Below are 113,554 nucleotides of genomic sequence, written 5' to 3'. Positions count from 1 at the left end.
TCGTCGGTGGCGCGCACCCAGGGCCGTTCCCCGGTCGAACGGACCGAGCTCGGCGGTTCGAAGCCGGGGTTCTCGGCACGGACGACGGCCGCCGCCAGTTCCATGATCTCCGCCGGTGTCCGGTAGTTGACACCGAGGCGGGTGTGCTCCCAGCGGTCCTCCACGTACGGCTGGAGGATCTCCGACCAGGAGCCGACGCCCGCCGCCTCCGCCGTCTGGGCCGGATCGCCGACCAGGGTCATCGAGCGGGTCGGGCAGCGCCGCATCAGCAGCCGCCAGGCCATCGGCGACAGCTCCTGCGCCTCGTCGACGATGATGTGCCCGAACGCCCAGGTCCGGTCGGCCGCCGCCCGCTCGGCGGCGCTGCGGTGGTCGGCCTCCTCGTGCCGCTCGGCGAACCGCTCGGCGTCGATGATGTCGTGGGCGGACAGGACTTCGCTGGCCTCGTCGTCCTTGTCCTCGAACTCGTAGGTCCGGGACGCGTACGAGACGTCCAGCACGCCCTGCGCGTAGGCCACCTGCGTCTCCCGCTCCCGCTCCGCCCGCGCCCGCGCCACCCGCTCGTCCACGCCAAGCAGTTCGGCCGCCTCGTCCAGGAGCGGTACGTCCGCCACGGTCCACGCCCGGGTCACCGGGCGGCGGATGGCCGCCGCGTCCTCGTCGGGGAGATAGCCGACGGGGTCGGCGAGGAAGTCCGCGACCAGGCGCTGCGGCGTCAGGCGCGGCCACAACTGGTCGATGGCGGCCCAGACCTCGGGGTTCTCGGCCAGTTCGTCGCGGATCTGGGTGATGTCGGAGGCGTCCAGCAGGCTGCTGCCGTCGTACGGGTCGGTCCCCACGCGCTCGGCGTACAGCTCGGTGAGGGTGTTGAGGATGTGGCCCTCGAAGTGCTCGCGGGCCACGTTGTGCGGCAGTCCGGCGGCGCGGGTGCGCTCGCGGGCGACCTTCACCAGGCCGTCGTCGAGCATCAGGACCTCGCGGTCGTGCTCGATCGCGATCACCGGATCGGGCAGCGACTGCCAGTCGCGTACGACTTCGGCGAGTACGTCCGCCATGTCGGCGCGGCCCTTCACCGCGGCCGCCTCCCTGCTGTCGGTCGCCGTCGCCTTCACCCCGGGGAACAGCTCGCCGACCGTGGCCAGCAGCACGCCGGTCTCACCGAGGGAGGGCAGCACCTCGCCGATGTAGCCGAGGAAGGCCGGGTTGGGGCCGACGATCAGCACGGCGCGGCGGGCCAGCAGGTCCCGGTGCTCGTACAGCAGGTACGCGGCCCGGTGCAGGGCAACGGCCGTCTTGCCGGTGCCGGGGCCGCCCTCGACCACCAGCACGCCGCGGTGGGGCGCCCGGATGATCTCGTCCTGCTCGGCCTGGATGGTCTGCACGATGTCGCTCATCCGGCCGGTGCGCGCCGAGTTCAGCGCGGCCAGCAGCACGGCGTCGCCGCTCGGGTCCTCGTACCCGGTGCGGGTGGCGTCCCCGAGGTCGAGGATCTCGTCGTGCAGGGAGGTCACGGTCCGGCCCTGGGTGGTGATGTGCCGGCGGCGGCGCAGGCCCATCGGGGTGTGGCCGGTGGCGAGGTAGAAGGGGCGGGCGACGTCGGCCCGCCAGTCGATGAGCACCGGGGTGCGCTCGGCGTCGTCCTCGCGCAGCCCGATCCGGCCGATGTGGTGGACGGCGCCGTCGGCCAGGTCGAGCCGGCCGAAGCAGAGCGAACCGTCGACGGCGTTCAGCGCGGCGAGCAGCCCCGAGCGCTCGGCGACCAGGATGTCCCGCTCCAGCCGGGCCTGCATGGGCTTGTCGCCCTGGGCGAGCGCGTCCGTGACCGATGTCTCGGCCTCGCCGCGCAGCACGTCCACGCGCGCGTACAGTCCGTCGATGAATTCCTGCTCGTGCCGCAATTCATCGCCTGGAAATTCGGTGTTTGACAATTCCGCTCCCGCCCGGATATACTGTGCTCACTGAACTTCTCCGCGACCCCGTGAATGCAAGTCGCGAACCACCGAATATACGCAGAGAAATCCCCCGAGCGCAATTGCCCGGGGGATTTTTTGCAGGCGGGGCGGGATTTACAGCACGTCGGCCAGCTCCTCCAGCAGCCGCCGCTTGGGGCGCGCCCCCACCATCGACCGCACCGGTTCACCGTCCCGGAAGACCATCAGGGTCGGCGTGGACAGGACGCCGTAGGCAATGGTCGTCTGCGGATTGCGGTCCACGTCCAGCTGTACGACCTTCAGCCGGTCGCGCTCCGCGGAGGCGATGTCCCTCAGTGCCGGCGCGAGCTGCCGGCAGGGCCCGCACCAGTCGGCCGTGAACTGCACCAGTACCGGCAGCCCCGAGCCCTTCACCTCCGCCTCGAAATCCGCGTCCGTCACCTCGGCCAGTGCGCTCACCAGACTCATCGCGAAAACCCTCCCAGCTCGCACCCGGGTTCCGGGCCCCCCGGAACCAGCGCCTCGGCGGCCAGCGCGTCCCGGGCCAGCTCGGCCCGCCGCAGCTGCCCGGCGACCGTCTCCCGCACCGCCGACAACTGACCGATGAGCCCGTCCAGCTCCGCCAGCTTGCGCCGGTAGACCGCGAGCGAGGCCGGACAGGAGTCGCCCTCGGGATGCCCGGAGCGCAGGCACTCCACGAAGGGCCGCGTCTCCTCCAGCTCGAACCCGAAGTCCTGCAGCGTCCGGATCTGCTCCAGCAGCCTCAGGTCGCCCTCGTCGTACGTGCGGTGTCCGTTGCCGTCGCGCCGGGCCGGCAGCAGCCCGCGTGCCTCGTAGTAGCGCAGGGTGCGGGTGGTGGTCCCGGTCCGTGCGGCCAGCTCGCCGATTCGCATGCCTACGACCGTAGGTGTTGACGTCGGCGTCAAGGCAAGCGGTGCTGTCCCTTCAGTCCCGGGCCGGGGGCAGCAGCGGCTTGTGGCGCACGGGTGAGGACAGCACGATCGACGTCGTCGTCCGGCCCAGCACCGAGGTCTGCTCCAGGATCTCCTCCAGGTGGACGGTGTCGGTGACGGCGACCTTGAGGATCCAGCAGTCCTGGCCGACCACGTGGTGCACCTCGGTGATCTCCGGGCGGTCGATCAGTTCGAGGGTCCTGGGGTGCTTGAGGTTGTAGCCGCCGTGCGGGTTCACCCGGATGAAGGCCTGGATGCCGTAGCCGAGTCGCGCGGGCGCGACCTGGGCGCCGTACCCCTCGACCACACCGGCCGTCTCCAGCCGGCGCACCCGCTCGGCCACCGCCGCCGGGCTCAGACTGACCCGCCGGCCCAGCTCGCTCAGCTTGATCCGCCCGTCGGTCTGCAGCAGCTGCAGGATCTGCCGGTCCACCGCGTCGAAGGCCACCTGCGTTTCGTCGGCGACGGCCCGCAGATGCCGTGGTTCTTTCGGCGTGATGGCCCGATCTCCCATGTCTCCCCCTTCAGAGCTCCCTGCTCGGTCCGGAGAATTATGGTCATGGCAAAAGCACGCGAGGTACTGGTCATCGGGGGCAGCCGCTATTTCGGCAAGCGGCTGATCACCCGGCTGCTGGCGGCGGGTGACCAGGTCACGGTCCTGAACCGGGGATCGTCGGCCCCGCCCCCGGAAGCGGTCCACCTGGTGGCCGACCGCGACGACGAGAAGGCACTGACCGAGGCGATCGGCAGCCGCACCTTCGACGTCGTGATCGACCAGGTCTGTTACACCCCGCGCCAGGCGGAGATCGCCCACCGGGTCTTCACGGGCCGCACCGGACGCTACGTCATGACGTCGACGGTGGAGGTGTACGAGCACCAGGACACTGCGGTGCCGGTGCCGGAGAGCGCGGTCGATCCGCGTGATGTCACCGTGGACCTGGAACTCCCCTGGGACGACGCGGAGTTCGCCCCGGCACACTACGGCGAGGGCAAGCGGCAGGCCGAGGCGGTGTTCACGGGCTCCGGCCTCCCGTTCGCGTCCGTACGCGTCGCCCATGTGCTGGGCGGCGACGACGACTTCACCGGCCGGCTGGAGCATTACGCCCGGCGCATCCGCACCGGCACGCCCATCGCCGTACCGCCGGCCCCGCACCCGGCGACGTACATCCACGTCGAGGAGATCGCCGGCTTCCTCTTCTGGGCGGCGGGCGCGGACTTCACGGGCCCGGTGAACGCCGCCTCCCACGGTCTGCTGGCCCTGGACGAGCTGTGCGCCGCGGTGGCGGCCCACTTCCCCGAGGGCGAGGTGCGGTTCGAGGTGACCGAGTCCGCCGAGCTCTCCCCCTTCGCCTTCCGCCGCCGTTACGCCATGGACAACTCCCGGGCCGCCGGGCTCGGTTTCTCCTTCGGTGACGTACGGCAGTGGCTGCCGAAGGCCGTCGCCGAGACCCTGGGAAAGGACAGCTGACATGCGCTACCGCACGGTTGGCGATCTGAAGGTGAGCGCGATCGGCCTCGGTGCCATGCCGCTGTCGATCGAGGGCCGCCCGGACGAGGCCCGGGCCCTCGCCACCGTCCACGCGGCGCTGGACGCGGGTGTGACCCTGCTGGACACGGCCGACTCCTACCACCTGCCGGGCCAGGAGCCCGGCCACAACGAACTCCTCCTCGCCCGTGCCCTCGCGACCTACGGCGGCGACACCGACGGCGTCCTGCTGGCCACCAAGGGCGGCCGGGGCCGCCCGGCCGACGGCACCTGGACGACGACGGGCACGCCCCGGCACCTCAAGACGGCCGCGGAGGCCTCCCTGAAGCGGCTCGGTGTCGAGGCGATCGGCCTCTACCAGCTCCACCGGCCCGACCCCGCCGTCCCGTTCGAGGAGTCGGCCGGCGCGCTGCGCGAACTCCTCGACGAGGGCAAGATCCGCCTGGCCGGCCTGTCGAACGTGACCACCGACCAGATCGTCCTGGCCCGCACGATCCTCGGCGACCGCCTGGTGTCCGTACAGAACCGCTTCTCCCCCGAGGTCCGCGACAGCGATCCGGAACTGCGGCTCTGCGCGGAGCTGGGCCTGGCGTTCCTGCCGTGGAGTCCGCTCGGCGGGATCTCGCGCAGCTCGCTGGACGGGTCGTCGGACCTGGCGGCGGCCCCGCGGTTCGCCGCGTTCCACGAGGTGGCCCGGGAGCGCGGGGTCAGCCCCCAGCAGGTGTGCCTGGCCTGGCTGCTGTCCCTCTCCCCCACCGTGATCCCGATCCCGGGTGCGAGCCGTCCGGAGACGGTCCGCGACTCGGCGGCGGCTGCGGAGCTCACCCTGACGGAGACGGAACTGACGCGCCTCACCGACGCCGCACGGGCGTCCTAGCTCGAACGCCGCTCAGCGGCAGAGGGCGTCGAGGTGGGCGGCGAAGGAGGGGAACCGCGCCCCGGCCGCCGACACGATCTCCGGGGCCGGGCGGCGCGGGGTGGTGGCGTGCCGGGCGGCGATCTCCGCGAGGGCTGCATTCGGGCGGGCGGTCCAGCCCGGCTCGGGCCAGAGCGCCTCCCTGGGGCCGTAGCCGTCGGCCAGCACCCACAGAAAGTCGCAGAGGCTGGCGGCAACCACGCCGGTCTCCCCCTCCGAGCCCAGGAACACCACCGGCTGCTCCGTCACCGCCCGCCCCGGCCGTGCGCACCACAGGGCGGCGCGGCCACCGGTGCCGTGCCTGCCGAACACCCGGTAGGCGCTGCCGTCGGCTTCCGGATTGCCGGTCCACCGCCGCAGCCAGTCGGTGGTGTCCTCGGCCGGGTCGAGGGCGTCGTGCACCTCGAAGTCGACGCCCTCGCCGTGGTCGTAGTCGAACCCGACGGCCGCCACCTCGGCCAGTGCGGGCGGGAGGCGGCGGCCGTCCTCCGTCCCGGCGGGCATCAGACGGTCACCCCCGCCGACTCCTCCACCTCCATCAGGGAGGCGCTGTGCCGTTCCTCCTCGAAGGCCCTGCGGCCGCCCCGGAGGCCGAAGAGGCGCTTGGCCATGGCGATGTAGAGGACCGCGAGGATGTTGAGGACGAGCGTGGCGATCTTCAGATAGCTGACCTTCTCGGTGATCTCGTAGATCTCCAGCGGCAGGAAGGCGGCCGTCGCCACCACCGTCAGATACTCCGCCCAGCGCTTGGCGTACCAGAGGCCGACGGCCTCGATCAGCTCGATCAGCGCGTAGGCGAGCAGCAGGGCGGCGACCAGCAGCAGCGTGGAGTGCTTGTAGCCGAACGCCTTCTGGATGGAGCCGACGACGGGTGAGTGGTCGAGGTCGTAGTGGAAGTGCCGGAAGACCGGCCGGAAGACGTCGAGGTACTCGTTGAACAGGCTGCGGACCGCGTCCTGGCTGTTGCTGAACTTCCAGACCGCGACCGCGACCAGCACGATGAACACCCCGCGCACGGCCCGCTCGATCGCCAGGAAGCGCAGGATGAACAGGTCCCGCAGCACCTTCCCGCGCGGCACGAGCGGGGCGTCCGCGGCCGGCCCCGAGCCGTGCGGCTCACCCAGCACGAAGTCACCGCAGCGCAGGCAGCGCCACACCTCGCCGAGCGCGGTGTCGGCGTGCAGCCGCAGACGCAGGCGGGGGTCGTCGGGCGCGTAGGTGACATGCCCCTTCCGCGCGCAGGTCCGCCGGTCCCAGTCGATCTTCATATCCCCCGTGCCTCCATACACGTACTGACTCACAGATACGGACGCCACGCACGAACGTGCCGTTCCGATTGGCCCGGAGCGGCACGTTAGTGGATGGGAGCGGGAAGCTGTCAGCCGGCCGTGCTGTCCGCCAGTTCCTTCTCCTCGGTCTTCACGTCCGGCGCGGGGGCTTCACGGCGTGGGAGCAGGAAGCCCACGAGGATCGTGCCGAGGCCGAGGACCACCGCGCCGACCAGGCTGGTGTGGGCGACCGCGGAGGAGAAGGAGGAACCGACCGCGTCGGCCATCTGGCGGGCGCCCGCGGCGAGTTCGGCGGCCTGCTGCTTGAGCTGTGCGGCCTGCTGCGGGTTCGAGGTCTTCGCCGCCTGGGCGGCCAGCGCGTGCGCCTTGTCGCCGATGCCCTGCGCGACGGCGTATCCGGCGCCGACCGAGTCCTGCGCGGTGTCCAGGGCGCTCGCCGGGAGCTTGCTGCCCGCGGTGGCGTCGGAGAGGTGGTTGGCGTACGACGTGGCGAGCAGCGAGCCGAGGATGGCGATGCCGAGCGAGCCGCCCAGTTCCAGCGAGGTGTCGTTGACCGCGCCGCCGACGCCCAGCTCGGACTCGGGGAAGGCGCCCATGATCGCGTCGGTGCAGGGCGAGAGGGCGAGGCCGATGGCCAGGCCGAGGATGATCAGGGGGGCCAGGAAGTCGGTGTACGTCGAGCCCGCGTCCACCCGGGTCAGCAGGGCGAGCGCGCTCGTGCCGCCGACCATGCCCGCCGTGACGGTCCACTTCATCCCCACGCGCGGGGTCAGCAGGCCGGTCAGGGCGGAGCCGACGAAGACCGCGCCGGCCAGCGGGAGCATCCGTACGCCGGTCTGCAGGGCGTCGTAGCCGAGGACGAACTGCAGGTGCTGGGTGAGGTAGTAGAAGGCGCCGAAGACGGCGAGGAAGAACAGGGCGACGGCGAGGTTGGAGCCGGCGAAACGGCGGTGTGCGAAGCGGCGGACGTCCAGGATCGGGCGGGGGTGGCGCAGCTCCCAGACGACGAAGGCGAGCAGGCCGGCGCCCGCGACCACGGCCGCCGTGACCGCCTTGGCACCCCAGCCGAAGTGCGGACCCTCGATGATCATGTAGACGAGGGAGCCGGTCCAGATGACCGACAGCAGGCCGCCGACGTAGTCGATGCGGTCGTGGTGGCCCGCCTTGGAGGGCGGGATCAGGACGAAGGCGGCGACGATCGCCACGGCCGCGATGGGCACGTTGATCAGGAAGGTCGAGGACCAGCCGTGGTCGCGCAGGAGGGCGCCGGCGACGACCGGTCCCGCGGCGATGGCGAGGCCCGCGGTGGCGGTCCACAGGACGATCGCCTTGGCGCGTTCGGCGCGCGGGAAGGTCGCGGCCAGCAGGGAGAGCGTGGCGGGCATGATCAGCGCGGCGCCGACGCCCATGACGGCGCGGGCCGCGATGACGGTGGCCGCGCTGTCGGCGAGGTAGCCGGCGACCGCGCCGCCGCCGAAGACGACCAGGCCGAGGACGAGTGCCCCGCGCCGGCTGTACTTGTCGCCGATCGCGCCGAGCAGCAGCATCAGCGCGGCGTAGGGGACGGTGTAGCCGTCGATCACCCACTGCAGGTCGGCGCTGGTCAGCCCGAGGTCCTTCGTCATGTCGGGCGCGGCCACCGTGAGGGCGGTGTTCGCCATCACGATGATCAGCAGGCTCAGGCAGAGCACGAGCAGTGCCCACCAGCGCCGGGCGTAGGGGCGCTCCATTTTCTCGACCGGTTCGGTCATGACGAGTCGCATGGCAGGGGTCGCCTTCCTCGGATACGCGACGGGACGTGAAGTCCAGGTTTTGCACAGCGGCGTGCAATTGCACAACCATGTGCAATGTACGTTGTTGCACAGTGCTGTGCAAGTCGAGCCGGTGCGGGCACAATGACTGGCATGACCACGGGTAACCCCAGCCGCGCCGACGCCAACCGGCGCCGCATCCTCGACGTCGCCCTCGCCGAGCTGCTGCGCGATCCGGACGCCTCCATGGACCAGATCGCGCGCGCGGCGGGTGTCGTACGACGGACCGTGTACGGCCACTTCCCCAGCCGTGAGGCACTGATCAGCACCCTCGTCGACGAGGCGGTGCAGGCGCTGACGGACGCGGACGCGGCGGTGCGCGAGGGGGTGGAGGACCCGGCGGAGGCGGCGGCCCGGTCGCTCCTCGCGATCTGGGCGGCCGCGGACCGCTACCGCCTGCTGATCGCGCTCGCCCAGCGCACGGTCACCGTCCAGGGCATCCGCGAACGCCTCGCCCCGCTGCGCGCCAGCAAGATCCGGCTGCTCCAGCAGGGCCTGGACGAGGGCGTGTTCAGCTCACCGCTGCCGGCCCCGGCCCTGGCGTACGTACAGGAGCAGATGGTGTTCGCGGTGATGGAGGCGGTGAACGACGGCCTGGTGACAGCCGAGGAGGCGGGCCGCTCGGCCACGGTCACGGTGCTGACCGCGGCGGGCGTGCCCGCCTCGGCGGCCACCGCGCTGGTGGCCAAGGTGAGTGCGTAGAGGGAGGAGTGAGAAGCCGGGCGGTCGAGGTACGGAGGACACTCGACCACCCGGCGGTGGGTCCCGGACGCCCGGCCCGGGTTCAGGCGGGGCCGGACATCCGGAGTTCTTTCGGCAGGGTCAGGCCTTGGCCAGCTCCTTCTCCCCGCCCCCCTGCGGCTCGGGCACCCCGGTGACCGCCGGCCGGTTCTCGTCCGGCAGCGTCGTCTCGTCGAACGGCAGCTCGCCGGCCAGCACCTGCCGCACGCGCACCTTGTCGATCTCCTTGGTCCACGTGCCGATCAGCACGGTGGCGACCGCGTTGCCCGCGAAGTTCGTCAGCGCACGCGCCTCGCTCATGAACCGGTCGATACCGACGATCAGACCGACCCCGTCGACCAGCGCCGGCTTGTGCGACTGCAGACCGCCGGCCAGGGTGGCGAGCCCCGCACCGCTGACGCCCGCCGCCCCCTTGGACGCCAGCAGCAGGAACAGCAGCAGCGGGATCTGCTCGCCCACCGACATCGGCGTACCCAGCGCGTCCGCGATGTACAGCGACGCCATGGTCATGTAGATCATCGTGCCGTCGAGGTTGAAGGAGTAGCCGGTCGGCACGGTGATGCCGACGACCGGCTTGCTGACGCCCAGGTGCTCCATCTTCGCGATCAGCCGCGGCAGCGCGGACTCGGAGGACGAGGTGGACAGGATCAGCAGGAACTCCCGCGCCAGGTACCTGCACAGCGAGAAGATGTTCAGCCCCGCGACGATCCGCAGAACCGTGCCGAGCACCACGAAGACGAACAGCACGCAGGTGACGTAGAAGCCGAGCATCAGCACGACGAGGCTCTTCAGCGCGTCGAGACCGGCCGAGCCGACCACCGCCGCGATGGCGCCGAAGGCACCGACCGGCGCCGCCCACATGACCATCGACAGGATGCGGAAGACGAGCCGCTGGAGGTGCTCGACACCGCGCAGGACCGGCTGCCCGACCGGCCCCAGGGACTGCAGCGCGAACCCGGCGAGCAGGGCGACCAGCAGGGTCTGCAGGACCTGTTCCTGGGTGAAGGCGGACACGAAGGTCGTCGGAATGATCGACAGGACGAACTGGACCGGCGGCAGCGCCTCCTTGGACACCTGGTCGTGTCCGGACGCCTTCATGGCATCGGTGAGGTGCAGCCCCTCACCCGGATGCAGCACGTTGCCGACGACCAGCCCGATGGCGAGCGCGACCAGCGACATCACCAGGAAGTACCCGAGCGCGATACCGCCGACCGTACCGACCTTCGCGGCCTTCCGTACGGACCCGATCCCGAGCACGATCGTGCAGAAGATGATCGGCGAGATCATCATCTTGATCAGGTTCACAAAGCCGGCGCCCAGGGGCTTCAGCTGGACCGCCGCGTCGGGCCAGACGAGTCCCACGGCGATGCCGAGCGCGACCGCCACGATGACGGCGATGTACAGGTAATGGGTCCGGTCCCGCTTCGCGCGGGGCGCGGCAGGTGCCGTGTCGGGGGTTGTGGCGGCCACGACTGCCCTCCTTGACGTCTTCGTCGGTGAACTACCGGCGTGCGGCTCACGTCCGGGCGTTGTTCCAGGAATGCCGTGACTATCTCCCGCCCTGTGAGGGCGGTCACCCTTCCGTTCATTGAGTTCACGACGGCCGGACCGGCACACCGCACGGAGCGGAGAGGCACACTGCTGACATGCGCTTTCCCCGTCTCCCCCGACCCCGCAGCCTGGCGGGCCAGCTGTTCGCGATGCAGGCCGTGCTGATAGCGCTGGTCGTGGCCGGGTACGCGCTGTTCACCTACGTCAGCGACCAGCGGCAGGCCGAGGACGCGGCGGTCCGCCAGGTCACCGCGGTGGCCCGCTCCCTCGCGGACGCCCCCTCGGTCCGCTCGGCGATCCACACCTCCCACCCCACGGCCGCGCTGGAGCCGTACGCGCTGCAGGTCACGCGGGACGCGGACGTCGACTTCGTCACGATCATGAACCCGGACGGGATCCGCTGGACCCACCCCGACCGGAACCAGATCGGCAAACGCTTCCTCGGCCGGATCGACCCCGCCCTGCACGGCCACACCTTCACCGAGACCTACACCGGCACCCTCGGCCCCTCCGTCCGCGCGGTGACCCCGGTCGAGGAGAACGGCCACGTCATCGGCCTGGTCAGCGCCGGCATCAGGGTGGAGGAGATCAGCGCGCGGGTCCAGGACCAGGTCACGACCCTGCTCGGGGTCGCCGGCGGCACGCTGCTGCTGGGCGCGGTCGGCACCTACGTCGTCAACGCCCGGCTGCGCCGGCACACCCACGGCATGAACGCCACCGAGCTGAGCCGGATGCACGACTACCACCAGGCGGCGCTGCACGCGGTCCGCGAGGGCCTGCTGATGCTGGACGGGCAGTACCGGGTGGCGCTGATCAACGACGGCGGCCGGGAGCTGCTGGGCCTGGGCGCCCCGGACACGGAGCTGATCGGCCGCTCGGTGGCCGGCCTGGGCCTGCCGGCCCCGCTGACCGGCGCGCTGCTGTCCTCGGAGCCCCGGGTGGACGAGGTGCACCTGACGGCGGCCGGCGTCCTGGTGGTGAACACCTCCCCGGTGTCGGGCGGAGAGCGCCGGGGCACGGTGGTCACCCTGCGGGACGTCACCGAACTCCAGTCCCTGATGGGCGAGTTGGACTCGGAGCGGGGCTTCACCCAGGCCCTGCGCTCACAGGCGCACGAGGCCGCGAACCGCCTGCACACGGTGGTGTCGCTGATCGAGCTGGGCCGGTCCGAGGAGGCGGTGGAGTTCGCCACCGCGGAGCTGGAGCTGGCCCAGGCCCTGACCGACCAGGTGGTCGCGGCGGTACGGGAACCGGTGCTCGCCGCCCTGCTGCTGGGCAAGACGGCCCAGGCCAACGAGCGGGGCGTGGAGCTGGTGGTGTCGCGGGACAGCCGTCTGGACGACGGCCTGCTCCCCGACAGCCTGCCCGCCCGTGACCTGGTCACCATCCTCGGCAACCTGATCGACAACGCGGTGGACGCGGCGCAGGGCAGCGTCGGGGCGCGGGTGACGGTGACGGCGTACGCCTCGGACGGCGAGGTGGTCCTCAGGGTGTCCGACACGGGCCCCGGTGTCGACCCGGTCAATGCCGACCTGGTATTCCAGCGGGGGTTCTCGACGAAGCCGGCCGGGCCGGGCGGCCGGGGCCTCGGGCTGGCCCTGGTCCGGCAGGCGGTGACCCGCCACGAGGGCACGTTGACGGTGGCGGAGTCCGACGAGGATGGCGAGGGCGGAGCGGTGTTCGAGGTGCGGTTGCCGCTGCGGTCGGCGGTGGGGGGCGGCAGATGACGCAGGACCAGCATCCGATCCGCGTCCTCGTGGTCGAGGACGACCCGGTCGCCGCCGACGCCCATGTGATGTACGTCGGCCGGGTGCCGGGATTCGTCGCGGTCGGCAAGGCCCACACGGGGGCGGAGGCGCGCCGCGTCCTGGACCGCACGCCCGTGGACCTGCTCCTCCTCGACCTGCACCTCCCGGACGGACACGGCCTGCAGTTCGCCCGCTCCCTGCGCGCGGCGGGCCATCACGCGGACGTGATAGCGGTGACGTCGGCGCGGGACCTGGCGGTGGTGCGCGAGGGCGTCTCCCTGGGCGTCGTCCAGTACGTCCTGAAGCCCTTCACCTTCGGCACGCTGCGGGACCGGCTGATCCGCTACGCCGAGTTCCACGCCGCGGTCGGCGAGGCGAGCGGCCAGGACGAGGTCGACCGCGCGCTGGCGGTCCTGCGGGCCCCGTCGCCCGCGGCGCTGCCGAAGGGGCTGAGCGGGCCGACGCTGGAGCGGGTGACGGGGGTGCTGCGGGAGGCTCCGCAGGGCCTGACGGCGGCGGGGGTGGCCGAGGCCGTGGGGATCTCGCGGATCACTGCACGGCGCTATCTGGAACACCTGGTGGAGGCGGGCCGGGCCGCGCGGAGTCCGTTGTACGGGCAGGTGGGGAGGCCGGAGCTGGAGTACCGGTGGGTTCCTCAGGGGCGCTGAGCCCGGCTGCCCGGGCGCGGGCCCAACGGCACGGCGCGGAACGCGAGGAGATCCGACCGCCAATCCCGCGCAGACGCATTGACCTGACTAGACCAGCGCTCTTACCTTCACACGGCAACCACCTGGCCACGCAGCAGTGCGCCCTCAGGAGGTCATGCCCGTGCGCCCCACCGCCGCTCTCTCCGCCCTCCTCACCGCCGCTCTCGCCGCCGCGACCCTCACCGCCTGCGGCAACGGTTCCGGAAGCGGGCCGAACACGATCAAGGTGTCCTACAAGCAGTCGATGGACAACTCCGTCAAGGTGATGGACACCTATCTCGCCGGGATCAAGAAGGAGTTCGAGAAGAAGTACCCGGGGAAGAAGGTCGAGCTCGTTCCCGTCAAGGCCCCGGACTCCGAGTACTACACCAAGCTCCAGCAGATGCTCCGCTCCCCGAGGACCGCCCCCGACCTCGTCTACGAGGACACCTTCCTCATCAACTCCGACATCACCAGCGGCTATCTGAGGCCGCTGGACCCCTACCTCGCCAAGTGGCCGGACTGGAGACAGTTCGTCGGCACCGCGAAGGCGGCCGCGAAGGGGCAGGACGGGAAGACGTACGGCGTCCCGGACGGGACCGACACCCGTGGACTCTGGTTCGACAAGCGGGTGTTCAGGAAGGCCGGGCTGCCGCTGAACTGGCAGCCGAGGAACTGGGACGACATCCTCGCCGCCGCCCGGACCATCAAGCGGAAGGTCCCCGGCGTCACCCCGCTCAACGTCTACACCGGCAAGCCGGCGGGTGAGCGCTCCACCATGCAGACCATGGAGATGCTGCTCTACGGCACGGGCGACGGCAGCACCGATCCCCTGTACGACGGCGGCAGCAGGAAGTGGATCGCCGGGGGCCGGGGTTTCACGGACTCGCTGAGGTTCGTCGAGACCGTCTACCGGGAGAAGCTCGGCCCCGACGTCTCCGACGCCCTCGATCCCAACTTCGCCACCACCGTCATGGGCGAACTCCTCCCCCAGGGCAGGATCGGCATCGACCTGGACGGCTCCTGGCTGCCGCAGACCTGGCTCCCGGGCAGCGGGCACGAGTGGCCCGACTGGTCCCGGCAGTTGGGACTCGCCTACATGCCCACCCAGCACGGGCAGGCGCCCGGAAAGGTGAGCATGTCGGGTGGGTGGACCTGGGCCGTCCCGGCCAAGGCCGGCAACCCGGACCTCGCCTTCGACTTCATCAGGACGATGCAGACCGAGGCGAACGCCAAGAAGTGGTACATCGCCAACTCGGGCATCTCGGTGCGCAGGGACGTCGCCGCCGACCCGGGGTACGCCACCGCCCAGCCCGGCATCAGGTTCTTCACCGACCTGGTGTCCAGCACGCACTACCGGCCCGCGTACCCGGCGTACCCCAAGGTGTCGACCGCCATCCAGGAGGCCATGGAGAGTGTGACGACCGGCGACCGGTCCGCGGCGGAGGCAGCGAGCGGGTACGCCGACACGCTCAGGGATGTGACCGGCGGCCAAGTGGTCGAGAGGTGAGACTCCGCCGCCGGATCACCCGGGCCCTCCCCCTCACCCCCGCCGTCGCCCTGCTCCTGCTCTTCCTCGCCGGGCCGATCGCCTACTGCGTCTCCATCGCCTTCACCGACCTGCAGCTGACCGGTCAGGCGCACGCGTCGTTCGTCGGGTTCGCCAACTTCCGGCGCGCCTTCCGCGACGACGCGTTCCTGAACGCCGTCCGGCTCACCCTGGTGTTCACGGTGCTGTCCTCGCTCCTCGGGCAGAACACCCTGGGTCTCGCCCTGGCGGCGCTGATGAAGCGGGCCTCGAAACCGGTGCGCACGCTCACCGGTGGGGTCGTCGTCACGGCGTGGGTGCTGCCGGAGGTCGTCGCCGGGTTTCTGCTGTACGCCTTCTTCCGGCGCGAGGGCACGCTCAACGCCATCCTGGACTGGCTGCACCTGCCGCGCCAGAACTGGCTGTTCACCCTCCCCATCCTCGCCGTGTCCTTCGCCAACGTCTGGCGCGGTACGGCGTTCTCGATGCTCGTGTACTCCGCCGCGCTGGACGGGATACCCGCCGAGATCACCGAGGCCGCCGAGGTGGACGGAGCCGGCGGGTGGCGGCGGATGTGGCACATCACCCTGCCGATGATCCGCCGGTCCATCGGCACCAACCTGATGCTCAACACGCTGCAGACGCTCTCCGTCTTCGGGCTGATCTGGGTGATGACTCGCGGCGGCCCCGGGAACAGGAGCCAGACGCTGCCGCTGTTCATGTACGAACAGGCCTTCCAGAACAGCATGATCGGGTACGGCACCGCGGTCGCCCTGCTCCTGCTGCTCGTCGGCTCGCTGTTCTCCGTCGTCTATCTGCGGCTGCTGCGGACGGAGGTGTGACGCACATGGCCCGCGAGCGCACCTCCCGGCGGCTCGCCGCCGACGTCTGCCTGCTGGTCGTGGCCGTCGCCTTCGCGCTGCCCCTCGCCTGGGTGGTGCTGTCCTCCGTGGATCCGCACGCCGACCTCAGGGTGAAGACCCCCGACGGGTTCACCCTCGGCAACTTCGACGCGATTCTCACTCCGGACATCACCTACACCCCGCTGCTCAACAGCCTGCTGCTGTGCGGGGGTGCCACCGCGCTGACCGTCGTCTGCGCCGCCCTCGCCGCCTATCCGCTCTCCCGGTTCCGCTCCCGGCTGAGCCGGCCGTTCCTGCTGACGATCCTGTTCGCGGCGAGCCTGCCGATCACCGCGATCATGGTGCCGGTGTACGCGCTGTTCGTGCGGGTGAACCTGATCGACACCCTGCAGGGCACGATCCTCTTCTTCGCCGCCTCCCAGCTCCCGTTCGCCGTCTGGCTGATGAAGAACTTCATGGACGGGGTGCCGAGGGAACTGGAGGAGGCGGCCTGGACGGACGGGGCGAGCGCACTGCAGTCCCTGGTCCGGATCGTGCTGCCGCTGATGGGGCCGGGGCTCGCCGTGGTCACGGTGTTCTCGTTCGTGATGATGTGGGGGAACTTCTTCGTCCCGTTCATGCTGCTGCTCACCCCGGACCAGATGCCGGCCTCGGTCAGCATCAACGACTTCTTCGGCAACCGGGGCATGGTGGCGTACGGGCAGCTCGCCGCGTTCTCCGTCATCTATTCGACCCCGGTGATCCTGCTGTACGTGCTGGTGGCGCGGCGGCTGGGGGGCGGCTTCGCGCTGGGCGGGGCGGTCAAGGGATGAGCCGGAAGGGTGTCCCCTCCGTTACATCCGTCCGGTTGCATACCGAACGGACGGAACTGTGCATTCGCACAACCGGTGATCCTGTCGGAACGGACCGTAGCCATGGTGCCGGCGGGCCCCTAGCTTGTGCGGGGTGCGCCAACCCTCAGCTCCCCCCTTCAACGCCCCGGCGGCCCGCCGGCTGCGCGCCGCGCTCGGCATGGGCCCCGAGCACGTCGCGTACGGCATGCGGGCCTCGTACGGGCTGCCGTACGTCACACCCGATCTCGTGATCGCCTGGGAACGCGGCATCGCCGCCCCGGGCCCCGCCGAACTCACCGCGCTCGCGGGCGTGCTGTGGTGTTCACCGGGCGAGCTGCTGGGCCGGCCGCAGAGCCTGCGCGAGCACCGCATCGCCCGCGCCGTCGCACCCGAGGACGTCGCCCACGCCGTCGGCATGGACCTGCGCGGCTATCTGCGCATGGAGGAGAGCGGGCAGTGGCGGGGCAACGAGCGGCAGTCGGCCGCGCTCGCCGAGGTGCTGGGCCTGGCCCTGCCCGACTTCGTCGCCGTCACCGGCCGCGAGGCCAAGCTCGCCGACCTGCTGCACAGCGCGGTCACCACCCGCTGGCAGGCCTATGTGCGACCGGTGATGAAGCTGGCCCCCCTGGACAAGGGGGTCGTGGAGGACGTGCTGCAGGAGCTGTACGACGACTACCAGGGGCACATGGCCGCCACCCTCAGCTGGGGTGGCGGCAGCCGGGACGCCAGTGACTCCGGAAAGGAGTTCATCGAGCGGATCGTCGCGAACTTCTGGGCGGCCGCCGAGGGCAGGACCGCCTAGAAGACCGACTCGGCCTCGTCCATCCGGTCCTTCGGCACCGTCTTCAGCTCGGTGACCGCCTCCGCGAGCGGCACCATCACGATGTCCGTGCCGCGCAGCGCGGTCATCCGGCCGAACTGGCCGCGGTGCGCGGCCTCGACGGCGTGCCAGCCGAAGCGGGTGGCGAGGACACGGTCGTAGGCGGTGGGGACGCCGCCGCGCTGGACGTGGCCGAGGATGACCGGCTTGGCCTCCTTGCCGAGGCGCCGCTCCAGCTCGTACGCCAGCGCGGTGCCGATGCCCTGGAAGCGCTCGTGGCCGTACTGGTCGATCTCGCCCTTGCCGTAGTCCATGGTGCCGTCGATGGGGTGGGCACCCTCGGCGACGCAGATCACGGCGAACTTCTTGCCGCGAGAGAACCGCTCCTCGACCATCTTGACCAGGTCGGCGGGGTCGAAGGGGCGCTCGGGCAGGCAGATGCCGTGGGCGCCGGCGGCCATGCCGGACTCCAGGGCGATCCAGCCGGCGTGCCGGCCCATGACCTCGACGACCATCACCCGCTGGTGGGACTCGGCCGTGGTCTTCAGGCGGTCCATGGCCTCGGTCGCCACGCCCACGGCGGTGTCGAAGCCGAAGGTGCGGTCGGTGGAGGAGATGTCGTTGTCGATGGTCTTGGGGACGCCGACGACCGGCAGGCCCGCGTCGGAGAGCATGCGGGCCGCGGTCAGCGTGCCCTCGCCGCCGATCGGGATCAGCGCGTCGATGCCGAACTCCTCGACCATGTCGGCGGCGCCCTCGCAGGCCTCGCGCAGCCGGTCGCGCTCCAGCCGGGAGGAGCCGAGGATGGTGCCGCCGCGGGCCAGGATGCCGCTGACCGCGTCCAGGTCGAGGGTGCGGTAGTGCCGGTCGAGCAGGCCCCGGTAGCCGTCCTCGAAGCCGATGACCTCGTCGCCGTACTGCGCCACCGCCCGGTGCACGACCGACCGGATCACGGCGTTCAGGCCGGGGCAGTCGCCGCCTGCGGTGAGAACTCCGATGCGCATCGTGCTGTGTCTCCTGCTCGCTGTCGGTGCCGGTGAGCCACTGTCGATTGTTCCACGTCCACCGGGGCGGTGAGCCACTTGACGGGCGCCTTATCCGGGGCCGGGGGTATTGTCAAGAGGGTTCTGCTCACCTTGGTGGGCGATTTTTATGCCGAAGACGCGACATACATGACATGAGGAACGGAGTGGACACGTGACGCGCAGCGTGTACGTGACCGGGATCGACCGCGGTGACGGCCGCCAGGTCGTGGAGCTGGGAGTCATGGAACTCCTGACCCGGCAGGTCGACCGGGTGGGCGTCTTCCGTCCGCTCGTGCACGACGGCCCGGACCGGCTGTTCGAGCTGCTGCGGGCGCGGTACCGCCTCTCGCAGGACCCGGCGACCGTCTACGGCATGGACTACCACGAGGCGTCCGCGCTCCAGGCCGAGCAGGGCACCGACGAGCTGGTCTCCGCGCTGGTCGACCGCTTCCACCTGGTGGCCCGCGACTACGACGTGGTCCTCGTCCTCGGTACCGACTTCGCCGACACGCAGCTCCCGGACGAGCTGTCCCTGAACGCCCGGCTGGCCAACGAGTTCGGCGCCTCCGTGATCCCGGTGGTCGGCGGCCGCAAGCAGCCGGCCGAGTCGGTGCTGGCCGAGACGCGCAACGCCTACCGGGCGTACGACGGCCTGGGCTGCGACGTGCTGGCGATGGTCGCCAACCGGGTGGCCCGCGAGGACCGCGACGAGATCGCCGAGCGGCTCGCCACCCGGCTGCCGGTCCCCTGCTACGTCGTTCCCGACGAGCCCGCGCTGTCCGCGCCGACCGTCTCCCAGATCGCCCACGCCCTCGGCGCCAGGGTGCTGCTCGGCGACGACTCCGGGCTCGCCCGGGACGCGATGGACTTCGTCTTCGGCGGCGCCATGCTGCCCAACCTCCTCGGCGCCCTGACGCCGGGCTGTCTGGTGGTCACCCCGGGCGACCGCGCCGACCTGGTCGTCGGCTCGCTGGCCGCGCACAGCGCCGGCACCCCGCCGATAGCCGGCGTGCTGCTCACCCTGAACGAGGTGCCGCGCGAGGAGGTCCTCACCCTCGCCGCCCGGCTCGCCCCCGGCACTCCGGTGCTGTCCGTGAGCGGCACCAGCTTCCCGACCGCCGAGCAGCTGTTCTCCCTGGAGGGCAAGCTGAACGCGGCCACCCCGCGCAAGGCGGAGCGGGCGCTCGGCCTGTTCGAGCGGTACGCCGACACCGCCGACCTGGCGCGCCGGGTCTCGGCGCCGAGCAGCGACCGGGTCACCCCGATGATGTTCGAGCACAAGCTGCTGGAGCAGGCCCGATCCGACAAGCGGCGGGTCGTGCTTCCCGAGGGCACCGAGGAGCGGGTGCTGCACGCGGCCGAGGTGCTGCTGCGCCGGGGTGTGTGCGACCTGACCCTGCTCGGCCCCGTCGACCAGATCCGCAAGAAGGCCGCCGACCTCGGCGTCGACCTCGGCGACACCCAGCTGATCGACCCGGCCACCAGCGAGCTGCGTGACGCCTTCGCCGAGCAGTACGCCCAGCTGCGGGCGCACAAGGGGATGACCGTCGAGCTGGCCTACGACGTCGTCTCGGACGTCAACTACTTCGGCACCCTGATGGTCCAGGGGGGCCTGGCCGACGGCATGGTGTCCGGCTCGGTGCACTCCACGGCGGCCACCATCCGCCCGGCCTTCGAGATCATCAAGACCAGGCCGGACTCCTCGATCGTCTCGTCGGTCTTCTTCATGTGCCTGGCCGACAAGGTGCTGGTCTACGGCGACTGCGCGGTCAACCCGGACCCGAACGCCGAGCAGCTCGCGGACATCGCCATCCAGTCGGCCGGTACGGCCGCGCAGTTCGGCGTGGAACCCAGGATCGCGATGCTGTCGTACTCCACGGGTACGTCCGGCTCGGGCGCCGACGTCGACAAGGTGCGCGAGGCCACCGAGCTGGCCCGCACCCGGCGGCCCGACCTGAAGATCGAGGGGCCGATCCAGTACGACGCGGCGGTGGAGCCGTCGATCGCCGCGACCAAGCTGCCCGGGTCCGATGTCGCCGGGCAGGCAACGGTTCTGATCTTCCCGGACCTCAATACAGGCAACAACACCTACAAGGCCGTGCAGCGTTCGGCCGGCGCGATCGCCGTCGGACCGGTCCTGCAGGGTCTGCGCAAGCCGGTCAACGACCTGTCCCGGGGCGCCCTCGTCCAGGACATCGTCAGCACCGTCGCCATCACGGCGATCCAGGCCCAGACGCCCGCCACCTGAGTACAGAGAGTTTTCGAATCACCGTGACCGCGACCCGTGTCCTCGTCCTCAACTCCGGCTCCTCGTCGGTGAAGTACCAGCTGCTCGACATGCGCGACCGGAGCCGGCTCGCCGTCGGGCTGGTGGAGCGCATCGGCGAGCAGACCTCCCGGCTCAAGCACACCTGCGTCCCCTCCGGCGACACCCGCGAGCACACCGGGCCGATAGCCGACCACGACGCCGCGCTCAAGGCCGTCTCCGAGGAGCTGAGCCGGGACGGCCTGGGCCTCGACTCGCCGGAACTGGCCGCGATCGGGCACCGGGTGGTGCACGGCGGCATGTTCTTCACCGAGCCGACCGTCATCGACGACGAGGTGCTCACCGAGATCGAGCGGCTGATCCCGGTCGCCCCGCTGCACAACCCGGCCAACCTCACCGGCATCCGCACCGCCCAGGGGCTGCGCCCCGACCTGCCCCAGGTCGCCGTGTTCGACACCGCGTTCCACACGACGATGCCGGAGTCGGCGGCGCGCTACGCGATCGACCCGAAGATCGCCGACCGCCACCGCATCCGCCGTTACGGCTTCCACGGCACCTCGCACGCGTATGTCGCGCGGGAGACGGCGCGGCTGCTGGGCAAGGACCCGTCCGAGGCCAACGTGATCGTGCTGCACCTGGGCAACGGCGCCTCCGCGTCGGCGGTGGAGCGGGGCCGGTGCGTGGACACCTCCATGGGGCTCACGCCTTTGGAGGGGCTGGTGATGGGTACGCGATCCGGTGATCTGGATCCGGCCGTCATCTTCCATTTGGCCCGGGTTGGCGGAATGTCCATGGACGAGATCGACACTCTTCTCAACAAGAGGAGCGGTCTGTTCGGCCTGTGCGGGGACAACGACATGCGGGAGATCCGCCGCCGGATCGACGAGGGCGACGAAGAGGCCGCTCTCGCGTTCGACATTTACATTCACCGGCTCAAGAAGTACATCGGCGCCTATTACGCCGTGCTCGGCACGGTGGACGCGGTCGCGTTCACGGCCGGGGTCGGCGAGAACGCGGCACCGGTGCGGGAGGCGGCGATCACGGGCCTGGAGGGCCTTGGCCTGGCGGTCGACCCGGAGCTGAACGCGGTACGAGCGGACCGGGCCAGGCTGGTCTCGCCGAAGGACGCGCGTGTCGCCGTCGCGGTGGTGCCGACGGATGAAGAACTGGAGATCGCGACGCAGACCTACGCACTGGTCGGAAAGAACAACTGAATAGCAGCACCTGAGCGGTGCGGCACTCATTTGTATCTTCCGCCAGACGGAATATTCCGTAGCGAAACAAACCGATAGGATCGCCCCATGCGCCGTTCGAAAATCGTCTGTACTCTCGGCCCCGCGGTCGACTCCCACGAGATGCTCGTCGCCATGATCGAGGCGGGCATGAATGTGGCCCGGTTCAACTTCAGCCACGGCTCCCACGCCGAGCACCAGGCGCGGTACGACCGCGTCCGGGCCGCGTCCAAGGAGACCGGCCGCCCCATCGGCGTCCTCGCCGACCTGCAGGGCCCGAAGATCCGCCTGGAGACCTTCGCCGAGGGTCCGGTCGAGCTGGAGCGCGGTGACGAGTTCGTCATCACGACCGAGGACGTGCCGGGTGACCGGCACATCTGCGGCACGACGTACAAGGGGCTGCCCGGCGATGTCTCGCGCGGTGACCAGGTCCTGATCAACGACGGCAACGTCGAGCTGAAGGTCCTGGACGTCGAGGGCCCGCGGGTGAAGACGATCGTCATCGAGGGCGGCGTCGTCTCCGACCACAAGGGCATCAACCTGCCCGGCGCGGCCGTCAACGTGCCCGCGCTGAGCGAGAAGGACGTCGAGGACCTGCGCTTCGCCCTCCGCATGGGCTGCGACATGGTCGCGCTGTCCTTCGTCCGGGACGCCAAGGACGTGCACGACGTCCACCGGGTGATGGACGAGGAGGGCCGCCGGGTCCCGGTCATCGCCAAGGTGGAGAAGCCGCAGGCGGTGCAGAACATGGAGGACGTCGTCGCGGCGTTCGACGCCGTGATGGTGGCCCGTGGTGACCTGGCCGTCGAGTACCCGCTCGAAAAGGTCCCCATGGTGCAGAAGCGCCTGATCGAGCTGTGCCGGCGCAACGCCAAGCCGGTGATCGTGGCGACCCAGATGATGGAGTCGATGATCACCAACTCCCGTCCGACCCGCGCCGAGGCCTCCGACGTGGCCAACGCGATCCTGGACGGCGCCGACGCGGTCATGCTGAGCGCCGAGTCGTCGGTGGGCGCCTATCCGGTCGAGACGGTCAAGACCATGTCGAAGATCGTCGCCGCGGCCGAGCAGGAGCTGCTCTCCAAGGGCCTGCAGCCGCTGGTGCCGGGCAAGAAGCCGCGCACCCAGGGCGGCTCGGTGGCCCGCGCGGCCTGCGAGATCGCCGACTTCCTCGGCGGCCGCGGCCTGATCGCCTTCACCCAGTCCGGTGACACCGCGCGCCGCCTGTCCCGCTACCGCGCGACCCAGCCGATCATCGCGTTCACCACGGACGAGGCCACCCGCAACCAGCTCACCCTGAGCTGGGGCGTGGAGTCACACATCGTGCCCTTCGTGAACACCACCGACGAGATGGTCGACCTGGTGGACCAGGAGATCGCCCGGCTGGGCCGCTTCGACGCGGGCGACACGGTCATCATCACGGCCGGCTCGCCCCCCGGCGTCCCCGGCACCACCAACATGCTCCGCGTCCACCACCTGGGCACGCAGACCAACTGACAAGCCCGTCAAGGGCCTTGTACGGCGCTGAGGGCGCCCCCTGGGACCAGGGGGCGCCCTCAGCTGTGTGCGGCTCCCGAACGGGCTTGCAGGACCGGTCAGTCGGTCGTGTACACGTGCATGCCGGGCACGTGCAGGTTGCCGCCGAACTGGGCGGCCTGGACCACCTTCACATGGGTGAAGTAGATCAGCGGGATGTTCAGCGGGGGCGGACTGTCGGGGCTGAACGTGACCGGGATCAGACCGAGCAGGTTGCCCGAGATCTTCTCCGTGTACATCACGGTGGTGCCGCCCGTGATGGTGGACGTCGAACCCTTGGCCGCCTGCACGTGGTAGGTCTTGCCGGACAGCTTGTCCGCCACCGTCTGGTGCAGGTCGCCGATGTCCGTGCCGCCGGAGATGACGTACTTCAGCACCTTCTTGGTGGCGCCGGACGCCGTCTTCACCTCGACGATGCCCTGGTAGTCGGCGCCCTTGAGCAGCAGCGAGCTGGCGTCCAGGTGCCAGGGCTCGTCGGCCACCGGCACCTTGTTGTCCACGCCGCTGACGTCGTCCGTGGCCTTCGGGCAGTTCTCCGCCGGGGCGGAGTCGCTCGCGGACGGGCTCGGCGTGGCCGAACCGGCCGCGTCCTTGACCGTCTTGGTGGCGTCCCCGGCCGTCTCGGCGGCCGTGTCGGTGGTCTTCTTCACCGTGTCCCCGACCGTCTTGGTGGCCTTGGAGACGGTGTCCTTGACGGTGCCGGTGGCCTTGGCACCGGGCGACGAGTCCGACGCGGCCGGATCCGACGCGGACGGGTCCGAGGACGCGCTCGCCGACGGGGTCGCGGACGGCGTCGGGCTCGCGGACGCGCTGCCGGAGTGCGTGCCGCCGGTGAGGACGCCGCCGATACCACCGAGCGTGTCGCCGATGGTGTCCAGCAGGCCGCCGCCGCTCTTCGAGGCCGACGGGGTGGGCGTGGGCGTGGCATCGCCGGAGGACGACGAGCCGGAGCCCGAGTCCGAGCCGGAGGAGCCGGAGGTCGCTGCGGGCTTGGGCGTGGCCTTGTCGCCGGAACCTGAATCCGGCGAAGAGGACGTGCCCGGGTCGCCGGACTTGGTGTCCTTCGAGTCCTTGGCGTCGGAGCTCGCCGAGGGCGACGGGGTGGCCTTGTCACCGGACGCGCTCTCCGAGGCGGAGGGCGAGGGCGACGACGAGGCGTCCTTGGAGTCGCCCAGCGCCTTGACGCAGTCCTTGTACTCGTCGGCCGTCAGACTCTTGGACGTGGTCGACGGGGACGGGCCGCTGCCGGCCGCGAGGGCCAGCGAGGACGTGAAGCCCAGGCCCACCAGCACCGCCGTCGGCATCGCCACGGAGGCGATCGCCTTCCCGGCCGGCATGTGGAACCTGATGAACAGCGGCTTCCTGGGAGCCGCGTGGCGGGGCCCGGTTCTCGCGCGGGACCCGTCCGCATCGGTCCCGCGGGTCACCTCGTCAGCCGGCACTGTGCCTCCCGTTCGCCCCGTTGGCCGGGCTCGTTCCTGACAGGTCGTTCTCCCCGGGCGCGGTGAAGCCCTGGTAGGGGTCACCGCCCAGCCCGTCCGTGCGCTGCTCGGGCAGCGGCGCGGTCTGCGGGGCACCGCCCTCGCCCGGGGCGGCCTCGGCCGGCGGCTCCTCCTGCGGAGGCGCGCCCGGCGCCCAGGCGATGGCCAGCGCCCCGCCGATCAGCGAGAGCAGGAAGCCGACGATGAAGCCGCCGATGTTGGACAGCGGGATGGACACCAGCCCCAGCAGAATCGCCGCGACGCCCGCGAAGACCCGGATGTGCCGCTGGAACCAGAGGGTGACGCCGAGGACGATGAGCAGCACACCGATGATCAGGGAACTGGAGCCGCCGGGTGTCCCCATCGTCATGGTGAGGTGGCCCAGCTGCAGATGTGCGTACGGGAAGTACAGGATGCAGAAACCGCCGAGCATGACGAACAGTCCGGCCCAGAACGGACGCGAGCCCCGCCAGGCGCGGAACTGCAGCCTCCGGCGGGTGAACTGGCCGGGTACGGCGGCAGGAGTCTCGGCGCTCATGGAAAACAGCTCCCTGGTGCGGCGTTGCTGTGGTGGTGATGTGCGCCGCGTGTGGAAACGCGGCCGTCGGTGGAACGGGCGGGGGTGCCGTCGGCTCCCCCGCCCGTCAGCGAGCGCCTAGTAGCACTCGATACCCTCGCCCTTGCCCCGGTGCAGCGACATGTGCAGACCGCTGAGCTTGAACGTGCCGGCGGTGGTCGCCCACGCCGTCTGGTGCACGTTGGTCAGGTCGGCCGACTCGGCCTGCTGGGCGAAGCCGAACGGGTTGGCGGCCTCGCCGCCGCCCTTCATGCCCGGGCCCTTGCCGCCCTTGTCCTTGCCCGTGTCACCGGCGGCCACACCGATGTCGATGTTGTTGAACGTCGCGTCGGCGTCGAGCGTGTCGACGTCGATGTACAGGCGCTCCGCCTGGACCTGGTGGTCCTTGTCGGGGCTGTCCCCCGCCTCCAGCCGCAGGGTGATGTCACCGAGCAGCGGGATGTCCGGGGTGACGACCGACTGGCACATCTTCCGGATCGTGGCGCTCTGGAACGACGAGACCGCGACCGGGTGGGCCGCCTTCCCGCCGGTGAGGGTGTACCCCTGGTCGACGGCTCCGTACTGCGCGAAGCCCTGGCCGTGGAGCGACTGCGCCGTCACCTTGAATTCCTGGCCAGACACGCTGAACGAGGCGGCCAGAGCACCCTGCGCGAGGGCGACACCTATACACGCCGTGGCGGCGACGCTGGGCACCATGACCACAGCGAACCGCTTCCATCTGGTCCCGCCACGCACCTGGGACTCCATATTTCCTCCTTCTCGGACGTACATCTCCTGGCCCGGACTCGCCGCGGTCGGCGGCTCAGCCGGGCAGGGATGGGAGAAGTGCTACGTCCTCGGGAAGGAGAGCGCCCGTACTCGGAGGCGCGAACCGCGCACCGATCACCGGCGATCACCCCCGAGCGACAACCACTGGTCGCGCCTGACACGCATCACGCACAACCCTGCTGGACAGGCTTCGCCGGCCGGCGAAGACCCCCCTGCCCCAGACCCGGCGCCACTGCCGCCGGCTCTGCTCGGTGGGGACCCAGATTCCCCCGTGACCCGACCGGATGCCGGGGTGCGGGAATGGACCGAGCGTCGCCGATCGTGGTGCATTCTCGCGCCGGGCACAAGGGGGTTCGTTACTGGCTAGTAACGGGCGGATAACCGGAGGACGACCGACCGGTCTCGAACTGCGACGCTCGGTGGCAGTCGAGGGCAGAGCAAAGCCGTTGATCCCTGGACGAAACCAGACAGATCAACGGCCTCGACTTACTCGGAGTAACAGATTGCGCGATTACCAAGTTTTGGTAAAGCGCAGCTGCCCTGACGCCTCGTCGGCAAATCTTTCACCCCGGCATCACAAGCCGGGGCGTTTAGCGACTGGTCAGAACAGGGCGCGCGCGAGCGCCCTGCGTGCGCCCACGACGCGCGCGTCCTCGGGCCCCACGACCTCGAACAGCTCCAGCAGCCGGCGCCGTACCGTGTCCCGGTCGTCGCCGAACGTGCGCTGCACCGTCTCGATCAGCCGGCCGAAGGCGTCCTCGACGTGGCCGCCCACCAGGTCCAGGTCGGCGGCGGCGATCTGTGCGTCGACGTCCGCCGGCTTCTCGGCGGCCTCCTGACGGACCTTCTGCGGGTCGAAGCCCTGCACCCGCTGCAGCAACTCGGCTTGGGCGAGGCCCAGTTTGGCCTCGGGGTGGGCCGGGTCGTCGGCCAGCACGTTCTTGTAGGCCTGGACGGCGCCGGCCAGGTCACCGGCGTCCAGGGCCTCGGCGGCGGCGTTCAGCAGGGCGTCGTACGGACCCGCCTGCTCGACGGCCGCACCACCGCCCGGCTGCGCGTCCGGGTCGACGTCCAGGCCGGTGATGCCGAACCGCTGCTCCGCGACCTGCACCAGCTGGTCCAGGGTCTGCCGGATCTGCTGCTCGCCGGCCGCTCCCTGGAACAGCGGCAGCGCCTGTCCGGCCACAACGGCGAACACGGCCGGGATGCCCTGCACCCCGAACTGCTGCATCAGCATCTGGTTGGCGTCGACGTCGATCTTGGCGAGGAGGAAGCGCCCGTTGTACTCGACGGCCAGCCGCTCCAGGACCGGGCTCAGCTGCTTGCAGGGCTGGCACCACTCGGCCCAGAAGTCGATGACGACGGGTACTTCGGCGGAGCGCTGGAGGACATCCCTCTCGAAGCCCGCCTCATCGACGTCGATGACGAGCTCGGCCGGGGTCACCGCCCCCGTGCCACCCTGCCGGGCGGCCTCGGCGCGCGTCTGCTCGGCCTTGGCCTTGGCCTCCTGGGCCGCCTTCACCGCGGCGAGGTCGACGACGCCGCTCATGGACATGTTCCGTGGCTGCATGCGTCTATCCTCCCCCGTTACCGCGTCGGAATGAAAAAGCAGTGTGCGCGGGCGCCGGGTCCCCACCCCACGCCGCATGGTCGCCGCTCGTGTACGTCCCTCACGAGCTTTCGCTACGAGTCGTAGCGTAATGCCATGGAGGGGCCGCGCGACACCACGCCCCGGTGATCTCCCTCACGACCGCACAGTTCCCGCCGGTTATGGTCAGGGGATGCAGAGCCGCACTCCCGCCAGCCGTACCGGCCGTCCGCGCAGCGCCGCCGCGGACACCGCGATCCTGGCCGCGACCCGGGAGGCGCTGGTGGAGCTGGGCTGGTCCAAGCTCACCCTGGGAGACGTGGCGACGCGCGCCGGCGTGGCGAAGACGACGCTGTACCGCCGCTGGGCCGGCAAGCCGGAGCTGGTGTGCGACGCCGTGGCGGAACTGTTCGACGAACTGGAACTGCCCGACCGCGGCAGCCTCGCGGCCGATATCGAGGGCGTCGTCCTGCAGTTCGCGGCCATCCTGGCCCGCCCGGAGGCGAAGAGCGGTCTGATGGCGGTGGTCGCCGAGTCCACCCGCGACGACGCCCTGCGCGAACGCATCCGCGCCTCCATCGTGGAGCGTCAGATGCGGCTGGTTCTGGAGGGTCGCGCACGGGCCCAGCAGCGGGGCGAACTCCCCCCGGAACCCGACCCGGAGGAGTCCGCCCGCACGGTCGACCTGATCTTCGACATGGTCGCGGGCGCGGTGGTGCACCGCACCCTGGTGAGCGGCAATCCGGCGGACGAGGAGTGGGTACGCAGCTTCACGCGCGTCCTGCTGCTGGGCCTCGCCTCTCAGCCGGCGGATCCGGCTTAGAACCCCGCGGGCTCGGTGTACACCCCCCACTCGTCCCGCAGGACCCCGCAGATCTCGCCGAGGGTGGCCTCGGCGCGTACCGCCCGCAGCATCGGCTCGATCATGTTGGAGCCGTCCCGGGCGGCGGCGAGCATGCCGTCGAGCGCCGAGCGCACCGCGCCCTCGTCCCGCGCCGCCTTCCGCTCGGAGAGCACCCGCACCTGCTCCCGCTCCACCTCGTGGCTCACCCGCAGGATCTCCAGGTCCCCGGTGACGGACCCGGTGTGCGCGTTGACGCCGACGACCCTCTTGTCGCCCTTCTCCAGCGCCTGCTGGTACCGGAAGGCGGACTCGGCGATCTCGCCGGTGAACCAGCCGTCCTCGATCCCGCGCAGGATCCCGGAGGTGATCGGCCCGATCGGGTGCCGCCCGTCCGGGTGGGCCCGCAGTCCCCGCTCCCTGATCTGCTCGAAGATCTTCTCCGCGTCGGCCTCGATCCGGTCCGTCAGCTGCTCGACGTACCAGGAGCCGCCCAGCGGGTCGGCCACGTTGGCGACCCCGGTCTCCTCCATCAGCACCTGCTGCGTGCGCAGCGCGATCTCCGCCGCCTGCTCGGAGGGCAGGGCGAGCGTCTCGTCGAGCGCGTTGGTGTGCAGCGAGTTGGTCCCGCCGAGCACGGCGGCCAGCGCCTCCACGGCCGTACGGACCACGTTGTTGTACGGCTGCTGCGCGGTCAGCGACACCCCGGCGGTCTGCGTGTGGAACCGCAGCCACTGGGCCTTGTCGCTCTTCGCGCCGTACACGTCCCGCATCCAGCGGGCCCAGATGCGGCGGGCGGCCCGGAACTTGGCGATCTCCTCGAAGAAGTCCACGTGCGCGTCGAAGAAGAAGGACAGCCCGGGCGCGAACACATCCACGTCGAGCCCGCGGCTGAGGCCCAGCTCCACGTACCCGAAGCCGTCGGCCAGCGTGTACGCCAGCTCCTGCGCGGCCGTCGCGCCCGCCTCGCGGATGTGGTAGCCGGAGACGGACAGCGGCTTGTAGGCGGGGATGCCGGCGGCGCAGTACTCCATCAGGTCGCCGATGAGGCGCAGATGGGGCTCGGGCTGGAAGAGCCACTCCTTCTGCGCGATGTACTCCTTGAAGATGTCCGTCTGGAGGGTTCCGTTGAGCACCGACGGGTCCACGCCCTGCCGCTCGGCGGCGACCAGGTACATGCAGAAGACGGGCACGGCCGGACCGCTGATGGTCATGGACGTCGTCACATCGCCCAGCGGGATGTCCTTGAACAGGACCTCCATGTCGGCGGCCGAGTCGATGGCGACGCCGCAGTGCCCGACCTCGCCGAGCGAACGGGGGTCGTCGGAGTCGCGGCCCATCAGCGTGGGCATGTCGAAGGCGACGGACAGTCCCCCACCGCCGGCGGCGAGGATCATCTTGTACCGCTCGTTGGTCTGCTCGGCGTTGCCGAACCCGGCGAACTGCCGGATCGTCCAGGTGCGCCCGCGGTAGCCGGTCGGATGGAGGCCACGCGTGAAGGGGTACTCCCCGGGCCAGCCGATCCGCTCGAATCCCTCGTACGTGTCGCCCGGTCGGGGCCCGTACACCGGCTCCACGGGGTCGCCGGAGAGCGTGGTGAAGTCAGCGTCGCGCTTGCGCGCGGCGTCGTAGCGGGCCTGCCAGCGTCGGCGGCCCTCCTCGATGGCGTGAGCGTCCATACCCTCGAATTTACTTGGACGTCCTAGTAAATGTCGATGGCTGACCGCCGCACGGTGCTCGTGCGGCGGTGGAGCCTCAGGCCTCGGCGACGGCCGGGGCCTGGTCGGCGGCCCCGGTCTCCAGCTCGCGGCTGATCCTCCGCTCCACGAAGAAGGCGGCGGTGGGGATGGTCCCCGCGAGCAGCACCCACACCTGCTTGCCGACCGGCCACTTCGCCTTGGAGCCCAGGTCGAAGGCGAAGACCAGGTAGATCACGTACAGCCAGCCGTGGGCGATGGCGATGACCCGGGTGAAGTCAGCGGCGCCGTCGATGTGGAGCCCGTACTTCGCGATCATGCTCAGGCACAGCAGCACCAGCAGGACACCGGTGGTGTAGGCCATGACGCGGTAGCGGGTCAGCACGCTCTTTTTCATGGAGTCGAGCGTAACCACCCGTTCCGGGAGATCTTGCCCGGGGTCAGTCCTCGTCGAAGTCGTGTGCCGCGATGCGCAGCGGACGGAGCATCGCGAAGATCTCCGCGCACTCCTCCGCGTCGTACACGCCGAGGCCGAAGTCCATGGCCATGAGGTCGCGGGTGGCCGCGTCGACCACCTCGCGCCCCTTGTCGGTGATCACCGCGAGGGTGCCGCGCCCGTCGTTGGGATTGGGCCGCTTGGCCACCAGCCCGGACCTCACCAGCCGGTCGACGGTGTTCGTGACCGAGGTCGGATGCACCATCAACCGCTCGCCGATCTTGGACATGGGCAGCTCACCGGCCTTGGAGAAGGTGAGCAGCACCAGCGCCTCGTACCGCGCGAACGTCAGTCCGTACGGCTTGACCACCGCGTCCACCTCGGCGAGCAGGATCTGCTGGGCCCGCATGATCGAGGTGATCGCGGCCATGGACGGCACGTTTCCCCAGCGCTGCTTCCAGAGCTCGTCGGCGCGGGCGATGGGGTCGAAGGGGAGGCTGAGAGGCTTCGGCACGTCATCAGACCCTACCCGTCGGTCATATGCCGGGCAGCACCGTCTCGGCTTTCGGTCGCCCGGGCCGCGACGGCGAGGCCGCAGCAGCACAGGACGCCCGCCGCACCGGCCCCCGCCACCGCCGTACGCACCCCCGCCACCTGCGCCGCCACCCCGGCCAGCGCCATGCCGACGCCCTGCGCGGTCATCAGCCCGGCGCTCAGCACGGTCATGGCCCGTCCCCGCAGCTCCTGCGGCACGGCCCGGACGAACCACTGGTCCAGGCCCAGGGTGTACGCCGAGCCGGCCCCGGACAGCAGCAGGAGCAGCAGCGAGGCGGTGAGCCCGGGCCGCAGGGCGAAGCCGAGGTACGGCAGCAGGGTCGGACACAGCAGGGGGAGCGCGACGCGTTCGCGGGCCACGGGTCCGAGCCTGGCCCCGGCGAACAGTTCGCCGGCCACCGTGCCGACGGGCAGGGCGCACATCAGCAGTCCCAGGCCCGCGGAACTGCTGCCCAGCTCGTCCGCGTACGGCGCCGCCAGCGCCTCGGGGACGACCGAGAACGCCGCCGGCATCCAGAACAGGAGCAGCAGGACGCGCACCCGGCGGTCGGCGAACAGCGCGTCCACGCCCGGCGGGGTGCCGGTGCCCCGACGCGTGCGGGCGGGGCGGGGCCGGGTGCCGCAGCGCAGCAGGGCGGCGGACGCGAGGAAGGTGCCCACCGTGATCAGCAGGGCGTGGCGCGGGCTGACGGCGGTGAGCAGCAGACCGCCGAGGCCGTAGCCGACGAGCAGGGTGCTCTGGGCGACGATCCGCAGCAGCGAGCGGCCGAGCACGAACAGCTCGCCGTCGCCGAGGACGTCGGCCAGCGTGGCCATGCGGGTGCCGGCGAACACCGGCGAGACGACGGCCAGGGCGCAGCGCAGCGCGAGGAGCGGGCCGATACCGGCGCCCGGGGCGGTCATCAGGGCCACGCAGCCGGCGCACACCAGGTCGCAGGTGACGAGCACGCGCCGGGCCGGGAAGCGGTCGGCGACGGGTGCGAGGAGGGTGCCGCCGACGGCGTACGGCAGGAAGCCCAGCGCGAAGGTGAGCGCGCTGAGCAGGGGCGAACGGGTGAGGTCGTAGACGAGGAGGGACAACGCGATCTCGCTGACGATCACGCCGAGCATGGACAGCACATGGGCGGCGAAGACGGCCCGGAACTCGGGCACGGCGAAGACACGGCGGTAGCCGGCGGACGCGGGGGTGACCCGCGGTGGTGCGGACATGCCGGGCAGCGTGCCGGGAGAGGGGCCGGCAGCCGTAGAGTTTCGGCTCCGGCCGAATCTTCCCCCGGAGGTGGCCCGTGCCCTCCCGTCTGCACTTCGGCGACGACGACTTCCTGCGCTGCCGGTTCGCGATCTCGCCCCTGTGGGAGACGCAGGAGGCGGTGCGCACCCTCAGCCGGCCCGACCGGCATGCCTATCAGGCGCCCTGGCTGCGCCGGATCAGGGACGCGGCGGCCGGGCTCGACCTGGCTCCGCTGTGGCTGCTGATGCCCCGGCGCGGCCACTCACCGGACTGGCTCGGCGCACCGCCGATCGGACCGGCGGCCACGTTCGAGGAGGAGATCGCGGCCGTCCGGGCGTCCGACCCGGAGGCGGCCCGCGAGGACACCGCCCAGTCGCTGGCCTGCACCCCGGGCGCGCTCCGGTCGCCCCGGGCGCGGGCCTGGCTCGCGGACCCGGCACGGATGGTCCAGGAACTGGCGGACGCCATGGAGGAGGCGTGGCGGGCGCTGATCGCGCCGGACTGGCCCCGGCTGCGGGCGCTGCTGGAGGCGGACGTGGCCTTCCACTCGCGGCGGCTGGCCGAGGTGGGGCTCGGCACGCTGCTGCCGGAACTCGACGGCCGGCTGTCCTGGGACGGCCGTACGCTGACGCTCGCGCTGCACACCGAGCACACCCGCGACCTCGCCGGCCAGGGCCTGGTGCTGATGCCGAGCGTGTTCTCGTGGCCCGACGTGATCACGGGTTTCGAGCCCCCGTGGCAACCGACGCTGGTCTATCCGGCCCGCGGCATCGCCGGCCTGTGGACCGAGCCGGGTGCCGGCACCCCGGACGCGCTGGTACGGCTGCTGGGCCGCAACAGGGCGGCGGTCCTGTCCGCCCTGGACGAACCGGCGACCACCTCGGCCCTGGCCCACCGGCTGCGGCTGGCCCCGTCGTCGGTGTCGTCCCACCTGACGGTGCTGCGCGCCGCGGGCCTGCTCACGGCCCGCCGCTACGGCCACCAGGTCCTGTACGAACGTACGCCGCTGGGCATGGCACTGGGGTCCTTCTGACGGACCCTGCCGACGGCCCGGCCCGGTCCTCGGCCTGAGCGTCGGTGAGGGGGCGGGGCACGCCGGGACGCGGCTCGTCGGACAGGCCGCCCAGCCGGTCCCGCAGGAATCCGGTCCGCCACCGGCACGCTGCGCCGTCGGGCTCCGGCCGCGCGGCCACCGCGGCATCGCTCAGCCCGTCCGCGAGCCGGCACGATGCGTGCCCGCTCGTCCTCGGACACCTGCGGCGGCTGCGGAAGGAACGACGACTCACGTGGCGAGACGTGAACTCACGCCCCGCTCACCGGGCGCCCGGCCCCTGGGCCAGATGGCGCTCGACCGTCTCCACCTTGGAGGTGAGTCCATCGCTCACGCCCGGGCGGATGTCGGCCTTGAGGACGAGGGAGACGCGCGGCGCCCGCGCCTCCACAGCGGCGACCGCCCGCTTCACGACGTCCATGACCTCGTCCCACTCGCCCTCGACGGACGTGAACATCGCGTCGGTGCGGTGGGGCAGGCCCGACTCGCGGACCACGCGGACGGCGTCGGCGACGTACTCCCCCACGTCCTCGCCGACGCCGAGGGGCGTCACGGAGAAGGCGACGATCATGCGTTCACGATTCCTTCCTTGCGGGCACGGGCGGCGATGACGGCGTCCTCGGCCTCGCGGCGCAGCGCGCGCTCGATGATGAAGCCGCCGCCGGGAATGACGGAGTACGCGAAGTAGAGGCCGGCCTTGCCCTTGGCCCACTTGGTCCGGTTCCAGGCGTCCGCCCAGAAGACCACGTAGAGAACGAACAGCACGCCGTGGATCGGGCCCAGCACCGGCGCCACGTCGAAGCCGCTGTCGACCGTGTACTTGATGACGGTGCAGGCCGCGAGGATGATCCAGGAAATGCCCTCCGGCACGGAGATCAGTCGGAGGCGGCGGATGGCGGAGGCTGTCTTGAGGTCCACGGGTCACCTTCGGTGGGAGAGTCGCTGACGGCGCGATCGCTTCGTGATCCGATTTGTGAACGGAAGCACAAACGTCCCGCCATTGTGGCAAACGATGCCCGTAGGGGTGTGCTCAGGGTCGGTGTCCACCCACAGGACCTGTTCCGTCCACCCGTGCCGCCGCTACGTTCACTGCGTGGCGACGTTCCGACTGCAAGGAAGCAAGGTGCTCGCCGTCGACATGACCGGGGACGCCGTGAAGGCGAAGAACGGCTCGATGGTCGCGTACGACGGACAGATGAGCTTCAAGAAGCTGACCGGTGGCGGGGAAGGGCTGCGCGGCATGGTGACGCGGCGGCTCACCGGCGAGCAGATGACGGTGATGGAGGTGCGGGGCCACGGCACCTGCTGGTTCGCGGACCGGGCCTCGGAGATCAACCTGGTGAGCCTCCAGGGGGACAAGCTCTACGTGGAGTCGAGCAACCTGCTCGCGACCGACGCGGGGCTGCGCACGGGCACGACGTTCACCGGGCTGCGCGGCGCCTCGCAGGGCAACGGACTGTTCACGACGACCGTCGAGGGGCACGGACAGGCCGCGATCATGTCCGACGGGCCGGCGGTGGTGCTCCGGGTCGCCCCGCAGTACCCGCTGATCGTCGACCCGGGCGCGTACATCGCCCATCAGGGCAGCGTCCGGCAGTCCTTCCAGTCCGGCGTGACGTTCCGCACGTTCTTCGGGGAGGGCGGCGGCGAGGCCTTCCAGATCCGCTTCGAGGGTGACGGACTGGTCTACGTGCAGCCGAGCGAGCGGAACACGATCGCGGGGGATCTGTAGCCATGGCGTTCCGGGAGATCAACTCCAAGATGGTCGAGGCGACCGTACTGCCGGGGCAGCGGCTGTTCAGTCAGCGCGGCGCGATGCTCGCGTACCGGGGGGACGTGTCCTTCACGCCGAACCTCCAGGGCGGCCAGGGCGGGCTGATGTCCATGATCGGACGCCGGGTGACGGGCGAGGCGACCCCGCTGATGACGGTGGAGGGCAGCGGCACGGTGTTCTTCGGGCACGGCGGCCACCACGTCCATGTCATCCACCTCACCGGCGACACCCTCTATGTGGAGGCCGACCGGCTGCTCGCCTTCGAGGGCACGCTCCGGCAGGGGACGATGTTCATGGGCTCGCAGGGCGGGGTGATGGGTCTGGTCCGGGGCCAGGTCACCGGCCAGGGCCTGTTCACCACCACCCTGCAGGGCCAGGGCTCGGTCGCCGTGATGGCGCACGGCGGCGTCTTCGAGATCCCGATCACCCCGCAGCACCCGGTCCATGTCGACCCGCAGGCCTACGTCGCCCACCACGGCGAGGTCCGCAACCGGCTGTCCAGCGCGCTCGGCTGGCGCGAGATGGTGGGACGCGGCTCCGGCGAGGCCTTCCAGCTGGAGCTGAGCGGCAACGGCACGGTCTACGTCCAGGCCTCGGAGGAGAAGCTGTGAGCACCCACGGAACTCCGGGCGCCGGGCCGGTGGTGTACGACCCGGTGACGCTGCCCGCCGACGACAACGTGAACGCGTACACGTTCTGCGTCGAGCTCAAGAGCGCCCAGTGGTTCCTGCAGAAGGGAAAGATGATCGCCTACTACGGGGCGATCGAGTTCAACGGCGTCGGGCACGGCCGGCTCGACCGGCTCGTCCGTACCTCGTTCCATTCGCCACTGCACGCGAGCGACTGGGTCGTGGCGGAGGGCTCGGGGAAGATGCTGCTGGCCGACCGGGCCTTCGACGTCAACTCCTACGACCTGGACGACGGGAACTTGACCATTCGCGCGGGCAACCTGCTCGCTTTTCAGCCAAGTCTCGCGCTCAAACAATCGATCGTGCCGGGTTTTCTGACCCTTATCGGAACCGGCAGGTTTGTGGCCGCATCTAACGGTCCGGTGGTGTTCATGGAACCTCCGATCCGGGTCGACCCGCAGGCGCTCGTCGGGTGGGCCGACTGCCCGTCACCGTGCCATCACTACGACCACGGGTATCTGACGGGCGTACTGGGCGGTCTACGTGCAATGACGGGCCTCGGCGGGGTTTCCGGGGAGGAGCACCAGTTCGAGTTCGTGGGCGCCGGGACGGTCCTGCTGCAGTCGACGGAGACCCTCATGGGCGAGGCGGGAACGGGGGTCGTTCCGTCCGAACCGGGGGTGCCCGGGGGTGGCGGAGCGGCACCGGGTGGACACGGTCCGCAACCCTCGGGTGCACCGCGCCTTCCCGGACAGCTGGGGGACCTCCAGCGTCGCTTCGGGCTGTGAGCGGTAGTCTGCGGAGTGTGACGTCGAACGCGTGCGCACTGTCACACCATCCGAAGTAGTTCGCCATTCAACTTCTTAGGTAGACTTCATTCATGGAGACCGAGACGGCCACGCGCTGGCTGACCGATGCGGAGCAGTGCGCCTGGCGCACCCACCTGGAGGTCAACAGGCTGTTGACGTACCAGCTGGAGAAGGATCTGCAGCCGTTCGGCCTGACGATGAACGACTACGAGATCCTCGTCAATCTGTCCGAGTCGGAGGACTTCCGGATGCGGATGAGTGACCTCGCCTCCGCGACCCTCCAGTCCAAGAGCCGGCTCTCGCACCAGATCACGCGGATGGAGAACGCGAACCTCGTGCGCCGCGAGAACTGCGAGTCCGACCGGCGGGGACTGTACGCCGTGCTGACCGAGCACGGCATGGAGACGATGAGGAAGGTGGCGCCGCACCATGTGGCGTCCGTGCGGCGGCACTTCATCGATCTGCTGTCACCGGAGGCGCTGATAGAGCTGGACAAGGCGCTCAAGCCGATCGCGGAGCATCTGCGCGGTCAGCGCGGACGTCCGTAACCGCGGACGTCCGGCACCTGCGCGACGGGGCGGACGGGGCTGCGAAACCGCCCCGTCCGCCGACACCCCCTGGTGGCCGGGGCTCGTCACAGCGGGGCCGCGGGGTGTTCCGCGCCCCTCGTGCGAGCCCCGCGCCGGGCCACGGCCGGCGCGGTCAGGAGCATCACCGCGCCGGTCACCGCGAAGCACGGCCCCGGTGGCAGCCATCCGACCAGCACGCCGGCGACCGCGGCACCCGCCGTACCGCCGGCGTTGAGGGCCGTGTTGACCCAGGCGCCGGCCCGGACCCGGGCCTCGGGCGGCGCGGTCTCGTCGGCGATGAGGTACGCGGTGGTGATCAGCGGGGACACGAAGAGCCCGGCGGACGCCACCGCCAGGGCGAGCGTGCCCACCCCGTGCACCAGCCCGGCGGCGCACAGCACCAGCCCCAGCCCGGCCGCCTGCAGGGGCAGTCGTGTCCCTGCGCCGGACCGCCAGGAGACGGCACCGTTCAGCAGCCCGCCGACGGCGCTTCCGGCGGACAGGGCGGCGAGCACCCAGCCCGCGCCGCCCCCGCTGCCGTGCTCCTCCGCGAAGGCGACCACCAGCAGCTCGGTCACGCCCAGCGCGAGACCGACCCCGGCGGCGGCGACCACCGGCCGCCCCAGCCCGCGCAGCACCCGCCGCCCGGCCGGACGCCGGTCCCGCTCGCGCCCGCCCGGCGGCACCACACGCACCGCGGGAGACGACAGGAACCCCGCCGTGCCCGCCGCCATCAGCACCGCCCCGGCGAGCACACCCGCCCCCGGCGGAGCGAACCCGACGAGCACCCCGACCAGCAACGGCCCCGACACGAACAGCAGTTCCTCGGCGACGGCGTCGAGGCTGTAGGCGCGCTGCAGCAGCGCCCGGTCCGGGGCGAGCCGCCCCCACACGGCCCGCATGGTGGGCCCGAGCGGCGGAGTACAGGCCCCGGCGGCGGCCGTCACGGCCCCCACGACGAGCGGCGGGACGGCGCCCGGACGCCAGACGGTCACCGTCAGCAGCCCGAGCAGCCCGGTGCAGGCCCCGGCCATCGGGGCGAGCACACGCCGCGGCCCGTGGCGGTCTATGAGCGCCGCCCGGGCGGGCGACAGAAAGACGCTGGTGGCGGAGAACAGCGCCATGAAGGTGCCCGCCATCGCATACGACCCGAACGCCCGGGTCACGGCGAGCATCAGGGACAACGGAACGACGCCGTACGACAGCCTGGCGAGCAGGACGGCGGCAAAGGTGCGGCGCGCGTGGGGGATGCGCAGAACTGCGGCATAGGAAGGCCGCGAAGGGTGCGTGGACACGCTGGGGTTCCTCTGTGCGAGGCGGAAGAGGGGACACCGGGGGACGCGGTGGCCGTACGTCCGGCCCCGCGGTCCGATGCGCGCTCTACGCCATGAAGAGGAACATGCCGGTCAACCTAGCAACATGATCGGCGGATCGGCGAGCCTCAGCTCTCCGTCAGGCCCGCGACCAGTTCGTCCGCCGCGCGGTACGGGTCCAGGTCGCCCGCGACGATGCGCTCCGCGAGTGCGCTGAGGCGGCGGTCGCCGTGCAGGTCGCCGATGCGTTCGCGCAGCGCGGTGACGGCGATGGTCTCCACCTCGCGGGCCGCCCGCGCCCTGCGGCGCTCGGCGAGCACGCCGCGCTCCTCCATCCAGGCGCGGTGCTTCTCCAGGGCTTCGACGACCTCGTCGACGCCCTCGGCGCGGGCCGCGACCGTCTTCACGATCGGCGGGCGCCAGTCGCCGGGGCCGCGGGACTCGCCGAGGCCCAGCATGTGGTTCAGCTCGCGGGCGGTGGCGTCGGCGCCGTCCCGGTCCGCCTTGTTGACGACGTACACGTCGCCGATCTCCAGGATGCCCGCCTTGGCCGCCTGGATGCCGTCGCCCATGCCGGGGGCCAGCAGCACCACGCTCGTGTCCGCCTGGGAGGCGATCTCGACCTCCGACTGGCCGACGCCGACCGTCTCGACCAGGATCACGTCGCAGCCGGCCGCGTCGAGGACGCGGATCGCCTGGGGGGCCGCCCAGGCGAGGCCGCCCAGGTGTCCCCGGGTGGCCATGGAGCGGATGTAGACGCCGGGGTCGGAGGCGTGCTCCGACATGCGGACGCGGTCGCCGAGCAGGGCGCCGCCCGAGAACGGCGAGGACGGGTCGACGGCCAGGACGCCGACCCGTTTGCCCTGCTTGCGGTAGGCCGTGACGAGGGCGGAGGTGGAGGTGGACTTGCCCACGCCGGGCGACCCCGTCAGGCCCACCACATACGCGTTGCCGGTCAGCGGGGCCAGCGCCGCCATGACCTCCCTGAGCTGCGGGGACGCCCCCTCCACGAGGGAGATCAGCCGGGCCACGGCCCGCGGCCGGCCTTCCCTGGCCTGGGCCACCAGAGAGGAGACGTCCTGCATCACACAGCTCCGTTCGGTTCAGCGACGTACCGTCAGCTACGTAGGGGGGAACTCAGGCCTTCGGTACCCGCACGACGAGCGCGTCACCCTGGCCGCCGCCACCGCACAGCGCGGCCGCGCCGACCCCGCCGCCGCGGCGCTTGAGCTCAAGCGCCAAGTGGAGCACGAGCCGGGCGCCGGACATGCCGATCGGGTGACCCAGGGCGATCGCACCACCGTTCACGTTCACCTTTTCGGTGGACACGCCGAGGTCCTTCATTGACTGCACGGCGACGGCGGCGAAGGCCTCGTTGATCTCGATGAGGTCGAGGTCGGAGACCTCCAGGCCCTCCTTCTTCAGCGCGTGCCGGATGGCGTTGGACGGCTGGGACTGGAGGCTGTTGTCCGGGCCGGCCACGTTGCCGTGCGCGCCGATCTCCGCGAGCCAGTCCAGGCCCAGCTCCTCGGCCTTGGCCTTGCTCATCACGACCACGGCCGCCGCACCGTCGGAGATCTGCGAGGAGGTGCCCGCGGTGATCGTGCCCTCGCGGGAGAAGGCCGGGCGGAGCTTGGCCAGCGACTCGGCGGTGGTGTCGCCGCGGATGCCCTCGTCCTTGCTGAACAGCACCGGGTCGCCCTTGCGCTGCGGGATCTCCACCGGGGTGATCTCGGCCTCGAACAGGCCGTTCTTCTGCGCGGCGGCGGCCCGCTGGTGGGACAGGGCGGCGATCTCGTCCTGCTCGGCGCGGCCGATGCCGAGGCGGGTGTTGTGCTTCTCGGTGGACTCGCCCATGGGGATGTTCTCCCACGGGTCGGTCAGGCCGTCGTAGGCCATTGCGTCGAGCATCTGGACCGCGCCGTACTTGAAGCCCTCGCGGGACTTCGGCAGCAGGTGCGGGGCGTTGGTCATGGACTCCTGGCCGCCGGCCACGACGATGTCGAACTCGCCGGCGCGGATCAGCTGGTCGGCGAGCGCGATGGCGTCCAGGCCGGACAGACACACCTTGTTGATGGTGAGCGCCGGGACGTTCATCGGGATGCCGGCCTTCACGGCCGCCTGCCGGGCCGGGATCTGGCCGGCGCCGGCCTGCAGCACCTGGCCCATGATCACGTACTGCACCTGGTCGCCACCGATCCCCGCACGGTCGAGGGCGGCCTTGATCGCGAAGCCGCCCAGGTCGGCGCCGGAGAAGGACTTGAGGGAGCCCAGCAGTCGTCCCATGGGCGTACGCGCGCCCGCGACGATGACCGAGCTGGTCGTTCCAGAAGGCATGAGCTGCGATCCCCTTACCGGCCTGCACAGCCGAGGAGTGAACGAGGGTTTACTTCGAATGTACTGAGCGGTAGAGCACGGCGTCACCGGCCTTACGGTGTGATCGCGCGCACGTTGCGTAACCAAGCGAGGAGCGCTGCACTGAATCCATGCTGACGCGAATCGACCACATCGGGATCGCCTGCCACGACCTCGACGCGACCGTCGAGTTCTACAGGGCCACGTACGGCTTCGAGGTGTTCCACACCGAGGTCAACGAGGAGCAGGGCGTGCGCGAGGCCATGCTCAAGATCAACGAGACCTCGGACGGCGGCGCCTCCTACCTGCAGCTGCTGGAGCCCACCCGCGAGGACTCCACCGTCGCCAAGTGGCTCGCGAAGAACGGGGAGGGCGTCCACCACATCGCCTTCGGCACGGCGGACGTCGACGGGGACGCCGCCGGCATCCGCGGCAAGGGCGTGCGCGTGCTCTACGACGAGCCCCGGCGCGGCTCCATGGGCTCGCGGATCACCTTCCTGCACCCCAAGGACTGCCACGGAGTCCTCACAGAACTGGTCACTTCGGCCCCTGTTGAGTCGCCCGAGCACTGACCCCCGTACATAAGGGCCGGTAGGGTTGGGGGCGGTCGTCCCTTCAACCGGGACGACCGCATGCCGGGGTCCGGGTTTCGGGGGACGAGCGTCGGGGCAGCAGCCCGTGCTCCGCCGTTGATCTGACACCATTCCCCGGGGGCCCCGTTCGGCGGAGGACGAGGCTCGTTGGAGAAGCTGACCAGGGGACGGATGGGACCGCGCAGTGCGGGGCTACGAGAGCCAGGAGCGAGAGCCGGCGGCTGACGTCGACCACCTCTCTCGGTTCGAGGCCGAGATGAAACGGCTGAGGACCGAGCGGGAGAAGGCGATCCAGCACGCCGAGGACCTCGGCTACCAGGTCGAGGTGCTGCGCGCCAAGCTGCACGAGGCGCGCCGCACCCTGATGACCCGGCCCGCCTTCGACGGCGGGGACATCGGCTATCAGGCCGAGCAGTTGCTCCGTAATGCCCAGATGCAGGCCGACCAGCTGCGCCAGGAAGCCGAGCGGATGGCCGCGGAGGCCCGCGCGCAGACCCAGCGGATCCTGCAGGAGCACGCCGAGCAGGCCGCCCGGCTCCAGGCGGAGCTGCACCAGGAGGCGGTGACCCGGCGCCAGCAGCTCGACCAGGAGCTGGCCGAGCGCCGCGCCACCGTCGAGTCGCACGTCAACGAGAACGTGGCCTGGGCGGAGCAGCTGCGCGCCCGGACGGAGGCTCAGGCCCGCCGGCTCCTCGACGAGTCCCGCGCCGAGGCCGAGCAGGCGATGGCCGCCGCCCGCGCGGAGGCCGAGCGGCTGACGAGGGAGGCCCGGGAGCGGCTGCAGGCCGACGCCGAGGCGGCCCGCGCGGAGGCCGAGCAGCTCCTGCGCCGCGCCCGCACCGACGCCGAACGGCTGCTGAACGCCGCCTCCGCGCAGGCGCAGGAGGCCACCGAGCACGCCGAGCAGCTGCGCACCACCACCGTCACCGAGTCGGACGCCGCGCGCCGGCAGGCCGCCGAGCTGAGCCGGGCCGCCGAGGAGCGGATGACGGCGGCCGAGGAGGCGCTGCGCAAGGCGCAGGCCGAGGCCGAGAAGCTGCAGACGGAGGCGAAGGAAGCCGCCGCCAAGGCACTCGCGAGCGCCGAGGCCGCGGGCGAGGCCCGCACGCGCACCGCGAAGGAGCAGGTCGCCCGGCTGGTCGAGGAGGCCACCAAGGAGGCCGAGAACACCCGGTCCGAGGCCGAGCAGCTGGTCGCCGACGCCCGCGCCGAGGCCGAGAAGATCGTCGCCGAGGCCGCCGAGAAGGCCCGTGCGGTCACCGCCGAGGAGAGCGCGACCCAGCTGTCCAAGGCCGCCAGGACCGCCGAGGACGTCCTCAACAAGGCGGCGGAGGAGGCCAGGAACACCACCAAGGCCGCCGCCGAGGAGGCCGAGCGGATCCGCACGGAGGCCGAGGCCGAGGCGGACCGGCTGCGCGCCGAGGCGCATGACATCGCCGAGCAGCTCAAGGGCGCGGCGAAGGACGACACCAAGGAGTACCGCGCCAAGACGGTCGAGCTGCAGGAGGAGGCCCGCCGGCTGCGCGGCGAGGCCGAGCAGCTGCGCGCCGACGCGGTCGCCGAGGGCGAATCGATCCGCGCGGAGGCCCGCCGGGAGGCGGTCGCCCAGATCGAGGAGGCGGCCAGGTCCGCCGAAGAGCTGCTCGCCAAGGCCAAGGCGGACGCCGACGAGCTGCGGCAGACCGCGACCGGCGACAGCGAGAAGGTCCGCACCGAGGCCATCGAGCGGGCCACCAGCCTGCGCCGGCAGGCCGAGGAGACCCTGGACCGGGCCCGCAAGGAGGCCGAGCGGCTGCGCGCCGAGGCCGACGAGCAGGCCGAGACGGTCCGGACGGACGCCGAGACCGCCGCGCGCGAGCTGCGCGAGGAGACCGAGCGGATCATCGAGGCGCGCCGCACCGAGGCCGCCGAGGAGCTGACCCGCCTTCAGACGGAGGCGCAGGAGCGGCTCGCCTCCGCCGAGCAGGCGCTGGCCGAGGCCCGCGAGGAAGCCGCCCGGATCCGCCGCGAGGCCGCCGAGGAGGCGGAGCGGCTGCGCACGGAGTCGGCCGAGCGGATCCGTACGCTCCAGCAGCAGGCCGAGGCCGAGGCGGACCGGCTGCGCGACGAGGCCGCGTCCGACGCGTCCGCCTCCCGCGCCGAGGGCGAGGCCGTCGCCGTACGGCTGCGCTCCGAGGCCGCCGCCGAGGCCGAGCGGCTCAAGGCGGAGGCCCAGGACACCGCGGACCGGGTGCGCGCCGAGGCGCAGGCCGCCGCCGAGCGGCTCGGCGCCGAGGCGTCCGAGACGCTGGCCGCCGCCCAGGAGGAGGCCGACCGGCGCCGCCGCAAGGCCGAGGAGACCCTCGGCGCGGCCCGCGAGGAGGCCGACGAGGAGCGCCGGCGCGCCCGCGAGCAGAGCGAGGAACTGCTGGCCTCCGCCCGCAAGCGGGTCGAGGAGGCGCAGGCCGAGGCGACCCGGCTGGTGGAGGAGGCCGAGCGGCGCGCCACCGAGATGGTCTCCGCCGCCGAGCTCCACGCCCAGCAGGTACGGGACTCCGTCGCCGGGCTGCACGAGCAGGCGCAGGAGGAGATCACCGGGCTGCGCTCGGCCGCCGAGCACGCGGCGGACCGTACGAGGCGGGAGGCCGAGGAGGAGGCGGACCGGCTGCGCGCCGACGCCTACGCCGAGCGGGAGCGGGCGAGCGACGACGCCCGTCGGGTGCGTCGCGAGGCGAACGAGGAGTCGGAGGCCGCGAAGGCGCTGGCCGAGCGTACGGTCGCGGAGGCGATGGCGGAGGCCGAGCGGCTGCGCTCGGACGCGTCCGACTACGCCCAGCGGGTGCGCACCGAGGCCTCGGACGCGCTCGCCGAGGCGGACCAGGCGGCGGCGCGCACCCGCGCGGACGCCCGCGAGGACGCCAACCGGATCCGGTCGGACGCGGCGACCCAGGCGGACACCCTCATCAGCGAGGCGCGCAACGAGGCCGAGCGGCTCCAGACGGAGACCGTCGCGGAGGCCGACCGGGTGCGCACGGAGGCGCTGACCGAGGCCGAGCGGTTGCAGACGGAGACCGCGGCCGAGGCCGAGCGGCTGCGCACCGAGGCCCTGGCCGAGGCGGACCGGGTGCGCGCGGAGGCGTTGGCGAAGGCCGAGCAGCTCGTCGGGGAGGCGACCGACGAAGCCGAGCGGCTGCGCGCCGAGGCCGCCGAGACCGTCGGTTCCGCGCAGGCGCACGCCGAGCGGGTGCGGGCGGAGGCCGAACAGCTCAAGGCGGACGCGGAGGACACGGCCGAGCGGCTCGTCGGCTCCGCCCGCGAGGAGGCCGAGCGGACCCTGGACGAGGCCCGCAAGGAGGCCAACAAGCGGCGTTCGGAGGCGGCCGAGCAGGTCGACACGCTCATCACCGAGACCACGGCCGAGGCGGACAAGCTGCTCGCCGAGGCGCAGCAGCAGGCGCTGAAGACCACCGCGGACGCGGAGTCGCAGGCCGACACGATGGTCGGCGCGGCCCGCAGCGAGGCCGAGCGGATCGTCGCCGAGGCGACCGTCGAGGGCAACACCCGGGTGGAGAAGGCCCGTACGGACGCCGACGAGCTGCTGGTCGGTGCCCGCCGGGACGCCACCGCCATCCGGGAGCGCGCGGAGGAGCTGCGCGAGCGGATCACCACCGAGATCGAGGAGCTGCACGAGCGGGCCCGGCGCGAGGCCGCCGAGACGATGAAGTCCACCGGCGACCGCTGCGACGCGCTCATCCAGGCGGCCGAGGAGCAGCTGGCCAAGGCGGAGGCGAAGGCCAAGGAGCTGGTCTCGGAGGCGAGCTCCGAGGCGGGCAAGGTGCGTATCGCCGCCGTCAAGAAGGCGGAGGGGCTGCTCAAGGAGGCCGAGCAGAAGAAGGCCAGCCTCATCAAGGAGGCCGAGGAGCTGAAGGCCGAGGCGATCCGCGAGGCGCGGCGCACGGTCGAGGAGGGCAAGCGCGAGCTGGAGATCCTGGTGCGCCGCCGCGAGGACATCAACGCCGAGATCTCCCGGGTGCAGGACGTCCTGGAGGCACTGGAGTCCTTCGAGGCGCCGGCGTCCGGCAAGGAGGGCGGAGTCAAGGCCGGTGCGACGATCGGTGCCCCCCGATCGGGTGGCAAATCGTCAGACGGGTAGCGCGAGAGGTGCGTTCCGGTGTCTTCTGGGGGCTTTGCCCGACTCGTTGGCAAGCACTCTGACGGTCAGCCACCCGAAAGAGGTGTCATTCTCCAGATCAAACACGTATCCGCTCGATGACACACCGCTTCGGCCCCTAGGATTCCCCTATCACCTCACCGGTCTCATTGGACAGGAACCCCATGAGCGACACTTCCCCCTACGGCTTCGAGCTTGTGCGGCGTGGGTACGACCGCGCTCAGGTGGACGAACGTATCTCCAAGCTCGTCTCCGACCGTGACAGCGCCCTCTCCCGCATCACCGCCCTGGAGAAGCGCATCGAGGAGCTGCACCTCGAAACGCAGAACGCCCAGGCGCAGGTCACCGATGCCGAGCCGTCGTACGCGGGCCTCGGCGCGCGGGTCGAGAAGATCCTGCGGCTGGCCGAGGAAGAGGCCAAGGAGCTGCGTGAGGAGGCCCGGCGGGCGGCCGAACAGCACCGTGACCTCGCCGAGTCGGCTGCCCAGCAGGTCCGCAACGACGCCGAGTCCTACGCCGCGGAGCGCAAGAACAAGGCCGAGGACGAGGGCGTCCGGATCGTCGAGAAGGCCAAGGCCGACGCGGCCCAGCTGCGTGCCGAGGCGCAGAAGGACGCGCAGTCCAAGCGCGAGGAGGCGGACGCCCTCTTCGAGGAGACCCGCGCCAAGGCCGCGCAGGCCGCCGCGGACTTCGAGACGAACCTCGCCAAGCGCCGCGAGCAGTCCGAGCGCGACCTGGCCTCGCGTCAGCAGAAGGCCGAGAAGCGCCTGGCGGAGATCGAGCACCGCGCCGAGCAGCTGCGCCTGGAGGCGGAGAAGCTGCGCACGGACGCCGAGCGCCGCGCCCGCCAGACGGTGGAGACGGCCCAGCGCCAGGCCGAGGACATCGTGGCGGACGCCAACGCCAAGGCCGACCGCATCCGTTCGGAATCCGAGCGCGAGCTCGCCGCGCTGACCAACCGCCGCGACAGCATCAACGCCCAGCTGACGAACGTGCGGGAGATGCTGGCGACGCTGACCGGTGCGGCTGTGGCTGCCGCCGGTACGACGACTGACGACGAGCCCATTTCTCGTGGGGTGCCGGCGCAGCAGACCCGGTAAGCGCGGGTCGCGGGGCATCTGCGGGTCCGTTGTGGCTGGTCGCGCAGTTCCCCGCGCCCCTTGGGGCCCGCTTTTGAAGCCCCCTGTCCTCAAGTGGCAGGGGGCTTCGCCCCGTTTTAGCGTGGCCGCATGATCGAGCTGGAGGGCCTGACCAAGCGGTACGGCGACAAGGTGGCGGTCGACGGCCTCACCTTCACCGTCAGACCCGGCATCGTCACCGGGTTCCTCGGGCCCAACGGAGCCGGGAAGTCCACGACCATGCGGATGATCCTCGGACTCGATCACCCCACCGCCGGTGGTGTCCGCATCGACGGCAGGCACTACCGGCAGCTCAAGGACCCGCTGACGTACATCGGCGCGCTGCTGGACGCCAAGGCCGTGCACGGCGGGCGCAGCGCCTACCACCATCTGCTGTGCCTCGCGCAGAGCAACGGGATCCCCGGGCGCCGGGTGGCCGAGGTGCTGGACACCGTCGGGCTCACCGCGGTGGCGCGGAAGAAGGCCAAGGGGTTCTCGCTGGGCATGGGCCAGCGGCTGGGCATCGCCGCGGCGCTGCTCGGGGACCCGCGGATCCTGATGTTCGACGAGCCGGTCAACGGGCTGGACCCGGAGGGCATCCACTGGATCCGGACCCTGATGAAATCGCTGGCCGCGCAGGGCCGCACGGTGTTCGTGTCGAGCCATCTGATGAGCGAGATGGCGCTGACCGCCGATCACCTGGTGGTCATCGGGCAGGGGCGGCTGCTCGCGGACACCTCCATGGCCGACTTCATCCGGCAGAACTCCCGGTCGTACGTGCGGATCCGGTCGCCGCAGCGCGAGCGGCTGCTCGATGTGCTGCACGCGGACGGGACCACCGTCGTGGAGGCGGGTGCGGGCGCGCTGGAGGTGGAGGGCGACAAGGCCGGGCGGATCGGTGAGCTGGCGGCGCGGTACGGGATCGTGCTGCACGAGCTGAGCCCGCGGCAGGCCTCGCTGGAGGAGGCGTTCATGCGGCTGACGGCCGAGGCGGTGGAGTATCACGCGCATGCCGGCCCCGATCCCGTCGCGCAGAGCTGGGGCGCCGGCTGGAAGGGGGCGGAGGGATGACGGCCGTGCGGGTGATCCGCTCCGAGTGGACCAAGATCCGGTCGGTGGCGTCCACGGTGTGGACACTGTCGCTGGCCGTGGTCGTCACCGTCGCCCTGGGCATGCTCCTCTCGGGGCTGACGCGGAGGCAGTTCGACTCGATGCCGGCACGGCAACGGCTGTCGTTCGATCCGGTCTTCGTGTCCTTCGCGGGCATGACCCTGGGCCAGCTCGCCCTGATCGTGTTCGGCGTGCTGGTCGTCTCGAACGAGTACAGCACCGGCATGATCCGGGTCTCGCTGGCCGCCGTGCCGCGGCGCGGCACCTTCCTGTTCGGCAAGATCGCGGTGGCCACCGCGCTGGCGCTGGCGGTCGGCATGGTCACGAGCTTCGCCGCGTTCTTCCTCGGCCAGGCGATGCTCGGCCCGCACGGGGCGCGGCTCGGCGATCCGGGCGTGCTGCGCGCGGTGCTCGGCGGCGGGCTGTACATGGCGCTGATCGCGGTGTTCTCCATGGGCGTCGCCGCGATGCTGCGCTCGCCGATGCTGTCGCTCGGGATCCTGATGCCGTTCTTCTTCCTGGTCTCCAACATCCTCGGAAACGTGGACGCCACGAAGAAGATCGGCCGGTTCCTGCCGGACCAGGCGGGCAGCCGGATCCTGCGGGTGGTGCCGAGGCTCGGCGACGAGGCTCCGTACGGGCCCTGGGGCGGACTCGGCATCATGTCACTGTGGGTGATCGCGGTGCTCGTGGGCGGGTACGTCCTCCTCAGACGCAGGGACGCTCAGTAGCCGTCGCACACACCCACCGTAGTGCTCTGGCTTTGCTTTCTTTTGGGCGGAACCGTCAGCCGCTCGATATCCTCCTAACCCTTACGGGGGCGTGTGCCCCGCTGTCCTGAACCTTTCGATGGGTGCGGAGCATGATCGAGGCTGTCGGCCTGACCAAGCGCTACGGCGACAAGACCGCCGTGTACAACCTTTCCTTCCAGGTGCGGCCAGGAGCCGTCACCGGCTTCCTCGGGCCCAACGGCTCGGGCAAGTCCACGACGATGCGGATGATCCTCGGGCTGGACAACCCGACGGCCGGATCGGTGACGATCGGCGGCCACCCGTACCGCAGGCTGCCCAACGCCCCCCGCCAGGTAGGCGCACTGCTCGACGCCAAGGCCGTGCACGGCGGCCGGTCCGCCCGCAACCACCTGCTGAGCCTCGCCCAGCTGTCCGGCATCCCCGCCCGGCGCGTGGACGAGGTGCTCGGGGTGGTCGGCCTGCAGGATGTGGCGAAGAAGCGCTCCAAGGGCTTCTCGCTCGGCATGGGCCAGCGCCTCGGCATCGCCGCCGCGCTGCTCGGCGACCCGCAGGTGCTGCTGTTCGACGAGCCGGTCAACGGCCTCGACCCCGAGGGCATCCTCTGGGTCCGCAACCTGATGAAGGCGCTCGCCGCCGAGGGCCGTACGGTCTTCGTCTCCTCGCACCTCATGAGCGAGATGGCGCTGACCGCCGACCACCTCATCGTCATCGGACGCGGCCAGCTGCTCGCCGACATGAGCGTGAAGGACTTCATCTCGGCCAACTCCGCCGACTTCGCGCGGGTGCGCACCCCCGACACCGAGCCCCAGCTGCGCGAGAAGCTCGGCACCGCGCTCGCCGAGGCGGGCGGCCATGTGCTGCCCGAGCAGGACGGCGCGCTGCGCGTGACCGGGCTGCCGCTGCCCCGGATCAGCGACCTCGCGCACGAGGCGGGCGTACGGCTGTGGGAGCTGTCGCCGCACCAGGCGTCGCTGGAGGAGGCGTACATGCGGATGACGCAGGGCGCCGTGGACTACCGCTCGACCATCGACCAGAAGACGGGCCTGCAGCAGCCGCTGCCGCCCGGCGCCCAGCCGCCCATGCCGGTGCCCGGCCAGGGCCAGCCCGGCTGGTACGCCCCGCCGCCGCCTCAGCAGGGCGGGCAGCCGTTCTCGATGCCGCAGGCGCCCGCGGGGCCGTACGGCGGCGCTCCGGCGGGCGCGTACGGCGCGCCCGGCACTCCGGACGCCGGCGCCCCCAACCCGTACGCGCAGCCGGCCCAGCAGGCGCAGTCGCCCCAGCAAGCCCCGCAGGACCGGACGGCGATCCTGACGCCGCAGGCGCAGCCCGCCGCTGAGCAGCCGCAGGCGCAGCCCGCCACCCCGGCCCCGCCCGCGCCGCAGCAGGCACCCGCCGCCGCTCCCCCGGCCCCCGCTCCGGCCGCCGCCCCCGCCCCCGCCGACCTGACCAAGCCCGAGGACGCCCGATGAGCACCCCCCAGCCCCCGATGCCGCAGGCCCCCGCCGCCGCGCCCGACTGGCAGGCGGCGCCCGGCGGTCCGTTCCCCGGTTACACCTCGCCGATCCCGGTCGTGCGCACCCACCTCGGGCACGCGCTGGCCTCGGAGTGGACGAAGATCAAGTCGGTGCGCTCGACGATGTGGACGCTGGGCGTGTTCGTGGCCCTGGTCATCGGCATCGGCCTGATGACCGGAGCGCTGGTCAAGGCCCACGCCGACTCGTCGAACCTGGAAAGCACGAACCCGCTCTCCTTCGGGTTCTTCGGACTGCTCCTCGGCCTCATGTGCGTCATCACGCTCGGCGTGCTGACCACGGCCTCGGAGTACGGCACCGGCATGGTCCGTACGACGATGACGGCGTGCCCGAGCCGGGGCCGGGTGCTCGCCGCCAAGTCGATCGTGTTCTTCCTCGTCGCCTTCGTCGTCACGCTGGCCACATCCGCGTTCGTGGCCATGGTCCAGACGTCCATGCTGAGCGGCACCAGCGTCCGCACGCCCTCCGGTTCCGAGTGGTTGAAGGGCACCGTCGGCGTCAGCCTCTACATCGCGCTGCTCGGGCTGCTCTCGCTGCTCATCGGCTCGATCGTCCGGCACTCCGCGGGCGGCATCACGATCATGATCGGCGCGGTGCTCGCGCCGCTGGTCATCGCGCTGTTCATGGCCACGTCCTCGCTGGCCGACGTACGGGAGTGGCTGTTCAAGTACTCCATCCCCAGCCAGCTGGGCGTCTTCTACGACAACACCCTGAGCGGTTCCGGCCCGACCGGCTGGGACCCGCTGTGGATCATGCTGGGCCTGACGGCCGCCGCGTACGCCGGCGCCTACGCGCTCCTGCAGAGCCGGGACGTGTGAGCCTGGCCGACCGGCGAACGAGGGCCTCCCGGGCGGCCTGCGGATCACTCATCCGCAGGCCGCCGACGGGGGGCCCTCGTGTTTTCACGGGTCGCGCCCGCCAAGGGGGCGAGAATCAGCCATCTTTTTGCGGCGACGGCGGGCCGCCATCCGAGCGGCACACACAGGAAACACACAGAACATCCACAAGTGCGGGTTCGCGGGCCGACCGGACGACCTGATGACCGGCGGTAACTTTCAGGCCAGCACCCTTCGCCCCCACGAAGCGAACGCCTATACGAGCCGATCCGTGTATGCGTAAGGTATCGCCGCGCCTGACCGGAACCTGACCAGTCCGTGTCCACGCGCGTCGATCAGCGACCGGGGGAACACCGTCGCTCACGCACACGTTCCGGCTGCCGCTCCCTTCTCTTCGGGTTCTTCGGCCGTTCTCCCGGCGCACTCCCATGAACGAAGAAAGGGATGCGTCTGTGCACCCCAGACCATGGTTCCGCCTGCCCGCGTCACGAAGTCCGGGACGACTCGCCTCCGCCGTCACCGCCGTCACCGCCCTGGCGGTCGTCGCCGGTCTCGCGGCCCAGCCGAGCTGGTCCCGGCCGAACACCTCCTTGGCGAGTGACTCCGAGCCCTGGTACCAGGACACCGCCGCCGAGCAGTTGCGGCAGGACCAGTGCCTGATGGCCGATGTGCTGCGCCTGGGCGGGCCGTCGATGGCCGCGACCGCGCAGGACGGCCTCAACCAGCCCGCCGACAAGCTGCACGTCCTGGCCAACCGGGAGTACTGGCAGAAGACGCCGCTGGCCGTCGCCTACCAGAAGGACCGGGATGCGGCGAGCAAGGAGATGGACGGTCTCGACGCTCTCCGCAACGGGTGGCAGAAGCCCCTCGAAGGCCTGGCGACGCCCGGTGGATTCACCGTAACCGGGTTCGAGTGGCCGCCGGGCAGCCCCGGCGACGGCCAGAAGTCCTTCTACGAACAGACCGGCCTGAGCGCGTGGATCGCCGACCGGTTCTGGAAGAGCGACGACGACTTCTACAACGACGACACTCCGACGGCAGACGACAAGACCCTCAAGGCCGTCGACGCCATCGGCAACCCGCTCTACGGCAAGGACCCCGACGCGGGAAGCTCGGACTGGAACCGGGCGTACGAAGAGCACCAGGCCTTTGAGTGGATGCGTGGCCCCGGCGGGCACGCGGGCGCCGACGACGCGCGCATCTTCCTCTCCTCCGGCGGCTTCCCGCGCACCGCCCCGCAGCCGGGCACGCCGGAGTACCGCATCGCGGTGGAGGACGTGAAGTCCCGCTTCGCCACGTGCGGGTGGCGTGACCCGCTCGACCCGGACAACGTGCTGGGCGACGTCACCGCCACCGCGACGAACGAGTGGCAGCAGGAGATCTCCTCCCAGGCGGTCCAGCGCAACCAGATCCTGGGCGCGAACAAGTCCGCGGTCGACGCGCTGGCCAAGGGTGCCAGGGCGCTGAGCGAGATGCTGGGGCACTCCTGGATCGCCGACCATCTCACCCGCTGGCAGGACTACTGGTCACCGGGTGGCATGGGCTGGGTCGGCGACGCCTCGCTGGTGATGAGGGTCGAGGCGGCCAAGGGCAAGTGCCTGGACGTACAGGGTGCCGGGACGGCCAACGGCTCCGCCGTGCAGATCTACACCTGCAACAACAGCGCCGCCCAGGAGTGGAAGTTCTGGGGCTCCTACGACGGCGGATACGCCCTGTACAACCCCAATGCGCGCAAGTGCCTCGATGTGAAGAGCGGCGACAACGCCAACGGGACGAAGATCCAGCTCTGGTCGTGCAACGGCAGCCCGGCGCAGCAGTGGCAGTTCGATCTCCGCGCCGCCGGCGAGCTGCGCAACGCGGCCACCGACAAGTGCGTGGACCTGCACACCTTCACCAACGGCAACGACGCCCAGCTGTACACGTGCAACGGCACGGACGCGCAGAAGATCCGCATCGTCCCGCAGGGGCATGACGGCACCGACAAGCTGGACTACCCGAACAAGGCCCAGTTCGACAAGGCCAAGGCCGGCCTCGGTGCCGCTCAGGCCGGCGCGAGGAGCCAGCTGGCCGTCCTGAAGCAGCAGTTGGGTGTCGCGCAGACCGCAGCCACCAACTCCGACACCGCGCTGCAGGCGGCGTACGGCATCGCTGATGCCAACGGCGCCCCGCGGGGGCGTGGTCTGCTGGTCGGCCTGCAGAAGGACCAGGTCACCAAGGGCGCGGTGGCCGCGCTGCAGGCGATGGAGAAGGCCGGTGAGACCGCCGAGGCCGCCACCCGTGCCTCGGCCGGTGACAGTGCGACCATCGCCCAGCGCGCCCTGGCGCAGGCCGCGCAGTCGAAGGCGGAGTTCCGCAAGAAGGCCGCCGAGGCGGCGGAGGCCCAGGCCAAGGCCGCCGCGGACGCCGCCAAGGTCCACCGCGACAACGCAAAGAAGGACAAGGAGACCGCGGAGGCCAGGCTCGCCGACGCGGTGAAGGCCGAGGGCGACGCGAAGGCGGCCGCCGCCGACGCCCACGCCAAGCGGCTCGCCGCCGAGGCCGAGGAGAAGACGGCCAAGGCGGAGAAGGAGACGGCCGCGGCCAAGCAGGCCGAGGCCGCCCAGGACCGGAAGAACGCCGAGGACCAGGCGGGCAGGGCCAAGGACGCCAAGGACAGGGCCGACGCCGCCGAGAAGACGGCCGGGGAGAAGCGGGACGCGGCCGTCAAGGCGAGCGACCACGCCAAGGCCATGCGGGACGACGCCTGGGACGCCGAGCAGAAGGCGGACGCGGCCCGCGCCAAGGCCGACGCCAAGGACGCCTACGCCGACAAGGTCGACTCCGGGGACGCGGCCGACGCAGCCCGCGCCGCCGCCAACGACGCGGACAAGGCCGCCGACGACGCCGAGACCGCCGCGAAGAACGCCCGCGCGGACGCGGACGCCGCCACCCAGGCGGCGGCCGACGCCGACGCCGCCGCGACCCGCGCCGAGGCGGCCGCCAAGCGGGCCCACTCCGACGCCGACGCCGCACAGGCGGACAAGGTGAAGGCGGACGCGGCGGTGAAGACCGCCACCAGCGCCGCCGCCGACGCCATCAAGGCCTCCCAGGACGCAGCCACCGAGGCGAAGGCGGCCGTCAAGCTCGCCGACGAGGCCGAGCAGCACGCCAAGGACGCCAAGTCCCAGGCGGACCAGGCGAACACGGAGGCCGGCAAGGCACTCGCGGCCTCGGCGAAGGCCGCCGGCTACGCCCACGTCACCGCGCAGGCCGCCGCGGACGCCGGCAAGGCGGCCGAGCAGGTCGCCGCCCCCGCCAACGACGCGATCCAGCTCGGCTCCCGCTACGCCGACACCGACTCCGCCGCCGGCCTGGTCGTCCTGACCGGACAGGCCTCGAAGTCCATCGCCGACCAGCAGCAGGCCGTCGCCGACGCCCACGCCAAGAACGCCCAGGCCGAGGCCGACGCCGCCAAGAACCTCGCCGACCAGGCGAAGGGAGACGCCAAGGAGGCCTACCAGCACGCGGCCAACGCCGCCCAGTACGCGGCCGACGCCCGCACCTACGCCAAGCAGGCCCTCGGCTACGCCGCCGACGCCGCCAAGGCCGCGGCAGCCGCCTCAGCGTCCCTAGCCCGCACCATCGACTACGACAAGCAGGCCGCCGCCGACGCCGCGGCCGCCGGCACCGCGGCCGACAACGCCGACGGCTACGCCAAGGACGCGCGCAGCTCGGCCGACGCCGCCGCACTCGACGCCGACGCCGCCCGCAGCGCGGCGGCCCAGGCCGAACAGGACGCCAAGGACGCCCGCGCCGCGGCCAACCGCGCCGACGCGGCCGCGACCGAGGCGGAACAGGCGGCGAAGGACGCGGACAAGTACGCCAAGGAGGCGCAGGACGCGGCCGACAAGGCCGAACACGAGAAGGCCAACCAGCAGGTCCAGACGGGCGCGACGACCGGTGTCGGCGGTGTGTTCTCCGTCATCGACGAGATCCGGCAGAACGGGGAGCCGGAGCAACTCCCCAACGAGTGCCACAACTTCAACTGCAACACGCTGGTGTACATCGCCCACTTCGACGCGGTGGTCAGCTACTACCTGTGCCTCAACCCGGATGTCCCCGCCACGCAGGCCGGCTGCCCGCCCGAGGACACGGTCTTCCTCAAGACACTGACGTTCAAGGGCTTGTCCAAGAAGGTCAAGATGTCCGCGTGGGACGTGACCGTGCAGCTCTGGACGGGCATCGCCAAGTCGATCGTGGGCGACTTCACCGGCTGTTACCACAAGCTCACCGGTGAAGGAGACGGCAGCCTCACCGACTGCGCCTGGGCCGCCACCTGGCTTCCGCTCGGCGGTCCGCTCGGGAAGATCGCCGAGGCGATCCGAGGCGTGGACACCGCCCTGCGGTCCGGGGAAGGAGTCGCCGACGCGCTGAAGGCCCTGAAGACGCTGGACGTCGACGCGGAGACGCTGGCGGACATCGAGCGGTCGGTGGACGTGTACGAGGAGGCGCGGACGGCCTGCCGTGTCAACAGCTTCCCCGGCACCACACAGGTGGTCCTCGCCGACGGCAGCCGCAAGTCACTGCGGAACGTGCGGATCGGCGACCTTCTGCTGGCCACCGACCCGGCGACGGGACGCGCCCAGGGCGAGCCGGTCACCCGGACCTTCCACCACACCACCGTCGACCTGGTCGATGTCGCCCTCACTGACGGCGGACACCTCACCAGCACACCCGGACACCGGTTCTACGTCACCGGCCACGGCTGGGTCCTGGCCTCCGACCTGCGACACGGAGACACCCTGCGCGGACCGGACGGAACCGTCCGCACGGTGGCCGCGCTGCTCGACCGGCACCAGGCCACGCCCCGGACGGTCTACGACCTGACCGTGTCCGGCCTGCACACCTTCTACGCGGTCGCCGGCAGCAGCGCGGTCCTGGTCCACAACTGCAACGACCTCGTGGCCGACCAGCAGAAATTCCCGGGACAAGCCCACACGCTCGATGAGCACACGGCTGGTCACGTGACCCCGCAGGAGGCCAAGGAGCTGGCCGAGGCGAAAACGGAGAAGCTCGGGCGCGTCACTCCGAACAGCCTCTTCGTCGACGAGCAAACCGCCCAGCAGGTTGTGGACTACGCGCTGGCCAACAACGCGAACAAGATTCGCAGGTGGCTTCGGGGACCCGATCAGGTCCTGGACTGGGAGGGGCACTTCGGGGCGAGGAACTCCCTCGGCAAGGCCTATTACCCGGACGGTAGCGTGAAGGACGTCGGCAACGAGTTCTACATCAAGCTGGTCCGGGCCAAGGGGCACAAAGCCGGCTACTACGTCCAGACGTGCTATCCGAAGTAGGGAAGTGAGGCCCAGTGCCACGTTTCACGGAGTTCGACTTCGGCGTGTCGTGGGTGATGGGTTTCTTTCATCAGGACGCGACCCACTACGGGGACACAGCCGCCGAAATCGTCGGGAACCACCTCGCGGGTGGGATCAATGAGGCGGCCTTGGCGGTGCGCCGGGACGCGCAGATGCTCGGCAACCTCCCCTCGGAGACGCTGGAGGTGCTGTGGGACGCCGGGGCCGAGTACATGCCGAGCTTCGAGCGGATCGGGGGCGGAGCCCAGTGGACGCGGACGGTAGTCGACCTGTGTGACGCGCGGCTGTCCGGAGAAGCCGACGTACGCCCGCTCACAGGGGCGGACACCGAGGACGGCATGGCCTGTCTCGACGCGGTCGTCGCCGAGATCGAGGGAGCCCGGTTCCTGGCTGCCGAGGTGCGGGCGGCGCTGGTCGACTGCGCCCGCCGCTGCACTCCGGACCTGGCTTTCCGGGTGCTCCTGAGAGTGATCAGAAGCGCCGCCCCGGACGTCTGTCTGTCCCCGGACCAGTACGCGCGGCTGGAGGCCATCGGATCGGCCCTCCAGTACGGCGAGTTCGTGGTGGAGAACGTCAGATACCTGGTCGAAGCCGACTAGACAGGCTCCGCTAGAACCTCGGCGCGTTGCGGGACCGCTGCACCCGTGTGGTGCGGCGGTCCTTCGCGTTCCAGCAGGACTTGTGCCAGTGGCGGCGGTCGTCGACGCCCGCGTGCTCCGGCCAGGCCACCACGTGCGGGACGCCGGAGGGGATCACCTGGTCGCAGCCCGGGCAGCGGTAGGTCTTGCCCTCGGCGCTCGCCCCGGCGACATGGCGCACGCTCCACTCCTCGCCCTGCCAGCTCTCGGTCGACTGCCAGCCGCCGTACCGGGCGGTGCGGTCGTCCTCGGCGCTCCGGCCCGATGATCCGGCTGCCTTCGGTCGGTTGCGGCGCGGGGACACGGGACACCTCTCGGGCTATACAGGGAGCACGGGCTGCTTCCAGCCTACGCGCCGCCACGAGGGGTACGCGTACGGAACCAAACCGTACAAGTCCCCCCGCCCGGCGATCCATTCTGCAGACAATCCGCAAATCTCTCCGCCAGGCCGTGTCCTGGGCACGTGTCAGACGGTTATGCCGGGTGGGGGAGCTCCGGGTCGGAGCCAAGGAAGCAGGAAATGCGATGTACGTAGGAAGTTTTGTGCTGGGCGCCCAGTTCCCGGGCCAGGGCCCCGGGGAGGCCCTGCACCGGGCCGTCCGCTCGGCGGAGGTCGCCGAGGAGGCCGGGCTGGACGCCGTGTGGCTGGGCGAGCATCACTTCGTGCCGTACGGCACATGCCCGTCCGCCGTCACCCTGGCCGCCCTGCTGCTCGGCCGCACCCGCCGCATCCGGGTCGGCACCGCGGTCAGCGTACTGCCCACGGCCCACCCCGTCGCCCTCGGCGAGCAGGCCGCGCTGCTGCACCTGACGAGCGGCGGCCGGTTCAGCCTGGGTGTCGGGCGCGGCGGGCCGTGGGTGGATCTGGAGGTGTTCGGCACCGGCCTGGAGGCGTACGAACACGGGTTCCCCGAGTCACTCGATCTGCTGCTGCGCTGGCTGCGCGAGCCGAGGGTCGGGGCAGCGGGCGAGCGGTTCCGGTTCCGCGAGGTGCCCGTCGTACCGCGCCCGTCGGAGGCGCTGTCGGAGACCCCCGGACCGGAGGTCGTCGTCGCCTGCACCTCTCCGGCGAGCGTACGGCTGGCCGCCGAGCGCGGGCTGCCGATGCTGCTCGGCATGCACATCGGGGACGAGGAGAAGGCCGAGATGGTCGCCCTGTGGCGGCGCTGCGCCCGGGCGGCGGGCCGGCCGGCCGAGGAGATCGCGGACGCCGCGCATGTCTCGGCCGGGGTGTGCCAGCTCGCCGACCGGCGCACGGACGCGGCCGAGACCCTGCTGAAGGCGATGCCGGGCTGGCTGAAGCAGGGCCTGGACGCGCATGTGACGGTCGACGGCCGCGCGCGGGCGATGCGCGACCCGTACGCCTACACCGAGCTGCTCTGCGGGCTGCACCCGGTCGGCACCCCGCGGCTCGCCGCCGACCGGCTCGCCGCCACCTCGGAGCGCACCGGCATCTCCCGTTTCGCCCTCCTCACGGAGGGCTCGGGCGATCTCGCCGCGACCGAGGAGAACCTGCGGCGGCTCGGCGCCGAGGTACTGCCCCAGCTGCGCCGAGCCGTCCCGCACCGCACCGGCCGGCCTGGGGGCTTGCCGCCCCAGCACTGAACGCACCTCCCCCGGATGGAGCGGCAAGCGAGCGGCTCACTGGCTCTGCCGTGGCGGCCTGCGCGTCAGCAGTCCCGGAGCTCCGGCGACTGGTTCAGCAACTGACTGCGCACCGAGGTGAAGCGGGCCAGCGTCTCGTCCACCGAGGCGTCCAGCGGGAACACCGCCACCCGGTGGCAGTTCTGGAAGGCCAGCCGCACACCGAAGTGCCGCTGCAGGGCGCCGCGTATGGCGTCACTCGCGAGCGCGCGCAGCAGCTGACCGCGTGCCTGCTCGTCCGGCGGGGGCGTCTGGTTGTCGGCGAAGGGGCCGCCGTCGACCTTCAGCTGAGCCACCAGGGAGCTGATCATCTCCCATGCGTAGGGCAGGGAGGTCCGGACGCAGTCGACGAATGCTGCTTCGTCGACCTCGCCTCGCTCGGCCTGTTCGAGTAGGGCCGGTGAGACGTCGAGCGACATGGGTACTCCTCTCGCACCCCCGCGGGGCAGGGGTTGCCGGACAGGTAGGGGAGTTCGCTATTTCGAACACGCTCAGTACACACATCGCGACCTCCCGTTCCTACGTTAGGCAACGGTAGGTGACCACACCAGCAGAATGGGTATATGGAACGGTCCCGTTACGGGCACAATCGGCCAGGGATGAACAAGAGTTTCCAGGGACAATTGGGACGATCCACAGGGAGCGCGATGGGCGAATCGCGTGCACCGGCGCGCGTCGAGTAGCGTTGCCGACCATGCGTCTCGTCATTGCCCGGTGCTCGGTCGACTACGCCGGCCGGCTCACCGCCCACCTGCCCTCGGCGCCCCGCCTGATCCTGGTCAAGGCGGACGGCAGCGTCTCCATCCACGCCGACGACCGGGCCTACAAGCCCCTCAACTGGATGTCGCCGCCCTGCACGCTGAAGGAGGGGACGGGCGAGGACGAGGGCGTGTGGACCGTCGTCAACAAGGCGGGCGAAAAACTGATCATCACGATGGAGGAGATCCTCCACGACTCCTCGCACGAACTGGGCGTGGACCCCGGTCTGATCAAGGACGGCGTGGAAGCGCACCTCCAGGAACTGCTGGCCGACCGCATCGAGACGCTCGGCGACGGCTACACGCTCATCCGCCGCGAGTACATGACGGCCATCGGACCGGTGGACATCCTGTGCCGGGACGCGGACGGCCGGACGGTCGCGGTGGAGATCAAGCGGCGGGGCGAGATCGACGGCGTGGAGCAACTCACGCGGTACCTGGAGCTGTTGAACCGCGACCCCCACCTGGCCCCGGTCCGCGGCGTCTTCGCCGCCCAGGAGATCAAGCCCCAGGCCCGCGTCCTCGCCACCGACCGCGGCATCACCTGCCAGATCCTCGACTACGACGCCCTGCGGGGCATCGAGGACGACAAGCTCCGCCTGTTCTGAGCGAGAAGAGCTAGATCACCCCGTCCGGAGACTCCGACGCGCTCTGCGAACTCGCCGCGCTCCCCGAAGTCCGCGGCGCCGTCGGACCGCTCGCCGTGTTCGTGGTGGACGGGCTCGTACCGCCCGTCTGGGGCGGTGAGGAGCTCGGGGTTGTCGACGAGGGAGAGGTCGGCGGGGTCGAGGACGGGCTGCCCGAGGACGTCGACTTCGTCGGCGAGGGGGAACCCGACTTCGTCGGCTTCGACCTGGTCGGAGTCGGGGACGTGCTCCCGCCGCCCGTGCCCCGGGTGTGGCTCGGGGCGGTCGAGGGTGAGGTGGCCGGCTGGGTCGGGGTCGGGTCGTCGGTCGTGCCGTACGTGCCGTCGGGGCCCGGGTTCGTCGGGCGGGCGGCGGTCGGACGCGAGCCGGTGCGTGCCGGCGGGTCGTTCTTCGGGTCCGCGCCGAGGCTGCCGTCGTCCAGGCCGGGGCTCGCCGACGGGTTGACGCCGACCTTCCCGGCCGGGTTCTTACCGGCGTTGTCGTCGGAGGTCATGCCGAGCGTGACGACCGTACCGAGCACGGCGGCGAGCAGTGCCCCGGAGCCGATCGCCACGAGATTGCGGCGGGCCACCTGCACAAGGCCCCTGCCCCGCGCCGTGCCGGGCGCCGGGAGCCGGTCGGTGACCAGGGGGTCGCCGAGGGGCACGTACGGCGGCGGCGCCGACTCCTCGTGCCGTACCTCCGGCAGCTCCTCCCCCGCCGCCGGCGCGAGCCCCGCCGCCACGAGCCCGGGCACCTCGCCGGAGCGGTCGGCGACCAGCGCGAGGGCCCGGCGGCCGGCGACAGTGCCCCGCCTGTCGGCGAGCGCCCCGCGCAGCCCGATGGACGCCTCCAGTTCGGCGCGGGCCCGGTCGAGCTGTCCGCAGCACAGCGCCAGGACACCCAACTCGTGGTGGAAGTAGGCCTGTTCACTCACCTCGCCGGTCAGCCGGGAGGCTTCCGCGCCGGACCGCAGGGCCCGTTCCCAGGCGCTCCAGTGCAGCCCGGCGGCGAAGGCGGGCGCGGCCGTACGGGCGAGCCGTACCGCGCCGCTCGCCTGCCCTTCGGCGGAGGGAGCCGTCTGCGGGACGACCGCGGCGAGCGCGGCCAGGACCGCGTCGGCCTCCGCGCACACCCGCTCGGCGGTGACCGACGGGTGACCGGCCCACCAGGTGTAGTGCTCGGCGGCGGCCAGGGCCTGGGCCTCGGTGTCGTCGGCGTACCCGGCGGCCTCCAGCTGGGTCCGCACGCCGGCCGCGAGGCGGTAGCGGGCGCCGACCGGGGAGACCAGCCCGCACGCGGTGAGTTCGCCGAGGGCGGCGTCGGCGTGGGTGTCGCCGATCAGCGCCGGCAGATGTGCCTGGTGCGGCACCTCGCCGCCGAGGGCGACGGCGAAGCGCAGGGTGGCGCGGGCGGAGGCGCTGAGCCGGGAGGCGAGCAGCGGGGCGGGCGCGGCGGCCTCGCCGAGCGAGGGCAGCGGGACCTCGTCCGCCGGCTCCGGGGACGGTTCGGCCGGCTCGGGTGCGTCCTCGAAGACGCCGTACTCGTCCACCGCCCCGGCGCCGGCCCGCAGCTCGTCGCGCTGCCGGAGCAGGGCGCCGGCCTGGACGAACCGCAGCGGCAGCCCCTCGGACTCGAACCACAGGTCGCCGGCCCAGTTGGCCTCCTCCTCGGTGAGGACCCGGCCGACGGTCCGCTCCAGGATCTCCACGCCGCCGGCCCGGTCGAGGCCGCTGAGGAAGACCTCCTCGACCGCGGACCCGTCGGAGGGCGCCGGCACGTCGGGGGTGGCGCCGATCAGGAACGCGCACTCGGGGGTGGCGTCGAGCAGCTCGTCGAGGGCGGTGCCGCCGAACTCGATGTCGTCCAGGACGACGACCGCACCGATCTCCCGGACCAGCGTGCGCAGTTCGTCCGGTTCCGGGCGGTGCTGCGGGGCGTCGTACACGGCGTGCACGAGGTCGTGCAGGAGATCGGTGGTGGTGCGGTGGAAGCCGGTGAGCCGGATCACGCCGTCGGGCGCGAGGTCCTGGCAGTCCTCGGCGACGAGGTCGAGCAGCGCGGTGCGGCCGGAGCCGCCGGGACCGGTGAGCCGGACCGAGCGGCCCCGGGCCAGCAGCCGGACCAGGCGCTCGCGTTCGTCCTGCCGTTCCACCAGGGAGAGCGCCGGCTGGGCGGGGCCGGGCGGTACGGGCGGCCGGGCGGCACGCTCGGCCTCGGCGCGCTCGGCGGCGGTGCGCTTGCGGGGCCTGGCCGGCCGCCGGACCGGCGGGCAGAGCTCTATCTCGCTGCCGTCGACGGGGTTGACGGTCAGCAGCAGGTCGCCGGCGACGAGCTGCGCCGTACGGGCGAGCGCGGGCGCGCTCTGGCCGAAGTCGGAGGTGAGGGATTCCCGGGGCGGGCGGCGGCTCGCCGCCTGGCCGTGCTCCTCGGGTCCCCGGTCGATCGGGTCCATGGGTTCCATGGGTTCCATGGGTTCAGCCCCCCAAAAGCGTCGTGTGCCCGTGATTCCGGCCCCTCCCGGCCTTGTCGCACACCGCGCTGTCGCTTCTGGTCCGGGCCCGCTCGGTCGAGGGTTGCGAGGCGGCGGGCGACCGAACCCTAAACCTTCGCTCAGTATCTCCGACAGGGCGGGGTGCCGTGCGGTCCGAGACGTCACAGTCCGGTGAGGATTGCCCCCGACGTGCGCTTCGGCGGCTGCGCCCGGTTCCGCCGGGGCTCCCCTGTCGCCCGGTTCACACCCGTAGCGGCCTCACACCCGGGGCAGCGACTCGACCCCGATGCCGCCCTCGATGGCGAGGATGCGGTGCAGCCGGGTGGCCACCAGCAGGCGCTGCATCTGCGGCGGGACACCGCGCAGCACCAGACGGCGACCGCAGCGGCCGGCCCGCCGATGGGCACCCATGATCACCCCGAGTCCGGTGGCGTCCCAGGAGTCCAGTTCGGACAGGTCGAGCACCAGATCGCCGACTCCGCCGTCGACGGCCGAGTGCAGGGCCGTACGGGCGTCCGCCGCGCTGCGGACGTCGAGGCGGCCCCCGACGACCAGCTCGGCATGGTCGCCCCTGATGTGCATAAGCGCTCCCCGTTGAATGCGGTTGGCGTACTCGGTGACGGTGCTGTGCACCGTCTGACTGCGTGCGTGGTGGTGCGGTTGCTGCTTGTAAGCGAACCGATACCCAATTCACCCCGGGGGGTGATTTTCCCGGGGTGAATGTCCGGTCTTGTGCGCGTACGGACGGGTCTCTCGTACGCGGGCCGGGCGGGTCTCAGTACGTGTAGAAGCCCTGCCCGCTCTTGCGGCCGATGTCACCGGCGTCCACCATCCGGCGCATCAGCTCCGGCGGGGCGAACTTCTCGTCCTGGGACTCGGTGTAGATGTTGCTGGTGGCGTGCAGCAGGATGTCCACGCCGGTGAGGTCGGCGGTGGCGAGCGGGCCCATGGCGTGGCCGAAGCCCAGCTTGCAGGCCAGGTCGATGTCCTCGGCGGTGGCGACGCCGGACTCGTAGAGCTTGGTCGCCTCGACGACGAGGGCGGAGATGAGCCGGGTCGTCACGAACCCGGCGACGTCCCGGTTGACGACGATGCAGGTCTTGCCGACGGACTCGGCGAACTCCCGCGCGGTGGCGAGGGCTTCGTCACTGGTCTTGTAGCCCCGGACCAGCTCGACGAGCTGCATCATCGGCACCGGCGAGAAGAAGTGGACGCCGACGACCCGCTCGGGGCGCTCGGTGACCGCCGCGATCTTGGTGATCGGGATGGCGGAGGTGTTGGAGGCGAGCACGGTGTCCGGGCGCACGATCTTGTCGAGCGCGCGGAAGATCTCGTGCTTCACCTCCAGCTTCTCGAAGACGGCCTCGACCACGATGTCCGCGTCGGCGGCGGCGTCCAGGTCGGTGGTGGCGGTGATGCGGGCCAGGGAGGCGTCGGCGTCCTGCGCCGCGATCTTCCCCTTGCTCACGAACTTGTCGTACGACGCCTTGATGCCGTCGGTGCCACGCTTGAGCGCCTCGTCGGTGACGTCGCGCAGGACGACGTCCCAGCCCGCCTGCGCGGCGACCTGAGCGATACCGGACCCCATGAGACCGGCCCCGATGACGGCAAGCTTCCGTGCCACTCCGACTCCCCTTTGAACGCGCTCCAAGTCTGCTTCTCCGGCGGACCATAGCGCTCCGGAGCGGCTGTGTGAGCAGTAAGTAACGCGCGTCACGTCTCACTTGACGGACATCACACCGGCAGCGGTACGCGCCGCCCGGCCGGACCGCCTTCGCGGTACTGCGCACCCGGAAGTGGCTTTTCACCCCAATGGATTGAATCGTCGTCGTTCGCCCGCCGCGTTGCGGGTGGCGGCGGGTGGCGCGGCCCGGCCCTCGGGCCCATTGTTCCGTAACCCCATGATCACGTGGCGTGCCGGACGGCGGCCGGGTCATGCTGGCTCCCCCTCCCGGTTCTTCAACACCGGGCCGTCGAGGGGAAGTTGGAGTGAGTCCTGCTCACAGAAACGAAGTGCGTGATGTCGAGTAAGAAGGTGATGACCGTCGCCGTCCTGGTGACGGTCCTCACGTGGAGCACGGTGATGACCGTGCTGGGACAGGTCGCCGCCGTGGCCACCTTGCTCCCGTCCCTGGGCCTGCTGGTGCAGCAGATCGTCCAGGCCCTGACCGGTCCCGAGAGGGAGGAGCCGCCCCGATGACCTCGCCCTCCGGCGCCGACCGGCCGGCTCCCGCGGAGGCCGGCGGCAGGCGCGGCCGGAAGCCGGCCCCCATCTCCGCGACCGCGGGCCTGTCCCACCGCGCCTGGCTGGAGCCGGTGCGCAACCGCGTCCGCTCCAGCGGCCTGACCCTGGACGAACTCGTCCACCGCTCCGGCTACTCCAAGACCCGGATCAGCGAACTCCTGCGCGGCAACGGCTACTACCCCGCCTGGGAGATCACGTTCAGCGTGATCCGTGCACTCGGCCTGCCCGTGCAGCCGATGCGCCGCCTGTGGACCGCCGCGGCCCGCGAAGCCCGCAAGGAACAGGGGTGGATCGACCACTGCATCGAGCAGGTGGCGTGCGCCCCGGAGCCCCCGCCCCTGGCCCACCAGGCCTTCACCGAGGCGATGCGTGCGCCCTACACCGCCTACGCCCGCGCCTTCCTGCTGGCCGAGGACCGCGTCCGCTGGGCGGTGGGCGAGACCTTCGACCTGCTCTGGCTGTCCTGGAGCGCGGCCGCGAGCAGCGAGAACCTCCGGCGCAACGCCTGGCGCCTGCTGCGGTCCCGGGTGCTGGCCCGGGCCGCCCACCGCGACGGCCGCCCCGACCTGCGCGCCGCCGTCTTCTCCACCGAGGAGGTCAGCGAGAGCGTGCCGGGCCGTCTCGTCGTCATGACCGACCTGGTGGACCTCTTCGACGCCATCGCCCGCCTCCCCCAGGACCAGATGGACGTGGTCGTGCTCGGTCACCTGTGCGGCCTGGACCTGGAGGAAACGATCCCCTACGTCACCGGTCTGAGCCCGGCCATCACCCACGCCGTCGACCACCACGCCCGCGCGGCCCTCGAAGACCTGCTGCGCCGCACGGGCTCCCGGGAGTGACCCCTACCGCCATGCCTGACATAGACGCCCTCCTCGCCCGCGCCCGACTGCACCACCGCCCCGACGTCCCCGCCGACACCGTCCCCTACCAGGACAGCGCCTACCCCGGATACGGACAGGGCGCCATCGGCGCCGCCGACGCCCGCCCCGCCGACCCCGCCGCCATCCGCGACCTGCGCACCCTGTGCGACTCCCTCCTCGGCGCGCTCGCCCCCGGCACGCTCCGCTTCCTCACCGACCAGCTCCCCGAACCGGAGGGGGCCTGGCTGCTCGGCTGCGCCCTGAACGTCGCCGGGATCGACGAAGGGGCCCGCTTCTGGTGGCAGTACGCGGCCGGCGCCGGACACGCGCCGTCCGCCTACTGCCTCTCCCTGCACCATCGCGCGCGCGGCGAGGCCCACGCGGCCGCCTTCTGGTACGGCCAGACCGGCCTGGACGCCACGACCGACCACGACACGATCCCCGTGACCGGCGCCTGCCCGCCGGTGAGCTGCACCTTCGACGCGTCGGTCCCCACGGTGCTGCGGGTCCTCAGCGGCCTGACCGCCCCGGGCACGCACCGCCGCCCCCGTCGCGCCGACGTCGTCACGTCGTACGTCGCCCACGCCGTCCGCCGTGGCTACGCCCGCCATCCCGGCGTCGAGATCCCGGTACCGGGCCCGTGCTTCGCGGACCGGGTCAGCTCGCTTCTCACAGAAGCGGCGCGGTGACCGTCGGCAGATCGATACGCTAAGTGTCCGGGCGGTTACTGATTGGGGAGGGGCGTGCCATGCCGGCGCGGAAGGCGATCACGGGACGCAGCCAGGAACCCCGCAAGCGCTATGCCGAGGAACTCCGGCGCCTGCGCACGGCCAGGGGTCTGAGCCTGCGCGCACTGGCCGACGCGGTCGGCTGGGACCCGTCCCTCTTCATGAAGCTGGAGAGCGGGAAGACGCTGGGCAGTCCGGAGGTGGCCGAGGCGCTGGACGGGTTTTACGGCACGCCTGGGCTTCTGTTGGTGATGTGGGAGTTGGCGGTGGGGGACCCGACTCAGTTCAAGGAGCAGTACAGGCGGTACATGCTGCTGGAGGCGGAGGCGGTGAGCCTGTGGCACTACTCGGTGAGCGCACCGCCAGGTCTGCTCCAGACGGCCGGGTACGCACGCGAGGCGCTCGCGGCGGGCTGGATCAAAGGCCATGAGCTGGACCAGCAGGTCGAGGCGCGATTGGGGCGCCGCCAGCTGCTGGAGAGCGACAACCCGCCACTGTTCCGAGTCATCCTCTCCGAGGCGGTGCTGCGTACTTCGCTGAGCGATCTGGACGCCTGGCGCGAGCAGTTGGAGCACTTGGCGGAGGTCGCCGAGCGCCCGAACATCACCCTCCAGGTGCTGCCGTTCAGCGCCGGTCCCCATGGCCTGATGAACACCGCCGTCAAGTTTCTGCGGTTGACGGACGGTCGCACAGTCGCCTACACCGAGAACGACCTACGTGGCGAACTGGTCGAAGACAACGCCCCAGTTGAGGAGCTGCAGCGTAGGTACGATGCGATGCGTGATCTCGCGCTGCCCCCGGCCGAGTCGCGCAAGTTCATCCTGCGGATGTTGGAGGAAATGCCGTGCGAGCCATCGATCTGAGCGGCGTGACCTGGCGCAAGAGCAGCTACAGCAACACGAGCGGCGGAGATTGCCTCGAAGTCTCCGACGACCTCCTGCACACCGCCGACTGGCGCAAGAGCAGCTACAGCAACCCCGACGGCGGCGCCTGCCTCGAAGTCTGCGACAGCATCCCCTCCGCCGTCCCCGTCCGTGACAGCAAGACCCCCGACGCCCCCGCCCTCCTCTTCGCGGCGGAGCCGTGGTCGTCGTTCGTCGCGGGTGTCAGGAGCGGCGCGCTGCGCTAGGGCCTAGTCCTGTCCCCGTACCGCATAACCGAGGACCTTCTCGCTGAGGAGGTCCTCGATGTCGTCCAGCAGCGCCAGCACCTCCCGGGACACCTCACGCGGGTCGCGTCCCTTGACCATCTCGCGGCCGATGACCGCGACGACCGTGCTGTGGACCCAGCCGATCTGGCCGGCCATCAGATGCGGCAGTTCGTCGTCGGCTGACGCGCCGGTGTCCTCGCGCAGCACCTGTTCCAGGTTGGCCTGGACCTCCTGGGCGAGGGCCCAGAGGCGGGAGCGCAGGGCGGGGGCCTCCTCGATGACCTTCATGAAGGCGGCGTAGCCGGGGAGCAGGCCGACCCGGGGGGAGACCGCCTCGACCTCCTCGCGCAGCTCGCGGAGGACCGCCGCGGCGGCCGACTCGCCCTCCGGCCTGCCCCGGACCCAGCGGGCGAGGCGGTCGACCATGCCGGCCGAGCGGTCGAAGAAGAGGTCCTCCTTGGCCGGGAAGTAGTTGTAGACGGTGTTGACGGAGACGTTCGCCGCCTCGGCGATCTCCGCGACCGTCACCGCGTCGAAGCCGCGCTCGACGAACAGCCCCGTGGCGACATCCGAGATGTACTGCCGGGTCTGCCGCTTCTTCCGCTCCCTGAGTCCCTCAGCCATGCCCGCATCCTAACTTCGCTGGGGCCGATGAAAACTTGGGGTGATTGCAAATTTTCAGAGACTCTGTTTTTCTGAGGGTATGGCAGCAGTCATCAGCGCGGCGGGACTCGCCCGCACCTTCCAGACCAAGTCCGGCCCAGTGGAGGCGGTGCGCGGCATCGACCTCGCCGTCCGGGAAGGCGAGATCCTCGGCTTCCTCGGGCCCAACGGCGCCGGGAAGACGACCACCCTGCGGATGCTCACCACCCTGCTGAAGCCGACCGGCGGCGCGGCCACCGTCGCCGGGCACGACCTCGCGACGGATCCGGCCGGGGTGCGCGCGGCGAGCGGGTACGTCGCCCAGTCCGGCGGGGTCGATCCGCAGATCACCGTGCGGGAGGAGCTGGTCACCCAGGGGCGGATGTACCGGCTGACCAAGGCCGGGGCGAGCACCCGGGCCGAGGAACTCGCCCGCGACCTGGACCTCACCGGCTTCCTGGACCGCAAGGCCGGGGCCCTCTCCGGCGGCCAGCGGCGGCGGCTGGACATCGCGATGGCGCTCACCCACCGGCCGAAGGTGCTGTTCCTGGACGAGCCGACCACCGGTCTCGACCCGGGCAGCCGCGCCGACCTGTGGGACCTGGTGCGCCGGCTGCGCGACGAGCACGGCACGACCGTCTTCCTGACCACGCACTACCTGGACGAGGCCGACGCCCTCGCCGACCGTCTGGTGATCGTCGACAAGGGCACGGTCGCCGCCGAGGGCACACCGAGCGCGCTGAAGCTCCGGTACGGCGGCTCGATCGACGCCTCGCTCCAGGACACCTTCCTCGCCGTCACCGGCCGCGGCCCCGCCCCGGCCGACGCCGCCCCCGTCGCCGTATAGCCGCAGAGAGATCCCACCGATGCTTCTTCACGACACGGCCCTCATCTACGGCCGCTACCTGCGCCAGTCCCTGCGCTCCCGCTTCGCCCTGCTCTTCGGGGTGCTCACGCCCCTGCTGTACCTGCTCTTCTTCGGTCCGCTGCTCACCGATCTGCCGCTGGGCGGCACGGGCAGCTCGTGGCAGGTGCTGGTCCCCGGGCTGCTGCTCCAACTCGGCCTGTTCGGCGCCCTGTTCGCCGGGTTCACGGTCATCATCGAGAAGGGGCAGGGGGTGGTGGAGCGGATGCGGGTGACGCCGGTCAGCCGGCTCGCCCTGCTGCTCGGCCGGGTGCTGCGCGACGCCACGGTCTTCGTCTTCCAGGCGGTGCTGCTGGTGCTGGCCGCGCTGGTGATGGGCCTGCGCGCGCCGGTCGCGGGCATCCTGATCGGCTTCGGGTTCGTCGCACTGCTCACGCTGTCGCTGGCCTCCCTGTCGTACGCGCTCGGCATGAAGGTGCGCACCCCGCAGGAGTTCGGTCCGCTGATCAACATGGTGTCGATGCCCTCGATGCTGCTGTCCGGCCTGATGCTCCCGATGACCCTGGCACCGGCCTGGCTGGACGTGCTGTCGCACTTCGTGCCGTTCCGCTATCTGGTGGACGCGGTGCGCGACGCGTACGTCGGGCAGTACGCGACCGCGCACATGCTCTACGGCGTCCTGGTCGCCGTCGGCTTCGCGGCGCTGACCGTGACGGTGGGCACACGGGTGTTCCGGACGGCCGGAGCGTAACTACGCTGGCCACATGGTCAATCTGACGCGCATCTACACCAGGACCGGCGACAAGGGCACCACCCACCTCGGGAACATGAGCCGGGTGCCCAAGACGGACCTGAGGATCTCCGCCTACGCGGACGCCAACGAGGCGAACGCGGTGATCGGCACCGCGATCGCGCTCGGCGGCCTGGCGGAGGACGTCGTCGCGGTGCTCACGCGCGTCCAGAACGACCTGTTCGACGTGGGCGCGGACCTGTCGACGCCGGTGGCGGAGAACCCGGAGTTCCCGCCGCTGCGGGTCGAGCAGTTCTACATCGACAAGCTGGAGGCGGACTGCGACCGCTTCAACGAGCGGCTGGACAAGCTCCGCTCCTTCATCCTGCCCGGCGGCACCCCGGGCGCGGCCCTGCTGCACCAGGCCTGCACGGTGGTCCGCCGGGCCGAGCGCTCCACCTGGGCGGCCCTGGAGGTGCACGGCGAGACGATGAACCCGCTCACCGCGACCTACCTCAACCGGCTGTCGGACCTGCTGTTCATCCTGGCGCGCACCGCGAACAAGGCGGAGGGCGATGTGCTGTGGGTGCCGGGCGGTGAGCGTTAGCGCTCACGCTTGGGGAACAGCGTGTAGCTGCCGGCGATCACCAGGTTGATGCCGATCACCCAGAGCATGCGCTGCTGCCAGGCCCGCAGGGAGCTGATGTCGCCGTCGCCGACGTACCAGACGGCGCCCTGGAGCAGAGCGAGGGCGACGCACGCGGCCAGGATCCAGCGGCCCGCGACCTTCCATTCGTGGACGGTGCGGGCCGTGCCGTACTTCGGCGGCTTCACCGGGGGCGGGCCGCCGGCGAAACGGTGGGCGACCCTGGCGTCGGCCCACTTGATCGTCGAGTGGCCCAGCCCGACCGTGAAGCCGATGTAGACGGCGGCCAGACCGTGCCGCCAGTCCGGCTGCGCGCCGTTCCTCAGGTCGATGGCGGTCACGATGAACAGCACGACCTCAAGCAGCGGTTCGCACAACAGCAGCGCCAGTCCCGTCCGGGGCATCCGCAGCGCGTACCGGAAGGCCAGTCCGGCCGCCAGCAGCACCCAGAACGCCACCTCACAGGCGATGATCAACCCTACGATCATGGTTCGCTCCCCTCGGTCACCCTTCCAGGCTCCCGGCGGCCGGGGCGCGGATCATCGTCGGCGCGGCGGAACCCCGCGTAAGCGAAAGTTGCAGTCCAGGACCCTGCCCCAGTCGCACACGGGCCGCTCGCGGGCCGTGTTGGATGGGGGCATGGCCCTCGCAGCACTCCCCCGCCCCCACCGCGACGACCTGCGGATCGCCGTGGGCGGGCTACTCGGCGGACTGCTGCTGTGGGCGCTCGGTCTCCACTCGCGTGAGCCGGCGGACCCGCTCGTGCTGTGGTCGGCGCCCTGGGCCCCGCTGGTGCCGCTGGCGGTGACGGCCGCCTGCGAGCTGCTGCGCCGCACCCGGCCCCGTATCGGGCTGCTGGTGGGCACGCTCACGCTGACCCTGGACACGGTGACCGTCGGCAGCCTGGTCACCGTCGTGCTGTACACGGACCTGATGTACGCGGCCGTCCTGTACGGCACCCCGGCCTCCGCCCGCCGCATCCCCTGGGTCACCGGGATGCTGACGGTGCTCGGCGGGGTCGTACCGGCCGCCCTGTGGCGCGATCCGAAGGGGCTGCTGATCGGTGTGGGCATCGGCGTGATCGCGCTCGCGCCCGCCGCGACCGGCTGGGTGGTGCGCGACCACCGGGAGGCGGCCGAGGCGGCCCGGCTGCGCGCCGAACAGACCGCGCTGCTCGCCGAGATGGACCGTGCTCAGGCGGTCACCGCCGAACGGGCGCGCATGGCACGGGAGTTGCACGACATGGTGGCCAACCATCTGTCCGCGATCGCCATCCACTCCACGGCCGCGCTCTCCCTCGACGATCCGGCGACCTCACGGGACGCTCTGGGCGTGATCCGGGAGAACAGCGTGGAGGGGCTGGCCGAGATGCGGCGGCTGATCGGTATCCTGCGGGACAGCGGCGGTGACCTGGAGCCGGCCGCCACACCGACGCTCGACGGCCTCGCCGCCCTGGTCGAGGGCGCCCGCGCCAACGGTCTCGACGTGCGGCTCGACGCCGGTCACGGCCGGGTGCCGGCGCCGGTGGAGCTGGCGGCCTACCGGATCGTGCAGGAGTCGCTGACCAACGCCCTCAAGCACGCGGCGCCGGGGACGGTCCGGGTGAGCGTGCGGCAGGCCGACGACACGCTGACCGTGGAGGTCACGAGCCCCTACCGGCCCGGCGACAGCCCGCGCGCGCCCGGCTCGGGTTCCGGGCTCACCGGGATGCGGGAGCGGGCGAAGCTGCTCGGCGGCGGCTTCACGGCCGGAGCGGGGGCCGGCCTGTGGACCGTACGCGCCACTCTTCCGCTCACCGACACCGAAGGAGGTCCCTCGTGATCCGTGTCCTGGTCGCCGAGGACCAGTCCGCCGTCCGCGCCGGGCTGGTCCTGATCCTGCGCAGCGCGCCCGACATCGAGGTGGTCGGGGAGGCGGCGGACGGGGAGCGGGCGGTGGAGCTGGCCCGGGAGCTGCGGCCGGACCTGGTGCTGATGGATGTGCAGATGCCGCGCCTGGACGGGGTGTCGGCGACCCGGCAGATCGTGGCGGAGGGGGTCGCCGACGTGCTGGTGCTGACCACCTTCGACCTGGACGAGTACGTGTTCGGGGCGCTGCGGGCCGGGGCGGCCGGGTTCCTGCTGAAGAACACCGAGGCGCGGGATCTGCTGGAGGCGGTACGGACGGTGGCGCGCGGGGAGGGCATCGTCGCGCCGGCGGTGACCCGGCGGCTGATCGCCGAGTTCGCGGCGGGTCCGGTGCGCCGGACGAAGGCCGACCCGGCCGTGCTGGACGGTCTGACCCGGCGCGAGCGGGAGGTGCTGTCCTGTGTCGGCCAGGGGCTGTCGAACGCCGAGGTCGCCGAGCGGCTGCAGATGGCGGAGGGCACGGTGAAGACGCACGTCAGCAGACTGCTGGCCAAGCTGGAGCTGCGCAGCCGGGTCCAAGCGGCGGTGCTGGCGCAGGAGTTGGGGATCTGAGCGAACGGTCCGCGAGGTGGTCCAGACCTATTGACGGGTGGTCCAGACCTTTCTACTCTCGCAGCACCGTGGGCGTGAAGGCTCAGTCATGCCCCTGACATCCCCACATTGAGGAGGCGCACCATGCGCTTCAGACACAGAGCCGCGGCAGGCCTCGCGACCCTGCTGCTCCCCCTGGCCGGCCTCGTCGGTCTCGCGGGCCCCGCCCAGGCCGCGGGCAACGCGACGGCGAGCTTCACCAAGACCAGCGACTGGGGAACCGGCTTCGGCGGCCAGTGGACCATCAAGAACACCGGCAGCTCCAGCATCAGCTCCTGGACCGTCGAGTGGGACTTCCCCTCGGGCACGTCCGTGACCTCCGCCTGGGACGCGGACGTCACCAGCTCCGGCACCCACTGGACCGCGAAGAACAAGTCCTACAACGGCAGCATCGCCCCCGGCGCCTCGGTCTCCTTCGGCTTCAACGGCTCGGGCCCGGGATCGCCGAGCAACTGCAAGCTCAACGGCGACAGTTGCGACGGTACGACGGTCCCGGGCGACGCGGCACCCTCCGCCCCCGGCACCCCGACCGCCTCGAACATCACCGACACCTCGGTCAGGCTCTCCTGGGGCGCGGCCACCGACGACAAGGGCGTCAAGAACTACGACGTCCTGCGCGACGGCAAGGTCGTCGGCACGGTGACGGCCACCTCGTACACCGACAGCGGCCTGACCGCCGGCACCGACTACTCCTACACCGTGCAGGCCCGCGACACCGCCGACCAGACCGGCCCCGTCAGCGGCGCGGTCAAGGTGCACACCACCGGCGGCACCACCACTCCCCCGACCACCGGTGACAAGGTCAAGCTCGGCTACTTCACCGAGTGGGGCATCTACGGCCGCAACTACAACGTCAAGAACCTGGTGACGTCCGGCTCGGCGGCGAAGATCACGCACATCAACTACGCCTTCGGCAACGTCACGAACGGCCAGTGCGCGATCGGCGACTCCTACGCCGACTACGACAAGGCGTTCACCGCCGACCAGTCGGTCAGCGGTGTCGCCGACACCTGGGACCAGCCGCTGCGCGGCAACTTCAACCAGCTGCGCGAGCTGAAGGCCAAGTACCCGAACCTCAAGGTGCTGTGGTCCTTCGGCGGCTGGACCTGGTCCGGCGGCTTCGGGCAGGCGGCGGCCAACCCGGCCGCGTTCGCCGACTCCTGCTACAAGCTGGTCGAGGACCCGCGCTGGGCCGATGTCTTCGACGGCATCGACATCGACTGGGAGTACCCGAACGCCTGCGGCCTGTCCTGCGACACCAGCGGGGCGGCGGCCTTCAAGAACGTGCTGGCCGCGCTGCGCGCCAAGTTCGGTACCAAGGCCCTGGTCACCGCCGCGGTCACCGCCGACGGCTCCTCCGGCGGCAAGATCGAGGCCGCGGACTACGCCGGTGCCGCCCAGTACGCCGACTGGTACAACGTGATGTCGTACGACTTCTTCGGCGCCTGGGACGCCAAGGGCCCGACCGCCCCGCACTCCCCGCTCACCTCGTACTCCGGCATCCCGAAGGCCGGCTTCGACACGGCCGACGCGATCGCCAAGTACAGGTCGATCGGCGTGCCCGCATCCAAGCTGCTCATCGGCATCGGCCTCTACGGCCGCGGCTGGACCGGTGTCACCCAGGACGCCCCGGGCGGAACGGCCACGGGCCCGGCGGCGGGTACCTACGAGCAGGGCATCGAGGACTACAAGGTGCTCAAGACGTCCTGTCCGGTCACCGGCACCGTCGCGGGCACGGCGTACGCGCGCTGCGGCAGCAACTGGTGGTCGTACGACACCCCGTCGACGATCGCCGGGAAGATGGGCTGGGCGAAGTCCCAGGGGCTCGGCGGGGCCTTCTTCTGGGAGTTCAGCGGCGACACAGGCAACGGTGAGCTGGTCAACGCCATCAGCAGCAACCTGTGAGAAAGAGCTCCTAAGCGACGTTGACGCTCCCCCGGACTTCGTCCGGGGGGACCCCCACCCAGCGAGTGAATGTGGCTACGCCACATTCACTCGCTGTCCGGGCGGGGCTGCCTCCAGCCACGCGAGGAATCCGGTCAGCGCGTCTTCGCTCATCGCGAGTTCGAGGCGGGTGCCCCGATGGGTACAGGCGAGGACCACCGCGTCGGAGAGCAGCGCCAGCTCCTCCTCACCCTCGGGCAGCCGGCGGCCGGCCACCTCGATCTGCGCGCGCTCCAGCGTGCGGCGCGGGCGGAAGGCGTAGGAGAAGACGCGGTACCACTCGATGCGGTCACCGTTGTAGCGGGCGACGCCGTAGGACCAGCCCTTGCCGTTGGCGTCCGGTTTCTCGGCCACGTCCCAGCGCAGGGAACAGTCGAACGTACCGCCCGAGCGCTGGATGAGTCTGCGGCGCAGACCGAACAGGAACAGTCCCACCACCACGAGCGCGACCACGATCCCGCACACAGTCAGAGCGAGGATCACTGGCACCGACCTCCTCGTCTCCTAGGTAATGGAACTGAAAAAACATCCACATCTGCCTCAGCCGCGGCCGGCACCGGATCGCTCTGGTGCCAGCCGCGGCTGAGGAACGTCAGCGCACAGCGCGCGGTGTCTAGCGCGCCGCCGCCGCACGGAGGCGGACGTCCGCGCGACGCTCGGCGGCGGCGTCGCCCTCCGCCTTCGCGCGCTCCAGCTCCCGCTCCGTGCGCTGGACATCGATCTCGTCCGACAGCTCGGCGATCTCGGCCAGCAGCGACAGCTTGTTGTCCGCGAACGAGACGAAACCGCCGTGCACCGCGGCGACGACCGTTCCACCGTCACTCGTCCGGATGGTCACCGGGCCCGACTCCAGCACACCGAGCAGCGGCTGGTGACCGGGCATGACGCCGATGTCGCCGGACGTGGTGCGCGCGACGACCAGGGTGGCCTCACCGGACCAGACCTGGCGGTCGGCAGCGACCAGCTCGACGTGCAGCTCAGCAGCCAAGGGTGGCTCCTCGGGTCACCACCCGGCGGTTCTGCCGGGTGTTGGGGTCAATTCTAGTGGGCGTGGATGAGGGGGCGGGACGCACCCCGCCCCCTCACACGAACTCAGGGAGTTCAGGAGACGCCGAGCTCCTTGGCGTTGGCCTTGAGGTCCTCCAGGCCACCGCACATGAAGAACGCCTGCTCCGGGAAGTGGTCGTACTCACCGTCGATGATCGCGTTGAACGCGGCGATCGACTCGTCCAGCGGCACGTCCGACCCGTCGACGCCGGTGAACTGCTTGGCGACGTGGGTGTTCTGGGACAGGAAGCGCTCCACGCGACGGGCACGGTGGACGACGAGCTTGTCCTCCTCGCCGAGCTCGTCGATACCGAGGATCGCGATGATGTCCTGGAGGTCCTTGTACTTCTGCAGGACCGTCTTCACGCGCATGGCGGCGTTGTAGTGGTCCGCGGAGATGTAACGCGGGTCCAGGATCCGGGACGTGGAGTCCAGCGGGTCCACGGCCGGGTAGATGCCCTTCTCGGAGATCGGACGGGACAGAACCGTCGTCGCGTCGAGGTGGGCGAAGGTGGTGGCCGGGGCCGGGTCGGTCAGGTCGTCCGCGGGGACGTAGATCGCCTGCATCGAGGTGATCGAGTGACCGCGGGTCGAGGTGATGCGCTCCTGGAGGAGACCCATCTCGTCGGCCAGGTTCGGCTGGTAACCCACCGCGGACGGCATACGGCCGAGCAGGGTGGAGACCTCGGAGCCGGCCTGCGTGAAGCGGAAGATGTTGTCGATGAAGAACAGCACGTCCTGCTTCTGGACGTCACGGAAGTACTCGGCCATGGTCAGGCCGGCCAGCGCGACGCGCAGACGGGTGCCCGGGGGCTCGTCCATCTGACCGAAGACCAGCGCGGTCTTGTCGATGACGCCCGAGTCGGACATCTCCTCGATCAGGTCGTTGCCCTCACGGGTGCGCTCACCGACACCGGCGAACACGGAGACACCGTCGTGGTTGTTGGCGACACGGTAGATCATCTCCTGGATGAGCACCGTCTTGCCGACGCCGGCGCCGCCGAACAGACCGATCTTGCCGCCCTTGACGTACGGGGTGAGCAGGTCGATGACCTTGACGCCCGTCTCGAACATCTCGGTCTTGGACTCGAGCTCGTCGAAGTTCGGGGCCTTGCGGTGGATCGGCCAGCGCTCGCCGTCGTAGGACTCGTCGACGTTCAGCACCTCACCGAGGGTGTTGAACACCTTGCCCTTGGTGAAGTCGCCGACGGGGACGGAGATGGCCGCGCCCGTGTCGGTCACCGGGGCCTGGCGGACCAGACCGTCGGTGGGCTGCATGGAGATGGTGCGGACCAGGCCGTCACCCAGGTGCTGGGCGACCTCCAGGGTCAGCGTCTTCTTCTCGCCCGCGTTCGCCGGGTCGGCGACCTCGACGTGCAGGGCGTTGTAGATGTCCGGCATCGCGTCGACGGGGAACTCCACGTCGACGACCGGGCCGATGACCCGGGCGACGCGGCCCGTAGCCGTCGCGGTCTCAACAGTGGTGGTCATTATCGGTCACTCCCCGCGGTCGCGTCGGCCAGGGCGCTCGCGCCACCGACGATCTCGCTGATTTCCTGGGTGATTTCGGCCTGGCGGGCCGCGTTGGCAAGACGGGAGAGCGTGTTGATCAGCTCGCCCGCGTTGTCGGTGGCCGACTTCATCGCGCGCCGCGTGGCGGCGTGCTTCGAAGCGGCCGACTGGAGCAGCGCGTTGTAGATGCGGCTCTCCACGTAGCGCGGCAGCAGGGCGTCGAGGACGTCCTCCGCCGAGGGCTCGAAGTCGTACAGCGGCAGGATCTCGCCCTTCGGCGCCGCCTCCTGCGCGACCTCTTCGAGGCGCAGCGGCAGCAGCCGGGCGTCGAGTGCCGTCTGCGTCATCATCGAGACGAACTCGGTGAAGACGATGTGGAGTTCGTCCACACCACCCTCGGCCGTGTCCTTCTCGATCGCCTCGATCAGGGGCGCCGCGACCTTCTTGGCGTCCGCGTACGTCGGTTCGTCCGTGAAGCCCGTGAACGACTCCGCGATCTTGCGCTCACGGAAGTTGTAGTGGGCGACACCGCGCCGGCCGACGATGTACGTGTCGACCTGCTTGCCGTCGCGCTCCAGGCGCTCGGTCAGCTGCTCCGCCGTCTTGATGGCGTTGGAGTTGAAGGCCCCGGCCAGACCGCGGTCGCTCGTGAGGAGCAGGACCGCGGCACGGGTCGGGTTCTCGGCCTCCGTGGTGAGCGGGTGCTTGGTGTTCGAGCCGGTGCCGACCGCCGTGACCGCGCGTGTCAGCTCGGTCGCGTAGGGCGTGGAGGCCGCCACCTTGCGCTGCGCCTTGACGACGCGCGAGGCGGCGATCATCTCCATCGCCTTCGTGATCTTCTTGGTCGCGGTGACAGATCGGATGCGACGCTTGTAGACCCGGAGCTGGGCTCCCATGAGTCAGGTCCCTTCCTTACGTCACTTGGCGGCAGCGGCAGGAACGTCCTCGCCGAGCAGCTTGCCGTCCGAGGTCTCGAACTGCTTCTTGAACTCGGCCACCGCGTCGTCGATCGCCTGGATCGTGTCGTCCGACATCTTGGCGCCCTCCTTGATGGAGGTCATCAGGCCCTGGTGCTTCCGGTGTAGGAAGTCGATCAGTTCCTTCTCGAAGCGGCGGATGTCGGCGACCGGGACGTCGTCCATACGGCCGTTGGTGCCGGCCCAGACGGAGACGACCTGGTCCTCGGTGGCCATCGGCTGGTACTGGTCCTGCTTCAGCAGCTCGACCATGCGCGAACCGCGCTCCAGCTGCGCCTTGGAGGCCGCGTCCAGGTCGGAACCGAAGGCGGCGAACGCCTCCAGCTCACGGAACTGGGCGAGGTCCACACGCAGACGGCCGGAGACCTGGCGCATCGCCTTGTGCTGGGCGGAACCACCGACTCGGGAGACGGAGATACCGACGTTCAGCGCGGGGCGCTGACCGGCGTTGAACAGGTCCGACTCCAGGAAGCACTGGCCGTCGGTGATGGAGATGACGTTGGTCGGGATGAACGCCGAGACGTCGTTGGCCTTGGTCTCCACGATCGGCAGACCGGTCATCGAACCGGCACCCATGTCGTCGGAGAGCTTGGCGCAGCGCTCCAGCAGGCGGGAGTGCAGGTAGAAGACGTCACCCGGGTAGGCCTCACGGCCCGGCGGGCGGCGCAGCAGCAGGGACACGGCGCGGTAGGCGTCGGCCTGCTTGGACAGGTCGTCGAAGATGATCAGGACGTGCTTGCCCTCGTACATCCACTGCTGGCCGATGGCCGAACCGGTGTACGGCGCCAGGTACTTGAAGCCGGCCGGGTCGGACGCCGGGGCGGCGACGATGGTCGTGTACTCCAGCGCGCCGTTCTCCTCCAGCGCGCGGCGCACGCCGGCGATGGTGGAGCCCTTCTGGCCGATGGCGACGTAGATGCAGCGGACCTGCTTCTTCGGGTCGCCCGAGCGCCAGTTGTCGCGCTGGTTGATGATCGTGTCGACGGCCAGGGCGGTCTTGCCGGTCTGGCGGTCGCCGATGATCAGCTGACGCTGGCCACGGCCGATCGGGGTCATCGCGTCGACGGCCTTGTAGCCGGTCTCCATCGGCTCGTGCACCGACTTGCGCTGCATGACCGTGGGGGCCTGCAGCTCCAGCGCGCGGCGGCCGGACGTCTCGATCTCGCCGAGGCCGTCGATCGGGTTGCCGAGCGGGTCGACGACACGGCCGAGGTAGCCCTCGCCGACCGCGACGGAGAGGACCTCCCCGGTGCGGGTGACCGGCTGACCCTCCTCGATGCCGCTGAACTCACCGAGGACGATGGCACCGATCTCGCGCTCCTCGAGGTTGAGGGCGAGGCCGAGGGTGCCGTCCTCGAACTTCAGCAGTTCGTTGGCCATGGCCGAGGGAAGACCCTCGATCTTCGCGATGCCGTCGCCGGCAAGGGTGACCGTACCGACCTCCTCGCGCGAGGCCGCGTCCGGCTTGTACGACTGGACAAAGTTCTCCAGCGCGTCCCGGATCTCCTCCGGCCGGATCGTGAGCTCCGCCATCTGGGTTCCCTGCTCTCCTTGTTGGGCCCGAAGTTTCACTTGGGGGGTCTGGGGGCGACCCCCAGGAATCCTCTGCACGGCCCAACCAGGGCCGTAAGTACGTACTGCTTTTCTCGAATGGTCGAGGTGCTGCTAGCTCGCCATGCGGCGGGCGGCGTCATCCAGCCGGTCCGCGAGGGAGCCGTTGATGACCTCGTCACCGACCTGCACCCGGATCCCGCCGATCACGTCGGGGTCCACGTCCAGGTTGAGGTGCATCCGGCGGCCGTAGAGCTTCGCGAGGGCATCGCCCAGGCGCTGCTTCTGCGGGTCGCTCAGCGGCACCGCCGAGGTGACGATCGCCACCAGACGGTCCCGGCGGTCGGCGGCGAGCTTGGACAGGGACTCCAGTCCCGCTTCCAGGCTACGTCCCCGCGGCGCGGTCACGAGGCGCGCGACCAGACGCTCGGTGGCGGGCTTGGCCCGTCCGCCCAGCAGCCGGTGCAGCAGCTCGGTCTTGGCCTGGCCGCCGGCGGCGCGGTCGGTGAGCGCGGCGCGCAGCTCGGTGTTCGAGGAGACGATCCGGCCGAACCGGAACAGCTCGTCCTCGACGTCGTCGAGCGTGCCCGTCTTCTCCGCGGCGGTGAGGTCGGCGATGTCCGCCAGCTCCTCCAGCGCGTCCACCAGGTCGCGGGGCTGCGACCAGCGGGAGCGCGCCATGCCGGCCACCAGGTCGGCGGTGGGACCGCTCACCTGGCCACCGATCAGACGCTCCACCAGCTGCGCCTTGGCCTCTGCGGGCTGCGCCGGGTCGGTGAGGACCCGGCGCAGGCCGGCCTCGCGGTCGAGCAGCGCGGTGACGGCCGCCAGCTCGTCGGCGAGCGAAGCGGCATCGACGGACGTGGAGTCCGTCAGCGCGTCGAGACGCTCCCGTGCGGCTGCCAGGGCCTCGCGGCTCGCTCCGTTCATCGCGTGGCCTCGGCCTTCTCCTCGAGCTCGTCGAGGAAGCGGTCGATCACACGGCTCTGCCGGGCGTGGTCCTCAAGGGACTCACCGACGAGCTTGCCGGCCAGTTCGGTGGCGAGCTTGCCGACGTCCTGGCGCAGCGCGGACGCCGCGGCCTTGCGGTCGGCCTCGATCTGGGCGTGACCGGCGGCGACGATCTCCTCGCGCTGCCGCTGGCCCTCGGCCCGCATCTCGGCGATGAGCGCGGCACCCTGCTCCTGCGCCTCCTGGCGCAGACGCGCGGCCTCGTGCCGGGCCTCGGCGAGCTGGGCCTTGTACTGCTCAAGGACGCTCTGGGCCTCCACCTTCATGGCGTCGGCCTCTTCGATACCGCCTTCGATCGCCGCGCGGCGCTCTTCCAGAACCTTGTTGATGTTCGGGAGGAGCTTCTTCCCGAGGAAGAAGAAGACGATGGCGAAGGTGACGAGGCCGATGACCAGTTCGGGACCCGGCGGGAGGAGGGGATTCTCCTGTTCCTCAGCCGCCAGCTGCACCAGCTGTTGTGTCAGCTGCATGTCATCAGTGCCTTTCCCTTAAGGGTGATCGTCAGCCGCGGTTTACTTGTAGGTGTAAACGAACGGCATGACGATGCCGATGAGGGCGAGCGCCTCACAGAAGACGAAGCCCAGGATCTGGTTGGCGCGGATCAGGCCGGCGGCCTCGGGCTGACGGGCCAGGGCCTGGGTGCCGTTGCCGAAGATGATGCCGATGCCGATGCCGGGACCGATGGCGGCGAGGCCGTAGCCGACGGAGGCGATGGAGCCGGTGACGGCGGCAAGGGTCTCAGTGGCAGCCATGCTGATTCTTCCTTCTCATTTCAAGGACCGGTGGGGGTTGGCCACCGGGCGTCTGGTGACGGGGGCGGAGGGTGGCTCAGTGGTGCTCGGCGAGAGCGCCCTGAACGTAGGTGCAGGCCAGGAGGACGAACACGTACGCCTGGACGGCCTGGACGAAGAGCTCGAACCCGATCATGAGGACGGTCATCACGAAGGAGACCGCCGCGGCGGGGATCAGGTAGCTGTTGAACAGGTACCAGCTGGCGACCGTGAACATCACGAGCAGCAGGTGGCCGGCGAACATGTTGCCGAAGAGCCGGACCGCGTGGGTGAAGGGCCGCACGAAGAGGTTCGAGAAGAACTCGATGAGCATGACCAGCGGCAGCACCCAGCCGAGCGACTTGTCGTACCCCGTGAGGTTCTTCAGGCCACCGACGAAACCGTGCTTGCGGAAGGTCAGGATCAGCCAGGTCAGGTAGACGATCGCGGCCAGGGCGGCCGGATAGGCGATGACCGACGTGACCGGGAACTGCGCGACCGGGATGACCGACCACAGGTTCATGATCCAGACGAAGAAGAACAGCGAGACCATGAACGGGACGTACTTGTCGCCCTCACGCTTGCCGAGCGTCTCGTAGACGATGCCGCGGCGGACGAAGTCGTAGCCCGCCTCGCCGATCATCTGGAGCTTGCCGGGGACCACCTTGGCCTTGCTGAACGCTGCCCAGAAGAAGCCGACGACCACCAGAGTGCTGAGCAGCGCCAGCAGCATCGGCTTGTCGATGTCGACACTGCCGACCGTGAACATCGGCTTGAACAGGAAGGAGTGCAGGCCCGGCGACGGGAAGCCGCAGCCGTTGTCGGCGAAAACGCGGCAACTCCAGTCGAAGGCGAGCGTGGTCTGGTCAGCACTCACCGCGAGCTCCTTCGGCGTGGCGCATGGATACGGCAACCTCGTTGTGTCGGCGCGGCGCGCAGCCGCGGGTCGGCACCGGACTGGTGTTACGGATGTGGGGGCGGCTGGGGGGCATCAAGCCTCGCGAATGAGCAGGCGACAGCTCCGATGCCCGCGCCCGCGATGCCGCAGTTGGCACCGGACGATAGCAGGAGATCAGACACGTCTTTATCCCGGCCCTACCCCTCACGACGGGTGCCCTGTCTTCTCGGGCTTCTCACCCTCGTGGGAGTCGGGGTCGACGTAGAAGATCTTGGCCTTCAGATGCGCCCGGGTCTGTGCGGCCATCCACACGACGGTCGCGGCGATGAGTGAGAACGCGAATGCCCTCGTATTGAAGAGAGTGGTGCCCTTGAACACCGCCAGGAAGAGCATGACCAGCAGTAGCTGGGCGACATAGAGCATGAGACCCATGGCCTGGAAGAGCTGCGGGAGCGTTTTTGCCGTCCACTGCAGCACGTAGAGACCGATCCCCATGTAGGCGATGGCGAGCAGCACACCGACGGCCGCACCGAGCGCCCCCTTGCCACCGGCGACCGCACCGCTGACGGCAACGGCGACCACGCCGGCAGCCGCTGTGGGCACAGCGATCCGCAGAAGGTTCCGGGCGTCATTGGACGGCATGGCGGCAACTCCGCTTTCACAGGGGGCAGGGTGTCGTCATGGACGAGCGTAGTCCCGGGCTGAGTGATCGAGACCTCACACCAATGGACCGTGGCACTCAGGTCCTTCGGTTCTATCCGGGGTTCTCGTGAACCGTATCACAAACTATTTGATGAGGTCTTTACCTGATCGGTGTGCTCGCTGTCACACATGAGAGTGACAGTGCGCGTCTGTGCAGGAACCGAGCCCACTTGTCTGGTATTAGGGGTCTTTGTTCCCCCATGAGTGGGCAATGCTCTCGTCAGATTCTTACCTTGCCAGGAGGGTGTCCCCGCCCGGTTCGTCATATTTGCGACGCACATACGAGAGATCGCTGAGGAGGTCCGCCGACGTGAAGCGCCGACCGCGGAGCCGTCGCGGGGCGTCGACCGGCAGCGAACCCGTCGCCTCCCAGCGCAGACGTCCGTCGGCGTCGATATAACTGCGGGTCTGCCCCTTGTTGTCCGGATGCAGGCAGTAGGGGATGTCGAGGTAGCCCTTGCGGAACGCGATCAGCAGAGCACGCCCGACGTCCGGGTCGAGATCCAGAACGGTGCCGACCAGTGCCGCGGCCTCGTCATAAGTCGGGGAACCGGCACCGGCGTCGACCGGGACCCGGGCTGCCCGCCGGGCCGCCCAGGCCGCGTACTCCAGGGCGCGGACGTTCACCTCGATACTGGGGATGCGCTGCGACTCCGCGGCCGTCTTGACGATCAGCCGCTGGGCGCCGCCGTCGACGGCGAGTTCGGCCGCCTGTCCGAGCAGGCGGTAGGCGCCGTCGTGCGTCTGCGGGTACAGGCCCATGTACGCGTACACGACGACGTGCCAGTCGGACACCGGCAGCAGCTCCCCGCACAGCCGCCGCAGCGCCGCGAGCGCCTCGCGGTCCTGCCCCGGGTGGGTCTGCTGGGCGTAGCTGACGGAGATGCTGCGGATGCCGTGCTGGGCGAAGAAGAGAGCCTCCAGCACGCTGATCGCCACGAGCTGTCCGGGCGGGCACAGCTGCCCCAGCATGCAGCCGCCGAAGGTCTCCAGGTGCGGCTCCAGCCCCTGCTCGCGGAGCCGGGTGAGCAGCTCGCAGCCGCGCGCCCAGTTGTCGACGGACTCCGCGAGCGGCGTACGGCCGTAGGGCAGGCAGTAGGAGACCGGCCCGCCCTCGGTGGCGGCCAGGCCCACGGCGAGCATGGCGTCGAAGATGCCGAGGGGGTCCGCGGAACCATGGCGCACCTGCACCGGGAAGTCCGGGCCGTGGAGGCCGGCCAGCACCCCGGCGGTCGTCGCGGCGGGGTGAGTGACCAGGGGATAGCCGTTGAGGGCGGCCCCGTCGCGCAGCGCCCTCTCGACGGCCGCCAGGTGCCCCACCCGGGTGTGGGCGTCGACCGTGATCGTGCCGACCGTGCGGGCGGCCGCGGCCCGGGTGGCCGCGAGCCCGGCGCGCATGGTCCGCGGATCGCCGAAGCCCATCCGCGGCTGGACCACGAGCCGGCCCGCCTCGGCCTCGGCCCTGACGTACGCGCCGAAGTCGGCGGTCTCCCGGTCGCTCATCGGGCGGCGGGCAGCATGACCGGGAGTCGGCCCGGCGCCACGGCCCGGGGAAGCGAGGCGGCGAAGGCCGCCAGGGCGGTGGCCGGGTCCGTCTCCTCCTCGAAGACCTCGTCGAAGCCGGCCGCCCTCAGCTCCCGCGCGCGGGCGGAGTCCTGGCCGGCGACACCGAGCTTGCCGCCGATGGCCACGGGGGTGGCGGCCAGGTCGGGGTGGGAGCGGAACGCGCCGATGACGCGCAGCCCGTCCTGGTGCCCGTGGCCGTTGACACTGCTGACGACGACGAACGCCGGGCGCAGGGCGGCGCAGCGGGAGACCAGCAGGTCGTCGGGGACGCAGGGGCCCAGGTTGACGACGTCGTAGCCGAGTTCCTCCAGGAGCAGCTGGAGGAACACCAGGTTCCAGGTGTGGGAGTCGGAGGCCATCGAGGTGACGACGACGGTCTGCCGCGCCGTCGTGCGCACATCAGTCATGTTCCCGTTCCACCTTCCGGTAGGTCCGTACGTGTTCGATACGGGAGACGGAGACCACGTCCTCGGCGCGCACCACGGCCTCGGCCGGGGCGGGCCTGCCCAGGAACATCAGGAGGCTGGCGGTGGGGCCGTAGGCTCCGGTGTTCGGGATGGCGACGAGGTCGCCGGGGCCGAGGCCGACGGGGACCTCGACGTCCCGGCCGAGGGTGTCGCCGGGGGTGCACAGCGGCCCGGCGAGGGTCACCCGCTGCGTCTGTCCGGCGTCGGGGTCCGAGCCGGGGGCGGAGTCGACGCGGACGGACACCGGGAGGATGCGGCCGAGGCCGGACAGTCCGCCGAAGGTGTTGATGCCGGCGTCGAGGACGACGAAGGTCCGGCCGCGGCCGGTCTTGACGTTGCTGACCGACGCCAGCAGGGTTCCGCAGTCGCCCACCAGGTAGCGGCCCGACTCGACGGCGAGCCGGGGGGCGCCCTGCCGCCAGCGCGGGAAGTGCTCGTCCAGGGCGGCTTCGAGCGCGGCGCGCAGGGCGGGGTAGGCCGTGCGCTCGCCGTGCTGTCCGTAGGGCGCTGCGAAGCCTCCGCCGATGTCGAGCAGGCGCAGCGGCACGCCGAGTTCCCGCTCGATGCGGGCGGCGGTGTCGATGGTGTGCCGGAACTCGCTGATCAGGGCGTTCTCGTCGGACGCGTTGCTCTGGGTGAACAGGTGCAGACCGGCCAGCGAGGTGCCCGGCACCGCGCGCAGCCGGGGTGCGAGGCCGGCGATGGTCTCGCTGTCGAAGCCGAACTGGGTGGGCCGGCCGGTCATCCGGACACCGGTGGCCGCCCGGGCGGTCTCGTCGTTGACGCGCAGCAGGCAGTCCGCGACCGTGCCGTGGGCCAGCGCGGCCTCGCCGATGTGTTCGAGGTCGGTGAGCGACTCGGCGGAGAAGAGCCGGACGCCCTGTCCGATCGCCTCGTGCAGTTCGCCGGGGGTCTTGCCGGGCCCGGTGTAGAGGATGTCCGCGGGGTCGTGGCCGGCCTGCAGGGCCGCGGCGAGTTCGCCGGTGGAGCTGATCTCGGCGCGGCAGCCGGGGCCGTCGCCCTCGCGCAGGGCCTGGACGAGATCGACGTGCGGGTTGGCCTTGAGGGCGTAGAAGACCTCGAACTCCTCGGGCAGCCAGCCGAACAGGTCGCGCCGGGCGGCGTCGAGGCGGTCGAGGTCGTAGACGTACAGCGGGGTGCCGTACGCGTCGGCCAGTTCCCGCAGGCGGGTGCGGTCGGTCATGCGCCGTTCCCCTCCAGCAGGGCCGCGAGCTCGCGGCGGGCGTTCTTGCCGTGCAGGGTGAGCGGGAACTCCTTCAGGACCCGGCAGACGGTGGGCACCTTCGGCAGTTCGAGGCGCTTGGTGAGCTCGGTGACGACCTGGTGGGCGTCGAGGTCGCTCTCCACGAACAGGGCGAGCCCGTGTCCGTCACCGGGCGGCAGCGCGGCGGCGGCCCGCACGCCGGGGATGTCCATGGCCGCGCTCTCGATCTCCAGGGTGCTCATGCGGAAGCCCTTGTGCTTGAACATGTCGTCGCGGCGGCCCTGGAAGTAGAGGTAGCCGTCGTCGTCCAGCCAGCCGTAGTCGCCGGTGTGCAGCAGGGGCTCCCCGGAGCGCGGGTCGCGGCGGAAGGAGCGGGCGGTGTCCTCGGGGTTGCGCCAGTAGCCGGCCATCACATGCGGGCCGGTGGCGACGATCTCCCCCACCTCGCCGGCGGGCACAGGGCTGCCGTCGTCGTCCAGGATCAGCACGCGGGTGCCGGGCAGCGGCAGGCCTACGGAGTCGGGGCGTTCCCGGTCGGCCTCGGGCGGCATGACCGTGATGCGTTTGGCCTCGGTCTGGCCGTACTGCCGGACCACGCGGGCACCGGGGAAACGGGTGCGCAGGGCGTCGATGGTGCTCTGGGGCAGCGCGGCGCCGGTGTTGGTGAACATGCGCACGGGCGGCATGGCCCCGGTGTCCCGGCCGGCCAGGCGGACGATCATCGTGGCGAGGGACGGCACGATCGGCACGACCGTCACGCCGGTCTCCCGCATGCGCCGCAGCAGCAGGAGGTCGGACTCGCCGTCGGCGAGGACGATCTCGCAGCGGGCGACGCAGGTCATCAGGACCTTGCACAGGCCGTAGTCCCAGGACATGGGGAAGCGGCAGAAGACGACGTCGTCCGGGCGGTAGCCGAGCACCTCGGTCAGGGCGCGGCAGGCGAAGGTCACCTGGGCGTGGGGGCACATGACCGCCTTGGGGGCGGCGGTGCTGCCCGAGGTGTAGATCAGCACGGCCAGGTCGTCGGGGGAGACCGCCTCCGCCTCGCCGGGGTCCTCGCCCGCCGGAGCGAGGTCCGGCCGTACGTCGGCGATGTCGTGCACCGGCGCGGTGCTGACGCGGCGCAGCACCGGGGCGCCCGCGGCGTCGGTGAGGACGAGCTTCGGTTCCGCGTTGCCGACGACGGACCGCAGGTGGAACTCCTTCATCGCCGGGTTGAGCGGGACGAAGACGGCTCCGACGCGGGACGTGCCGTAGAACATCGCGGCCAGTTCCCGGCTGGTCGGCAGCTGGACGACGACGCGGTCACCGCGGCCGATGCCCTGGCCGCGCAGCCAGCGGGCGAACGCCCGGGCGGCGGCGTCCAGTTCGCGGTAGGTCCAGCGGCCGGTGGCGTCCCGGATCGCCGGGGCGTCGGGCGTCTCCCGGGCCGCGGTGTCGAGCAGGGAGTGGATGGTCTGGCCGTTCAAGCGTGTTTCCCCCGGTTTCAGCGTGCGCGGGCGGTCGTGAGCATGTCCCGCAGGGCGCGGCGGTCGATCTTTCCGTTGGCGTTCAGCGGCAGGTCCGCCAGCACGGTGAGGGTGCTGGGGATCATGTATTCGGGCAGGCGGGCGCGCAGCGAGGCGAGGACATCGGCGGGATCGACGTCGTCTCCCGTGCAGACGGCCGCGAGGCGGGTCTCGTCGCGTGGACCGGGGAGGGTGAGCGCGACGGCGTCGCGGACGCTCGGGTGGGCGCGCAGTTCGCTCGCCACCTCCCCGAGCTCCAGGCGGTAGCCGCGCACCTTGACCTGGTCGTCCAGGCGGCCGAGGTGGGTGAGGCCGTCCTCGCCGAGGCGCACCCGGTCGCCGGTGCGGTACCAGAGCCGCTCGTCCGGAGCCGTCACGGCGTCCACCGCCGTGGCGCGGTCGTCGCCGGGTTCGTACCGCAGGAACCGGCCGGCGTTGTCGGCGGGGTCGAGGTAGCCGGGGAAGCGCTGGACGCCCCGGACGCACAGCTCGCCCTCGGCGGCGGGGTGGCCGTCGTCGTCCACGACGAGCTGTTCCAGGCCGGGGTAGAGCCGCCCGATCGGCACGGTGCCGTGCGCGGGCGGCTGTTCGGCCGGGGTGTCCGTCAGCCGGTGCTGGGTGCAGCTGAGGGTCAGTTCGGTGGGGCCGTAGAGGTTCTCCAGCACGCTGCCGGGGGCGGCCGCCCGCCATGCCTCGGCCTGGGCGGTGGTCAGGGGTTCGCCGCAGAACAGGCTCCAGCGCAGCGTGGGCATGCAGCCGGGGGTCAGGCCGCGCAGCCGTCGGGCGAGGGAGATCACCGAGGGCACCGAGAACCAGTGGGTGATGCGTTCCCTGGCGACGAACCGGGCGGGGGCGAGGAGGTCGCCGCGGCCGGGCACGACGACGGTGGCGCCGCTGCTCCAGGCCGCGAACAGGTCGAAGACGGAGAGGTCGAAGGTGAGGTCGAAGGTCTGGGAGAGCCGGTCGCCGACGCCGATGCCGTACCGGGCGGTCACGTGGTCCAGGTAGGCCGTGACGTTGCGGTGCCGGATCGGGACGCCCTTCGGGGTGCCGGTGGAGCCGGAGGTGAAGAGGATGTAGCCGAGGTCGTCCGGCCCGGCGGACCGCGTCTCGCCGAGGGGGGCCGGGGCGGGGGCCGTGACGTCGGGTGCCAGCACCGGTACCGGCAGCTCGACGCCCGCGCGCTCGGGGTCGGTCAGCACGCAGTCCAGTGCGGCGGCCTTGGCCGTCGCCGCCGTGCGCGGGAGCGGGAAGCCGGGGTGCAGCGGAACCACGGTGGCGCCGAGCCGCTGTACGGCGAGATAGCCGGCGTAGGCGGTCAGGGTGCGCAGGGCGAGCAGGCCGACCCGGCGGGGGCCGGGGCCGTCCGTGCCGGCGACCAGGGCGGCGGCCAGCCGTGCGGCGAGTGCGTCCAGTTCGGCGTAGGTGTGGGCGGTGCCGTCGAGTTCGAGGGCCACGGCGTCCGGGTGCCGGCGCACCGTGGCGGCGAACCGCCCGTAGAGGGTGTCCTGGTGGGTCATCGGCCGGTCTCCCCCGGCTGCTCGCCCTCCAGCCGCTCCACGGCGCCGATCAGCTGGTCGAAGGCCGTTCGCACGACCCCCTCCCGGTACCGGCCGCGCTCGGCCGAGGCGATGCCGAAGCGCACGGCCTGCGGGAGGGAACCCCACGCTGCCGCCGCCTCCGCCACACCCGCCGCCTCGGGCCGGGAGGCCAGCCGGAAGCGCTGGTGGCGGGCGGAGGTCCAGATGTCGTCGGCATGGCGGGCGAGGGCGTCCGGGTCGGCGCACACCGTGTCGGCCACGAGCCGCAGCGCGGGCAGCAGCCCGTCCACCCAGGTGCCTTCGGGGGCGGCCGTGTCCGGCGTGTCGCTGAGTTCGAGCCAGCGGTAGCCGGTGTACGGCGCCAGTTCGGTGGCCTCGCCGAGGGCGTGGCGGTCGCGGCTGACGGCCTGGGCGGTCGTACGGGACAACGGCGTGAGGAGGGCCTGGAGTCCGGCGTCGTCCACGAGGCCGTCGTACGCGGTCTGGGTGCCGTGCGGGGTGAGGGCGTCGAAGTCGTCGCGCACGTGCCACGTGGCGTCGTCGTGCCGGCGCAGCACCACCCAGTGCGAGGTCTCCGCGCCGCCGTACGACGGGGACCAGGGGATGTGGCGGGTGTTGCCGACGGCGAGCACGCTGCCGTGCCGGGACAGTTCGGCGTCGAGCGCGGCGCGGGCGGCGGCCCAGTCGTCGGCACCGCGGTGGACGAGGCCGCGGCCCCGGTGGTCGATGTCGACGCGCGCGTGGTGGGAGAACGCCAGTCCGCCGTCGGGCGGATCGGTGCGCACCCGCAGGCGGACGGCGGCCGCGAGCCGCTCCCGGATGTCCGGGACCCGCGGCTCCAGGTAGGCCACCAGACCCGCCGTGTAGCAGCTCAGCTCGGCCGGGGGCTCACTCACTGTCGTTCTCCAGGGGGCGTTCGGTGGGCGGGGTCGGTTCGGAAAGCGGCGTGTAGGCGCAGCTGAGCGGGATCGGCGACTGCTCGCGCAGGCTCACCCACCGGTGCCGGCCCGAGGCGCCGTGCCGGCTGCGGGGGGCGACGTCGGCGGTCCACAGCCCGCCCGCGAGGCCGGTGCCGTCGGCCTTGACGAGGGCCTCGCGTACGGTCCACAGCCAGGCGAACTCCCTGGTCCGCGCGGCCATGGGCAGGCGGGCGAGCTGCTCGGTGTGGGTTTTGGCGCAGCGGCGCAGCATGCCGTCGGACACGGTGTCCGGCGGGTGCTGGAGGTCGACGCCGACGGCGTGGTCCAGGGCGGCGCAGGCGGCGACGGCCCCGCCGTCGTGGCTGACGCTGATGCCGATGCGGGGCTGGTCCACGAGGCGGGGGGCTCCGCGGTCGGTGTAGGTGACGGGGGCGTGCCGGGCCTGGGGGAAGTGGGCGGCCAGCAGGCGGCGCAGGGCCCGGCGGGCGGCGAGGAGTTCACGGGCGCGCCACTCGGGCAGGTGCTCGGCGTCGGCCAGGTCGTGCGGGGTGAGCCCGGCCGGGTCGTCGGCGGGGGTGCCGACCGGTTCCACGGTGACCCAGACGCCGGGAGCCGCCTCGGTGTGCAGGCGGGTCCCGGCGGCGCCGGAGGCGGTGGCGGCGGTGGCGGTGGCGGCGGTGGCGGTGGCGGCGGTCATGGCGTCAGTCCGTCCAGGACCTGGTCGAGGCGTTCGGCGACGGTGTCGAGGACGACTTCGGTGGCGCCGCCGCCGATGCCGAACACGGCCGCCTCGGCGCGCAGCCGCTGCACTCCGCCCCGCTCGAAGCCGTCCGCTCCCTGGAGGTGGCCGCACTCGGCGAGGACGTGTTCGACGGTCATGCCGGACAGCGCCTTGAGCGTGGCGGCGGCGGTGGCGTCGTGGTGCCGGGCGATGCGGTCGGCGGACTGCGTCCACAGCGCGTCGAGGGCGCTGAGGCGTACGGCGCAGTCCGCGAGCCGCTGGCGTACGGACGACGACCGGCGCAGGGGTGCGCCGTCGACGGGCCGGGCCGCGAGCCGGCGGGCCGTGTCGGCGACGGCCCTGCGGCACAGTGCCACGGCCCAGGCCGCCGAGGCCAGGCGTTCCACGCTCAGGTGCCGGGCGAACAGGGCCAGGCCCCGGCCGGGGCGTCCGAGGACGTGCTCGCGGGGCAGGCGTACGGAGTGGAAGTGGAGGTGTCCGAGGCCCGCGCCGTCGAAGAGGCCGGTGTCGGCCGCTTCCGCGGTCACGCCGGGGGCGGTCAGCGGGACCAGGACCCAGGTGAAGCTGGTGAAGTGGCGGCCGGGGCGGTGCCGGGCCAGCACCAGGGCGTGGCCGGCGGTCAGGGCGGAGGTGACCCAGCGCTTGCCGCCGTCGAGGACGATGTCCCCGTCGTCCCCGTCGCTGCCGGAGAGGTCGACGGTGGTGCCCAGTGCGGCGAGGTCGGAGCCCGGGGCGGCCGTGTCGGTGGCGGCGAGGGCGAGCAGTCCGGCGCCTTCGAGGGCCGCGCGCAGGGTGCGTGCGGCGGCGGGGCTGTCGGCCATCTCGGTGAGCAGCGGTGTCGCGCTGGCGAGCTGGACGAGCAGGGCGAGAACGGTGCCCGCCGGGCTCTGTGCGTCGGCCTCGGTGAGGATGCGGCGCAGCAGCAGCGGGTCGAGGCGGCCGGTCGGCTCCTTGCCGTAGAGCTCGGTGAGCGTGCCGGAGGCGGCGAGGGCCGAGAGGATCCCGGTCGCCTCGCCGACGGGCAGCCCGAGGGGCCGGTCAGGCAAGGGTCACCTCCGCATCGAGCAGGGCGAGCCTGCCGTCGGCGAGGTGGAGCCGGTCGTTGCTGTAGTTGAGCGCGGCGGACCTGAGGTCGCGCAGGGCGCGTTCGAGTCCGGTGGGCGAGCTCTTGAGGTAGCCGTGGCGCAGGCCCACGGCGTCGACCAGGTCCTCGATGGTGCGGTGGCACTCCTCGGACGCGGTGATCTTGAGGGCGTTGACCAGCAGCTGGTACTTGGGGCGGGAGAGGTCGTCGCCGTCGTCGGCGGCCCGGGAGAGGGTGGCCGCCGTGTGCCGCAGCAGGGCGTGCACGGTGTCCAGGCGCTGCCGGGCCCGGGAGAGCCGGGTCAGCAGCAGCTCGGATTCGAGGTTGGCGCTCTTGCGGCCGGCGGGGCTGCGCAGGGTCTGCAGCACCCGGGACAGGGCGCCGGCGGCGGTGCCCAGCCAGGTCGCGGACCAGCCGAGGTGGGCCAGCGGGCCGAAGGTGTCCAGGACGACCTTGCGGAACTGGCCGTGCTCGCCGACGACCTGGTGGCCGGGCACCTGGCCGGTGAGTTTCAGGGCCACGCTGTGGCTGGCGCGCATGCCGAGCGGGTCCCAGTCGCCGGAGACGTCGATGTCGAGCTGGTCGCGGTGGGCGTAGACGAGGGAGACCTCGTGCGGGGAGCGGGCCGTGGGGCTGAGCATGGTGATCAGGAAGCCGTCGGCGTGCGCGCCGCCGGTGACGATCGGTGCGACCCGGTCGATGACCAGCCGGTCGTCCTGCGTGGCGAGTTCGGCGGCGGAGGTGAGCAGGTGTCCGCCCTTGCCGGCCTCGGTGGTGACGGAGGCCAGGTAGAGGCGTCCCGCGGCGATCTCCGGAAGGAGTTCGGCGGCGAGCCCGGGGGACGCGTGCCGGACGATGCCGGCGACCTGCTGGCAGTGCATGGTGAAGATCATGGCGACGGACATGTCGGCACGGCCGAGGGCGATGCCGGCGTCCAGGACGTCGTCCACGCCGCCGCCCATCCCGCCGTGGGCGGTCGGCACCATCAGGCCGAGCAGTCCGGTGCGGCGCATCTCCGCCAGGGCCGCGAGGGGGAACTCGGCGGCCTCGTCGCAGGACGCGGCGTGCTGCCGGGCCGTCTCGCACACCCGGCGGACGGCGTCCGCGGTGGCCTGTGCGTCGAAGCCCGTGCGGTCGAAGCCCCTCATATCGCGTCCGCCGTGCCGGCGGGCATCGCGGCGACGGCCGCGTTCCACAGGCTGCCCGCGGTGGCGAAGGTGGCCTCGGTGAGGGCGTCGTCGGGCAGTTGCACGCCGAAGGTGTCCTCCAGCGTGAACATCAGCTCGATGGCCTGCATGGAGTCCAGTCCGAGTTCCCGCAGCGGGGTGTCGGCCGTGATGGGCTCCTCGCCGAGGAAGGGCAGGAAAGGCTTGAGCATCTCGGTAAAGCGGGCGTCCACGGAAGAGCTTTCCCTTCGATGTAACTGGCTTCTATTCATGGTCGAGTGCGCGGTTCAGCAGCGCACACAGGCCCGCGACGCTCTGCAGGTTCTCGGGCACCAGGTCGGCCGGGTCGAACTCCACGGCGAACCGTTCTTCGAGGATCTCCACGACTTCGACCATCCGGATCGAATTGAATTCCGGATGGGCCGTCAAATCACCGTCGGACAGGACGGTTTCGTCGACCCGGAGGACGGAGGCGACGACCTCGCGCACGGCCGCACCGGCCCCGAAGACCGCGGCGTCCTGCGCGAGTGCGTCGGCGGCCCGCTCGAACAGGCCCGGCGGTTCGGCCCGGCCGCGGTCCACGCGCCGGAAGGCGAGGTAGGCGTGCTCGACCAGGGCGTCCCAGCGCTGGAGGTGCTCCCGCACCGGCTCCGGCAGCCCGGCCCCCCGCCGCTCCTCCAGGTAGGCGGCGTGCAGCCGACGGGCGCGGGCGAGCAGCCAGGTCTCCAGGGTGAAGGCCTCCAGTGCCGCCTGCCGGTCGGGGTGCTCGGCGTAGCCGCGCAGGTACTGCGGCGGCGGGCCGGGTACGTGGCCCGGCTCGGGGGGTGCGCCGGGCGGGCGGGGGGTGAACCGCAGGGTCTCTGCGCCGTCCGGCAGCGCTTTCAGCAGGGCGGCGAAGTCCTCGCGCGCGTAGGGCAGCTGGAGGGGACGGGCGCGGCCCCACTGGGTGTCGTTGTGGTAGGCGTCGCTGATCAGGAGGGTGTCGCCGCCGTCGTCGTCCACGAGGAAGCTGTGCTCCACGTGTTTGGTCCCGTGGTAGGGCACCCAGGGCAGGTGGTAGGCGTCGGCGACGACGTACAGCGGGCCGCCGGCGGTGTCCGGCACCTCGCCCGGGCCGGGCCGGCGGCGGTCGGTGACGTGCAGGCCGATCAGGGCCGCGGCGGCGGCGAGCTGCTCGTCGAGGGTCGGCTCGACGGTGAGCACGCCGGCCAGGGGCCCGTCGGCCAGCGGGCGCGGCGCGTGGCGCAGTACGGCGCCCAGGCGGGTGTGCGTGCCCGCGCCGTGGTGCCGGTCGGCGAGCAGGGCGAGGTTGGCCTGGAGGCAGTCCAGGTGCTGGGCGTGGGCGGGGAAGGCGGTCACCGGGCCGGGCTCCCTTCGGCGCCTTCGACGGCCAGGTCCACGAGGTCGCGGACGGTGTCGTAGGAGCGGCCGGCGAACAGGTCGTCGGGCAGGGGGGTGTCCAGCTCGTCCTCCAGCCGGGTGAGGATGCCCAGCAGGCGCATGGAGGAGATCCGCAGCAGCTCGCCGCCGAGCGGCTCGTCCTCCGTCAGCGCGGACGGCTGCAGGCCGGGCCCGCTCTCGGCGATGATCACGCGCTTGACGGCCTCGGCGATGCTGTCCCGGTCGGGATTCACTTCTGGGTTGACCTTCCGTCGTGTGTTCGCGGTACGGCGGCGGGGCCGCTCAGTACGCCGCCCTGGGGCCTGCGGCCGGCATGTGCTCCGCGAGGGCCCGGATCACCGCGTCCGCCTGGGAGTTGAGGTAGAAGTGGCCGCCGGGGAACACGGTCATGTCGAACGGTCCGGTGGTGTGCTCGGCCCAGGACCGCGCCTCTTCCCGGGTGACCTGGGGGTCGGTGTCGCCGATGAGGGCGAGGACCGGGCAGCTCAGAGGCGGGCCGGGGCGGTAGCGGTAGCCCTCCACGGCCCGGTAGTCGCTGCGGATGACGGGCAGGATCATGCGCAGCAGTTCCTCGTCGGCCAGGATCCGTTCGTCGGTGCCGTCCAGCCGCCGGATCTCGGCCATCAGCCCCTCGTCGTCCTGCAGGTGCACCAGGTCGCGGGCGGGCCGGACGCAGGTCGGTGCCCGGCGGCCGGAGACGACGAGTCCCTGGGGTGCCCTGCCGTCGGCTTCCAGCAGGCGGGCCGCCTCGAAGGCGACCATGGCGCCCATGCTGTGCCCGAAGAGGGTGACGGGCCGGTCGAGCCAGGGCGAGAGCGCGTCCACGGCTGCGCGGGCGAGCGCGTCGATGGAGTCGAGGCAGGGTTCGGCCCGGCGTTCCTGGCGCCCGGGGTACTGCACGGCGAGGACGTCGGTGTCACCCGCCATGGCCCGGGCCACCGGTACGAAGTACGAGGCGGCGCCGCCGGCGTGCGGGAAGCACACCAGCCGCCGGGGGGCGTCAGGCGCCGGCTCGTACCGGTGGATCCACTTGCCGGTGTCTACTTCGCCCACGTGGGCTGCTCCCGGATGGTGAGGACGGCGGAGGAGCAGACCCAGCCGGGGCCCTGCGAGGTCACCAGGACGTGATCGCCGACCTGGACTTCGCCGGTGCGCACCGCGTGCTCCAGGGAGATGAGGATGTCGGCGCCGCCGGCGTGTCCGACGGAGGCCCCGTACTCCCAGATCAGCCGGTCCGCGGGAATGCCGAGCGGGCGCAGCAGGGCGTGCTCGATCATCCGCTTGTCCACGTTGATCGTGATGACCTTGGAAATGTCCGCGGCGGTCATTCCGGCGTCGATGATGGAATCGTTGATGACACCGAGGTCGAATTTCGTGAACGTCTCGAAAAGCTCGGCGAAGCCCATGACGTTGTCCACGAAATACTGCGACCGCTCCCCCACGTTGAAATACTTCCGGGGGTTTCCGTCGGGCGGCAGCAGGGATTCCTGACCGCGGTGCCACTGCTCCAGGCTGTGCAGCGTCCCGGAATTCATGGACCGGACCTCGGCGAATCCGCCGCGGCCGTTGACCACGGCCGCCAGGGCACCGTCCGAGTAAAGGGACGAGGTGCCGAAATCACGCCAGCGGTTGATGAGCGGGGAGCTGAAGTTCGTGGCCGTGGTCAGCAGGACGTTCTGCCGGCGGGCGACGCCGGTGATCTGTCCGGCGGCCGTCTCCAGCGCGCCCAGCACACCGTCGCAGCCCTGCTGGACGTCCAGCGAGGGGATGTGGCCGGCACCCAGTTCACGCAGGATGTATCCGGGGGCGTAAGCACCCTCGGGCACCTGGTAGTAGACGCTGCCGTGAATGTGGGAGTCGATCGCCGACAGGTCCACGGCGGAGCGCTCGACGGCGCTGCGGGCGGCCAGGACGGCCATGTCGACGGCCGGCGTGTCCCCGGCCACGTGCGTGCCGGTCAGTCCGGCCGCGGTGAACTCGCCGCGCTCGTAATCCCCCGGGCCCTCCGCGTCTGCGACGGACACCCATTCCGAGAGGTGCACGCCGAGCGAGTCAATGTATACCCCGTTTACCTGCATCGCGGAAATCCCTTCACGCCCCCGTCTTTACTGATCACTACCCAATTACAGCGGCAATCACCATGTCAAGCCAGGTTGGCGAAACATTGCCCCTCGTACACGTGATGTACATCACATCCGAATTTTGGCAGTACGGTATCCATATACCTGCACGGTTTTTCACCGACGGAGGAATGATGAACGCTCGCATTGCGCCCGGTGCCGAGGTCGACGAAAAGGCGACCGTGGGAGACGGCACGTCCGTCTGGGGCACGGCTCATATACGGGAGGACGCGGTCGTGGGCCGCGACTGCACCATCGGGCGGGGCGTGTACATCGGGCCCGGGGTCACGGTCGGGGACAACTGCAAGGTGCAGAACCACGCCCTCGTCTACGAGCCCGCCGTGGTGGAGGAGGGCGTGTTCATCGGTCCCTCCGCCGTGCTCACCAACGACCCGCATCCCCGTGCCGTGACCCCCGCCGGTGCCCCGAAGGGGGCGCGGGACTGGACCCCGGTGGGGGTGACCCTCCGGCACGGCGCCTCGGTCGGCGCCCGCGCGGTGTGCGTGGCGCCGGTGACGGTCGGACGCTGGGCGATGGTCGCCGCCGGCTCCGTCGTCACCCGGGACGTCCCCGACTTCGCCCTGGTGGCGGGGGTGCCGGCCCGCCGCGTGAAGTGGGTCGGGCGGGCCGGGGTGCCCCTGGAGGACGAAGGGGAGGGCCGCTTCCGCTGCCCCAGCACGGGTGAGCGGTACACCGAGCGCGACAGCGACACCCTGGTCCCCGAGGGGCAGGAAGCACTCCACGACGGTCTCCACGACGGTCTCCCTGACGACTGACGAACGCCCCGGCATGCGACGACCACCCCCCGCTACGACGCCCACTGCAAGCGCAGCGACTGCGGCGGACGCCGGTGCGGGGGCGACGGGCGGGGCGGCGCCTGGATCCGGGGCAGCGCGTTCAGGCAGGCCAGCAGGGTGCGGGCCTGCACGCTGACATAGTGCTCGTGCCGCAGCAGACCGCTCAGCTGCGGCACACTGAACCAGGCGAAGTCCGGCGGGAGTTCACCGGGCAGCGTCGCATCGGCCTCCACGATGGTGTAGCGGGCCACCGCGTCCAGGAACCGTCCGCCCTCCTCCGAGTGCACGGTGTCGTACCGCACCAGTGCCGGGTCGGCCGACAGGACCCAGTCCAGCAGCGGCGGCCGGTCGTCCGGGCCGTAGTTGCCGGGCACGCACTGCACGGTGGGGCCCAGCTCCACCACGCTGTGGAAGCCGGGCTCGGCACGGGCCCGCAGCAGTACGTGCGGCACGCCGCCGAACTCCCGCACGACCAGGGCGACCACGCCCGGCCCGCGCGGAGCGAACAGCGGCTGGTGCCAGCTGCTCACCTCACGGCTGCCGGCCCGCACGGACACCGCGACCACGCTGAAGTACCGGCCGTCCGGGCGGGCGATCTCGTCCGGCCCGCGCAGCCAGCCCTCGGCCTCCGTCTCCCGCAGCGGAACCCGGCTCACCTCGATGTCGCGGGTGGCGCGCTGTCCGGTCAGCCAGCCCAGCAGCTCGGCGGTCGGGGTGAGCGCCTCGTCCTCCGGCCCTGACGGCCGCACGAACGGGGCCAGGCAGGACAGCACCGTCCGCGCGTCCATGTTGACCACGTTGTCCCGGGCGAGCAGCTCGTGGATCTGCCCCAGGGTCAGCCACCGGAAGTCGTCCGTGAGGGGCACCTCGGCGTCGGCGTCCACCTCGACCACCATGTTGCGGTTGCGCTTGCGGTAGAACCAGGTGCCGTGCTCGGACTGCAGGACGTCCACCACCACCCGGCCGCGCCGCGGACCGGCGAAGTACTCCAGGTAGCGCACGGGCGCGCCCTTGTGCACGCCGGTGAAGTTGCTGCGGGTGGCCTGGACGGTCGGCGACAGCTGGAGCAGGTTCGGGTTGCCGGGCTCCATCTTCGCCTGCATCAGGAAGTGCGGCACCCCGTCGAAGTCCCGCATGAGGATGCCGAGGATGCCGATCTCCGGCTGCCTGATGATGGGCTGGCGCCACCGGCCGGTCTCCGTGCTCACCCGCAGTCCCTCGACGGTGAAGAACCGCCCGCTGCGGTGCGCGAGGTTGCCGGTGGCCTGATCGAAACTCCAGCCGTCCGCCTCGGCGAAGGGCACCCGCTCCACCCGGAAGGGATGGGCCTGCCGGCGCTCCTCCAGCCAGGCGTCGAACTGTTCCGTCGGCAGCATCGTCCCGTCCCGCTCCCACGCCGACCGCGCGAGCCGGGCGGGCAGGCCTGGGTTCTCGCACCGGAGCAGCACCGCCGGTCGCGCCGGGGCGGTCATGCGGCCACCCCGCGGTCGGCGGCGGACGCCTGCCACCAGTCCGGGTTCGCGCGGTACCAGTCGACCACGCCGGCCAGGCCCTCCTCGAAGGGCACGCGCGGGGCGTAGCCCAGCTCCTGACGGATCTTGGTGTCGTCCAGCGCGTAGCGCAGGTCGTGGCCCTTGCGGTCGGTGACGTGCCGCACCTGGCCGGGCGAGGCGCCGCACAGCCGCAGCAGCAGGTCGGTGATCTGCCGGTTGGTGCGCTCGGTGCCGCCGCCGACGTTGTAGACCTCACCGGCCCGGCCCCGGGTGAGGACCGACTGGACGGCCGCGCAGTGGTCGCTCACGTGCAGCCACTCGCGGACGTGGGAGCCGTCGCCGTACAGCGGGACGGTCTCGCCGCGCAGCAGCCGGGTGACGAACAGCGGGATCAGCTTCTCGGGGTGCTGGTGGGAGCCGTAGTTGTTGGAGCAACGGGTGATGGACACATCGAGGCCGTGGGTGCGGGCGTAGGACCGGGCCAGCAGGTCGCTGCCCGCCTTGGACGCCGCGTACGGCGAGTTGGGGGCCAGCGGCCATTCCTCCGTCCACGCGCCGGACGCGATGGAGCCGTAGACCTCGTCGGTGGAGATGTGCACGACCCGTTCGACACCGGTGTGCAGACAGGCCTCCAGCAGGGTCTGGGTGCCGACGACGTTGGTGCGCACGAACACGGAGGGGTCGGCTATGGAGCGGTCCACGTGGGACTCGGCGGCGAAGTGCACCACCGCGTCGTGGCCGGGCAGCAGCTGCCGCAGCAGGTCGGTGTCGCAGACATCGCCCCGCACGAACTCCAGCCGGTCGTGCCGCTCGGGCAGATTGCCCCGGTTCCCGGCGTAGGTCAGCTTGTCCAGGACGGTCACCGACGCGTCCTCGTAGCCGGCGTAGCCGCCCGCCAGGAGGGTGCGGACGTAGGCGGACCCGATGAACCCGGCGCCGCCGGTCACGAGCAGCCTCATGCGGCCACCTCCACGCGCGCGTGGTCGCCGACGATCAGCCGGTGGGAGCCGTCGGCGTCGACGGCGCTGACGCTGGCCTCGCGGCCGATGATGGAGCCGCGCACCGACGTGACACCGCGCATGCTGGCCCGTTCCAGCACGATGGTGTCGCTCAGCTGCACGCCGAGCAGCCGGCAGCCCTCACCGATGGACGTGTGCGGGCCGATCGAGCTGCCCTCCACGACCGCGCCGGCGCCGACGACCGCCGGCCCGGTGATCCGGGAGCGGACGATCCGGGCGCCCTCCTCCACCACCACAGCCCCGATCAGCTCGCTGTGCGCGTCGACCTCGCCGTCGACGGACGGCTTGAGCCGGTCCAGGAGTTCGCGGTTGCAGGCCAGCACGTCATCGATCTGCCCGGCGTCCTTCCAGTAGCCGCGGTAGGCGCTGGCCCGTACCTCCGCGCCCCGGGTGACCAGCCACTGGATGGCGTCGGTGATCTCCAGCTCGCCGCGGGCGCTGCTCTCCACGGCGGCCACGGCCTCGTGGATGGCCGCGGTGAAGAAGTACACGCCGACCACCGCCAGGTCGCTGACCGGCTGCTCGGGCTTCTCCACCAGTCGCAGCACCCGCCCGTCGGCGTCGACCTCGGCGACACCGAAGGCGCGGGGGTCGGCCACCTTGTGCACCACGAGCTGGGCCGCGGGGCGCCGGGCGCGGAACTCGGCGGCGATGTCGTCCACGCCCTCGGGGAGCAGATTGTCCCCGAGGTACATGACGAAGTCGTCGTCGCCGAGGAACTCGCGGGAGATGGCGACGCAGTGCGCGAGACCGTGCGGGGCGTCCTGCGGGATGTACGTCAGCCGTACGCCGAACTCGGTGCCGTCGCCGAGGTACTGGCTGATCTTCTCCGACCGCTCGCCGACCACGACACCGATCTCGGTCACGCCCAGGCCGCGCAGTTGCTCGATGACGTGCAGCAGGACGGGCTTGTTGGCGAGCGGCATCAGCTGTTTGGGCATCGAATGGCTGAACGGCCGCAGCCGCAGCCCCATGCCGCCGGACAACACGAGTGCTTTCACCGGGGACTCCTTCTTGAGGCGTGGGCTCACAGCGTCTTGAGGACGTCGCGCAGGGCACCGATCACGGTGTTCTGGAGGTCCACGGGCAGGGAGGGGTACATCGGCAGCGAGAAGATCTCGTCGGCCAGCGCCTCGGTGACCGGCAGGGCGCCCTTGCGGTAGCCGAGGTGCTCGAAGCCGGTCATGGTGTGCACCGGCCACGGGTAGCTGATGTTGAGGGAGATGTCGTACTCGGTCTTCAGGCGCTCGATGATCAGGTCGCGCTGCGGGTGGCGGACCACGTACACGTAGTACACGTGTTCGTTTCCGGGGTTGGTGCCGGGCAGCAGCAGGCCGCCGGGGCCGGTGAGGTCGGCCAGGCCCTCCTCGTAGCGGCGGGCCACCGCACGGCGGCCGGCGATGTAGGCGTCGAGGCGGGTCAGCTTGCGGCGCAGGATCTCGGCCTGCACCTCGTCCAGGCGGCTGTTGTGGCCGGGGGTCTGGACGACGTAGTAGACCTTCTCCATGCCGTAGTAGCGCAGCCGGCGCAGCGCGGCGTCGGTGTCGGCGGCGTCGGTGAGGACCGCGCCGCCGTCTCCGTAGGCGCCCAGCACCTTGGTCGGGTAGAAGCTGAACGCGGCGGCGTCGCCCATCGTGCCGGCGAGCCGGCCGTGATGGCGGGCGCCATGGGCCTGCGCGCAGTCCTCGACCAGGGCGAGGCCGTGCTCCGCGGCGAGGGCCCGCAGGGGCTCCATCTCCACGCACTGCCCGTACAGGTGCACCGGCAGCAGGGCCTTGGTGCGCGGGGTGATCGCGGCGGCGACCTGGTCGGTGTCCATCAGGAAGTCCTCGGCGCGGACGTCCACGAAGACGGGCGTGGCGCCGGCGCCGGCGATGGCCACGACGGTGGGGGCGGCCGTGTTGGACACGGTGATCACCTCGTCGCCGGGCCCGACGCCGAGCGCTTCGAGGGCGAGCTTGACGGCGTTGGTGCCGTTGTCGACGCCCGTGCAGTGACGCACGCCGTGATAGGCGGCGAACTCGGCCTCGAACCCGCCGACGCTCTCGCCGAGCACCAGGCGTCCCGAGGAGAAGACCTTCTCCACGGCGTCGAGGATGTCGGCGCGCTCGTCCTGGTATTCCGAAAGGTAGTCCCAAACATACGTGGTCATGAGGGGTGTTGCTCTCCAAGCCTTGAGAAGTGGGGGGTGGTGGGGGTGAGGGTCAGACGGCCGCGGCCACCGCGGTCTCGATGACGTCGCAGGCCGTGTCCACGCCCCGCTCGGCGCGCACGCGCTCGCCGATGAGGGTGGCCCGCTCGGCGGGCCGGGGGTCGTCCAGGACGGCCGCCACCGCCTGCCGCAGCCGCTCGGCGGTCATCCGCTGGAACGGCACCGGGGCCGGCGCGACGCCGATCCCGGCCAGCCGGGCCGCCCAGTACGGGCCGTCGGCCCAGCACGGCACGGTCACGTGCGGCACGCCGGCGCGCAGCGTGTCCGCGGTGGTGCCGAAGGCCGCCCCGTGGATCACCGCGGCCGCCTTCGGGAAGAGCCAGCCGTAGTCCACTTCCTGGACCCGGAACACGTCGTCGGAGGCGGTGCCCTCGGGTCCGCCCACCACGACCAGGCGCCGCCCGGCATGGCGTACCGCGTCCCGCACGGCGTGGAAGGTCTGCTCGCCGTACACCGGCCAGGCGCTGCCCAGGGCGAGCACCAGCGGCCGGGAGCCGCTGTCGAGGAAGTCCGCCAGCCGCGCCGGCGGCTCCTGCTCGGGGCGTTCCCAGACCCAGTAGCCCGTGACGTGGGCGCGGGCCGGCCAGTCGGCCGGGGGCGGCAGGAAGGCGGGGCTGTAGGGGTAGAGGACGGGGTGCTCGACGCCGAGCGTGCCCATCGGCGACTTCTTCAGCGGCGGCAGACCCTGACGGGTGCGGACCTTGTTGACGGCCGGGCGGTGCACGGCCCACTCCAGCTGGGCCGACATGGCGTGCGTGAACCGCGTGTAGGCGGCCCCGAGCGGCAGGTCGGGAGTCTTGTACGCGCGGAACTCCCGGGTCGGGGTCATCGGCCACCAGTTGACGGTGCCCCAGGGCGCGGTGGCGCCCGCGAACCCGTAACCGCGGCAGATCATCGAGGTGAGCACGAAGTCGGCGCCCTCGGCGGCCTCCTGCATCCGCTCCACGGAGTGGGCGAACTCCTCCGTGGTGGGCCGCTTCATGACCAGCGCGGTGCGCAGCGACGAGGCGCTCTTGCGGATCGACCGGATGACGTCGGGGTCCGAGAAGTGGTCGGCCGCCTTTCCGGGTATCTCGCGGAACTCCAGGCCTGCCAGCTCGACCATCGCCTTGAAGTCGGTCGACGTGGCGACGCTGACCTCGTGTCCGCGCCGGCGCAGGCCGATGCCCAGCGCCAGGAAGGGATGAACGTCACCGCGGGTTCCGAACGTCTGCAATGAAACCTTCACTGGACCTCCAGCACGTTTTTCCGGTACCACCGCGCGGTGTCCCGCAGGCCGTCCTTCAGCGGGCGCGGCGTGAAATCGACGACCTTGTGGAATCTCTCGAGATCGAGCGCCCGGCGGGCCGTCCCCACGGGCTTGTCGGGGGCGAACCGGATCCGGTCCTCGTCCTGACCGGCGGCCTGAGCGACGAGGAACGCCAGATCCCGGATGGAGACCGGCTCCGGCGTCCCGATGTTGAGCGCCGGATACTCCCCGGACCGCACCATGCACAGCACCGCGCGTACCAGGTCGTGCACGTGGATGAAGGTCCGCAGCTGGCTTCCGTCGCCCCAGACCTCGACGTCCTGTCCGGCGGCGAGCCGCATCAGCATGTTGGGGATGACGTGGTTCGTCGTCGTGGCGAAGTCGTCGCGCGGCCCGTACACGTTGGTGGGGCGCGGCGTGTAGATGTTCATGCCGAACTGCGTGCGGTACAGGTCCGCGAGCACCTCGGTGAACATCTTCGACATCCGGTAGCCGTTCGGTGAGAACTCCATGTGCCGCCGGTGGTCGTCCTCCTCGCGCGCGGGCCTCGTCCCGTCGTACGCGTAGATCTCGGCCGAGCTGATCAGCACCACGTCGGGCACGGCCCGGTCACGGGCGAGGTTGAGCACGTTGGAGACGATGCGCATGTTCTCGTCCAGCATCCGGCCCGTCTCCTGGAGCAGGAACTGCATGTTCCCGTCGAGGGTCGCGCAGTTGACGACCATGTCGAGCCCCGGGACCGTGTCCGCGGCGGCCCGCAGCGCCCGCTCGTCCAGGACGTCGACCTGCAGGGTCGTCAGCGCCTCGTTGACGGGCAGCTCGGCCCGTACCTCCGGGTGGTCCCGGCGGTACAGGCACAGCACCCGCGCGCCCAGGCCCAGCAGCTCCTCCACGAAGTGGGAGCCGATGAAGCCCAGTCCCCCGGTGACCAGGACCGTGCGGCCGGCCCAGTGTCCCGCCGCCATCTCAGGCCCGCTCCGCATACGCCTCGATCGCGTCCGCCGCCGCGGTCGCGCCGCCGCCGGCGCGGGCGAGCCCGGCCATGGCGGTCACCCGCTGCCGGATCCCCGCGTCCTCGGCCGCCTTCAGCACCGCCTCGCGCAGCGCTTCGGGCGAGGCCTCCTGGCGGGCTACGCGCACACCGAGGCCCAGCTCGGCGATGCGCCGCGCGGTGAAGTCCAGCTCCACCGACTGCGGCACGGCCACCAGCGGGACGCCGGCCGCGAGCGACTCCATCGTGGAGCGGATGCCCGCGTGCGTGACGAAGACCGCGGCGTGCTCCAGCACCGCACGCTGCGGCACCTGCCGGTGCACCTCCCAGCTGTCCGGTACGGCGCCGAGGCCGGCGGGGTCGACATGCTCGCCGACCGCCATCACCACGTGGAACGGCAGGTCGGCGAAGGCCTTCAGGCAGGCCCGGTAGAAGTCGGGCCGCTCGTTGAACAGCGTCCCGAGGGCGATGAGCAGCACGGGCTTGTCACCCTGCGGCGGCTGCCACGAGGCTGCCTCGCCGTCCGCGGTCGCCGCGGGGCCCACGAAGACGTACCGCTCGTCGAAGGTGTCCGCGGCGGGCTGGAACTCCTTGGCCACGAACACCACGTTGAGCTCCTCCGGCGCACCCAGGATGTCGCCGGGGCCGGGAACGGGCAGACCGTGACCGGTGTAGAACTCGGCCAGTTTCATGCCGAATTCGAGCAGCGCCGGATGCTGCGGATCCATCGCGGGGAATTCCTGCGCCAGCGCCGCGAGCACCGAGAAGTGCTCGTTGGAGGCGAGCATCGGAACCAGCTGTGCGGCCGGCCTCTCCCACTTCTCGGCCAGCACCCGGCCGGAGAAGTTCATGAGGGTGTCGTAGACCACCACGTCCGGCCGGTCCGCGGCCAGTGCCCGCTCGGCGGCGGCCGTGACCGCCACGTTCTCCCCGAGCATCTTGAGCGGACCCTCCGCCATCTCGTCCGCCGACATCTCCGGCGGCACGCTGCGGTCGGCCGGCCAGACCGACTCGTACGTCACCACGTGGGCGCCGGCCGCCGACACGGAGGGCGCGAAATGCTCGGTGGTGACGTAGGTGACCCGGTGTCCGCGGCCGACGAGACCGGCGACGACGGGCAGGGTGTGGTTCACATGCCCGTGGTACGGGGCTCCGAGAACGGCGATGTGCTTGGTCACAAGTCCTGACTTTCGTTGGGCGTTCGCTTCGCTTGCTACGGACACTCGACGGGCGCTCAGCCCGCCGCGCCGTTCGCGGTGATGTCGTTGAGCCATTCCTCGACCACGCCGGCGGTGTCCCCGGCGTGCTCCTCGACGATGCTGAAGTGGTTTCCGGGCACGTCCCGCGCGGTGTGGCCGAGCTTCCAGTCGACGCGCAGCATCACCGGGTCGTCCTCCGCCGCTCCGGACGCCGACGGCATCGGTTCGGTGGCGCGCACCAGCAGCGTCGGGGTCTTGACGGGCTCGGGGCGCCAGTCGCCCAGGAGGCGGTGGTAGCCGCCCATGGCGGTCAGCCGGACGTCGTTCATGATGCCGCCGCCCAGCTTCCGCTCCCGGTCGAAGGCCACGCCGAGCATCGCCGCGCCGACCTCCGCGTTCTCCGCGTCGTCCTCGGGCCACGGCACGTCCAGCAGCACCAGGGCCGCGGGCTGGGTGCCGAGGGTCTCCAGGTGCGCGGTCACGGCGTGCGCGATCTGCCCGCCCGCGGAGTGCCCCACCAGCACGAACGGCTCCTGACCGGCGATGCGGCGCAGCGTCTGCGCGTGCAGTTCGGCCAGCGCCGCCATGTCGGCGGGAATCCGCTCGCCGGGCAGGTAGCCGGGCTGGGGCAGCACCGTCACGTCCCGGCGGCCGCGGAAGCGCTCGGCGAAGCGGGCGTACTGCTGGGGCCCGGCGGTCGCCACCACGGCCGGCAGGCAGAACAGCCGGGGCCGTTCCCCGCCGGTGGCCAGCGGCACCGGCTCCGGCGCGTGGCCCGCGGCCGACGCGACGTCGAAGGCGTCCCGCAACCGGGAAGCCGCCATGATCAGCTCGTTGCCCGCGACATGCCGCCCCTCGGCGAACGACTGCCGGAACATGGCCTCGATCCCGCCCGGCGCCCGCCCGCCCGCGGCCGACGCACGCGTCAGCTCCCCGCGCAGGTGGGCGGCCACGGCGGCCGGCCGGGTGTGCTCGAACAGGAGCGACGCCGGCAGCCGCAGCCCGGTCGCCGCGTTGAGCCGGTTGCGCAGCTCCATCGCCATCAGCGAGTTGAAGCCCAGCTCGAAGAAGCCGCGCTGCGCCTCCACCGCGTCCGGCCCGGGCAGCCCGAGGACCGCGGCCGCCTCGGCGTGCACCAATGCGGTGAGCACCCGCAGCTGCTCGGCCTCCGCCAGCCCGGCCAGCCGTACCGCGAGCCCCTGCTCGCCCGCCTCGCCGGCGGACACCGCGGTGCGACGCGCGGGAAGGGGACGCCGGACCACGGTACGCACCGGAGCGGAACCGCCCGGCTCGTTCGTCCGGTCGAACTCCGCCGGATCCAGGGCTGTCAGCGTCACCAGCCGCACCGCCGCGACCGACGCGCCGCTCGGGTCGGCCAGCTCGACGGACACGCCCTCCGGCCGCCCGGCGTCGATCCGCACCCGCAGCCGCTCCGCCCCCACCGCGTGCAGGACGACGTCCCGCCAGTCCGTGGGCACCAGCGGCCGGTCCGTGTCCGCGCCGCCGTCCACCGCGAACCGCGCGGCCTCCAGGGCCGCGTCGAGCAGTGCCGGATGCAGGCCGTAGCGGGCCGCCTCCGCCCGCTGCCCCTCGGGCAGGCTCACCTCGGCGAACACCTCGCCGTCGGCACCCCGCCACAGGGCGTCCACCCGGTCCGTCTCCACCCGGGCCGCCCCCGCCGGAGGCCAGACCGCAGGCTCCCACCGCGACACCGGCGCACCGGCCCGCACCAGCAGCCCGGTGGCGTGGCAGGCCCACGCCGTGCCCGGAAGGGCATCCTCGGCGCGCGAGTGGACGCCGAAGACACGCCGCCCCTCCGCGTCGGCGTCGGTGACCCGCACCCGCACCTGCACGGCGCGCCGTGCGGACAGCACCAGCGGCTCCCGGACCGTCAGCTCCGCCACCGTGTCACAGCCGACCTGGTCACCTGCGTGAACGGCCAGTTCCACGTACGCCGTCGCGGGCAGCAGCACGCTCTCGCCCTCACCCGCGAGCCAGGAGTGGGCCTGCGCCGAAAGACGCCCGGTCAGCACGACCCCCTCCGCCTCCGGCAGTTCGACGGCCGCCCCGAGCAGCGGATGCCCGGCCGGAAGCAGCCCGACGGCTCCGACATCACCCGCGGTCGAGGGGTCGACGGTCAGCCAGTAGCGGCGGTGCTGGAAGGCGTAGGTGGGCAGGTCGACGTGGCGGGCGCCGGTGCCGGTGAAGGCCTGGGCCCAGTCGACGTCGATGCCCTGGACCCACAGCTCGCCGAGAGAGGTCAGGAAGCGGTCCGGGCCGCCGTCGTCGCGGCGCAGGGTGCCGGTGACGACCGCCTCCTCGGCGGTGTCCTGAATACCCATGGCCAGCACCGGGTGCGCCGACACCTCCACGAACGCGGTGTGGTCCTGACCGGCGAGGGCGCGTACGGCGTCCTCGAAGCGGACCGTGCGGCGCAGGTTGCGGTACCAGTAGCCCGCGTCCAGGGCCTGCGTGTCCAGCCAGTCGGCCTCCACCGTGGAGAAGAACGGCACCGCAGAGGTCTGCGGACGGACCTCGGCCAGGGCCTTGGCGAGGTCGTCCTCGATGCGTTCCACGTGGCTGGTGTGGGAGGCGTAGTCCACCGGGATACGACGCGCTCGGACCTCGTCGGCCTCGCAGGCGACGATCAGCTCGTCCAGAGCCTGCGGCTCACCCGCCACCACCACCGAGGTGGGCCCGTTCAGAGCGGCGATCTCGATACGGCCGTCCCAGCCGGCGATCCGCTCCGCGACCTGCTCCGCGCTCAGCGCGACGGACACCATGCCGCCGTCACCGGCCAGGCTCGCCGCGATCGCCTGCGAGCGCAGCGCGACCACCCGGGCGCCGTCCTTGAGCGTCAGCGCCCCGGCCACGCAGGCGGCAGCGATCTCGCCCTGCGAGTGACCGATCACGGCGGCCGGCTGGACACCGTAGGAGCGCCACAGCGCGGCCAGCGACACCATCACGGCCCAGGACAGCGGCTGCACCACATCCACGCGCTCCAACGACGGAGCACCCACAGCACCGCGAAGAACCGCCTCCGCGTCCCAGTCCACGAACTCGGCCAGAGCCTCGGCGCACTCGGCGAAACGGTCGGCGAACACCGGGGCGGAGTCGAGGAGTTCCACACCCATCCCGGCCCACTGCGCACCCTGACCCGGGAAGACGAACACCACCCCGCCACCAGAACCAGACCCGGCATCCACCTCACCCAGCCCAGCGAGGAGTTCGTCTCGGTCACGGCCGACCACGACCGCCCGGTGCTCGAACCGCGCCCGGCTGGCCAGCGTGAAGCCCACGCTCACGGGTGAGAACTCCGGCTCCTCCGCGAGGTGCGCGAGCAGCTTCGCCGCCTGCTCCCGCAGGGCACCGGCGCTGCGCGCGGACAGGATCCACGGCACCGCCACGGGCTCCACCACGGCAGGCGACTCGGCCTCCGGCGCCTGCTCCAGGACAACGTGCGCGTTGGTCCCACTGACGCCGAAGGACGAGACACCCGCCCGACGCGGCCGGTCAGCCATCTGCGGCCACTCGCGCGCCTCGGTGAGCAGTTCGACCGAACCCGCCGACCAGTCCACCTTCGACGACGGCTCACCCACGTGCAGCGTCCGCGGCAGCACACCGTGCCGCATCGCCTCGATCATCTTGATCACACCCGCGACACCCGCGGCAGCCTGGGTGTGCCCGATGTTGGACTTGACGGACCCGAGCCACAGCGGCCGTTCCCGGTTCTGGCCGTACGTCGCGATCAGCGCTTGTGCCTCGATCGGGTCGCCGAGGGTCGTGCCGGTGCCGTGGGCCTCGACGGCGTCGACGTCGGCCGGGGAGATCCGCGCGTTGGCGAGGGCGGCGCGGATGACCCGCTGCTGGGAGGGCCCGTTGGGGGCGGTGAGGCCGTTGCTGGCACCGTCCTGGTTCACGGCCGAACCGCGCACGACCGCCAGCACGGGGTGGCCGTTGCGCCGCGCGTCCGACAGCCGCTCCAGGACCAGCATGCCCGCGCCCTCACCCCAGCCGGTGCCGTCCGCGTCGTCGGAGAAGGACCGGCAGCGGCCGTCCGCGGACAGCCCCCGCTGCCGGCTGAACTCCACCAGGAGGCCGGGGCTCGTCATGATGCTCACGCCGCCGGCCAGGGCCAGGGTGCACTCTCCCGTCCGCAGCGCCTGCACCGCCAGGTGCAGGGCGACCAGCGACGACGAGCACGCCGTGTCCACGGACAGAGCGGGGCCTTCGAGGCCGAGGGTGTAGGACAGCCGGCCGGAGACGACGCTGGCCGCGATGCCCGTGGCCAGGTAGCCCTCGGACTCCTTGGGCGAACGCTGCATCAGCGTGCTGTAGTCCTGGCCGTTGGTGCCCGCAAAGACGCCGGTCCTGCTGCCGCGCAGGCTGGTGGGGTCGATGCCCGCGCGTTCGATGGCCTCCCAAGCCGTCTCCAGCAGCAGCCGCTGCTGCGGATCCATGGCGACGGCTTCACGGGGGGCGATGCCGAAGAAGGTGGGGTCGAAGTCGGCGGCGGTCTCCAGGAAGGAGCCGGTGCGCACGTAGGTCGTGCCGATGTGGTCCGGGTCCGGGTCGTAGAGGCTGTCGATGTCCCAGCCGCGGTCCGCCGGGAACTCCACGATCGCATCGCCGCCGGAGGCCAGCAGCCGCCACAGTCCCTCGGGGGAGTCCGCGCCCCCGGGGAAGCGGCAGCCCATGCCGACGACGGCGATGGGGTCGCCGTCGGCCGCGGGGGCGGCGGGAGCCGGGGCCGCCTCGGGGGCCTGGTCCGTCGTACCGAGGAGTTCGGCCAGCAGGTGCTGGGCGAGCGCGGTGGGCGTGGCGTAGTCGAAGACCAGGGTGGCCGGGAGGGCCAGGCCGGTCTCGGCGGCGATCCGGTTGCGCAGTTCGACGCCGGTCAACGAGTCGAAGCCGGTCTCCTTGAAGGGGCGCCCGGCGCCTATGACGTCGGCGGAGGCGTGGCCGAGCACCTGGGCGGCGCTCTCGCGCACCAGGTCGAGCAGCGCCTTGTGCCGGTCGGCCGGGGCGACGCCGGCCAGCCGCCGGGGCAGCGCCGTGCCGTCCTGGGCGGTCGCCGCGTGCTGTCGCGTGACGGCGCGGCGGGTGGCGCGCGGCGCCAGCGCGCGCAGTACGGCCGGGAGGTGGCTGCTCGCGCGCAGGGCCGCGCGGTCCAGTCGTACGGGCACCAGCGCGGGCCGTCCGGCGGTCAGGGCCGCGTCGAACAGCGCGAGGCCCTGCTCGGCGGAGAGCGGCAGGATGCCCTCGCGGGCGATCCGGGCCAGGTCGACCTCGCCGAGGTCACCGCCCATGCCGCCGAGTTCCGGCCCCCACAGGCCCCAGGCCAGGGAGACGGCGGGCAGGCCGCGGGCGTGCCGATGGGCGGCCAGGGCGTCGAGGAAGGCGTTGGCGGCGACGTAGTTGCCCTGTCCGGCGCCACCGAAGGGGGACGCCGCCGAGGAGAAGAGCACAAAGGCGCGGAGCGGCAGATCGGCGGTCAGCTCGTGCAGGTGCCAGGCCGCGTCGACCTTCGGACGCAGTACGGCGTGCAGGTCGTCCGGGGTGAGCGTGCTCAGGAGGCCGTCCGCGACGACGCCGGCCGTGTGCACGACCGCGGTCAGCCGGTCGCCGATCGAGCCCACCAGCTCGGCCATGGCCGCGCGGTCGGCGGCGTCGGCGGCCACCATCCGCACGTTCAGGCCGAGCGCGGCCAGTTCACCGAGCCAGTCCGTCCAGCGCGCGTCGCGCCCGGAGCGGGAGACCAGCACCAGTTCCCGGACGCCGTGGGCTTCGGCGAGGTGGCGGACCACCAGCCGGCCCAGGCCGCCGGTCGCGCCGGTGACGAGGACCACGCCGTCGGAGAGAGAGCCGGTCGTTGCGGGCGCGGTGGATGCCTGGGCGGTGAGTTCGAAGGGCTTGAGACGGGCGACGTACGCGCGGCCGGCACGGACCGCGACCCACGGCTCGTCGGAGGCGGCGAGGCCCACGCGGAGCGTCTCGGTGTCGATGGGCGCGGTGCCCGTCCCCGTCGCCGTCGTCGTCGCCGTCCCCGTCCCCGCCGTCGTCGCCTCGGCTTCGAGCAGGGCGAACCGGCCCGGGTTCTCCGACTGGGCGGAACGCATGAGTCCGCGCACGGGCTCGGCCACCAGTTCGGTGTCCGTCCCGGCCGGCTCCGACCGGGTCACCACGACGAGCCGGGAGTCCACCGTGCGGGGGTCGGCCAGCCAGTCCTGGACCACCTCCAGCAGGCGTTGCGTGACGGCGTGCACCCGCTCGGGCAGCGGGTGCCGTGGATCACCGCTGCCCGGCTCGTAGACGACGACCGGCGGCAGCGCCCGGCCGCCCGGCGGACCGGCCACGGCCTCGTACGGGCTCCATTCCACCGGAGCGTCCAGCGGGCGGCCCGGCGCCGGAACCCACTCCACCTCGAACAGCGAGTCCCGTCCGACGGGGGCCGCGGCGACGGGCAGCTCACCGGCCGCGAGCGGGCGCAGCGTCACCGCCTCGACGGCCAGTACGGCCGCCCCGTCGTCGTCGGCGGCGCTGACCTCCACGGTGTCCGTGCCCGCGGGTGTCAGACACACGCGCAGGGACCGGGCGCCGGTCGTGTGGGCGCGCACACCGCGGAACGAGTGGGCGAGGAGTTGTTCGGCGGAGGTGACGGTGTCGAGGCGACCGGCGAGTCGCAGAGCCGTGTCCAGCACGGTGGGGTGTACCCCGTACCGATCGGCGTCCGCGTCGTCCTCCGTGCCCGCCGGGAGGTGCACCTCCGCGTACAGCCGTCCCTGGGCCTCCCAGACCGCCCCTGCGCCGTCGGCCGTCGGCCCGGCCACCTCGACGGCACCCTCCGGGGGCCAGGAGGTGAGGTCGGCCTCCGGCTGTGCGGTGGTCTCGTCCCAGGGGGCCAGCGTTCCGACGGCGTGCTCACGCCAGCCGTCCTGGCCGGTGGCGGAGGCGTCGGCGTGTGCGTGTGCGTGGACGCGCAGCGAACGGCGTCCCTCGGCGTCCGGCGCCGCCAGGGCGAGCTGGACGACGGTGCCTCCGGCGGCGGGTACGACGATCGGCGCGGACACGGTCAGTTCCCCGATCACCGGCGCCTGTACCTGCTCACCGACGTGGGTCAGCAGATCGACCAGGGCCGCCGTCGGAAGCACCGCGACCTCACCGACACGGTGGTGCATCAGCCAGGGCTGCGCCTGCTGCGAGAGGCGAGCGGTCCAGAGAAGGTTCCCTTCGCCTGCGACCTCCAACTTCGCGCCGAGCAAGGGGTGGTCGGCAGCATTCAGGCCTACGGCACTCAGGTCGCCGCGGCCTGCGCCGGGACCGTCCTCCAGCCAGTAGCGGTGGCGTTGGAAGGCGTACGTGGGCAGGTCGAGGCGCTGGGCGCCGGTACCGGTGAACACCGCCTTCCAGTCCACCTCGACACCATGCGTCCAGGCACGGCCCAGCGCCGCGAGCAGCGCCTGCTCCTCCGGCCTGCCGCTGCGCAGCGCCGGGACGAACAGCGCATCGCCGGCCACCTGCGAACCCGGACCGGTCAACACACCGTCCGGACCCAGCTCGATGAACACCGTTACGCCCTGCGCG

The 113,554-nt window shown here is 71.5% G+C and carries 102 protein-coding genes (1 of these 102 cut by a window edge); 41 read left to right on the top strand and 61 right to left on the bottom strand.

What is annotated here, in order from left to right:
* The 4 genes from ABT171_RS33655 to ABT171_RS33640 all read right to left on the bottom strand — a co-directional run.
* Nucleotides 1–1,898 carry the 5' portion of a HelD family protein gene (locus ABT171_RS33655; RefSeq protein ID WP_351250193.1) on the bottom strand. The gene continues 331 nt to the left of window position 1, outside the view, so 1,898 of the gene's 2,229 nt are visible here — the first part of the coding sequence; its start codon is at nt 1,896–1,898; its stop codon lies off the left edge, out of view.
* Between the two features lie 168 nt (nt 1,899–2,066).
* Nucleotides 2,067–2,399: a thioredoxin family protein gene (locus tag ABT171_RS33650; protein WP_351250187.1), complete on the bottom strand. Its 333-nt coding sequence runs from the start codon at nt 2,397–2,399 to the stop codon at nt 2,067–2,069.
* Nucleotides 2,396–2,824, bottom strand: a complete 429-nt coding sequence (locus ABT171_RS33645) for a MerR family transcriptional regulator (RefSeq protein ID WP_351250186.1) — start codon at nt 2,822–2,824, stop codon at nt 2,396–2,398. Before ABT171_RS33645 ends, ABT171_RS33650 begins: the two co-directional genes overlap by 4 nt.
* Nucleotides 2,825–2,876: 52 nt before the next feature.
* The gene (locus tag ABT171_RS33640; protein ID WP_351250185.1) at nt 2,877–3,398 is read right to left on the bottom strand and encodes an Lrp/AsnC family transcriptional regulator; all 522 of its coding nucleotides are present in this window, start codon (nt 3,396–3,398) and stop codon (nt 2,877–2,879) included.
* A 45-nt stretch (nt 3,399–3,443) separates the two neighbouring features.
* Between ABT171_RS33640 and ABT171_RS33635 the strand changes: the two genes are divergently transcribed.
* On the top strand, nt 3,444–4,352 hold the full coding sequence (locus ABT171_RS33635; RefSeq protein WP_351250184.1) for an NAD-dependent epimerase/dehydratase family protein: 909 nt from the start codon (nt 3,444–3,446) through the stop codon (nt 4,350–4,352).
* A 1-nt stretch (nt 4,353) separates the two neighbouring features.
* On the top strand, nt 4,354–5,247 hold the full coding sequence (locus ABT171_RS33630; RefSeq protein WP_351250183.1) for an aldo/keto reductase: 894 nt from the start codon (nt 4,354–4,356) through the stop codon (nt 5,245–5,247).
* 12 nt (nt 5,248–5,259) lie between these two features.
* On the opposite strand, the gene ABT171_RS33625 is transcribed toward ABT171_RS33630, so the two are convergent.
* The 3 genes from ABT171_RS33625 to ABT171_RS33615 form a co-directional block, all read right to left on the bottom strand.
* Nucleotides 5,260–5,790 (bottom strand): SMI1/KNR4 family protein, encoded by a 531-nt coding sequence (locus tag ABT171_RS33625; RefSeq protein ID WP_351250182.1) that lies wholly within the window; start codon nt 5,788–5,790, stop codon nt 5,260–5,262.
* Nucleotides 5,790–6,554, bottom strand: a complete 765-nt coding sequence (locus tag ABT171_RS33620) for a DUF2127 domain-containing protein (protein WP_351250181.1) — start codon at nt 6,552–6,554, stop codon at nt 5,790–5,792. The genes ABT171_RS33625 and ABT171_RS33620 overlap by 1 nt, the downstream gene beginning before the upstream one ends.
* Nucleotides 6,555–6,664: 110 nt before the next feature.
* Complete coding sequence (locus tag ABT171_RS33615; protein WP_351250180.1) at nt 6,665–8,338, bottom strand: MFS transporter; 1,674 nt, start codon at nt 8,336–8,338, stop codon at nt 6,665–6,667.
* A gap of 132 nt (nt 8,339–8,470) precedes the next feature.
* Between ABT171_RS33615 and ABT171_RS33610 the strand changes: the two genes are divergently transcribed.
* Entirely contained in the window at nt 8,471–9,088 is a 618-nt protein-coding gene (locus ABT171_RS33610; RefSeq protein ID WP_351250179.1) for a TetR/AcrR family transcriptional regulator, read from the top strand.
* 120 nt (nt 9,089–9,208) lie between these two features.
* Here the strand turns inward: ABT171_RS33610 and ABT171_RS33605 are convergent, their stop codons facing one another.
* Nucleotides 9,209–10,597: a cation:dicarboxylate symporter family transporter gene (locus ABT171_RS33605; protein ID WP_351250178.1), complete on the bottom strand. Its 1,389-nt coding sequence runs from the start codon at nt 10,595–10,597 to the stop codon at nt 9,209–9,211.
* Nucleotides 10,598–10,773: 176 nt separating this feature from the next.
* Here ABT171_RS33605 and ABT171_RS33600 point away from each other — a divergent pair, with 176 nt between their 5' ends.
* The 6 genes from ABT171_RS33600 (at nt 10,774) to ABT171_RS33575 (ending at nt 17,138) form a co-directional block, all read left to right on the top strand.
* Nucleotides 10,774–12,405, top strand: a complete 1,632-nt coding sequence (locus ABT171_RS33600) for an ATP-binding protein (RefSeq protein ID WP_351250177.1) — start codon at nt 10,774–10,776, stop codon at nt 12,403–12,405.
* Nucleotides 12,402–13,094, top strand: coding sequence for a response regulator (locus ABT171_RS33595; protein WP_351250176.1), 693 nt, complete (start codon nt 12,402–12,404; stop codon nt 13,092–13,094). The genes ABT171_RS33600 and ABT171_RS33595 overlap by 4 nt, the downstream gene beginning before the upstream one ends.
* 154 nt (nt 13,095–13,248) lie before the next feature.
* Nucleotides 13,249–14,622 carry an extracellular solute-binding protein gene (locus ABT171_RS33590; RefSeq protein WP_351250175.1) on the top strand — a complete coding sequence of 458 codons (1,374 nt, stop codon included), beginning with the start codon at nt 13,249–13,251 and terminating at the stop codon, nt 14,620–14,622.
* Nucleotides 14,619–15,482, top strand: a complete 864-nt coding sequence (locus ABT171_RS33585) for a carbohydrate ABC transporter permease (RefSeq protein WP_351250174.1) — start codon at nt 14,619–14,621, stop codon at nt 15,480–15,482. The genes ABT171_RS33590 and ABT171_RS33585 overlap by 4 nt, the downstream gene beginning before the upstream one ends.
* A 5-nt stretch (nt 15,483–15,487) precedes the next feature.
* Complete coding sequence (locus tag ABT171_RS33580) at nt 15,488–16,315, top strand: carbohydrate ABC transporter permease (RefSeq protein WP_351250173.1); 828 nt, start codon at nt 15,488–15,490, stop codon at nt 16,313–16,315.
* Between the two features lie 133 nt (nt 16,316–16,448).
* A complete protein-coding gene (locus tag ABT171_RS33575) occupies nt 16,449–17,138 on the top strand; it encodes a helix-turn-helix domain-containing protein (RefSeq protein WP_351250172.1) in 690 nt (229 codons plus the stop codon).
* Here ABT171_RS33575 and ABT171_RS33570 read toward each other — a convergent pair.
* Nucleotides 17,135–18,160: an ATP-dependent 6-phosphofructokinase gene (locus ABT171_RS33570; RefSeq protein WP_351250171.1), complete on the bottom strand. Its 1,026-nt coding sequence runs from the start codon at nt 18,158–18,160 to the stop codon at nt 17,135–17,137. The two genes, ABT171_RS33575 and ABT171_RS33570, sit on opposite strands and share 4 nt — an antisense overlap.
* 193 nt (nt 18,161–18,353) lie before the next feature.
* On the opposite strand from ABT171_RS33570, the gene pta reads away from it, so the two are divergent.
* The 3 genes from pta (at nt 18,354) to pyk (ending at nt 23,176) form a co-directional block, all read left to right on the top strand.
* Complete coding sequence (gene pta / locus ABT171_RS33565; RefSeq protein WP_351250170.1) at nt 18,354–20,429, top strand: phosphate acetyltransferase; 2,076 nt, start codon at nt 18,354–18,356, stop codon at nt 20,427–20,429.
* 23 nt (nt 20,430–20,452) lie between these two features.
* Entirely contained in the window at nt 20,453–21,661 is a 1,209-nt protein-coding gene (locus ABT171_RS33560; protein ID WP_351250169.1) for an acetate kinase, read from the top strand.
* Between the two features lie 87 nt (nt 21,662–21,748).
* Complete coding sequence (gene pyk / locus ABT171_RS33555; protein WP_351250168.1) at nt 21,749–23,176, top strand: pyruvate kinase; 1,428 nt, start codon at nt 21,749–21,751, stop codon at nt 23,174–23,176.
* 98 nt (nt 23,177–23,274) lie between these two features.
* Here pyk and ABT171_RS33550 read toward each other — a convergent pair whose 3' ends face one another.
* The 4 genes from ABT171_RS33550 to ABT171_RS33535 all read right to left on the bottom strand — a co-directional run bounded on the left by ABT171_RS33550 (nt 23,275) and on the right by ABT171_RS33535 (nt 27,611).
* Nucleotides 23,275–24,657, bottom strand: a complete 1,383-nt coding sequence (locus tag ABT171_RS33550) for a hypothetical protein (RefSeq protein WP_351250167.1) — start codon at nt 24,655–24,657, stop codon at nt 23,275–23,277.
* The gene (locus ABT171_RS33545; RefSeq protein ID WP_351250166.1) at nt 24,647–25,234 is read right to left on the bottom strand and encodes a DUF6114 domain-containing protein; all 588 of its coding nucleotides are present in this window, start codon (nt 25,232–25,234) and stop codon (nt 24,647–24,649) included. The genes ABT171_RS33550 and ABT171_RS33545 overlap by 11 nt, the downstream gene beginning before the upstream one ends.
* Nucleotides 25,235–25,351: 117 nt before the next feature.
* On the bottom strand, nt 25,352–26,020 hold the full coding sequence (locus ABT171_RS33540) for a DUF6230 family protein (RefSeq protein ID WP_351250165.1): 669 nt from the start codon (nt 26,018–26,020) through the stop codon (nt 25,352–25,354).
* A gap of 622 nt (nt 26,021–26,642) precedes the next feature.
* Nucleotides 26,643–27,611, bottom strand: a complete 969-nt coding sequence (locus ABT171_RS33535; RefSeq protein WP_351250164.1) for a tetratricopeptide repeat protein — start codon at nt 27,609–27,611, stop codon at nt 26,643–26,645.
* A 211-nt stretch (nt 27,612–27,822) separates the two neighbouring features.
* On the opposite strand from ABT171_RS33535, the gene ABT171_RS33530 reads away from it, so the two are divergent.
* A complete protein-coding gene (locus tag ABT171_RS33530) occupies nt 27,823–28,452 on the top strand; it encodes a TetR/AcrR family transcriptional regulator (protein ID WP_351250163.1) in 630 nt (209 codons plus the stop codon).
* On the opposite strand, the gene icmA is transcribed toward ABT171_RS33530, so the two are convergent.
* The 4 genes from icmA to ABT171_RS33510 form a co-directional block, all read right to left on the bottom strand.
* Entirely contained in the window at nt 28,449–30,149 is a 1,701-nt protein-coding gene (gene icmA / locus ABT171_RS33525) for a coenzyme B12-dependent isobutyryl-CoA mutase large subunit (protein ID WP_351250162.1), read from the bottom strand. The genes ABT171_RS33530 and icmA overlap by 4 nt on opposite strands.
* Before the next feature lie 76 nt (nt 30,150–30,225).
* Nucleotides 30,226–30,564, bottom strand: a complete 339-nt coding sequence (locus tag ABT171_RS33520; protein ID WP_351250161.1) for a DUF3817 domain-containing protein — start codon at nt 30,562–30,564, stop codon at nt 30,226–30,228.
* A gap of 43 nt (nt 30,565–30,607) precedes the next feature.
* Nucleotides 30,608–31,117, bottom strand: coding sequence for a MarR family winged helix-turn-helix transcriptional regulator (locus ABT171_RS33515; protein ID WP_351250160.1), 510 nt, complete (start codon nt 31,115–31,117; stop codon nt 30,608–30,610).
* 11 nt (nt 31,118–31,128) lie between these two features.
* Nucleotides 31,129–32,367, bottom strand: coding sequence for an MFS transporter (locus ABT171_RS33510; RefSeq protein WP_351250159.1), 1,239 nt, complete (start codon nt 32,365–32,367; stop codon nt 31,129–31,131).
* A 77-nt stretch (nt 32,368–32,444) separates the two neighbouring features.
* On the opposite strand from ABT171_RS33510, the gene ABT171_RS33505 reads away from it, so the two are divergent.
* Nucleotides 32,445–33,422: an ArsR/SmtB family transcription factor gene (locus ABT171_RS33505; RefSeq protein ID WP_351250158.1), complete on the top strand. Its 978-nt coding sequence runs from the start codon at nt 32,445–32,447 to the stop codon at nt 33,420–33,422.
* A gap of 280 nt (nt 33,423–33,702) precedes the next feature.
* Here the strand turns inward: ABT171_RS33505 and ABT171_RS33500 are convergent, their stop codons facing one another.
* Together ABT171_RS33500 and ABT171_RS33495 are read right to left on the bottom strand one after the other, a co-directional pair.
* Complete coding sequence (locus ABT171_RS33500; protein ID WP_351250157.1) at nt 33,703–34,011, bottom strand: MTH1187 family thiamine-binding protein; 309 nt, start codon at nt 34,009–34,011, stop codon at nt 33,703–33,705.
* On the bottom strand, nt 34,008–34,358 hold the full coding sequence (locus ABT171_RS33495) for a DUF3817 domain-containing protein (RefSeq protein ID WP_351250156.1): 351 nt from the start codon (nt 34,356–34,358) through the stop codon (nt 34,008–34,010). Before ABT171_RS33495 ends, ABT171_RS33500 begins: the two co-directional genes overlap by 4 nt.
* A 175-nt stretch (nt 34,359–34,533) precedes the next feature.
* Here ABT171_RS33495 and ABT171_RS33490 point away from each other — a divergent pair, with 175 nt between their 5' ends.
* The 4 genes from ABT171_RS33490 (at nt 34,534) to ABT171_RS33475 (ending at nt 37,200) form a co-directional block, all read left to right on the top strand.
* The gene (locus tag ABT171_RS33490; RefSeq protein ID WP_351250155.1) at nt 34,534–35,172 is read left to right on the top strand and encodes an AIM24 family protein; all 639 of its coding nucleotides are present in this window, start codon (nt 34,534–34,536) and stop codon (nt 35,170–35,172) included.
* Nucleotides 35,173–35,174: 2 nt separating this feature from the next.
* Complete coding sequence (locus ABT171_RS33485) at nt 35,175–35,825, top strand: AIM24 family protein (protein ID WP_351250154.1); 651 nt, start codon at nt 35,175–35,177, stop codon at nt 35,823–35,825.
* Nucleotides 35,822–36,631, top strand: coding sequence for an AIM24 family protein (locus ABT171_RS33480; protein ID WP_351250153.1), 810 nt, complete (start codon nt 35,822–35,824; stop codon nt 36,629–36,631). Before ABT171_RS33485 ends, ABT171_RS33480 begins: the two co-directional genes overlap by 4 nt.
* 92 nt (nt 36,632–36,723) lie before the next feature.
* Complete coding sequence (locus ABT171_RS33475; RefSeq protein ID WP_351250152.1) at nt 36,724–37,200, top strand: MarR family winged helix-turn-helix transcriptional regulator; 477 nt, start codon at nt 36,724–36,726, stop codon at nt 37,198–37,200.
* 86 nt (nt 37,201–37,286) lie between these two features.
* Here ABT171_RS33475 and ABT171_RS33470 read toward each other — a convergent pair whose 3' ends face one another.
* The 3 genes from ABT171_RS33470 to ABT171_RS33460 all read right to left on the bottom strand — a co-directional run bounded on the left by ABT171_RS33470 (nt 37,287) and on the right by ABT171_RS33460 (nt 40,871).
* On the bottom strand, nt 37,287–38,516 hold the full coding sequence (locus ABT171_RS33470) for an MFS transporter (protein ID WP_351250151.1): 1,230 nt from the start codon (nt 38,514–38,516) through the stop codon (nt 37,287–37,289).
* 146 nt (nt 38,517–38,662) lie between these two features.
* Nucleotides 38,663–39,619 carry a methylmalonyl Co-A mutase-associated GTPase MeaB gene (gene meaB / locus ABT171_RS33465; RefSeq protein WP_351250150.1) on the bottom strand — a complete coding sequence of 319 codons (957 nt, stop codon included), beginning with the start codon at nt 39,617–39,619 and terminating at the stop codon, nt 38,663–38,665.
* Between the two features lie 52 nt (nt 39,620–39,671).
* Nucleotides 39,672–40,871, bottom strand: a complete 1,200-nt coding sequence (locus tag ABT171_RS33460; RefSeq protein WP_351250149.1) for an acetyl-CoA C-acetyltransferase — start codon at nt 40,869–40,871, stop codon at nt 39,672–39,674.
* Nucleotides 40,872–41,020: 149 nt separating this feature from the next.
* On the opposite strand from ABT171_RS33460, the gene mce reads away from it, so the two are divergent.
* The 9 genes from mce to ABT171_RS33415 all read left to right on the top strand — a co-directional run bounded on the left by mce (nt 41,021) and on the right by ABT171_RS33415 (nt 56,933).
* A complete protein-coding gene (mce, locus tag ABT171_RS33455) occupies nt 41,021–41,461 on the top strand; it encodes a methylmalonyl-CoA epimerase (protein ID WP_351250148.1) in 441 nt (146 codons plus the stop codon).
* Between the two features lie 205 nt (nt 41,462–41,666).
* Nucleotides 41,667–45,614 (top strand): polarized growth protein Scy, encoded by a 3,948-nt coding sequence (gene scy / locus ABT171_RS33450; protein WP_351250147.1) that lies wholly within the window; start codon nt 41,667–41,669, stop codon nt 45,612–45,614.
* A gap of 182 nt (nt 45,615–45,796) precedes the next feature.
* On the top strand, nt 45,797–46,732 hold the full coding sequence (locus ABT171_RS33445; protein WP_351250146.1) for a coiled-coil domain-containing protein: 936 nt from the start codon (nt 45,797–45,799) through the stop codon (nt 46,730–46,732).
* A 129-nt stretch (nt 46,733–46,861) separates the two neighbouring features.
* Entirely contained in the window at nt 46,862–47,821 is a 960-nt protein-coding gene (locus tag ABT171_RS33440) for an ABC transporter ATP-binding protein (RefSeq protein ID WP_351250145.1), read from the top strand.
* Nucleotides 47,818–48,591, top strand: coding sequence for an ABC transporter permease (locus ABT171_RS33435; RefSeq protein ID WP_351250144.1), 774 nt, complete (start codon nt 47,818–47,820; stop codon nt 48,589–48,591). Before ABT171_RS33440 ends, ABT171_RS33435 begins: the two co-directional genes overlap by 4 nt.
* A gap of 131 nt (nt 48,592–48,722) precedes the next feature.
* Nucleotides 48,723–50,081: an ABC transporter ATP-binding protein gene (locus tag ABT171_RS33430; protein WP_351250143.1), complete on the top strand. Its 1,359-nt coding sequence runs from the start codon at nt 48,723–48,725 to the stop codon at nt 50,079–50,081.
* Entirely contained in the window at nt 50,078–50,962 is an 885-nt protein-coding gene (locus ABT171_RS33425; RefSeq protein WP_351250142.1) for an ABC-2 transporter permease, read from the top strand. The genes ABT171_RS33430 and ABT171_RS33425 overlap by 4 nt, the downstream gene beginning before the upstream one ends.
* A 470-nt stretch (nt 50,963–51,432) precedes the next feature.
* Complete coding sequence (locus ABT171_RS33420; protein WP_351250141.1) at nt 51,433–56,313, top strand: RICIN domain-containing protein; 4,881 nt, start codon at nt 51,433–51,435, stop codon at nt 56,311–56,313.
* Nucleotides 56,314–56,327: 14 nt separating this feature from the next.
* Entirely contained in the window at nt 56,328–56,933 is a 606-nt protein-coding gene (locus ABT171_RS33415; RefSeq protein WP_351250140.1) for a hypothetical protein, read from the top strand.
* 10 nt (nt 56,934–56,943) lie between these two features.
* Here ABT171_RS33415 and ABT171_RS33410 read toward each other — a convergent pair whose 3' ends face one another.
* Nucleotides 56,944–57,276, bottom strand: a complete 333-nt coding sequence (locus ABT171_RS33410; protein ID WP_351250139.1) for an Rv1322 family protein — start codon at nt 57,274–57,276, stop codon at nt 56,944–56,946.
* Between the two features lie 221 nt (nt 57,277–57,497).
* Here ABT171_RS33410 and ABT171_RS33405 point away from each other — a divergent pair, with 221 nt between their 5' ends.
* Complete coding sequence (locus ABT171_RS33405; RefSeq protein WP_351250138.1) at nt 57,498–58,577, top strand: LLM class flavin-dependent oxidoreductase; 1,080 nt, start codon at nt 57,498–57,500, stop codon at nt 58,575–58,577.
* Nucleotides 58,578–58,642: 65 nt separating this feature from the next.
* Here the strand turns inward: ABT171_RS33405 and ABT171_RS33400 are convergent, their stop codons facing one another.
* Nucleotides 58,643–59,035, bottom strand: a complete 393-nt coding sequence (locus ABT171_RS33400; protein ID WP_030656147.1) for an SCO5389 family protein — start codon at nt 59,033–59,035, stop codon at nt 58,643–58,645.
* A 275-nt stretch (nt 59,036–59,310) separates the two neighbouring features.
* Here ABT171_RS33400 and nucS point away from each other — a divergent pair, with 275 nt between their 5' ends.
* Nucleotides 59,311–59,982, top strand: coding sequence for an endonuclease NucS (gene nucS, locus ABT171_RS33395; RefSeq protein ID WP_351250137.1), 672 nt, complete (start codon nt 59,311–59,313; stop codon nt 59,980–59,982).
* Nucleotides 59,983–59,992: 10 nt separating this feature from the next.
* Here the strand turns inward: nucS and ABT171_RS33390 are convergent, their stop codons facing one another.
* The 3 genes from ABT171_RS33390 to ABT171_RS33380 form a co-directional block, all read right to left on the bottom strand.
* Complete coding sequence (locus ABT171_RS33390) at nt 59,993–62,455, bottom strand: Cdc6/Cdc18 family protein (RefSeq protein WP_351250192.1); 2,463 nt, start codon at nt 62,453–62,455, stop codon at nt 59,993–59,995.
* 297 nt (nt 62,456–62,752) lie between these two features.
* The gene (locus tag ABT171_RS33385; RefSeq protein ID WP_330337777.1) at nt 62,753–63,076 is read right to left on the bottom strand and encodes an STAS domain-containing protein; all 324 of its coding nucleotides are present in this window, start codon (nt 63,074–63,076) and stop codon (nt 62,753–62,755) included.
* Nucleotides 63,077–63,269: 193 nt separating this feature from the next.
* Nucleotides 63,270–64,118 (bottom strand): 3-hydroxyacyl-CoA dehydrogenase family protein, encoded by an 849-nt coding sequence (locus tag ABT171_RS33380; protein ID WP_351250136.1) that lies wholly within the window; start codon nt 64,116–64,118, stop codon nt 63,270–63,272.
* A gap of 396 nt (nt 64,119–64,514) precedes the next feature.
* Here ABT171_RS33380 and ABT171_RS33375 point away from each other — a divergent pair, with 396 nt between their 5' ends.
* Genes ABT171_RS33375 through ABT171_RS33355 form a run of 5 tightly spaced genes read left to right on the top strand, consistent with a single transcriptional unit; the run spans nt 64,515 to nt 67,456 of the window.
* On the top strand, nt 64,515–64,694 hold the full coding sequence (locus ABT171_RS33375; RefSeq protein WP_351250135.1) for a hypothetical protein: 180 nt from the start codon (nt 64,515–64,517) through the stop codon (nt 64,692–64,694).
* Entirely contained in the window at nt 64,691–65,578 is an 888-nt protein-coding gene (locus tag ABT171_RS33370) for a SigE family RNA polymerase sigma factor (RefSeq protein WP_351250134.1), read from the top strand. Before ABT171_RS33375 ends, ABT171_RS33370 begins: the two co-directional genes overlap by 4 nt.
* Before the next feature lie 11 nt (nt 65,579–65,589).
* Nucleotides 65,590–66,288: a hypothetical protein gene (locus ABT171_RS33365; RefSeq protein WP_351250133.1), complete on the top strand. Its 699-nt coding sequence runs from the start codon at nt 65,590–65,592 to the stop codon at nt 66,286–66,288.
* A gap of 59 nt (nt 66,289–66,347) precedes the next feature.
* The gene (locus ABT171_RS33360; protein ID WP_351250132.1) at nt 66,348–67,190 is read left to right on the top strand and encodes a helix-turn-helix domain-containing protein; all 843 of its coding nucleotides are present in this window, start codon (nt 66,348–66,350) and stop codon (nt 67,188–67,190) included.
* Nucleotides 67,172–67,456 (top strand): DUF397 domain-containing protein, encoded by a 285-nt coding sequence (locus ABT171_RS33355; RefSeq protein WP_351250131.1) that lies wholly within the window; start codon nt 67,172–67,174, stop codon nt 67,454–67,456. The genes ABT171_RS33360 and ABT171_RS33355 overlap by 19 nt, the downstream gene beginning before the upstream one ends.
* 3 nt (nt 67,457–67,459) lie before the next feature.
* Here ABT171_RS33355 and ABT171_RS33350 read toward each other — a convergent pair whose 3' ends face one another.
* On the bottom strand, nt 67,460–68,101 hold the full coding sequence (locus ABT171_RS33350; RefSeq protein ID WP_351250130.1) for a TetR/AcrR family transcriptional regulator: 642 nt from the start codon (nt 68,099–68,101) through the stop codon (nt 67,460–67,462).
* A 79-nt stretch (nt 68,102–68,180) separates the two neighbouring features.
* On the opposite strand from ABT171_RS33350, the gene ABT171_RS33345 reads away from it, so the two are divergent.
* Genes ABT171_RS33345 through ABT171_RS33335 form a run of 3 tightly spaced genes read left to right on the top strand, consistent with a single transcriptional unit; the run spans nt 68,181 to nt 70,321 of the window.
* Nucleotides 68,181–68,966 (top strand): ABC transporter ATP-binding protein, encoded by a 786-nt coding sequence (locus ABT171_RS33345; RefSeq protein ID WP_351250129.1) that lies wholly within the window; start codon nt 68,181–68,183, stop codon nt 68,964–68,966.
* A 19-nt stretch (nt 68,967–68,985) separates the two neighbouring features.
* On the top strand, nt 68,986–69,735 hold the full coding sequence (locus tag ABT171_RS33340; RefSeq protein ID WP_351250128.1) for an ABC transporter permease: 750 nt from the start codon (nt 68,986–68,988) through the stop codon (nt 69,733–69,735).
* Nucleotides 69,736–69,748: 13 nt separating this feature from the next.
* On the top strand, nt 69,749–70,321 hold the full coding sequence (locus ABT171_RS33335; protein WP_351250127.1) for a cob(I)yrinic acid a,c-diamide adenosyltransferase: 573 nt from the start codon (nt 69,749–69,751) through the stop codon (nt 70,319–70,321).
* Here the strand turns inward: ABT171_RS33335 and ABT171_RS33330 are convergent.
* Nucleotides 70,318–70,848 carry a hypothetical protein gene (locus ABT171_RS33330; protein ID WP_351250126.1) on the bottom strand — a complete coding sequence of 177 codons (531 nt, stop codon included), beginning with the start codon at nt 70,846–70,848 and terminating at the stop codon, nt 70,318–70,320. The two genes, ABT171_RS33335 and ABT171_RS33330, sit on opposite strands and share 4 nt — an antisense overlap.
* Nucleotides 70,849–70,999: 151 nt before the next feature.
* Between ABT171_RS33330 and ABT171_RS33325 the strand changes: the two genes are divergently transcribed.
* From ABT171_RS33325 to ABT171_RS33315, 3 genes are all read left to right on the top strand, one after another.
* Nucleotides 71,000–72,181 (top strand): sensor histidine kinase, encoded by a 1,182-nt coding sequence (locus tag ABT171_RS33325; protein ID WP_351250125.1) that lies wholly within the window; start codon nt 71,000–71,002, stop codon nt 72,179–72,181.
* Entirely contained in the window at nt 72,178–72,819 is a 642-nt protein-coding gene (locus ABT171_RS33320; RefSeq protein WP_351250124.1) for a response regulator, read from the top strand. The genes ABT171_RS33325 and ABT171_RS33320 overlap by 4 nt, the downstream gene beginning before the upstream one ends.
* A gap of 123 nt (nt 72,820–72,942) precedes the next feature.
* Nucleotides 72,943–74,763, top strand: a complete 1,821-nt coding sequence (locus ABT171_RS33315; protein WP_351250123.1) for a glycosyl hydrolase family 18 protein — start codon at nt 72,943–72,945, stop codon at nt 74,761–74,763.
* A gap of 75 nt (nt 74,764–74,838) precedes the next feature.
* Here ABT171_RS33315 and ABT171_RS33310 read toward each other — a convergent pair whose 3' ends face one another.
* From ABT171_RS33310 to ABT171_RS33195, 24 genes are all read right to left on the bottom strand, one after another.
* Nucleotides 74,839–75,285, bottom strand: coding sequence for a DUF2550 domain-containing protein (locus ABT171_RS33310; RefSeq protein WP_351250122.1), 447 nt, complete (start codon nt 75,283–75,285; stop codon nt 74,839–74,841).
* A 130-nt stretch (nt 75,286–75,415) separates the two neighbouring features.
* Complete coding sequence (locus ABT171_RS33305) at nt 75,416–75,790, bottom strand: F0F1 ATP synthase subunit epsilon (protein WP_046421578.1); 375 nt, start codon at nt 75,788–75,790, stop codon at nt 75,416–75,418.
* A 113-nt stretch (nt 75,791–75,903) separates the two neighbouring features.
* Nucleotides 75,904–77,340 carry a F0F1 ATP synthase subunit beta gene (gene atpD / locus ABT171_RS33300; RefSeq protein WP_351250121.1) on the bottom strand — a complete coding sequence of 479 codons (1,437 nt, stop codon included), beginning with the start codon at nt 77,338–77,340 and terminating at the stop codon, nt 75,904–75,906.
* The gene (locus ABT171_RS33295; RefSeq protein WP_351250120.1) at nt 77,340–78,257 is read right to left on the bottom strand and encodes a F0F1 ATP synthase subunit gamma; all 918 of its coding nucleotides are present in this window, start codon (nt 78,255–78,257) and stop codon (nt 77,340–77,342) included. The genes atpD and ABT171_RS33295 overlap by 1 nt, the downstream gene beginning before the upstream one ends.
* Nucleotides 78,258–78,278: 21 nt before the next feature.
* Nucleotides 78,279–79,871 (bottom strand): F0F1 ATP synthase subunit alpha, encoded by a 1,593-nt coding sequence (gene atpA / locus ABT171_RS33290; protein WP_351250119.1) that lies wholly within the window; start codon nt 79,869–79,871, stop codon nt 78,279–78,281.
* Nucleotides 79,872–80,003: 132 nt separating this feature from the next.
* On the bottom strand, nt 80,004–80,819 hold the full coding sequence (locus ABT171_RS33285; RefSeq protein ID WP_351250118.1) for a F0F1 ATP synthase subunit delta: 816 nt from the start codon (nt 80,817–80,819) through the stop codon (nt 80,004–80,006).
* Entirely contained in the window at nt 80,816–81,364 is a 549-nt protein-coding gene (locus ABT171_RS33280) for a F0F1 ATP synthase subunit B (protein ID WP_351250191.1), read from the bottom strand. Before ABT171_RS33280 ends, ABT171_RS33285 begins: the two co-directional genes overlap by 4 nt.
* Nucleotides 81,365–81,412: 48 nt before the next feature.
* Complete coding sequence (gene atpE / locus ABT171_RS33275) at nt 81,413–81,652, bottom strand: ATP synthase F0 subunit C (protein ID WP_351250117.1); 240 nt, start codon at nt 81,650–81,652, stop codon at nt 81,413–81,415.
* A 76-nt stretch (nt 81,653–81,728) separates the two neighbouring features.
* Nucleotides 81,729–82,547 carry a F0F1 ATP synthase subunit A gene (atpB, locus tag ABT171_RS33270; protein ID WP_351250116.1) on the bottom strand — a complete coding sequence of 273 codons (819 nt, stop codon included), beginning with the start codon at nt 82,545–82,547 and terminating at the stop codon, nt 81,729–81,731.
* Between the two features lie 225 nt (nt 82,548–82,772).
* Nucleotides 82,773–83,210 (bottom strand): Cg1360 family ATP-synthase-associated protein, encoded by a 438-nt coding sequence (locus ABT171_RS33265; protein ID WP_351250115.1) that lies wholly within the window; start codon nt 83,208–83,210, stop codon nt 82,773–82,775.
* 288 nt (nt 83,211–83,498) lie between these two features.
* Entirely contained in the window at nt 83,499–84,773 is a 1,275-nt protein-coding gene (locus ABT171_RS33260; RefSeq protein WP_351250114.1) for a methylaspartate mutase, read from the bottom strand.
* A complete protein-coding gene (locus ABT171_RS33255) occupies nt 84,770–85,243 on the bottom strand; it encodes a cobalamin B12-binding domain-containing protein (RefSeq protein ID WP_351250113.1) in 474 nt (157 codons plus the stop codon). The genes ABT171_RS33260 and ABT171_RS33255 overlap by 4 nt, the downstream gene beginning before the upstream one ends.
* Complete coding sequence (locus ABT171_RS33250) at nt 85,236–86,507, bottom strand: type III PLP-dependent enzyme domain-containing protein (RefSeq protein WP_351250112.1); 1,272 nt, start codon at nt 86,505–86,507, stop codon at nt 85,236–85,238. The genes ABT171_RS33255 and ABT171_RS33250 overlap by 8 nt, the downstream gene beginning before the upstream one ends.
* Entirely contained in the window at nt 86,504–87,997 is a 1,494-nt protein-coding gene (locus ABT171_RS33245; RefSeq protein WP_351250111.1) for an AMP-binding protein, read from the bottom strand. The genes ABT171_RS33250 and ABT171_RS33245 overlap by 4 nt, the downstream gene beginning before the upstream one ends.
* A 17-nt stretch (nt 87,998–88,014) precedes the next feature.
* Nucleotides 88,015–89,556: an amino acid adenylation domain-containing protein gene (locus ABT171_RS33240; RefSeq protein ID WP_351250110.1), complete on the bottom strand. Its 1,542-nt coding sequence runs from the start codon at nt 89,554–89,556 to the stop codon at nt 88,015–88,017.
* The gene (locus tag ABT171_RS33235) at nt 89,553–90,473 is read right to left on the bottom strand and encodes a hypothetical protein (RefSeq protein WP_351250109.1); all 921 of its coding nucleotides are present in this window, start codon (nt 90,471–90,473) and stop codon (nt 89,553–89,555) included. The genes ABT171_RS33240 and ABT171_RS33235 overlap by 4 nt, the downstream gene beginning before the upstream one ends.
* The gene (locus ABT171_RS33230) at nt 90,466–91,194 is read right to left on the bottom strand and encodes a 4'-phosphopantetheinyl transferase family protein (protein ID WP_351250108.1); all 729 of its coding nucleotides are present in this window, start codon (nt 91,192–91,194) and stop codon (nt 90,466–90,468) included. The genes ABT171_RS33235 and ABT171_RS33230 overlap by 8 nt, the downstream gene beginning before the upstream one ends.
* The gene (locus ABT171_RS33225; RefSeq protein WP_351250107.1) at nt 91,191–92,285 is read right to left on the bottom strand and encodes an acyl-CoA dehydrogenase family protein; all 1,095 of its coding nucleotides are present in this window, start codon (nt 92,283–92,285) and stop codon (nt 91,191–91,193) included. The genes ABT171_RS33230 and ABT171_RS33225 overlap by 4 nt, the downstream gene beginning before the upstream one ends.
* Nucleotides 92,278–93,471 (bottom strand): acyl-CoA dehydrogenase family protein, encoded by a 1,194-nt coding sequence (locus ABT171_RS33220; RefSeq protein ID WP_351250106.1) that lies wholly within the window; start codon nt 93,469–93,471, stop codon nt 92,278–92,280. Before ABT171_RS33220 ends, ABT171_RS33225 begins: the two co-directional genes overlap by 8 nt.
* A complete protein-coding gene (locus ABT171_RS33215) occupies nt 93,468–93,722 on the bottom strand; it encodes an acyl carrier protein (protein ID WP_351250105.1) in 255 nt (84 codons plus the stop codon). Before ABT171_RS33215 ends, ABT171_RS33220 begins: the two co-directional genes overlap by 4 nt.
* A gap of 31 nt (nt 93,723–93,753) precedes the next feature.
* Nucleotides 93,754–94,848 (bottom strand): acyl carrier protein, encoded by a 1,095-nt coding sequence (locus ABT171_RS33210; protein WP_351250104.1) that lies wholly within the window; start codon nt 94,846–94,848, stop codon nt 93,754–93,756.
* A complete protein-coding gene (locus ABT171_RS33205; protein WP_351250103.1) occupies nt 94,845–95,123 on the bottom strand; it encodes an acyl carrier protein in 279 nt (92 codons plus the stop codon). Before ABT171_RS33205 ends, ABT171_RS33210 begins: the two co-directional genes overlap by 4 nt.
* A gap of 49 nt (nt 95,124–95,172) precedes the next feature.
* Nucleotides 95,173–95,943, bottom strand: coding sequence for a thioesterase II family protein (locus ABT171_RS33200; RefSeq protein WP_351250102.1), 771 nt, complete (start codon nt 95,941–95,943; stop codon nt 95,173–95,175).
* Nucleotides 95,931–96,968 (bottom strand): 3-oxoacyl-ACP synthase III family protein, encoded by a 1,038-nt coding sequence (locus ABT171_RS33195; protein ID WP_351250101.1) that lies wholly within the window; start codon nt 96,966–96,968, stop codon nt 95,931–95,933. The genes ABT171_RS33200 and ABT171_RS33195 overlap by 13 nt, the downstream gene beginning before the upstream one ends.
* A gap of 176 nt (nt 96,969–97,144) precedes the next feature.
* Here ABT171_RS33195 and ABT171_RS33190 point away from each other — a divergent pair, with 176 nt between their 5' ends.
* The gene (locus ABT171_RS33190) at nt 97,145–97,786 is read left to right on the top strand and encodes an acyltransferase (protein ID WP_351250100.1); all 642 of its coding nucleotides are present in this window, start codon (nt 97,145–97,147) and stop codon (nt 97,784–97,786) included.
* Nucleotides 97,787–97,818: 32 nt separating this feature from the next.
* Here ABT171_RS33190 and ABT171_RS33185 read toward each other — a convergent pair whose 3' ends face one another.
* Genes ABT171_RS33185 through ABT171_RS33150 form a run of 8 tightly spaced genes read right to left on the bottom strand, consistent with a single transcriptional unit; the run spans nt 97,819 to nt 113,538 of the window.
* Entirely contained in the window at nt 97,819–99,279 is a 1,461-nt protein-coding gene (locus tag ABT171_RS33185) for an NDP-hexose 2,3-dehydratase family protein (protein WP_351250099.1), read from the bottom strand.
* On the bottom strand, nt 99,276–100,259 hold the full coding sequence (gene rfbB / locus ABT171_RS33180; protein ID WP_351250098.1) for a dTDP-glucose 4,6-dehydratase: 984 nt from the start codon (nt 100,257–100,259) through the stop codon (nt 99,276–99,278). The genes ABT171_RS33185 and rfbB overlap by 4 nt, the downstream gene beginning before the upstream one ends.
* A complete protein-coding gene (locus ABT171_RS33175) occupies nt 100,256–101,320 on the bottom strand; it encodes a glucose-1-phosphate thymidylyltransferase (RefSeq protein ID WP_351250097.1) in 1,065 nt (354 codons plus the stop codon). Before ABT171_RS33175 ends, rfbB begins: the two co-directional genes overlap by 4 nt.
* 26 nt (nt 101,321–101,346) lie before the next feature.
* Nucleotides 101,347–102,471, bottom strand: coding sequence for a DegT/DnrJ/EryC1/StrS family aminotransferase (locus ABT171_RS33170; RefSeq protein ID WP_351250096.1), 1,125 nt, complete (start codon nt 102,469–102,471; stop codon nt 101,347–101,349).
* Nucleotides 102,472–102,523: 52 nt separating this feature from the next.
* Nucleotides 102,524–103,747 carry a glycosyltransferase gene (locus ABT171_RS33165; RefSeq protein ID WP_351250095.1) on the bottom strand — a complete coding sequence of 408 codons (1,224 nt, stop codon included), beginning with the start codon at nt 103,745–103,747 and terminating at the stop codon, nt 102,524–102,526.
* An 8-nt stretch (nt 103,748–103,755) separates the two neighbouring features.
* Complete coding sequence (locus ABT171_RS33160) at nt 103,756–104,745, bottom strand: NAD-dependent epimerase/dehydratase family protein (protein ID WP_351250094.1); 990 nt, start codon at nt 104,743–104,745, stop codon at nt 103,756–103,758.
* 1 nt (nt 104,746) lies between these two features.
* Entirely contained in the window at nt 104,747–105,949 is a 1,203-nt protein-coding gene (locus ABT171_RS33155; RefSeq protein ID WP_351250093.1) for a macrolide family glycosyltransferase, read from the bottom strand.
* A gap of 56 nt (nt 105,950–106,005) precedes the next feature.
* On the bottom strand, nt 106,006–113,538 hold the full coding sequence (locus tag ABT171_RS33150) for an SDR family NAD(P)-dependent oxidoreductase (RefSeq protein ID WP_351250092.1): 7,533 nt from the start codon (nt 113,536–113,538) through the stop codon (nt 106,006–106,008).
* Nucleotides 113,539–113,554 lie beyond the last annotated feature (16 nt).

This window comes from Streptomyces sp. NPDC001851 (genome assembly GCF_040297165.1).
In the GTDB taxonomy this organism is placed as follows: domain Bacteria; phylum Actinomycetota; class Actinomycetes; order Streptomycetales; family Streptomycetaceae; genus Streptomyces.
The sequence above is the reverse complement of the archived record's forward strand: the minus strand, read 5'-3'. Positions and strand labels throughout refer to the sequence as shown.

Excerpts from the sequence above, each read along its gene's own strand:
- ABT171_RS33595 (WP_351250176.1), top strand. The coding sequence starts at position 12,402 with ATGACGCAGGACCAGCATCCGATCCGCGTCCTCGTGGTCGAGGACGAC.
- nucS (WP_351250137.1), top strand. The coding sequence starts at position 59,311 with ATGCGTCTCGTCATTGCCCGGTGCTCGGTCGACTACGCCGGCCGGCTC.
- ABT171_RS33645 (WP_351250186.1), bottom strand. The coding sequence starts at position 2,824 with ATGCGAATCGGCGAGCTGGCCGCACGGACCGGGACCACCACCCGCACC.
- ABT171_RS33500 (WP_351250157.1), bottom strand. The coding sequence starts at position 34,011 with ATGATCGTCGCCTTCTCCGTGACGCCCCTCGGCGTCGGCGAGGACGTG.
- ABT171_RS33435 (WP_351250144.1), top strand. The coding sequence starts at position 47,818 with ATGACGGCCGTGCGGGTGATCCGCTCCGAGTGGACCAAGATCCGGTCG.
- ABT171_RS33630 (WP_351250183.1), top strand. The coding sequence starts at position 4,354 with ATGCGCTACCGCACGGTTGGCGATCTGAAGGTGAGCGCGATCGGCCTC.
- rfbB (WP_351250098.1), bottom strand. The coding sequence starts at position 100,259 with ATGAGGCTGCTCGTGACCGGCGGCGCCGGGTTCATCGGGTCCGCCTAC.
- ABT171_RS33610 (WP_351250179.1), top strand. The coding sequence starts at position 8,471 with ATGACTGGCATGACCACGGGTAACCCCAGCCGCGCCGACGCCAACCGG.
- ABT171_RS33160 (WP_351250094.1), bottom strand. The coding sequence starts at position 104,745 with ATGGCGGCGGGACACTGGGCCGGCCGCACGGTCCTGGTCACCGGGGGA.
- ABT171_RS33360 (WP_351250132.1), top strand. The coding sequence starts at position 66,348 with ATGCCGGCGCGGAAGGCGATCACGGGACGCAGCCAGGAACCCCGCAAG.
- ABT171_RS33620 (WP_351250181.1), bottom strand. The coding sequence starts at position 6,554 with ATGAAGATCGACTGGGACCGGCGGACCTGCGCGCGGAAGGGGCATGTC.
- ABT171_RS33285 (WP_351250118.1), bottom strand. The coding sequence starts at position 80,819 with ATGAACGGAGCGAGCCGCGAGGCCCTGGCAGCCGCACGGGAGCGTCTC.
- ABT171_RS33570 (WP_351250171.1), bottom strand. The coding sequence starts at position 18,160 with ATGCGCATCGGAGTTCTCACCGCAGGCGGCGACTGCCCCGGCCTGAAC.
- ABT171_RS33545 (WP_351250166.1), bottom strand. The coding sequence starts at position 25,234 with ATGAGCGCCGAGACTCCTGCCGCCGTACCCGGCCAGTTCACCCGCCGG.
- ABT171_RS33485 (WP_351250154.1), top strand. The coding sequence starts at position 35,175 with ATGGCGTTCCGGGAGATCAACTCCAAGATGGTCGAGGCGACCGTACTG.
- ABT171_RS33440 (WP_351250145.1), top strand. The coding sequence starts at position 46,862 with ATGATCGAGCTGGAGGGCCTGACCAAGCGGTACGGCGACAAGGTGGCG.
- ABT171_RS33475 (WP_351250152.1), top strand. The coding sequence starts at position 36,724 with ATGGAGACCGAGACGGCCACGCGCTGGCTGACCGATGCGGAGCAGTGC.
- atpE (WP_351250117.1), bottom strand. The coding sequence starts at position 81,652 with ATGGCTGCCACTGAGACCCTTGCCGCCGTCACCGGCTCCATCGCCTCC.
- ABT171_RS33400 (WP_030656147.1), bottom strand. The coding sequence starts at position 59,035 with ATGTCGCTCGACGTCTCACCGGCCCTACTCGAACAGGCCGAGCGAGGC.
- ABT171_RS33325 (WP_351250125.1), top strand. The coding sequence starts at position 71,000 with ATGGCCCTCGCAGCACTCCCCCGCCCCCACCGCGACGACCTGCGGATC.
- ABT171_RS33390 (WP_351250192.1), bottom strand. The coding sequence starts at position 62,455 with ATGGACCCGATCGACCGGGGACCCGAGGAGCACGGCCAGGCGGCGAGC.
- ABT171_RS33375 (WP_351250135.1), top strand. The coding sequence starts at position 64,515 with ATGTCGAGTAAGAAGGTGATGACCGTCGCCGTCCTGGTGACGGTCCTC.
- ABT171_RS33260 (WP_351250114.1), bottom strand. The coding sequence starts at position 84,773 with ATGAGCGACCGGGAGACCGCCGACTTCGGCGCGTACGTCAGGGCCGAG.
- ABT171_RS33265 (WP_351250115.1), bottom strand. The coding sequence starts at position 83,210 with ATGCCGTCCAATGACGCCCGGAACCTTCTGCGGATCGCTGTGCCCACA.
- ABT171_RS33295 (WP_351250120.1), bottom strand. The coding sequence starts at position 78,257 with ATGGGAGCCCAGCTCCGGGTCTACAAGCGTCGCATCCGATCTGTCACC.
- ABT171_RS33185 (WP_351250099.1), bottom strand. The coding sequence starts at position 99,279 with ATGACCGCCCCGGCGCGACCGGCGGTGCTGCTCCGGTGCGAGAACCCA.
- ABT171_RS33230 (WP_351250108.1), bottom strand. The coding sequence starts at position 91,194 with ATGACCGCCGCCACCGCCACCGCCGCCACCGCCACCGCCGCCACCGCC.
- icmA (WP_351250162.1), bottom strand. The coding sequence starts at position 30,149 with ATGGACGCTCACGCCATCGAGGAGGGCCGCCGACGCTGGCAGGCCCGC.
- ABT171_RS33405 (WP_351250138.1), top strand. The coding sequence starts at position 57,498 with ATGTACGTAGGAAGTTTTGTGCTGGGCGCCCAGTTCCCGGGCCAGGGC.
- pyk (WP_351250168.1), top strand. The coding sequence starts at position 21,749 with ATGCGCCGTTCGAAAATCGTCTGTACTCTCGGCCCCGCGGTCGACTCC.
- ABT171_RS33190 (WP_351250100.1), top strand. The coding sequence starts at position 97,145 with ATGAACGCTCGCATTGCGCCCGGTGCCGAGGTCGACGAAAAGGCGACC.
- ABT171_RS33315 (WP_351250123.1), top strand. The coding sequence starts at position 72,943 with ATGCGCTTCAGACACAGAGCCGCGGCAGGCCTCGCGACCCTGCTGCTC.
- ABT171_RS33370 (WP_351250134.1), top strand. The coding sequence starts at position 64,691 with ATGACCTCGCCCTCCGGCGCCGACCGGCCGGCTCCCGCGGAGGCCGGC.
- mce (WP_351250148.1), top strand. The coding sequence starts at position 41,021 with ATGCTGACGCGAATCGACCACATCGGGATCGCCTGCCACGACCTCGAC.
- ABT171_RS33615 (WP_351250180.1), bottom strand. The coding sequence starts at position 8,338 with ATGCGACTCGTCATGACCGAACCGGTCGAGAAAATGGAGCGCCCCTAC.
- ABT171_RS33640 (WP_351250185.1), bottom strand. The coding sequence starts at position 3,398 with ATGGGAGATCGGGCCATCACGCCGAAAGAACCACGGCATCTGCGGGCC.
- ABT171_RS33385 (WP_330337777.1), bottom strand. The coding sequence starts at position 63,076 with ATGCACATCAGGGGCGACCATGCCGAGCTGGTCGTCGGGGGCCGCCTC.
- ABT171_RS33220 (WP_351250106.1), bottom strand. The coding sequence starts at position 93,471 with ATGAGGGGCTTCGACCGCACGGGCTTCGACGCACAGGCCACCGCGGAC.
- ABT171_RS33335 (WP_351250127.1), top strand. The coding sequence starts at position 69,749 with ATGGTCAATCTGACGCGCATCTACACCAGGACCGGCGACAAGGGCACC.
- ABT171_RS33255 (WP_351250113.1), bottom strand. The coding sequence starts at position 85,243 with ATGACTGATGTGCGCACGACGGCGCGGCAGACCGTCGTCGTCACCTCG.
- ABT171_RS33430 (WP_351250143.1), top strand. The coding sequence starts at position 48,723 with ATGATCGAGGCTGTCGGCCTGACCAAGCGCTACGGCGACAAGACCGCC.
- ABT171_RS33240 (WP_351250110.1), bottom strand. The coding sequence starts at position 89,556 with ATGACCCACCAGGACACCCTCTACGGGCGGTTCGCCGCCACGGTGCGC.
- ABT171_RS33600 (WP_351250177.1), top strand. The coding sequence starts at position 10,774 with ATGCGCTTTCCCCGTCTCCCCCGACCCCGCAGCCTGGCGGGCCAGCTG.
- atpD (WP_351250121.1), bottom strand. The coding sequence starts at position 77,340 with ATGACCACCACTGTTGAGACCGCGACGGCTACGGGCCGCGTCGCCCGG.
- ABT171_RS33650 (WP_351250187.1), bottom strand. The coding sequence starts at position 2,399 with ATGAGTCTGGTGAGCGCACTGGCCGAGGTGACGGACGCGGATTTCGAG.
- ABT171_RS33195 (WP_351250101.1), bottom strand. The coding sequence starts at position 96,968 with ATGCAGGTAAACGGGGTATACATTGACTCGCTCGGCGTGCACCTCTCG.
- atpA (WP_351250119.1), bottom strand. The coding sequence starts at position 79,871 with ATGGCGGAGCTCACGATCCGGCCGGAGGAGATCCGGGACGCGCTGGAG.
- ABT171_RS33535 (WP_351250164.1), bottom strand. The coding sequence starts at position 27,611 with ATGCAGCCACGGAACATGTCCATGAGCGGCGTCGTCGACCTCGCCGCG.
- ABT171_RS33350 (WP_351250130.1), bottom strand. The coding sequence starts at position 68,101 with ATGGCTGAGGGACTCAGGGAGCGGAAGAAGCGGCAGACCCGGCAGTAC.
- ABT171_RS33170 (WP_351250096.1), bottom strand. The coding sequence starts at position 102,471 with ATGACCACGTATGTTTGGGACTACCTTTCGGAATACCAGGACGAGCGC.
- ABT171_RS33345 (WP_351250129.1), top strand. The coding sequence starts at position 68,181 with ATGGCAGCAGTCATCAGCGCGGCGGGACTCGCCCGCACCTTCCAGACC.
- ABT171_RS33590 (WP_351250175.1), top strand. The coding sequence starts at position 13,249 with ATGCCCGTGCGCCCCACCGCCGCTCTCTCCGCCCTCCTCACCGCCGCT.
- ABT171_RS33520 (WP_351250161.1), bottom strand. The coding sequence starts at position 30,564 with ATGAAAAAGAGCGTGCTGACCCGCTACCGCGTCATGGCCTACACCACC.
- ABT171_RS33510 (WP_351250159.1), bottom strand. The coding sequence starts at position 32,367 with ATGTCCGCACCACCGCGGGTCACCCCCGCGTCCGCCGGCTACCGCCGT.
- ABT171_RS33540 (WP_351250165.1), bottom strand. The coding sequence starts at position 26,020 with ATGGAGTCCCAGGTGCGTGGCGGGACCAGATGGAAGCGGTTCGCTGTG.
- meaB (WP_351250150.1), bottom strand. The coding sequence starts at position 39,619 with ATGCAGGACGTCTCCTCTCTGGTGGCCCAGGCCAGGGAAGGCCGGCCG.
- ABT171_RS33425 (WP_351250142.1), top strand. The coding sequence starts at position 50,078 with ATGAGCACCCCCCAGCCCCCGATGCCGCAGGCCCCCGCCGCCGCGCCC.
- ABT171_RS33625 (WP_351250182.1), bottom strand. The coding sequence starts at position 5,790 with ATGCCCGCCGGGACGGAGGACGGCCGCCGCCTCCCGCCCGCACTGGCC.
- ABT171_RS33330 (WP_351250126.1), bottom strand. The coding sequence starts at position 70,848 with ATGATCGTAGGGTTGATCATCGCCTGTGAGGTGGCGTTCTGGGTGCTG.
- ABT171_RS33530 (WP_351250163.1), top strand. The coding sequence starts at position 27,823 with ATGCAGAGCCGCACTCCCGCCAGCCGTACCGGCCGTCCGCGCAGCGCC.
- ABT171_RS33635 (WP_351250184.1), top strand. The coding sequence starts at position 3,444 with ATGGCAAAAGCACGCGAGGTACTGGTCATCGGGGGCAGCCGCTATTTC.
- ABT171_RS33580 (WP_351250173.1), top strand. The coding sequence starts at position 15,488 with ATGGCCCGCGAGCGCACCTCCCGGCGGCTCGCCGCCGACGTCTGCCTG.
- ABT171_RS33365 (WP_351250133.1), top strand. The coding sequence starts at position 65,590 with ATGCCTGACATAGACGCCCTCCTCGCCCGCGCCCGACTGCACCACCGC.
- ABT171_RS33445 (WP_351250146.1), top strand. The coding sequence starts at position 45,797 with ATGAGCGACACTTCCCCCTACGGCTTCGAGCTTGTGCGGCGTGGGTAC.
- ABT171_RS33250 (WP_351250112.1), bottom strand. The coding sequence starts at position 86,507 with ATGACCGACCGCACCCGCCTGCGGGAACTGGCCGACGCGTACGGCACC.
- ABT171_RS33460 (WP_351250149.1), bottom strand. The coding sequence starts at position 40,871 with ATGCCTTCTGGAACGACCAGCTCGGTCATCGTCGCGGGCGCGCGTACG.
- ABT171_RS33340 (WP_351250128.1), top strand. The coding sequence starts at position 68,986 with ATGCTTCTTCACGACACGGCCCTCATCTACGGCCGCTACCTGCGCCAG.